At 72.7% G+C, this 109,574-nt stretch carries 113 protein-coding genes, 4 tRNA genes and 2 riboswitches (1 of these 119 running past the window's edge); of the genes, 51 read left to right on the forward strand and 66 right to left on the reverse strand.

Annotated elements, in window-relative coordinates; genetic code table 11:
- A partial coding sequence (locus V6U88_RS10270) for a hypothetical protein (RefSeq protein WP_334451937.1) occupies nt 1-202 on the reverse strand: 202 nt, incomplete at its 3' end.
- Entirely contained in the window at nt 199-765 is a 567-nt protein-coding gene (locus V6U88_RS10275) for an RNA polymerase sigma factor (RefSeq protein ID WP_334451940.1), read from the reverse strand. The genes V6U88_RS10270 and V6U88_RS10275, both read right to left, overlap by 4 nt.
- A 360-nt stretch (nt 766-1,125) precedes the next feature.
- Between V6U88_RS10275 and V6U88_RS10280 the strand changes: the two genes are divergently transcribed.
- The 3 genes from V6U88_RS10280 to V6U88_RS10290 all read left to right on the forward strand — a co-directional run bounded on the left by V6U88_RS10280 (nt 1,126) and on the right by V6U88_RS10290 (nt 3,326).
- Nucleotides 1,126-1,650 (forward strand): RNA polymerase sigma factor, encoded by a 525-nt coding sequence (locus V6U88_RS10280; protein WP_334451942.1) that lies wholly within the window; start codon nt 1,126-1,128, stop codon nt 1,648-1,650.
- Complete coding sequence (locus tag V6U88_RS10285; RefSeq protein ID WP_334451944.1) at nt 1,647-2,816, forward strand: CU044_5270 family protein; 1,170 nt, start codon at nt 1,647-1,649, stop codon at nt 2,814-2,816. The genes V6U88_RS10280 and V6U88_RS10285 overlap by 4 nt, the downstream gene beginning before the upstream one ends.
- An 84-nt stretch (nt 2,817-2,900) precedes the next feature.
- Nucleotides 2,901-3,326 carry a GNAT family N-acetyltransferase gene (locus tag V6U88_RS10290; RefSeq protein WP_334451946.1) on the forward strand — a complete coding sequence of 142 codons (426 nt, stop codon included), beginning with the start codon at nt 2,901-2,903 and terminating at the stop codon, nt 3,324-3,326.
- A 287-nt stretch (nt 3,327-3,613) separates the two neighbouring features.
- Here V6U88_RS10290 and V6U88_RS10295 read toward each other — a convergent pair whose 3' ends face one another.
- Complete coding sequence (locus V6U88_RS10295; RefSeq protein ID WP_334452352.1) at nt 3,614-4,099, reverse strand: tyrosine-type recombinase/integrase; 486 nt, start codon at nt 4,097-4,099, stop codon at nt 3,614-3,616.
- Nucleotides 4,100-4,239: 140 nt separating this feature from the next.
- On the opposite strand from V6U88_RS10295, the gene V6U88_RS10300 reads away from it, so the two are divergent.
- Together V6U88_RS10300 and V6U88_RS10305 are read left to right on the forward strand one after the other, a co-directional pair.
- A complete protein-coding gene (locus V6U88_RS10300) occupies nt 4,240-4,698 on the forward strand; it encodes an RNA polymerase sigma factor (protein WP_334451948.1) in 459 nt (152 codons plus the stop codon).
- Nucleotides 4,695-5,498: a hypothetical protein gene (locus V6U88_RS10305; protein ID WP_334451950.1), complete on the forward strand. Its 804-nt coding sequence runs from the start codon at nt 4,695-4,697 to the stop codon at nt 5,496-5,498. The genes V6U88_RS10300 and V6U88_RS10305 overlap by 4 nt, the downstream gene beginning before the upstream one ends.
- Nucleotides 5,499-6,057: 559 nt before the next feature.
- On the opposite strand, the gene V6U88_RS10310 is transcribed toward V6U88_RS10305, so the two are convergent.
- From V6U88_RS10310 to V6U88_RS10355, 10 genes are all read right to left on the reverse strand, one after another.
- Complete coding sequence (locus V6U88_RS10310; RefSeq protein ID WP_334451951.1) at nt 6,058-6,702, reverse strand: class I SAM-dependent DNA methyltransferase; 645 nt, start codon at nt 6,700-6,702, stop codon at nt 6,058-6,060.
- Nucleotides 6,703-6,877: 175 nt separating this feature from the next.
- On the reverse strand, nt 6,878-7,069 hold the full coding sequence (locus V6U88_RS10315) for a hypothetical protein (protein WP_334451953.1): 192 nt from the start codon (nt 7,067-7,069) through the stop codon (nt 6,878-6,880).
- Between the two features lie 372 nt (nt 7,070-7,441).
- Nucleotides 7,442-7,515 (reverse strand) — tRNA-Phe (locus tag V6U88_RS10320).
- 102 nt (nt 7,516-7,617) lie between these two features.
- Nucleotides 7,618-7,694, reverse strand: a tRNA-Asp gene (locus V6U88_RS10325).
- Between the two features lie 33 nt (nt 7,695-7,727).
- Nucleotides 7,728-7,800 (reverse strand) — tRNA-Glu (locus V6U88_RS10330).
- Between the two features lie 155 nt (nt 7,801-7,955).
- Entirely contained in the window at nt 7,956-8,738 is a 783-nt protein-coding gene (locus V6U88_RS10335) for a polysaccharide deacetylase family protein (RefSeq protein WP_334451956.1), read from the reverse strand.
- 74 nt (nt 8,739-8,812) lie between these two features.
- The gene (locus V6U88_RS10340; RefSeq protein ID WP_334451957.1) at nt 8,813-9,754 is read right to left on the reverse strand and encodes a MerR family transcriptional regulator; all 942 of its coding nucleotides are present in this window, start codon (nt 9,752-9,754) and stop codon (nt 8,813-8,815) included.
- Nucleotides 9,744-10,349: an isopentenyl-diphosphate Delta-isomerase gene (gene idi, locus V6U88_RS10345; protein ID WP_334451958.1), complete on the reverse strand. Its 606-nt coding sequence runs from the start codon at nt 10,347-10,349 to the stop codon at nt 9,744-9,746. Before idi ends, V6U88_RS10340 begins: the two co-directional genes overlap by 11 nt.
- A gap of 76 nt (nt 10,350-10,425) precedes the next feature.
- Entirely contained in the window at nt 10,426-11,907 is a 1,482-nt protein-coding gene (crtI, locus tag V6U88_RS10350; RefSeq protein WP_334451959.1) for a phytoene desaturase family protein, read from the reverse strand.
- Nucleotides 11,908-11,935: 28 nt separating this feature from the next.
- Nucleotides 11,936-13,090 carry a polyprenyl synthetase family protein gene (locus V6U88_RS10355; protein ID WP_334451960.1) on the reverse strand — a complete coding sequence of 385 codons (1,155 nt, stop codon included), beginning with the start codon at nt 13,088-13,090 and terminating at the stop codon, nt 11,936-11,938.
- Nucleotides 13,091-13,155: 65 nt separating this feature from the next.
- Between V6U88_RS10355 and V6U88_RS10360 the strand changes: the two genes are divergently transcribed.
- The gene (locus V6U88_RS10360) at nt 13,156-14,073 is read left to right on the forward strand and encodes a phytoene/squalene synthase family protein (protein ID WP_334451961.1); all 918 of its coding nucleotides are present in this window, start codon (nt 13,156-13,158) and stop codon (nt 14,071-14,073) included.
- Nucleotides 14,070-15,392 (forward strand): cryptochrome/photolyase family protein, encoded by a 1,323-nt coding sequence (locus V6U88_RS10365; protein WP_334451962.1) that lies wholly within the window; start codon nt 14,070-14,072, stop codon nt 15,390-15,392. The genes V6U88_RS10360 and V6U88_RS10365 overlap by 4 nt, the downstream gene beginning before the upstream one ends.
- A gap of 74 nt (nt 15,393-15,466) precedes the next feature.
- On the opposite strand, the gene V6U88_RS10370 is transcribed toward V6U88_RS10365, so the two are convergent.
- Nucleotides 15,467-16,522, reverse strand: coding sequence for a serine hydrolase domain-containing protein (locus V6U88_RS10370; RefSeq protein ID WP_334451963.1), 1,056 nt, complete (start codon nt 16,520-16,522; stop codon nt 15,467-15,469).
- A gap of 91 nt (nt 16,523-16,613) precedes the next feature.
- Between V6U88_RS10370 and V6U88_RS10375 the strand changes: the two genes are divergently transcribed.
- Entirely contained in the window at nt 16,614-18,086 is a 1,473-nt protein-coding gene (locus V6U88_RS10375; protein ID WP_334451964.1) for a dihydrolipoyl dehydrogenase family protein, read from the forward strand.
- Here the strand turns inward: V6U88_RS10375 and V6U88_RS10380 are convergent.
- Together V6U88_RS10380 and V6U88_RS10385 are read right to left on the reverse strand one after the other, a co-directional pair.
- Nucleotides 18,079-18,840 (reverse strand): crotonase/enoyl-CoA hydratase family protein, encoded by a 762-nt coding sequence (locus V6U88_RS10380; protein ID WP_334451965.1) that lies wholly within the window; start codon nt 18,838-18,840, stop codon nt 18,079-18,081. The genes V6U88_RS10375 and V6U88_RS10380 overlap by 8 nt on opposite strands.
- Nucleotides 18,841-18,899: 59 nt before the next feature.
- Nucleotides 18,900-19,367 carry a hypothetical protein gene (locus V6U88_RS10385; protein WP_334451966.1) on the reverse strand — a complete coding sequence of 156 codons (468 nt, stop codon included), beginning with the start codon at nt 19,365-19,367 and terminating at the stop codon, nt 18,900-18,902.
- Nucleotides 19,368-19,491: 124 nt separating this feature from the next.
- Nucleotides 19,492-19,690, forward strand: a riboswitch (cobalamin riboswitch).
- A 36-nt stretch (nt 19,691-19,726) separates the two neighbouring features.
- Here V6U88_RS10385 and bluB point away from each other — a divergent pair.
- The gene (gene bluB / locus V6U88_RS10390) at nt 19,727-20,353 is read left to right on the forward strand and encodes a 5,6-dimethylbenzimidazole synthase (protein ID WP_334451967.1); all 627 of its coding nucleotides are present in this window, start codon (nt 19,727-19,729) and stop codon (nt 20,351-20,353) included.
- Nucleotides 20,354-20,506: 153 nt separating this feature from the next.
- On the opposite strand, the gene V6U88_RS10395 is transcribed toward bluB, so the two are convergent.
- The 4 genes from V6U88_RS10395 to V6U88_RS10410 all read right to left on the reverse strand — a co-directional run bounded on the left by V6U88_RS10395 (nt 20,507) and on the right by V6U88_RS10410 (nt 27,688).
- Nucleotides 20,507-22,978: a right-handed parallel beta-helix repeat-containing protein gene (locus tag V6U88_RS10395; RefSeq protein ID WP_334451968.1), complete on the reverse strand. Its 2,472-nt coding sequence runs from the start codon at nt 22,976-22,978 to the stop codon at nt 20,507-20,509.
- A gap of 264 nt (nt 22,979-23,242) precedes the next feature.
- Nucleotides 23,243-24,310 carry a DNA glycosylase AlkZ-like family protein gene (locus V6U88_RS10400; protein ID WP_334451969.1) on the reverse strand — a complete coding sequence of 356 codons (1,068 nt, stop codon included), beginning with the start codon at nt 24,308-24,310 and terminating at the stop codon, nt 23,243-23,245.
- Nucleotides 24,311-24,329: 19 nt separating this feature from the next.
- Nucleotides 24,330-25,325, reverse strand: a complete 996-nt coding sequence (locus tag V6U88_RS10405; protein WP_334452354.1) for a ribonucleotide-diphosphate reductase subunit beta — start codon at nt 25,323-25,325, stop codon at nt 24,330-24,332.
- Nucleotides 25,326-25,327: 2 nt separating this feature from the next.
- On the reverse strand, nt 25,328-27,688 hold the full coding sequence (locus tag V6U88_RS10410; protein WP_442934610.1) for a ribonucleoside-diphosphate reductase subunit alpha: 2,361 nt from the start codon (nt 27,686-27,688) through the stop codon (nt 25,328-25,330).
- Nucleotides 27,689-27,842: 154 nt separating this feature from the next.
- Nucleotides 27,843-27,986: riboswitch (cobalamin riboswitch) on the reverse strand.
- Between the two features lie 211 nt (nt 27,987-28,197).
- On the opposite strand from V6U88_RS10410, the gene V6U88_RS10415 reads away from it, so the two are divergent.
- The 3 genes from V6U88_RS10415 to V6U88_RS10425 all read left to right on the forward strand — a co-directional run bounded on the left by V6U88_RS10415 (nt 28,198) and on the right by V6U88_RS10425 (nt 30,749).
- Nucleotides 28,198-28,713 carry a SigE family RNA polymerase sigma factor gene (locus V6U88_RS10415; protein WP_334451970.1) on the forward strand — a complete coding sequence of 172 codons (516 nt, stop codon included), beginning with the start codon at nt 28,198-28,200 and terminating at the stop codon, nt 28,711-28,713.
- Nucleotides 28,713-29,828 carry a hypothetical protein gene (locus V6U88_RS10420; protein ID WP_334451971.1) on the forward strand — a complete coding sequence of 372 codons (1,116 nt, stop codon included), beginning with the start codon at nt 28,713-28,715 and terminating at the stop codon, nt 29,826-29,828. The genes V6U88_RS10415 and V6U88_RS10420 overlap by 1 nt, the downstream gene beginning before the upstream one ends.
- A gap of 81 nt (nt 29,829-29,909) precedes the next feature.
- Nucleotides 29,910-30,749, forward strand: coding sequence for a Rieske 2Fe-2S domain-containing protein (locus V6U88_RS10425; RefSeq protein ID WP_334451972.1), 840 nt, complete (start codon nt 29,910-29,912; stop codon nt 30,747-30,749).
- A gap of 37 nt (nt 30,750-30,786) precedes the next feature.
- Here V6U88_RS10425 and V6U88_RS10430 read toward each other — a convergent pair whose 3' ends face one another.
- The 13 genes from V6U88_RS10430 to V6U88_RS10490 form a co-directional block, all read right to left on the reverse strand.
- A complete protein-coding gene (locus V6U88_RS10430; protein WP_334451973.1) occupies nt 30,787-31,053 on the reverse strand; it encodes a colicin immunity domain-containing protein in 267 nt (88 codons plus the stop codon).
- Between the two features lie 42 nt (nt 31,054-31,095).
- The gene (locus tag V6U88_RS10435) at nt 31,096-32,241 is read right to left on the reverse strand and encodes a LysM peptidoglycan-binding domain-containing protein (RefSeq protein ID WP_334451974.1); all 1,146 of its coding nucleotides are present in this window, start codon (nt 32,239-32,241) and stop codon (nt 31,096-31,098) included.
- A gap of 15 nt (nt 32,242-32,256) precedes the next feature.
- A complete protein-coding gene (locus V6U88_RS10440) occupies nt 32,257-32,676 on the reverse strand; it encodes a hypothetical protein (RefSeq protein WP_334451975.1) in 420 nt (139 codons plus the stop codon).
- Nucleotides 32,673-33,149, reverse strand: coding sequence for a TadE/TadG family type IV pilus assembly protein (locus V6U88_RS10445; protein WP_334451976.1), 477 nt, complete (start codon nt 33,147-33,149; stop codon nt 32,673-32,675). The genes V6U88_RS10440 and V6U88_RS10445 overlap by 4 nt, the downstream gene beginning before the upstream one ends.
- Complete coding sequence (locus V6U88_RS10450) at nt 33,146-33,583, reverse strand: TadE/TadG family type IV pilus assembly protein (protein ID WP_334451977.1); 438 nt, start codon at nt 33,581-33,583, stop codon at nt 33,146-33,148. Before V6U88_RS10450 ends, V6U88_RS10445 begins: the two co-directional genes overlap by 4 nt.
- A gap of 233 nt (nt 33,584-33,816) precedes the next feature.
- Entirely contained in the window at nt 33,817-34,011 is a 195-nt protein-coding gene (locus V6U88_RS10455; protein ID WP_334451978.1) for a hypothetical protein, read from the reverse strand.
- Nucleotides 34,012-34,037: 26 nt separating this feature from the next.
- The gene (locus V6U88_RS10460) at nt 34,038-34,895 is read right to left on the reverse strand and encodes a type II secretion system F family protein (protein WP_334452356.1); all 858 of its coding nucleotides are present in this window, start codon (nt 34,893-34,895) and stop codon (nt 34,038-34,040) included.
- Nucleotides 34,895-35,794 carry a type II secretion system F family protein gene (locus tag V6U88_RS10465; protein ID WP_334451979.1) on the reverse strand — a complete coding sequence of 300 codons (900 nt, stop codon included), beginning with the start codon at nt 35,792-35,794 and terminating at the stop codon, nt 34,895-34,897. The genes V6U88_RS10460 and V6U88_RS10465 overlap by 1 nt, the downstream gene beginning before the upstream one ends.
- 155 nt (nt 35,795-35,949) lie before the next feature.
- Nucleotides 35,950-37,482, reverse strand: coding sequence for a CpaF family protein (locus V6U88_RS10470; protein WP_334451980.1), 1,533 nt, complete (start codon nt 37,480-37,482; stop codon nt 35,950-35,952).
- A 20-nt stretch (nt 37,483-37,502) separates the two neighbouring features.
- Nucleotides 37,503-38,303 (reverse strand): ParA family protein, encoded by an 801-nt coding sequence (locus tag V6U88_RS10475; RefSeq protein ID WP_334451981.1) that lies wholly within the window; start codon nt 38,301-38,303, stop codon nt 37,503-37,505.
- A gap of 2 nt (nt 38,304-38,305) precedes the next feature.
- A complete protein-coding gene (locus tag V6U88_RS10480; RefSeq protein ID WP_334451983.1) occupies nt 38,306-38,956 on the reverse strand; it encodes an SAF domain-containing protein in 651 nt (216 codons plus the stop codon).
- Entirely contained in the window at nt 38,953-39,912 is a 960-nt protein-coding gene (locus V6U88_RS10485) for a hypothetical protein (RefSeq protein ID WP_442934611.1), read from the reverse strand. The genes V6U88_RS10480 and V6U88_RS10485 overlap by 4 nt, the downstream gene beginning before the upstream one ends.
- Nucleotides 39,906-40,469, reverse strand: a complete 564-nt coding sequence (locus V6U88_RS10490) for a hypothetical protein (protein WP_334451984.1) — start codon at nt 40,467-40,469, stop codon at nt 39,906-39,908. Before V6U88_RS10490 ends, V6U88_RS10485 begins: the two co-directional genes overlap by 7 nt.
- Nucleotides 40,470-41,031: 562 nt before the next feature.
- Here V6U88_RS10490 and V6U88_RS10495 point away from each other — a divergent pair.
- Nucleotides 41,032-41,724, forward strand: coding sequence for a prepilin peptidase (locus V6U88_RS10495; RefSeq protein ID WP_334452359.1), 693 nt, complete (start codon nt 41,032-41,034; stop codon nt 41,722-41,724).
- 140 nt (nt 41,725-41,864) lie between these two features.
- Here V6U88_RS10495 and V6U88_RS10500 read toward each other — a convergent pair whose 3' ends face one another.
- Nucleotides 41,865-42,470, reverse strand: coding sequence for a phosphatase PAP2 family protein (locus V6U88_RS10500; RefSeq protein ID WP_334451985.1), 606 nt, complete (start codon nt 42,468-42,470; stop codon nt 41,865-41,867).
- A 183-nt stretch (nt 42,471-42,653) separates the two neighbouring features.
- Here V6U88_RS10500 and V6U88_RS10505 point away from each other — a divergent pair, with 183 nt between their 5' ends.
- From V6U88_RS10505 to V6U88_RS10515, 3 genes are all read left to right on the forward strand, one after another.
- Nucleotides 42,654-45,005, forward strand: a complete 2,352-nt coding sequence (locus V6U88_RS10505) for a glycoside hydrolase family 65 protein (protein WP_334451986.1) — start codon at nt 42,654-42,656, stop codon at nt 45,003-45,005.
- A 90-nt stretch (nt 45,006-45,095) separates the two neighbouring features.
- A complete protein-coding gene (locus V6U88_RS10510) occupies nt 45,096-45,284 on the forward strand; it encodes a hypothetical protein (protein ID WP_334451987.1) in 189 nt (62 codons plus the stop codon).
- A 43-nt stretch (nt 45,285-45,327) separates the two neighbouring features.
- Nucleotides 45,328-45,813 carry a GNAT family N-acetyltransferase gene (locus V6U88_RS10515; RefSeq protein ID WP_334451989.1) on the forward strand — a complete coding sequence of 162 codons (486 nt, stop codon included), beginning with the start codon at nt 45,328-45,330 and terminating at the stop codon, nt 45,811-45,813.
- On the opposite strand, the gene V6U88_RS10520 is transcribed toward V6U88_RS10515, so the two are convergent.
- Nucleotides 45,794-46,264, reverse strand: coding sequence for a hypothetical protein (locus V6U88_RS10520; RefSeq protein WP_334451990.1), 471 nt, complete (start codon nt 46,262-46,264; stop codon nt 45,794-45,796). The two genes, V6U88_RS10515 and V6U88_RS10520, sit on opposite strands and share 20 nt — an antisense overlap.
- 147 nt (nt 46,265-46,411) lie before the next feature.
- Between V6U88_RS10520 and V6U88_RS10525 the strand changes: the two genes are divergently transcribed.
- Nucleotides 46,412-47,194 (forward strand): SAM-dependent methyltransferase, encoded by a 783-nt coding sequence (locus V6U88_RS10525; RefSeq protein ID WP_334451991.1) that lies wholly within the window; start codon nt 46,412-46,414, stop codon nt 47,192-47,194.
- Between the two features lie 227 nt (nt 47,195-47,421).
- Here V6U88_RS10525 and V6U88_RS10530 read toward each other — a convergent pair whose 3' ends face one another.
- The 4 genes from V6U88_RS10530 to V6U88_RS10545 all read right to left on the reverse strand — a co-directional run bounded on the left by V6U88_RS10530 (nt 47,422) and on the right by V6U88_RS10545 (nt 50,895).
- Complete coding sequence (locus V6U88_RS10530; RefSeq protein ID WP_334451992.1) at nt 47,422-48,027, reverse strand: FHA domain-containing protein; 606 nt, start codon at nt 48,025-48,027, stop codon at nt 47,422-47,424.
- Nucleotides 48,015-49,829 carry a serine/threonine-protein kinase gene (locus V6U88_RS10535; RefSeq protein ID WP_334451994.1) on the reverse strand — a complete coding sequence of 605 codons (1,815 nt, stop codon included), beginning with the start codon at nt 49,827-49,829 and terminating at the stop codon, nt 48,015-48,017. Before V6U88_RS10535 ends, V6U88_RS10530 begins: the two co-directional genes overlap by 13 nt.
- A 99-nt stretch (nt 49,830-49,928) precedes the next feature.
- On the reverse strand, nt 49,929-50,354 hold the full coding sequence (locus V6U88_RS10540; protein WP_334451996.1) for a hypothetical protein: 426 nt from the start codon (nt 50,352-50,354) through the stop codon (nt 49,929-49,931).
- A 112-nt stretch (nt 50,355-50,466) separates the two neighbouring features.
- Nucleotides 50,467-50,895 (reverse strand): hypothetical protein, encoded by a 429-nt coding sequence (locus tag V6U88_RS10545; RefSeq protein ID WP_334451997.1) that lies wholly within the window; start codon nt 50,893-50,895, stop codon nt 50,467-50,469.
- Between the two features lie 218 nt (nt 50,896-51,113).
- On the opposite strand from V6U88_RS10545, the gene V6U88_RS10550 reads away from it, so the two are divergent.
- The 3 genes from V6U88_RS10550 (at nt 51,114) to V6U88_RS10560 (ending at nt 53,023) form a co-directional block, all read left to right on the forward strand.
- The gene (locus tag V6U88_RS10550; protein ID WP_334451998.1) at nt 51,114-52,382 is read left to right on the forward strand and encodes an SdrD B-like domain-containing protein; all 1,269 of its coding nucleotides are present in this window, start codon (nt 51,114-51,116) and stop codon (nt 52,380-52,382) included.
- A gap of 86 nt (nt 52,383-52,468) precedes the next feature.
- Nucleotides 52,469-52,723 (forward strand): hypothetical protein, encoded by a 255-nt coding sequence (locus tag V6U88_RS10555; RefSeq protein WP_334451999.1) that lies wholly within the window; start codon nt 52,469-52,471, stop codon nt 52,721-52,723.
- A gap of 120 nt (nt 52,724-52,843) precedes the next feature.
- Nucleotides 52,844-53,023 (forward strand): hypothetical protein, encoded by a 180-nt coding sequence (locus tag V6U88_RS10560; protein WP_334452000.1) that lies wholly within the window; start codon nt 52,844-52,846, stop codon nt 53,021-53,023.
- 30 nt (nt 53,024-53,053) lie between these two features.
- Here V6U88_RS10560 and V6U88_RS10565 read toward each other — a convergent pair whose 3' ends face one another.
- Entirely contained in the window at nt 53,054-53,437 is a 384-nt protein-coding gene (locus V6U88_RS10565) for a hypothetical protein (RefSeq protein WP_334452001.1), read from the reverse strand.
- Nucleotides 53,438-53,486: 49 nt separating this feature from the next.
- Nucleotides 53,487-54,035, reverse strand: a complete 549-nt coding sequence (locus V6U88_RS10570) for a DoxX family protein (RefSeq protein ID WP_334452002.1) — start codon at nt 54,033-54,035, stop codon at nt 53,487-53,489.
- An 80-nt stretch (nt 54,036-54,115) separates the two neighbouring features.
- Between V6U88_RS10570 and V6U88_RS10575 the strand changes: the two genes are divergently transcribed.
- Nucleotides 54,116-54,742 (forward strand): MerR family transcriptional regulator, encoded by a 627-nt coding sequence (locus tag V6U88_RS10575; protein ID WP_334452003.1) that lies wholly within the window; start codon nt 54,116-54,118, stop codon nt 54,740-54,742.
- A gap of 57 nt (nt 54,743-54,799) precedes the next feature.
- Here V6U88_RS10575 and V6U88_RS10580 read toward each other — a convergent pair whose 3' ends face one another.
- The 4 genes from V6U88_RS10580 to V6U88_RS10595 all read right to left on the reverse strand — a co-directional run bounded on the left by V6U88_RS10580 (nt 54,800) and on the right by V6U88_RS10595 (nt 59,268).
- Nucleotides 54,800-56,089, reverse strand: a complete 1,290-nt coding sequence (locus tag V6U88_RS10580) for a hypothetical protein (protein WP_334452004.1) — start codon at nt 56,087-56,089, stop codon at nt 54,800-54,802.
- A 122-nt stretch (nt 56,090-56,211) separates the two neighbouring features.
- Nucleotides 56,212-56,724: a SigE family RNA polymerase sigma factor gene (locus V6U88_RS10585; RefSeq protein WP_334452005.1), complete on the reverse strand. Its 513-nt coding sequence runs from the start codon at nt 56,722-56,724 to the stop codon at nt 56,212-56,214.
- A gap of 923 nt (nt 56,725-57,647) precedes the next feature.
- On the reverse strand, nt 57,648-57,857 hold the full coding sequence (locus V6U88_RS10590; protein WP_334452006.1) for a hypothetical protein: 210 nt from the start codon (nt 57,855-57,857) through the stop codon (nt 57,648-57,650).
- A gap of 1,084 nt (nt 57,858-58,941) precedes the next feature.
- Nucleotides 58,942-59,268, reverse strand: a complete 327-nt coding sequence (locus V6U88_RS10595) for a hypothetical protein (RefSeq protein ID WP_334452007.1) — start codon at nt 59,266-59,268, stop codon at nt 58,942-58,944.
- Nucleotides 59,269-59,495: 227 nt separating this feature from the next.
- Between V6U88_RS10595 and V6U88_RS10600 the strand changes: the two genes are divergently transcribed.
- Entirely contained in the window at nt 59,496-59,648 is a 153-nt protein-coding gene (locus tag V6U88_RS10600) for a hypothetical protein (protein WP_334452008.1), read from the forward strand.
- 90 nt (nt 59,649-59,738) lie between these two features.
- On the opposite strand, the gene V6U88_RS10605 is transcribed toward V6U88_RS10600, so the two are convergent.
- On the reverse strand, nt 59,739-60,662 hold the full coding sequence (locus tag V6U88_RS10605) for a LysR family transcriptional regulator (RefSeq protein WP_334452009.1): 924 nt from the start codon (nt 60,660-60,662) through the stop codon (nt 59,739-59,741).
- A gap of 132 nt (nt 60,663-60,794) precedes the next feature.
- Here V6U88_RS10605 and V6U88_RS10610 point away from each other — a divergent pair, with 132 nt between their 5' ends.
- On the forward strand, nt 60,795-61,412 hold the full coding sequence (locus V6U88_RS10610) for a dihydrofolate reductase family protein (RefSeq protein WP_334452010.1): 618 nt from the start codon (nt 60,795-60,797) through the stop codon (nt 61,410-61,412).
- Between the two features lie 95 nt (nt 61,413-61,507).
- Here V6U88_RS10610 and V6U88_RS10615 read toward each other — a convergent pair whose 3' ends face one another.
- From V6U88_RS10615 to V6U88_RS10625, 3 genes are all read right to left on the reverse strand, one after another.
- Nucleotides 61,508-62,710, reverse strand: a complete 1,203-nt coding sequence (locus V6U88_RS10615; RefSeq protein ID WP_334452011.1) for a PASTA domain-containing protein — start codon at nt 62,708-62,710, stop codon at nt 61,508-61,510.
- 177 nt (nt 62,711-62,887) lie between these two features.
- A complete protein-coding gene (locus tag V6U88_RS10620) occupies nt 62,888-63,427 on the reverse strand; it encodes a hypothetical protein (RefSeq protein WP_334452013.1) in 540 nt (179 codons plus the stop codon).
- Between the two features lie 205 nt (nt 63,428-63,632).
- A tRNA-Lys gene (locus V6U88_RS10625) sits at nt 63,633-63,707 on the reverse strand.
- Nucleotides 63,708-63,853: 146 nt separating this feature from the next.
- Here V6U88_RS10625 and V6U88_RS10630 point away from each other — a divergent pair.
- The 3 genes from V6U88_RS10630 to V6U88_RS10640 are packed head-to-tail and all read left to right on the forward strand — an operon-like array spanning nt 63,854 to nt 65,807.
- Nucleotides 63,854-64,333, forward strand: coding sequence for an anthrone oxygenase family protein (locus V6U88_RS10630; protein WP_334452014.1), 480 nt, complete (start codon nt 63,854-63,856; stop codon nt 64,331-64,333).
- Nucleotides 64,334-64,379: 46 nt separating this feature from the next.
- The gene (locus tag V6U88_RS10635; protein ID WP_334452016.1) at nt 64,380-64,679 is read left to right on the forward strand and encodes a hypothetical protein; all 300 of its coding nucleotides are present in this window, start codon (nt 64,380-64,382) and stop codon (nt 64,677-64,679) included.
- A 45-nt stretch (nt 64,680-64,724) separates the two neighbouring features.
- Nucleotides 64,725-65,807: an NAD-dependent epimerase/dehydratase family protein gene (locus V6U88_RS10640; RefSeq protein ID WP_334452017.1), complete on the forward strand. Its 1,083-nt coding sequence runs from the start codon at nt 64,725-64,727 to the stop codon at nt 65,805-65,807.
- A gap of 10 nt (nt 65,808-65,817) precedes the next feature.
- Here the strand turns inward: V6U88_RS10640 and V6U88_RS10645 are convergent, their stop codons facing one another.
- The 3 genes from V6U88_RS10645 to V6U88_RS10655 all read right to left on the reverse strand — a co-directional run bounded on the left by V6U88_RS10645 (nt 65,818) and on the right by V6U88_RS10655 (nt 69,148).
- Nucleotides 65,818-67,014, reverse strand: coding sequence for a hypothetical protein (locus V6U88_RS10645; RefSeq protein ID WP_334452018.1), 1,197 nt, complete (start codon nt 67,012-67,014; stop codon nt 65,818-65,820).
- A gap of 179 nt (nt 67,015-67,193) precedes the next feature.
- On the reverse strand, nt 67,194-68,378 hold the full coding sequence (locus V6U88_RS10650; protein ID WP_334452019.1) for a GNAT family N-acetyltransferase: 1,185 nt from the start codon (nt 68,376-68,378) through the stop codon (nt 67,194-67,196).
- Between the two features lie 50 nt (nt 68,379-68,428).
- Nucleotides 68,429-69,148, reverse strand: coding sequence for a PP2C family protein-serine/threonine phosphatase (locus tag V6U88_RS10655; protein WP_334452020.1), 720 nt, complete (start codon nt 69,146-69,148; stop codon nt 68,429-68,431).
- Between the two features lie 63 nt (nt 69,149-69,211).
- Here V6U88_RS10655 and V6U88_RS10660 point away from each other — a divergent pair, with 63 nt between their 5' ends.
- Together V6U88_RS10660 and V6U88_RS10665 are read left to right on the forward strand one after the other, a co-directional pair.
- A complete protein-coding gene (locus V6U88_RS10660; RefSeq protein WP_334452022.1) occupies nt 69,212-70,237 on the forward strand; it encodes a response regulator transcription factor in 1,026 nt (341 codons plus the stop codon).
- Between the two features lie 54 nt (nt 70,238-70,291).
- Nucleotides 70,292-71,575: a benzoate/H(+) symporter BenE family transporter gene (locus V6U88_RS10665; protein ID WP_334452025.1), complete on the forward strand. Its 1,284-nt coding sequence runs from the start codon at nt 70,292-70,294 to the stop codon at nt 71,573-71,575.
- 215 nt (nt 71,576-71,790) lie between these two features.
- Here the strand turns inward: V6U88_RS10665 and V6U88_RS10670 are convergent, their stop codons facing one another.
- The 4 genes from V6U88_RS10670 to V6U88_RS10685 form a co-directional block, all read right to left on the reverse strand.
- Nucleotides 71,791-72,165 (reverse strand): hypothetical protein, encoded by a 375-nt coding sequence (locus tag V6U88_RS10670; protein WP_334452026.1) that lies wholly within the window; start codon nt 72,163-72,165, stop codon nt 71,791-71,793.
- Nucleotides 72,166-72,232: 67 nt separating this feature from the next.
- On the reverse strand, nt 72,233-72,487 hold the full coding sequence (locus V6U88_RS10675) for a hypothetical protein (protein WP_334452027.1): 255 nt from the start codon (nt 72,485-72,487) through the stop codon (nt 72,233-72,235).
- An 81-nt stretch (nt 72,488-72,568) separates the two neighbouring features.
- Nucleotides 72,569-73,042, reverse strand: coding sequence for a large conductance mechanosensitive channel protein MscL (gene mscL / locus V6U88_RS10680; protein ID WP_334452028.1), 474 nt, complete (start codon nt 73,040-73,042; stop codon nt 72,569-72,571).
- Nucleotides 73,043-73,081: 39 nt separating this feature from the next.
- Nucleotides 73,082-73,765: a FadR/GntR family transcriptional regulator gene (locus V6U88_RS10685; protein WP_334452029.1), complete on the reverse strand. Its 684-nt coding sequence runs from the start codon at nt 73,763-73,765 to the stop codon at nt 73,082-73,084.
- 49 nt (nt 73,766-73,814) lie between these two features.
- Between V6U88_RS10685 and V6U88_RS10690 the strand changes: the two genes are divergently transcribed.
- Nucleotides 73,815-75,128 carry an MFS transporter gene (locus V6U88_RS10690; protein WP_334452030.1) on the forward strand — a complete coding sequence of 438 codons (1,314 nt, stop codon included), beginning with the start codon at nt 73,815-73,817 and terminating at the stop codon, nt 75,126-75,128.
- A 10-nt stretch (nt 75,129-75,138) separates the two neighbouring features.
- Here V6U88_RS10690 and V6U88_RS10695 read toward each other — a convergent pair whose 3' ends face one another.
- Nucleotides 75,139-75,495 (reverse strand): STAS domain-containing protein, encoded by a 357-nt coding sequence (locus V6U88_RS10695; protein WP_334452031.1) that lies wholly within the window; start codon nt 75,493-75,495, stop codon nt 75,139-75,141.
- A 159-nt stretch (nt 75,496-75,654) separates the two neighbouring features.
- Between V6U88_RS10695 and V6U88_RS10700 the strand changes: the two genes are divergently transcribed.
- Genes V6U88_RS10700 through V6U88_RS10725 form a run of 6 tightly spaced genes read left to right on the forward strand, consistent with a single transcriptional unit; the run spans nt 75,655 to nt 81,256 of the window.
- Entirely contained in the window at nt 75,655-76,515 is an 861-nt protein-coding gene (locus V6U88_RS10700; protein WP_334452032.1) for an STAS domain-containing protein, read from the forward strand.
- Nucleotides 76,515-76,937, forward strand: a complete 423-nt coding sequence (locus V6U88_RS10705) for an STAS domain-containing protein (protein WP_334452034.1) — start codon at nt 76,515-76,517, stop codon at nt 76,935-76,937. The genes V6U88_RS10700 and V6U88_RS10705 overlap by 1 nt, the downstream gene beginning before the upstream one ends.
- Nucleotides 76,934-77,350: an ATP-binding protein gene (locus V6U88_RS10710; protein WP_334452036.1), complete on the forward strand. Its 417-nt coding sequence runs from the start codon at nt 76,934-76,936 to the stop codon at nt 77,348-77,350. The genes V6U88_RS10705 and V6U88_RS10710 overlap by 4 nt, the downstream gene beginning before the upstream one ends.
- Complete coding sequence (locus tag V6U88_RS10715) at nt 77,347-78,363, forward strand: SpoIIE family protein phosphatase (protein WP_334452360.1); 1,017 nt, start codon at nt 77,347-77,349, stop codon at nt 78,361-78,363. Before V6U88_RS10710 ends, V6U88_RS10715 begins: the two co-directional genes overlap by 4 nt.
- 23 nt (nt 78,364-78,386) lie before the next feature.
- Nucleotides 78,387-79,712 carry a sensor histidine kinase gene (locus V6U88_RS10720; RefSeq protein ID WP_334452362.1) on the forward strand — a complete coding sequence of 442 codons (1,326 nt, stop codon included), beginning with the start codon at nt 78,387-78,389 and terminating at the stop codon, nt 79,710-79,712.
- A 2-nt stretch (nt 79,713-79,714) separates the two neighbouring features.
- Nucleotides 79,715-81,256 carry a SpoIIE family protein phosphatase gene (locus V6U88_RS10725; RefSeq protein ID WP_334452364.1) on the forward strand — a complete coding sequence of 514 codons (1,542 nt, stop codon included), beginning with the start codon at nt 79,715-79,717 and terminating at the stop codon, nt 81,254-81,256.
- Between the two features lie 330 nt (nt 81,257-81,586).
- On the opposite strand, the gene V6U88_RS10730 is transcribed toward V6U88_RS10725, so the two are convergent.
- Nucleotides 81,587-82,402, reverse strand: a complete 816-nt coding sequence (locus tag V6U88_RS10730) for an AraC family transcriptional regulator (protein ID WP_334452038.1) — start codon at nt 82,400-82,402, stop codon at nt 81,587-81,589.
- A gap of 31 nt (nt 82,403-82,433) precedes the next feature.
- Between V6U88_RS10730 and V6U88_RS10735 the strand changes: the two genes are divergently transcribed.
- The 6 genes from V6U88_RS10735 to V6U88_RS10760 all read left to right on the forward strand — a co-directional run bounded on the left by V6U88_RS10735 (nt 82,434) and on the right by V6U88_RS10760 (nt 88,448).
- Complete coding sequence (locus tag V6U88_RS10735) at nt 82,434-83,000, forward strand: TIGR03086 family metal-binding protein (RefSeq protein WP_334452039.1); 567 nt, start codon at nt 82,434-82,436, stop codon at nt 82,998-83,000.
- Between the two features lie 52 nt (nt 83,001-83,052).
- A complete protein-coding gene (locus tag V6U88_RS10740; protein ID WP_334452041.1) occupies nt 83,053-83,589 on the forward strand; it encodes a PadR family transcriptional regulator in 537 nt (178 codons plus the stop codon).
- Entirely contained in the window at nt 83,586-84,287 is a 702-nt protein-coding gene (locus tag V6U88_RS10745; RefSeq protein WP_334452043.1) for an ABC transporter ATP-binding protein, read from the forward strand. The genes V6U88_RS10740 and V6U88_RS10745 overlap by 4 nt, the downstream gene beginning before the upstream one ends.
- Complete coding sequence (locus tag V6U88_RS10750) at nt 84,284-85,807, forward strand: FtsX-like permease family protein (protein WP_334452044.1); 1,524 nt, start codon at nt 84,284-84,286, stop codon at nt 85,805-85,807. The genes V6U88_RS10745 and V6U88_RS10750 overlap by 4 nt, the downstream gene beginning before the upstream one ends.
- A gap of 92 nt (nt 85,808-85,899) precedes the next feature.
- Nucleotides 85,900-86,319 carry a hypothetical protein gene (locus tag V6U88_RS10755; protein WP_334452046.1) on the forward strand — a complete coding sequence of 140 codons (420 nt, stop codon included), beginning with the start codon at nt 85,900-85,902 and terminating at the stop codon, nt 86,317-86,319.
- A 2-nt stretch (nt 86,320-86,321) separates the two neighbouring features.
- Complete coding sequence (locus V6U88_RS10760; protein ID WP_334452048.1) at nt 86,322-88,448, forward strand: bifunctional polysaccharide deacetylase/glycosyltransferase family 2 protein; 2,127 nt, start codon at nt 86,322-86,324, stop codon at nt 88,446-88,448.
- 25 nt (nt 88,449-88,473) lie between these two features.
- On the opposite strand, the gene V6U88_RS10765 is transcribed toward V6U88_RS10760, so the two are convergent.
- Nucleotides 88,474-88,677: a hypothetical protein gene (locus tag V6U88_RS10765; protein WP_334452050.1), complete on the reverse strand. Its 204-nt coding sequence runs from the start codon at nt 88,675-88,677 to the stop codon at nt 88,474-88,476.
- 11 nt (nt 88,678-88,688) lie between these two features.
- The gene (locus V6U88_RS10770) at nt 88,689-90,785 is read right to left on the reverse strand and encodes a S9 family peptidase (protein ID WP_334452052.1); all 2,097 of its coding nucleotides are present in this window, start codon (nt 90,783-90,785) and stop codon (nt 88,689-88,691) included.
- Between the two features lie 92 nt (nt 90,786-90,877).
- Between V6U88_RS10770 and V6U88_RS10775 the strand changes: the two genes are divergently transcribed.
- On the forward strand, nt 90,878-92,254 hold the full coding sequence (locus V6U88_RS10775) for an FAD-binding oxidoreductase (RefSeq protein ID WP_334452053.1): 1,377 nt from the start codon (nt 90,878-90,880) through the stop codon (nt 92,252-92,254).
- 16 nt (nt 92,255-92,270) lie between these two features.
- Here V6U88_RS10775 and V6U88_RS10780 read toward each other — a convergent pair whose 3' ends face one another.
- Both V6U88_RS10780 and V6U88_RS10785 read right to left on the reverse strand, forming a co-directional pair.
- Complete coding sequence (locus V6U88_RS10780; RefSeq protein ID WP_334452054.1) at nt 92,271-92,699, reverse strand: hypothetical protein; 429 nt, start codon at nt 92,697-92,699, stop codon at nt 92,271-92,273.
- A 145-nt stretch (nt 92,700-92,844) separates the two neighbouring features.
- Entirely contained in the window at nt 92,845-94,929 is a 2,085-nt protein-coding gene (locus V6U88_RS10785) for a SpoIIE family protein phosphatase (RefSeq protein WP_334452055.1), read from the reverse strand.
- Between the two features lie 156 nt (nt 94,930-95,085).
- On the opposite strand from V6U88_RS10785, the gene V6U88_RS10790 reads away from it, so the two are divergent.
- Nucleotides 95,086-99,453, forward strand: a complete 4,368-nt coding sequence (locus V6U88_RS10790; protein ID WP_334452056.1) for a HAMP domain-containing protein — start codon at nt 95,086-95,088, stop codon at nt 99,451-99,453.
- Nucleotides 99,450-100,010 (forward strand): response regulator, encoded by a 561-nt coding sequence (locus V6U88_RS10795; RefSeq protein ID WP_334452057.1) that lies wholly within the window; start codon nt 99,450-99,452, stop codon nt 100,008-100,010. The genes V6U88_RS10790 and V6U88_RS10795 overlap by 4 nt, the downstream gene beginning before the upstream one ends.
- Nucleotides 100,011-100,101: 91 nt before the next feature.
- On the opposite strand, the gene V6U88_RS10800 is transcribed toward V6U88_RS10795, so the two are convergent.
- From V6U88_RS10800 to V6U88_RS10810, 3 genes are all read right to left on the reverse strand, one after another.
- A complete protein-coding gene (locus tag V6U88_RS10800; RefSeq protein WP_334452059.1) occupies nt 100,102-101,298 on the reverse strand; it encodes an NAD(P)/FAD-dependent oxidoreductase in 1,197 nt (398 codons plus the stop codon).
- Nucleotides 101,299-101,391: 93 nt separating this feature from the next.
- The gene (locus V6U88_RS10805; protein WP_334452061.1) at nt 101,392-102,336 is read right to left on the reverse strand and encodes an RNA polymerase sigma-70 factor; all 945 of its coding nucleotides are present in this window, start codon (nt 102,334-102,336) and stop codon (nt 101,392-101,394) included.
- 116 nt (nt 102,337-102,452) lie between these two features.
- Nucleotides 102,453-102,974 (reverse strand): GbsR/MarR family transcriptional regulator, encoded by a 522-nt coding sequence (locus V6U88_RS10810; RefSeq protein ID WP_334452064.1) that lies wholly within the window; start codon nt 102,972-102,974, stop codon nt 102,453-102,455.
- 92 nt (nt 102,975-103,066) lie between these two features.
- Here V6U88_RS10810 and V6U88_RS10815 point away from each other — a divergent pair, with 92 nt between their 5' ends.
- A complete protein-coding gene (locus tag V6U88_RS10815) occupies nt 103,067-103,978 on the forward strand; it encodes an ABC transporter ATP-binding protein (RefSeq protein WP_334452065.1) in 912 nt (303 codons plus the stop codon).
- Entirely contained in the window at nt 103,975-105,567 is a 1,593-nt protein-coding gene (locus tag V6U88_RS10820; RefSeq protein ID WP_334452066.1) for an ABC transporter permease, read from the forward strand. The genes V6U88_RS10815 and V6U88_RS10820 overlap by 4 nt, the downstream gene beginning before the upstream one ends.
- A gap of 55 nt (nt 105,568-105,622) precedes the next feature.
- On the opposite strand, the gene V6U88_RS10825 is transcribed toward V6U88_RS10820, so the two are convergent.
- Nucleotides 105,623-105,955, reverse strand: coding sequence for an STAS domain-containing protein (locus tag V6U88_RS10825; RefSeq protein WP_334452067.1), 333 nt, complete (start codon nt 105,953-105,955; stop codon nt 105,623-105,625).
- Nucleotides 105,956-106,096: 141 nt separating this feature from the next.
- On the opposite strand from V6U88_RS10825, the gene hemL reads away from it, so the two are divergent.
- The 5 genes in view from hemL to resB are tightly spaced (at most 6 nt apart) and all read left to right on the forward strand, a layout consistent with a single transcriptional unit that may run on beyond the window.
- The gene (hemL, locus tag V6U88_RS10830) at nt 106,097-107,434 is read left to right on the forward strand and encodes a glutamate-1-semialdehyde 2,1-aminomutase (protein WP_334452068.1); all 1,338 of its coding nucleotides are present in this window, start codon (nt 106,097-106,099) and stop codon (nt 107,432-107,434) included.
- A gap of 6 nt (nt 107,435-107,440) precedes the next feature.
- On the forward strand, nt 107,441-108,088 hold the full coding sequence (locus tag V6U88_RS10835; protein WP_334452069.1) for a histidine phosphatase family protein: 648 nt from the start codon (nt 107,441-107,443) through the stop codon (nt 108,086-108,088).
- Complete coding sequence (locus tag V6U88_RS10840) at nt 108,088-108,657, forward strand: TlpA family protein disulfide reductase (RefSeq protein ID WP_334452070.1); 570 nt, start codon at nt 108,088-108,090, stop codon at nt 108,655-108,657. The genes V6U88_RS10835 and V6U88_RS10840 overlap by 1 nt, the downstream gene beginning before the upstream one ends.
- Nucleotides 108,657-109,502, forward strand: coding sequence for a cytochrome c biogenesis CcdA family protein (locus V6U88_RS10845; RefSeq protein WP_334452071.1), 846 nt, complete (start codon nt 108,657-108,659; stop codon nt 109,500-109,502). Before V6U88_RS10840 ends, V6U88_RS10845 begins: the two co-directional genes overlap by 1 nt.
- On the forward strand, nt 109,502-109,574 hold the start of the coding sequence (gene resB / locus V6U88_RS10850) for a cytochrome c biogenesis protein ResB (RefSeq protein WP_334452072.1). The gene runs 1,610 nt beyond the window's last position; only the first 73 of its 1,683 coding nucleotides appear in the window; it begins with the start codon at nt 109,502-109,504; its stop codon lies off the right edge, out of view. Before V6U88_RS10845 ends, resB begins: the two co-directional genes overlap by 1 nt.

Consider the following 109,574-nt stretch of genomic DNA (forward strand, 5'->3'; position numbering starts at 1 on the left):
CCACGACCCCGGCGGCACCCGCGGCGACCGCGGCGAGGCCCATCACCAGCCGGCGCTTCACCGACCGGCGAGCCGACGTCGCGGTGGCCTGCCCGGCCATCACACGCTCGAGGAACGCCTTCGAACGGGTCCATTCCATCGGGGTGGGCATGCGGTCGCGCGCCGGGTCGAGCACGGCCAACTGCTGCAGGTCGTCCTTCATGCTCGGCTCCATGACTGCTGCTCCTTGAAATCGTGAGGGCGGAAAGACGTAGGGGGGACAGTTGCGGCCGGTTCCAGAGCGGCCCGCAGCCGCTGCCGGGCCCTGCCGAGCCGCATCGCGAAGGTCGACCGGCGACAGCCGAGCACGGTGGCCGCCTGCTCAGCGGTCAGTCCGTCGAACGCGACCAGGGCGAGAACCTCGCGGTCTGCGGGGCGTAGAGCCCGCCAGGCGCGTTCCAGGTCGATTCGCACCGCGGCACTCACGCTGTCGTCGGACAGCTCGCGTGCCTCCAGCGACACCAGCCGGACGTCCAGTGCCTGGCGCCTCAACCAACCTCGTGTCTGGTTGGCCATGGTCTTGCGGGCCACCGCGAACAGCCACGGTCGAGCATCGTCCGGCAACTCGTCGAATCGCCGCCAGGCCGTCAGGAAGACCGTCGAGACGATGTCCTCAGCCTCCGCGGCCGGGACCCTCCGCTCGACGAAGCGCAGCAGGTCGGCATATGTCTCGACGTGCAGCGAACGGAAGCGCTCTTCCCGGCCACCCCCGTCGGCGCGGCTCATCTGGGTTCTCCTTGGTTGTCCATGCCCCCTACCTGTCCGGCTCAGCGGCAACTGTCACACGGCAATTCACCGGCTGCCAGAACCAGGGCGGCAGATCAGCAACAAGACGGCGAGACGTACGACACCACCGACAACCGCTGGTGGGGGACAACAAGGCAGCGGGACACTTCCGGCGCATCCGGCGTTCGGTCGCGGTTCACGGTCCGTAGGACATGGCCCGCTCCCGCAGGGTGACCGTGTCGAAAACGGTGACCGATGTAAGAAACGGCGTGCCCGAGACATTTCCTGGTGACGGAGAAACTCTGACAGGAAGGGCCGGAGCCAGTGCCAGAACCCGGACCGGACGATCATTTCAACGCTGTGTACCAGGCGCACCACCGGCAGGTGTATGCGTATGCCGTCACGCGCGCCGGTCGCCAGCTGGCCGATGAGGTCGTGGCCGAAACGTTCCTGGTGGCGTGGCGGCGGTTGACGGAGCTGCCGAGGGCAACGCCGCTACCGTGGCTGCTTGCCGTCGCCCGCAACGTCGTGGGTGAGCGATACCGCGCAGAGGAACGGCAGCAGGCCATCGCTGCCGAGATGCGCGCGTGGATCACCGACGAGGAGCTGTCCGTCGCCGACGTGGCAGACGGCGTCGCCGAGCGGGCCGCGGTGCTCACTGCTCTGGCCCAGTTGTCCGACGGCGACCGCGAATTGTTGACGCTGGTTGCCTGGCATGGGCTGACGCCAGGTCACGCAGCTCGGGTCCTCGGCTGCTCCACAGCGACGTACTACGTGCGCCTCCATCGTGCCCGGCGTCACTTGAAGGACGCCATGGCTGTCGCCACCGAACTGGAATTGCCTCGACCCGCCGCCACGCTCGTTCCGAAGGAGTCGATCCGATGAGCCGATCACCAGATGTACTGGACCTGCTTGCCAAGGCCCGGCCGACGCGACTGGACCCACCGCCGAACCGGGGCGAGCACACCGCACAGGCCGTTGCCGGCATCGTGGCCACCGTTCGGGCGGCCGGAGGGCCGGCCGCGCCCGACCAGCTCCGCAGGCCCAGGCGGCTACGGGCGGCCGTGCTCGGGTCGGTAGGGGTGGCCGCAGCGTCCGTCACCGCCGTCGTTGTGGCCGTGGCCGGGCCAGGCCCCGTTCCGCGCAATGCACCCGACGCCGCAGGCGACGTCGTGTCGCCCGCCACGCAGGCGCCGATGGACTCCAGCCGGTTGTTGCTGGTGGCGGCCGAACGCAGCGACCAAGCCCCGCAAACCGGCGGGCGCTATCTGACCATCCAGACGGAGAGCGGCTACGCGGTGCCAGTCGAGGCCGCCGACGGCACGTACACCATGTTCGGCAAGACCGGTAGCGAGTACTGGCTGGCCCGCTCCAGCGCCGACAGCAGTTGGGCGAGTTCGCAGCCGCTCGGCGCCGCGCCCGCCACACCGAGCGACGAGGCCGCCTGGCGCCGAAACGGTTCCCCGACCGTTGTCAGGATCACCAAGCCGAAGCCGTACGACCTGCAGATCGCCCCGGGCAAGGTCTACCGCGAGAGGGTGGACCCGGAGCACCTCTTCGCCCTCGGCGACCGAAACGTGTCGCAGACACAACTCGATGCGCTGCCGACCGACCCGGCCGCCCTCCGCGCCGCACTGCTCGGCCGCTTTGACGGGGGAGGTGGCGACATGCCCACCAACCGCGACCAGTGGCTGTTCACCGTCGCCGCCAGCTTGGTGATCGACCTGCCGGTCAGCAACGAGGTCCGCGCCGCCGCATACCGCATGCTCGCCACGGTGCCCGGAGTGCGCGGGCTGGGAGCTGTTCACGACATGCGTGGTCGGCCCGGGCAGGCGGTTGCGTTCGCGCAGGAAAACCCCAGAAACGGCCGCTCTGAGGTGCGCCTGATCATCAACCCGGACACCGGGCAGGCCCTGGCCAAGGAGATGCGCGTGATCAAGCCGGGTGGCTCGTGGCCGTGGATCGCGCCGGGCGCGCTGTACGCGTATGACCTGGTACTCGTATCAAAGAACACCGACGACAACCCGCCGACGGCGGACGTCGAGAACTGACCCTGAAGGCCCGGCCGGCGGCGGCACAGCAGCGCCGCCGGCCGTCACCCCGCCGGCGCGACCCGCTTCGCTATCGTCTTGTCGGTGCCCGTCTGGACCATGCGCTCGGCGACTGTCGCCGACATCGCTGCCGTACTCGAGTTCTGGCAGACCGCTGCCGAGGATGCGCACCGCCCGCCGGACAGCGCGCAGGCGCTCGAGGTGCTTCTCGAACGTGATCCTGAGGCTCTCCTCCTCGCCCTGGACGACTCAACGCTGATCGGCACGGTCATCGCCGGGTGGGACGGCTGGCGGTGTCACATCTACCGGCTGGCAGTAGCACCCGAGCGGCGTCGGCAGGGCATCGGTCGGCTGCTGGTCGAGGCAGCCGAGGAACGCTTCCACCGACTGGGCGGTATCCGGGCCGACGCCATGGTGCTCGACGACAACGCCGCGGCACACCCTGCCTGGCGAGCATGCGGCTACGAGCGGCAGGCCGAGTGGTCGCGGTGGGTCAAGCCGCTCCCGTAGGAACCCCCGGCCGACCCCGGCATGACGAGGGGCCGGGCAAATCCCGTGCGACAAGGGACGGCCATCAGAGGAATTCCAAGGTCAACGAGGGTCAGACCAGACAGACGGACTCCCGGGGCGCAAAGCAAGAGCGCCGACCGGCGTTTCCGCTGGTCGGCGCTCTAGTAGCCCGGCGAAAGGCTATGTGGCCAGGGGCGGGGTCGAACCGCCGACCTTCCGATTTTCAGGCACCTGCATTTCCACAGGTCATGCGCTCGTCGCACACCGTCGTGCAGCGGCCCGTGCAACTAGCTCCGCATGGTGATGTGCCGGGGCAGCCTTGCAACATCCCCGTGCGCGGCCAGCTCGGACAGGGCCTTCGCGATCTCCCGGTCTCGCCCGTCGACGGCGTGTAGGTACCGACGAGCCGCCGCCATGGACGAGTGACCCAACCGCATCATCAGGTCAGCCAGGGTCGCGCCAGTCTGCGCGGCGAGGGTCTGCCCCGTGTGCCGCAGGTCGTGAAACGTCAGGTCATCGAGACCCACCTTCTTCCGTCCCCGAACGAACGCCTGATACAAGGTGTGCCCCCGCAGGGGCGACCCGTCGCGGCTGACGAACAGGCGGTCTTTGCCTGCGTACTCATCCAGGTGCAGACGGATCACCGGCACGACGTGCGGCGGAATGGCGATCGTTCGTTTGCCCGCCTCAGACTTGGGGTCCTTGTCGAACGCCTTCCCACGATCGTGCAGCGGCTCGACCCGTGCCTTGCAGTGGCAAGTCGTCGCCCGAATGCCGCTCGGTTAGCTACTGGCGGTGTTCGTCGCCCCTCCAGGGCAGCGCGACGCATCGGCGATGACGTTGGCCTGTCTCGGTCGATTTTCTGGCTGTCGGGTGCCACGTTTTGGGGTGTGGGGGCGACGTAGAGGGTGTGATGGAAGCGAAGACAGGGCCGCCCGATCTGGCGCGGGTATATCAAGAGCACCGTGTGGGGTTGTTGCGGTTGGCGTATCTGCTGACAGGTTCGCGGGAGCAGGGCGAGGATTTAGTCCACGCCGCATTCGCCTCAGCGATACCGCGCTGGGATCGCATCGAGCAGCCGCTGCCGTACCTGAAGCGGACGATCGTCAACCAGGCTGCGGATCACCACCGTCGCACAGTGCGGGAACTGACACATCCCACGCCGGAGCCGGTGACGCATCCGCCCGAGGTCGACGAGACGTGGACGCAGATCCAGAAGCTATCGGCTGTTCAGCGAACGGTCGTGATCCTGCGGTTCTACGAGGATCTCCCACTGGTGGAGATCGCCGCCGTGATGGATCGCCCACCGGCGACGGTCCGGTCCGACCTTAAACGCGCCTTGGAACATCTACGGAAGGCCCTTAATTCATGAGTACCGACGACCTCGACGTTCCGGTTGACCCTGCTCTCGACGCCCGGCTGCGCAGGACGCTGAGCGCGGTCGCGTCAACGGTCACCGACGCCTCACCTGTCGGAACTGAGGCGAAGCAGCACCTCCTGGCGCAGTCGGCATCGGTGGTGCGTACCCGACGGGACCGGCGCAAGCGGCGGCGATGGCTGGCCATCGGCCTGGCGGCCACCGTCGTGCCACTGGCAGCCTTCACCACCCTTGCCATCGGACCCGAATACGTCGACCAGATCCCACCCAAGGACGCCTTCATCACTGGGGTGGAGGACGGTGAGCGGTACTGGCTCGTCCCGTCCTTCCACAAGGATTCCTGCGGACGCACCTCCGGCGTGGAACTGATGATGCAGAGCAACAACATCATCGGAAAGGAATGGAACACCGCCGGTACCGCCTACGGCGAGCCTTCAGAGGACGCTGGTGCGCCTGGTCTCGGTTGCTACGTTCACGACGAGGCGCAGTGGTTGACCGACCCGAGGCGTGTCAGCAAGCTGTCCCAACGCCTCGGAGGAAAGGACCAGGACGGCGACTGGATCACCCTCATCGCGGTCCACCCGACGGTCACCACGCTGCGCGTCGCTCACGACGGAGGCGCTACCCGGGACGTGCAGACGCAGGCCCTGCCCGACCGGCCCGGCGGCCCCCGGTACGCGGTGTTCACCACCCCCGCCCGCAAGCGTCAGATCGACCTGTCGGTGCAACTGCTGACCACTAGCGGTCAGCCCGCCGCCACTGAATCCATTCAGATCAACCTGAGGAGAAGTTGAACCGTCAGCGACGGCAGCACGGCTAGCAGCAACCAGACTGGCCCACGGAGTTTCCGGTCCTCCGTGGGCCATCTGCTCTTCCTCGGCCCCTATCTCATCGCCACCCAAACCCGGCGTCGCGAGACGACCCGGGTATATCCAGCCGTCGTAGGAACGGTAAACCTCGGATCATGTCAAGCATCTGGTGAGATGCGACTGCCAAGCATGTCCCGGGACACAACACCGGGGCAGTGCGAACAGTTGCCGAATTGCGCTCTATCAGATCAAGGCGGCCCGCAAAGCGGGCCGCGCCGGCCCGGCCCCGGCCTGCTGGCGACCTCCGGCCGGCATCGGCCGGGCCGGCCGGCCACGCTTGGGGACGGCCAAGAGTAGAAGACCTCGGGGCTCCGCCCCGAACCCCGGCCCTCCTCAGAGATCAGCCGCGCATCCCCTCGCCGGGCACCACAAGGGCTACCAGCCTCCCCGGACGGGGCCAAGGTCGTTCGGACGTAGGGCGCTCCACCTTGTCCCCGTCCGGGGAGGCTGGACGGTCTGGCGACTGCCCGACGAGGAGATCCGCTTAAGACTGGCGGCGCGCAAAGATGATCCCGCCGAGCGAACTTTCGGCCGAGGTGAGAGTCATCTGCGCCTCGACCGTGAATCCGCCTTCTTGCAGCCATGCCGCCACTTGAGCGGGCTGGCGACGGTGGACGTAAACCTTCATCGGGTGGCCGCCGTAGCCCTGAGTCTTGAGCCGTGATTCGTCACCGACGTGGAAGCTAAGCAGTAGCGGGCTACGGGGACGCATCACTCGTCGGAAGTGTGCGAAGACCGAGTCGACCTGGTCGTCGGGAATGTGGATCAGCGAGTACCAGGCGACCAAGCCGGCGACCGAGCCCTCAGCCAGATCCAGGTCGGTCATGGAGCCCACCTCGAACCTCAGACCCGGGTGATCACGCCGAGCTACATCGATCATCACCGGCGACAGGTCAATTCCGAAAGCGTCAACGCCGAGCTCATGCAGGTGGGCGGTGATGCGCCCTGATCCACAGCCCACGTCCACGACTGGACCACCACCGGCGGCGTGAACGAGGTCGGCGAACAAAGCCAGAGTCGCTCGTTCGTAGGGCGTTTCGGCCAGGAGGTTGCGCACCAGTTCTGCATAACTGGCAGCGACTGTGTCGTAGGAGGTGCGAGTGTCTGCCAACCAGCCCTCAATGCTCATGGCGGCAACACTAAATCAAGCACCGGGCCATCCACGGGCCAGTAACCGTGGCGCGCAGCGGTCATGAGGGGGCACGAGATGCAACCAGGACGGCCACCCGCTCCAGGCGTTTGGGGCATCACGATCGGTTGAGCGCGCTCTTCCAAACTGAAGATCTGCTGGTCGGCCCCTTGAGTCACCAGTCGCTGCCGCCACCTGCATCGCCGTGACCACCCCCGTCCAACGGAGGGTGAAGCGGGTAATCAGTGGATTCGTCATCGGGCCGGGAACGCTCTGGCTTCAACAGACCGATGACTATGAGCACCACGACGGTCAGCAGAAAAGCGACGACGAAGACAAGTCCCACCATTTGGATCACTGACGTCATGAGGCGAGCCTAAGATCACTGGGGGAGGGGGTGAACTGGTCGGCGCCTCTTGGCTGTACAGCCATCCGTACAGCCAACCCGGTCGGCGGCACCGGTCAGCAGTCGGCGGCAGGCGACAAGGCAAGCAGGCCAGCGGCACGCGCCGCCCGCCGGCAGCAGTCTTGATCTTTGCAAGGCAGGGGTCGCCAACGCTCTCCCGGCCGACCGGCATGACGAGGGGCCGTGCAATCCCCGTGCAACAAGGGGCGGCCATCAGCGGGATTCCGGGGTCAACGAGGGTCAGACCGGACAGACGGGCTTCCGGGGCGCAAAGCAGAGCGCCGACCGGCGTTTCCGCTGGTCGGCGCTCTTGTAGCCCGGCGAAAGGCTATGTGGCCAGGGGCGGGGTCGAACCGCCGACCTTCCGATTTTCAGTCGGACGCTCGTACCAACTGAGCTACCTGGCCGTGGTGCTCGGTCCATGCTACCCGCAAGGCGGGGTCTCCGCCGAAAGGGTCACATGCTCCGATACGCAGAACGCCGCGCAATGGTTCACGCGGCGTCAGCGCTGGCGGTCCTGACGGGACTTGAACCCGCGACCTCCGCCTTGACAGGGCGGCGAGCACTCCAACTGCTCCACAGGACCTGGCTGGTGTTGCATCCGGCGCGAGCCGGACCGTGCCCCCAACGGGATTCGAACCCGTGCTACCGCCTTGAAAGGGCGGCGTCCTGGGCCGCTAGACGATGAGGGCGGCCCCGCCATCATTGCACACTCGCAACTTCAAGCGGACTTGCTCCCATCCGGCCCCGCCGGAGGCATGAGAAGCATATGCCATGCCCGGTCAGTGGACCAAACCGGTATGGCAAGTGGCGTGTCCGCCGACAAAATCGCAGTTCAGAGCGGGTGTCACCGGGGTGGGGCGACGCCGAAGCGCCGCTTCAGGTCCTTGATCACGTGCGGGCAGGCGGCCAGGGTGCGGCTGCGATCGCCTCCGCCGTCGTGCATCAGCACGATCGCGCCGGGGCGGGCGGCCCGGTGGACCCGCTTGGCGAGGGTCTCGGCGGTCGGCTTCGCCCAGTCCTGCGGGTCCACGCTCCAGTGCAGGGACCGCATGCCGAGCTGCCGGGCCACCGCCACCACCTCCGCGGTCCACCGGCCGCCCGGCTGGCGGTAGAACGGCACCTTGGCGCCCGGAACGACGGCCTGGATGGCCTGGTTGGTGCGGGTCAGGTCGGCCCGGATGTCGGCCACCGGCCGCCGGCCCAGGTCGAAGTCGTGCTCCCAGCTGTGGTTGCAGAGCTGGTGACCCTCGCGGACGATCCGGACGACCAGCTCGGGGTGCTTGCGTACCTCGGTGCCGACCAGGCAGAACGTCGCCTTGACCCGGGCGGCCCGCAACTGGTCGAGGATCTTCGGCGTCCAGGCCGGATCGGGGCCGTCGTCGAAGGTGAGCGCCACCGGGCGTACTCCGGTGGCGCGCCGCAGGCCCGCGGGGAGCGTGCTGGGCTTCGGCCGCAGCCGGGGCTTGGGTTTCGTGGTCTGCCGCGGCGACGGGGCCGCCGACGAGGGGCTCGCCGCCGCCGTCGGGGCGGGCGCCGCGCCCTGCCGTCGGTCCTGTTGGGGTTCGCCGCAGCCGGCGAGGAGCAGGACCATGCCGAGGGCGGCCGCCATGACGGGGCGTGCACGCATCGTCACTCCGAGGGGGGTCGGGTATGCGGACCGCCCCGACGGTAGTGGACGCTCTCCCGATCCGGCAGGGGCGGTCAGTCCCCGTTCGACTGGTCCAGCGAGTCCCGGACGGCCAAGGACAGCGAGATCGCCTCGGTCAGGTCGACCGGCCGGACCACCCCGGCGGGCAGCGTGTCGGCCCGCCAGCCGGGGCCGGCGGCCAACACCAGCAGCGGTCGTCGGGGCACCGCGAGCAGGGCGGAGAGCTGCCCCGGGTCGGCGGTGGCGCGGGTGTGCGACCACACCACCACCGCCGCCGGTCCGACCCGGTTCACCGCCTCGATCAGCGCCGCCACCGGCACCCGCGCGCCCAGCATCCGGTACCCCACGCCGGCCTCGGTGAGGGCGGCGGCCAGCGCCTCCAACGGCAGCGTGTGCTGCTCCTCGTCGGCGCAGGAGAGCAGGATCCGCGCCGGGCCGCCGGCCGTGCCGGACCGGGCCACCGTGGCGAACGCCTCGGATACGCAGCGGGACATCAGGTGCTCGACCTCGATCAGCCCGGCGGTCGCGGCGTGCCGTTCCCCGATGCCGACCAGCACCGGGCGGAGCAGGCCGTCCCAGGTGGCGACCACGCCGTCCTTGGCGAGGGCGCTGGCGATCGTCTCGCTGATCGCCGTGGAGTCCAGCCGCATGGCGGCCCGGGCGAGGCCTCGGGCGACCGGCCCGGCCCGGCCGACCGGAATGGTCTGCCCGCCGCCGTCCCGAGCGGCCCCGGCGCGCAGCGGCACCTCGACCCCGGGGGCGACCCCGGGGCTCTGCTTCGCCCAGCGGGCCGCCTCGGCCGGGGTGATCCCCTCCGCGGTGAGCCGGCGCATGATCTCCAGGCGGGCGAGGTCGGCCGGCGTGTAGCGCCGGTGGTGACCCGGTACGTGCTGGCTGGGACCGAGGCCGTAGCGCTGGTGCCAGGTACGCAGCGTGGTGACCGCCACGCCCAGTCGGCGTGCGACGGCCCCCGCGCTCAGCGCCTCATCGGCCACCCGACCGCTCCGACGCGTCGTCCGCCGGTACGCCGGACGGGAGGGTGGTGCCGGCGGGGCCGCCGGTGCGCAGCAGCCGGCTCACCACCCCGCCCAGCCAGGGCGCGTACGCGCGGGGGTCCGCGTCGATCTCGGCCATCAGCCGTACCGGGTCGACCCAGCGCAGCTCGGACACCTCGTCGGGGTCGGGCAGCACCGTGACGTCGGCCGGCACGTCGGCTCGCAGCACGTGGTCGTACTCGAACTCGACCCGGCCGGTGGCCGGGTCCTCGGCGTAGTAGAGGTAGACGCCGACCTCGGTCAGCGCGACCGGCGCCGCGCCCAGCTCCTCGGCGAGCCGCCGGTTGGCGGCCTCCACCAGTGACTCCGCCGGGCGGGGGTGCCCGCAGCAGGAGTTGGCCCAGCGCTGCGGGAACCGGGTCTTCACCGGGGCCCGCCGCTGCAGCAGCACCCGGCCGTCGGGGTCGACCAGCAGCACCGAGAAGGCGCGGTGCAGCCGCCCCGGCGCCTGGTGCGCCGCGGCCACGGTGGCCTCGCCGAGCACGTTGCCCTGGTCGTCGACCAGCTCGACCAGGTGACCTTCCCGGGACGTCACCGGATCTGCCCCCCGTTCCGTGTCCACATCACGCTCGTGTCCTGTGTGCCGCCTCGCCGGGCCGCGCTCGGGCGGTTCACCGCCCGGCACCGGTGATCCGGTTGGCGGCCAGCTTGCCGGAGATCAGCACCATCGGCACGCCCACCCCGGGCTGGGTGCCGGAGCCGGTGAACACCACGTTGGGCAGCTGCCGGTGCAGGTTCGACGGGCGGAACGGGCCGGTCTGGAAGAGGCTGTGCGCGGCGGCGAACGGCGTACCGGCGGCCATGCCCTGCTCCTCCCATTCGGCGGGGGTGATCGTACGCAGTACCTCGATGCCGGCGCCGAAGCCCACGTACCCGCGCTCCTGAAGCGTCGCCACGAGCTGGTCGGCGTAGCGGCGGCTCAGGTCGCCGCGCCACTCGAACGGGCCCCGCTCTAGGTTGGGCACCGGCGCCAGCACGTAGTAGGTGTGCCGTCCGGCCGGGGCGACCGACGGATCGGTCCGGCTCGGGTTGGTGACCAGCAGCGACGGGTCGGTCATCAGCTCGCCGCGCCGGATGACCTCGTCGAAGGTGCCCTTCCACTTCCGTCCGAAGTGGATGTTGTGGTGGGCGATCTTCTCATATCCCTGGGTCGAGCCGACGTGCAGGACGACGCAGGAGGGCGAATAGGTGAGCTTCCGCTGCCGCGCCGGGGGCAGCAGGTCGCGGTAGGCGACCGGCAGGTCCGGGTTGAGCACCACCACGTCGGCCGGGATCAGCTCGCCGTCGGCGGTCAGCACGCCGGTGGCCCGGCCGTTGGCGGTCTCCACCCGGGTCACCGTGGTGTCGTACCGGAACTGCACGCCGTGCTTCTCGGCGGCGCCGGCCATGCCGCGGGAGACCGCGTGGATGCCGCCGCGCGGGAAGTAGACACCGGCCACCGAGTCGAGGTACGCGATGACGCTGTAGATGGCGAGCGCGTCGTGCGGCGCGAGGCCGGCGTACATCGCCTGGAAGGAGAAGATCCGCTGGGTACGCGGGTCCTGGAAGAACTGGTTGATCTTCGTCTGGAGCCGCCGGAACGCGCCGTTGGCCAGCAGCTTCACCAGGTTGGCGGTGAGCAGGTCGGTCGGGGCGTCCAGGTTCCGGTCGATGAAGTCGGCCCGCTCCCAGTTCCACAGGTTGCGCGCGTAGTCGACGAAACGCAGGTAGCCGTCGGCCTCGCGAGGGCCGCACACCCGGGCGATCTCGGCGGCCATCCGGGTGGTGTCGGTGATGACGTCCAGCGTCGAGCCGTCGGGGTAGTAGGCGCGGTAGGCGGGGTCGAGCGGGGTGAGGTCCAGCCAGTCGTCGAGCTCCTCGCCGACCGCGCCCAGCGCCTCGGCGATCAGGTCGGGCATGGTGAGCACGGTGGGCCCGGTGTCGAACTCGTACCCGTCGACGCTGAGCCGGCCGGCCCGGCCGCCCGGCACCGGCTCGCGCTCCACCACGGTCACCTGCCGGCCGCTGCCGGCCAGGTGCAGCGCGCACGCCAGCCCGCCCAGGCCCGCGCCGACGACCACCACCCGGTCCGTACGTCCGTTCACGGTCCGCACGTGACCACCTCCTTCGCAAAGTCGCTCATCATGCCCGCCGGCTGGTCGCGGCGGTGGCGAGACCGGTCAGCGCGGTGCGCGCGGTCTCGTCGATCGACGTGGTGTCCAGCGCGGTCAGCGCCTCGGACACCCGGTCGGAGATCATCCGCTCGACCCGGGACACCGCCCCGGTGTCGGCGACGACCTCGGCCAGCCGGGCCACGTCCCGGGCGCCGGTGATCTTGCCAGCGCGCTCCAACGCCCGCCGCTGGCCGGGGGTGCCCAGTTGACGGGCCAGCATCAGCAGCGCGGTCGGCTTGCCGGTGCGCAGGTCGTCGCCGGCCGGTTTGCCGGTGGTCGCCGGGTCGCCGTAGACGCCGAGCAGGTCGTCGCGGAGCTGGAACGCCTCCCCGACGGCCAGGCCGTAGCGGGTGTACGCCGCGATGAGCGGCGCGTCGGCGGCGACCCCGGCCAGGCAGGCGCCGAAGAGCAGCGGCCGCTGGACGGTGTAGCTGGCGGTCTTGTAGCGGGCCACCCGCAGCGCCCGGTCCACCGACCAGTTCGCCGCGTCATTCTCGCCCAGCACGTCGAGGTACTGCCCGGCGACCGTCTCGATCCGCATCTGGTCGTAGCAGCGCCGCACCTCGAACAGCCGGGCGGGCGGGAGGGTGGCGTGGCTGAGCAGCCGGTCGGCCCAGACCAGGCAGAGGTCGCCGATGAGCACCGCCACCGCCTCGCCGAACCGGCCCGGGTCGCCGGTGTACCCGGCGGCGACGTGCCGGGCGGCGGCGGCGCGGTGCGCGGTGGGCAGGCCGCGCCGGGTGTCGGAGCCGTCCATCACGTCGTCGTGCACCAGCGCGAACGTGTGCAGCAGTTCCAGGGCGGCGAACGCCGGCAGCACCGTCGGCAGCGGTTCCGCGCCGCCGACCACCCCGCGCCAGCCCCAGTACGCGAAGGTCGGCCGGACCCGCTTGCCGCCGGCCAGCACGCAGTCGCGCGCCGTCGCCGCGAAACCACCCATCGCTGCGTCGATCTCGGTGAGCGAGCCGACCTCGGCGGCCAGGAACGCCGCCAGGGTGTCGTCGACCCCCTTGATCAGCTCTTTCGTGAACGCGGCCAGCACGCCGCGGACCGGATCGTCCGTCGCTCCCGGCTGTGCCGGCGCGACGCGGAGCGCGTTACCCGCAACTGCGTCGTTGGCCATGTGGGCGAGCGTACCCTAGGGTTACGAGTTGCGTCGATTGCTGCGTCGAATTTCGAGGAGGGCCGGTGGACACCGATCTCGCCGCGGCCTATGTCCGCTGCCAGGAGCTGCACAGACGACACGGACGTACCTACTATCTCGCCACCCGCCTGCTTCCCGCGTGGAAACGGCGGCACGTGCACGCCCTGTACGGATTCACGCGCTACGCCGACGAGATCGTCGATCGCACCGAGGACCTGCCGCCCGCCGAGCGCGCCGCCCGGCTGGACGAGTGGTCGTCGCAGTTCGTCGCCGGCCTGCACGGCGAGCCGGTCGACGACCCGCTGCTCCCGGCCGTGCTGCACACCATCGCCGTCTTCGATCTCGACCGCGCCGACTTTGCGTCGTTTCTGCGCAGCATGGCGATGGACCTGACGGTGCTGTCGTACCCGACCTACGACGACCTGCTCGACTACATGGAAGGCTCGGCGGCGGTCATCGGCACCATGATGCTGCCGATCCTCGGCAGCTCCGACCCGGCGGCGGCCCGCGAGCCGGCCCGGCAGCTCGGCTTCGCCTTCCAGCTCACCAACTTCATCCGGGACGTCGCCGAGGACCTCGACCGCGGCCGCACCTACCTGCCCGACGAGGACCTGGCCAAGTTCGGCGTCACCCGCGACGACCTGCTCGCCGCGAAGGCGCAGGGCCGCACCACCGCCCGGATCCGGGACCTGATCGAGTACGAGGTGACCCGCGCCCAGGCGCACTACGAGGCCGCCGCGCCGGGCATCACCCTGCTCAGCCCCGCCTCGCAGGCGTGCATGCGGACCGCGTACGCGCTCTACGGCGGGATCCTCGACGAGGTCGCCGCCCAGGGCTTCGACGTGTTCGTCCGCCGGGCGCTGGTGCCGCAGCGACGCCGGCTGGCGGTGGCCGCGCGGGCCCTGCTCACCCCGACCGGCAGCCCGGTCGCCGTACCCGGGCCGCGCCTGGTCTCCGCGTGAGTACGCGCACGGCGGTCGTGCTCTTCACCCGCGACCTGCGGGTGCACGACCACCCGGCGCTCGCCACCGCCTGCGCGGCGTTCGACCGGGTCGTGCCGTTGTACGTGCTCGACCCGGCGCTGGCCGATTGGTCGCCGAACCGGACCCGCTTCCTGCACCAGAGCCTGGCCGAGCTGCGCGAGGAGCTGCGCCGGCGCGGTGGGGACCTGGTGGTGCGCCGGGGCGACCCGGTGGCCGAGACGATCCGGTTGGCCCGGGAGGTGGGCGCGGAGGGGGTCGGGCTCTCCGCCGACGTCAGCCGCTACGCCCGCCGCCGCGAGCACCGGCTCCGCGAGGAGTGCGACCGGCACCGGCTCTTCCTGCGGCTCTTCCCCGGTCTGACGATCGTCGAGCCGGGGGCGTTGCGCCCGGGCGGCGGGGACCACTACCGGGTCTTCAGCCCGTACCACCGCGCCTGGGCGGCGGCCGAGCGGCGCGAGGAACTGGCCGCTCCCCGCCGGGTCGCCCTGCCCGACGGCGTGTCGCCCGGCCGGTTGCCCGCGCTGCCGAGAGGCGAGTCGCCCGGGGCCGCGGTGGGCGGCGAGAGCGTCGGGCAGCGCCGGTTGACGCAGTGGCTGCCCACCCTCGGCCGGTACGACGACATCCACGACGACCTGGCCGGCGACGAGACCTCGCGGCTCAGCCCGTACCTGCGGTTCGGCTGCCTGTCGCCGCTGGCCGTGGCGAACCGGGCGGGCGGCACCGAGGGGCCGTTCGTCCGGCAGCTCTGCTGGCGGGACTTCTACTACCAGGTCACCGCCGCCTTCCCGGAGATCTCCACCAGCGCCTACCGGCGCGGCGCCACCGAGGAGTGGCGGTACGACGCCGACGCGCTGGCCGCCTGGACGCAGGGGCGCACCGGGGTGCCCATCGTGGACGCCGGGATGCGGCAGATGCGCGCCGAGGGCTGGATGCACAACCGGGCCCGGCTGATCACCGGCGGCTACCTGACGAAGGTCCTCGGGTTGGACTGGCGCCCCGGCGTGGCCGTCTTCTTCCGCTGGCTGCTGGACGGGGACGTGGCCAACAACTCCGGCAACTGGCAGTGGGTGGCCGGCACCGGCAACGACAGCCGGCCGTACCGGAGCCTCAACCCGGTCCGGCAGGCCGAACGGTACGACCCGGACGGCGGGTACGTGCGGCGGTGGGTTCCCGAACTGGCGTCGGTGGCGGGGAAGGCGGTGCACCAGCCGTGGCGGCTCCCCGACGACGTACGCCGGAAGCTGGACTATCCGCCGCCGCTGGAGGTGCCCGGCGCCGACCCGGTCTGGATGCGCTGACCGGCACCGAGGGTTGCCGGACCTGCGACGGCCACCGACAGCGTGTACTGACCGTGCGAGTGCCGCTTCCGAGGTCAGAGGCAGGAGTGCAGCACCTCGACCAGCTCGTCCACCCGGTCGTGGTCGGCGAGCCGGGCGGTGGCGTAGGCGAAGGTGTAGCCGCGTTCCGGGTCGGCCCAGGCGCTGCTGCCCCCGATCCCGCCCATGCCCCAGCTTCCGTCCGGCTCCCGCTGCATCCCGAGCGTCCAGCACGCCCGGCGGTCCAGGACCAGGTCCGGGCCGTCGTACTGGACCCGGGTAGCCTCGGCGACCAGCTCCGGGCTGAACAGGCGTACCCCGTCGAGGGTGCCGCCGGCGGCCAGGCCCGCGTAGAGCCGGGCCAGCGCGGACGCCGTGGCGTGCAGGTTGACCGCCGGGACCTGCGCGCCCCGCCAGAGCGGGCTGTTGACCACCGCCAGGTCGAGGCCGCCGGGCGGGTTGTCCAACGCCCGGGCGCGCAGCGACCCCGGCTCACCGAGCATCCGCACCGGCCAGGCCGGATCGCCGTACGACAGGTCGGCGCAGCGCCGCTGGTCCGCCGCCCCGAGGCCGAAGCCCAGGTCGAGGCGCCACGGTCCGGCGATCTCCTCGGCCAGGAACCGCCCCACCGACCGCCCGTCCACCCGCCGGACCAGCTCGCCCACCAGATGCCCGTACGTCCAGGCGTGCTCGCCCGCGACGCTGCCCGGCTCCCATTCGGGGTCGGCGGCGGCCAGGTCGGCGCAGAGCAGGTCCCAGTCGGCGACCGCCTCCGCCGGTCGGGCCACCGGGAAGACCGGCAGCCCGGCCGTGTGGTCGAGCACCCGGCGGACCGTGGCCGGAGTGCGGAACCCCGACCAGTGCGTCGCCACCATGTCGTCCAGGTCGAGCCGGCCCCGGTCGACGAGCATCAGCAGGCAGAGCGCCGCCACCGGCTTGCCGACCGAGTAGACGTTCACCAGCGTGTCCGGCCGCCAGGCTCCGCGGCTGTCGGCGACCAGGTCCACCACGGGGTGACCGTCGTACCAGATGGTCAGGCCGGCGCCGGTCTCCCGGCCGGCGGCCAGCAGCTCGAGGAAGCAGTCGCGGACCGGGTGGAAACGATCGGGCATGGGGTCACCGTAGGCGGTGGAAATGATTACGGGCGCGGGAATTCCGGGTGGTCCGCTGGCCGGCCCCCTGCCGTCGGGGGATGCTGGCGGCATGGCGGAGCCGGAAGTGGTGGACGTGGTCGTGGTCGGGTTGGGCGTCGGCGGCGAGGAGGTGGCCGGGCGACTCGCCGAGGCCGGCCTGACCGTCGTCGGCGTCGAACGGAACCTGGTCGGCGGGGAGTGTCCGTACTGGGGGTGCGTCCCCAGCAAGATGATGATCAGGGCGGCGAACGCCCTGGCCGAGGCGCGGCGGGTCAACGAGCTGGCCGGCTCGGCCCAGGTCCAGGCGGACTGGGCGCCGGTGGCCAGGCGGATCCGCGAGGAGGCCACCGACCACTGGGACGACAAGGTGGCGGTCGACCGGTTCACCGGCAGGGGCGGGCGGTTCGTGCGCGGCTCCGCCCGGCTCGACGGCCCCGGCCGGGTAATGGTCGGCGATCAGGTCTTCCAGGCGCGGCACGGGATCGTGTTCGGCACCGGCACCCGCCCCTCCGTGCCGCCGATCGACGGGCTGGCCGACACGCCGTACTGGACGAACCACCAGGCGATGGAGGTCGAGGAGCTGCCGGAGTCGCTGCTCATCCTCGGCGGCGGGGCGATCGGGCTGGAGCTGGCGCAGGTGTTCGCCCGGTTCGGCGTACAGGTGACCGTGGTGGAGGCGGTGGACCGGGTGCTCGCCTTCGAGGAGCCCGAGTCCACCGAGGTGGTCGCCGCGGCCCTGCGCGCCGACGGGGTGGAGATCCGCGCCGGCGTCAAGGCCGACCGGGTCAGCCACGACGGCTCCACCTTCACCCTGCACGCCGGCGACGACGCCTTCACCGCGGAGCGGCTGCTGGTGGTCACCGGGCGCCGGGCGCACCTGGAAGAGCTGGGCCTGGACACCATCGGTGTGGACGCCGCGCAGCGCTACCTGTCGGTCGACGGGCAGATGCGGGTCACCGACGGCGTCTGGGCCGTCGGCGACGTCACCGGCGAGGGGGCCTTCACCCACATCGCGATGTACCAGGCGGCGATCGTCATCGCCGACGTGCTCGACCGTGCTCGGCACGCCATGGGTGCACCCGACGCCAGCGGCCCCGCCGGCATGGTGGGCGGGGCGATCGGCGCGGCCAGCGCGGTCGGCGGCGCGATGACCACGACCGCCGCCGGCACCATGCCCCGGGCCGACTACCGGGCGCTGCCCCGGGTCACCTTCACCGACCCGGAGATCGGCGCGGTCGGCCTCACCGAGCACCAGGCCCGCCAGCGCGGCATCAACGTGCAGGTCGGTTTCGCCAAGCTCACCTCGTCAGCGCGGGGCTGGATCCACAAGGCCGGCAACGAGGGCTTCATCAAGCTGGTCGCGGACGCCGACCAGGGCGTGCTGGTGGGCGCCACGTCGGCCGGCCCGGCCGGCGGCGAGGTGCTGTCGGCGCTGGTGGTGGCGGTGCACGCGGCGGTGCCGCTGAGCCACCTGCGGCACATGATCTACGCGTACCCGACGTTCCACCGGGCGATCGAGGACGCCCTGCGCGACCTCAGCTGACGCTGCCGTGGCGGCCGGCGCCCCCGGCGAACCGGGCCGCGCCGGCCGCCGCGTCCGTGGCCAGCGACCGCATGCCGTACGCCAGTTCGGTGGCGAGCGCCTCCGGCTCGGGCAGGCCGGCGGTGGCGAGCACGGCGGCGCGGTCGTTGCGCAGGCAGGTCTGCGGATGACGGGCGATCTCGGCGGCCAGCCGCTCGGCCTCCGTCCGCGCCTCACCCGGCGCGACCAGCCGGTTGACCAACCCCATCGCGAACGCCTCCTCGGCGGGCACCGGCCGGCCGGTGAGGATCAGGTCCATCGCCCGGCTCTCCCCGATCAGCCTCGGCAGCCGGACCGTCCCGCCGTCGATCAGCGGTACGCCCCAGCGCCGGCAGAACACCCCGAGCACCGCGTCGGACTCGGCGACCCGCAGGTCGCACCAGAGCGCCAGCTCCAGGCCGCCGGCCACGGCGTACCCGGAGATCGCGGCGACGACCGGCTTGGACAGCGACATCCGGGTCGGGCCCATCGGGCCGTCGCCGTCCGGCTCGACCCGGTTGCCGCTGGGCGTGCCGATCGCCTTGAGGTCGGCTCCCGAGCAGAACGTGCCGCCCGCCCCCCAGAGCACCGCGGCCCGGGCGTCCGGGTCGGCCTCGAAGGCGCGGAACGCGTCGGCGAGGGCCCGCGCGGTGGGACCGTCGACGGCGTTGCGCGACGCCGCCCGGTCGAGGATCACCGTGGTCACCGGTCCGTCGTGCGTGACGTGTACGGCCATCGGCACAGCATGCCGGGCGGCGGCGCCGGCACGCCAGGGGGCGGTCGGCGCCGTCCGGATCACCGGCCGCAGGCGGTGTCCAGCGCCTTGAGGGTCGGGTCCAGGTCAGGCGCCTCGACCTTGATGGCGTCCGGGCCGGTCAGCCGCTTCTCGATCGCGCCGGCCAGGTTCTCCACCGCTCCGCGCAGCTGCGGGTCGGCGGCGCGGGCGGCCTCCTTGCGCAGCCCCGCCGCCATCTCGGTGTAGTGGGCGCGAACCTTGGCGCCGGCCTCCTTGGCGCTGACCGGCTTGTCGATGGCCGCGATGGCGTCGTCCGCCATCCCGACGAAGTGCTCCTTGGCCATTGCGAGGGCGGCGTCGCAGACCTGCTTGCTGTTCGCGGCGACGTCGACCGTCGGGCTGGGCGCGCTGCTCGCCGACGACGCGGCGGCGGGCTTCTTCTCCTCCGTCGGCTGGCAGCCGGCCACGACTCCGGCGGCGACGGCCAGCGTCAGGACCATACGGACGACGCGGGCAGGGTTGGTCATGGTGGTTCCCCCGTGTTGGTGTGCGACCCCGGACGGTCGGATCGGCCCCGGGGTCCCGCCACTGTAGGGGGCGGTAGTCCCGGTGCGCATGCCGGTTACCCCGGTGCGGCCGCTAGCATCGCCGACGGCAACGATCATGCGAGGTGCCCCGCGTGCGCGGGGAGAATCGGGAAGCCGGTGGAAATCCGGCACGGGCCCGCCGCGGTGACCGGGGAGCCACCGTCCACGCGCGAGAAGCGCAGCCACTGGCCGTACGGCTGGGAAGGCGGGCGGCCAGGCGTCGATCCGGGAGTCCGAAGACCGGCCTCGCGTCGACCGCCCGCCCGTCAGGGGTGGGCCTTGCGCAGCGGGAGCCTGCCGTGGACCTCTACACCGCCATCCACCGTCGCCGGGACGTCCGGGCCGAGTTCACCGGGGCGCCGGTGCCGGACGAGACCCTGCACCGCGTCCTGGACGCGGCGCACGCCGCGCCGAGCGTCGGCTACTCGCAGCCGTGGGACTTCGTCCTGGTCCGGGACGCCGCGCTGCGCCGCCGCTTCCACGAGCACGTCCAGACGGAGCGGGACACCTTCGCCGCCACCCTGTCGGGCGAGGCGGCGGCGCGGTTCGCTCGCATCAAGATCGACGGGGTGTTGGAGTCCACCCTGTCGATCGTGGTCACCTACGACCCGTCCCGGGGCGGCCCGGCCGTGCTGGGCCGGCACGCCATCGCCGACGCCGGCCTCTACTCGGTCTGCCTGGCCATCCAGAACCTCTGGCTCGCCGCCACCGCCGAGGGACTCGGCGTCGGCTGGGTCTCCTTCTACCGGGAGCCGATCCTGGCCGACCTGCTGGGCATTCCCGCGGGCATCCGGCCGGTGGCCTGGCTCTGCGTCGGGCCGGTGACGCACCTGGAGGAGGTGCCCGACCTGGCCCGGCACGGCTGGCGGCAGAAGCGCCCGCTGGTCGAGGCGCTGCACAGCGACCGGTGGGCGGGCGGTCGCTGACCTTGGCTACCCCGGGCTGCGCGGTCACCCCGAGGCCCCCGGGGTGCCGTGCGCTACAGACCTGATGACGTGAACGACTCGGGGGCCACCTCGCAGCGTGGGCGACGGCCGCGCCCCGAAGTGGGACGCGGCCGCAGTGGACCTGGGCAACCGTCAGGGGGCCGCGATGAAGTTTCCCGACTGGTCGACGATGATGTGGGTGGAGCCGCTGCTGTTGTTGAACACGGCAACCCGGCCATCGGCGCCGACCTTCACCACGGCCAGGTTCGACGCCGTCTCACCGGCGACGAAGTTGACGTTCGACGCTGTCGGTGCCGCCGCGTCGGCCGGGTGGGCGGTCAGTACGCCTGCGGCGGCCGGCGTGGTGACGGTCAGGTTGAGCACGGCGGCGGTGGCCGGCGGGCACCCGCCGTCGCACCACTCCCACGGCTCGCTGACCGGGGTGAATCGATCAGACTCCCGGGGGCTGAGTGGCTTGGCGACCGACCGGCCTTCCCAGCCGAGTCCGTTGCGGGTGTCGGCCACCCGGGACGGCCACCGCGGCACGAAGCTCTGGTCGGCGCCGGACGCGGCCGATCCGAAGTAGCCAGCGAGATCGGCGACCACGTGGGTGGTTCCCGCGCTGGCGTTACGAATCATGACCCGACCTGCCACGACCGGCACGATCACCAGGTTCGGGATCGTCTGCCCGGTGACGAAGTTCAGGTTCGAGGCCACCGGTACCGGCGAGCCGTCCGGGTAGACCTTCAACACCCCGTTCGCCGTCGGCTTCGTCACCGTCACGTTCAGGATCGCCGCTGTCGCGTCGGCCGGGAGCTTTGCGGACAGGTCGAGTCGGAGGTTGCCGTTGCCGCCGATCGGGCTGCCCGTGCGGGTGTCCAACACCCGGGTCGGCGTGACCGGCTTCAGCCCGGAGCCCAGCCGGCTGTAGAAGCCTTGGAGGTCGGCGACCAGGTGTACCGTTCCGGAGCTGGTGTTGCGGAAGCGGATCCCGCCGGTGTCCATCTGGACCGTGACCAGGTTGGGCACCGTCTCCTTCGCCACGAAGTTGACGTTCGACGCGCCTGGTGCCGAGCCGCGGTCGGGGTATACCGTGACGAAGCCTGCGGCGGTGGGTTGGGTGACCGTCACGTTGAGGACCGCCGAGCTGATCTCGGCCGCCGGCACCCCGCCGATCTGCGGCACCGAAAGCAAGATCTCGGAGTTCGGAGAAACCGGGGTGGTGGTGGTCGTCCCGATCGCGGCCCGGGTGTCCAGCAGACGCGTCGGGGCGACCGGTGTGTAGTGGGCCCCGACGACCGTGCAGAATTGTTGCTCGTAGCCGGGGCTGTACGACCGGAACCGGTTGTCACTGAACCAGGTCCGTACACAGCGGTGGCCCGCTTGGCGGAACGTGTGGTCCAGCGTCCGGGTCTCGGTCACCCGCCAGAACAGGTCGCCGTCGAACTTGTACGCGACCAGGCCGCCCCGACCGTTCACCGGCCACACGTACTCCGGAGCGTTCGTCGCCGTCACGGTCAGGGGATCGCCCCCGGCCTTGCGCCGCAGGCTCCGCTCCCCGCCCCGCCGGTCGCCCTGCACCTCCACCGCGCCACGATCGTGGTAGCCGACGCCGGTGTCGGCTACCTGCGGGTTGTCGGTGCGCGGGTTGTCCAGGAAGTCGGTGGCGGTCACGCCGCGGGCGGTGGCGTCCGCCGAGTCGACCGCCGGCGAGGCGGGGTCGGTCCGGTGCCACCCGAGGTATCCGCCCAACCGTGGGCCGACCATCGGGTCGGCGGCGAGGTCACCCTCGCCCTGCCCACTCGCCTGCTGGAAGGACGGGACGTCCTGATGCGCGGTGCCGTTCCAGGAGTAGAGGGCGCCGCCGGTGATCGGGTCGATCAGGTTGTGGTCGGCCACCGTCCCGTTTACGGACGACGCCGAGACGGCGATCGCGGTGGCGGTTGCTGGCGAGGCGTACGCCTCCCGCGTCATGTTCGTCCGCACGATGTTGTTCTCGATGGACACACCCGGCGACGCGTCGGCCACGATCCCCGCGACGCAGCTGGTCAGCACCGTGTTGTTGACGATCGACGTGCCGGGAGCACCGGCCACCAGCAGACCACCGTAGGTCAGCTGGTTCGACGCCACCGTCGCACCGGCGACCCCATCGTCGATCAGCAGGCTGGGTGCCACTCCGGGCTGGTTGGCCAGCATGCTCCGGACCACCGTGACTCCGCTCGACCCGCCGGTGAGGTGCAGGGCGGCCGGAGCGCGACTCGGCATCGTGGTGATGCCGTCGACGGTCACCCGGTCGGACCCGTCGACCACAAGCGGCGTCATTCGCGCCCCGCCGACCAGACGGAAGCCCTCGATCTCGACGTCGTTGACGCCGGCGACCGTGAACGCCGCGGCGGCGCTGCCCGAACCGTCGACGGTCACGATACCGCCGGGCCCGGTGACGGCCCGGAAGACGATCGGCGCGGCCTCGGTGCCCGAGCGGGTCAGCGTCACCGCCTCGGCGTAGGTGCCGGGCTGCACCAGCACCGTCTGACCAGGCTCTACGACGGCAGCCGCCGCCGAGATCGTGCAGAACGGCGTGATCACGCTGCCGTCCCCGCCGGGGGTGCAAGCCTTGTTACTCACGTACAACTCGCTGGTCGCGGCCGTCGGTACCGACGTCGGCGTAGCGATCGCGGCGGGCGCCGCCGGGCCCACCAAGCCCGCTCCGCCGACCAGCGGCACGACCGCGAGACGCGCCCACGCGCGAATGTCCATGAAGCATCCCCGTGAAGTCGATCATTATCGTGCGGGGAGAGTACCGCGACGGCCACCGATGTGAGCCGCGCCGATCAGCCAGATCCTGTCGTGCGGGTAGCCGACGATGATCCGTCGCTTGACGCCGGCGACCTACAGGGTGTGGGTGACCTCGGGCAGGCCGAGCCAGGACGCCAGCGCCGCCAACTCGGCGTCCACCGCCGCGGTGACGGCCGGGTCGAACGGGACGTCCTGGTGGATCGCGTCCACCCGCAGTGCCCCTGCCCTGTGGTCGGCCGTGGCGTCCACCTTGCCGATCAGTCGGTCGTGGTGCAGCACGGGCAGCGCGAAGTAGCCCCAGCGGCGCTTCGCCTTCGGCAGGTACATCTCCAGGACGTACTCGAAGTCGAAGAGTTCCCGGGCCCGCTTGCGGTCGTGGACCAGCCGGTCGAACGGTGACAGCAGCGCGGTGCGGCCGGTGAACGGCTGGCCGAGGGCGGCCGGGTCGACCCGCCACTCACCCGGGACGCCCTCGACCCGCGCCGGCTCACCGGCCGCACCGACCACCGACGCCCGGGCGATGCCCAGCGAGCGCAACCGCCGCTCGTCGCGTATCGCCCGGGCCTCGTCGGCCGGTACGGCCGTCGTGTCCGGCGGGTAGACCCGCTCGGCCAGGTCCCACCGGCGTTGCCGGCCGACCCGGTCGAAGACGGCGATCTCGCCCCGGGCGGCGAGCAGTTCCAGCAGCTTGGTGACGTTGCGGTTGTTCGTCCAGCCGGTCGACGGCCACGGCACCACGCTGCGGTCCGGCACGTCACGGGAGAGCAGCGGGCCGGAGTCACGCAGCAGGTCGAGCACGAACCGGTGGAACGTGGCGTTCGCCGCCAGCCAGGCGTGCGCCCGTGAGCCCTCGGGCGGCCACGCCGCCATCTCGGCGAGGTGCAACCCGAGATCCGCCATCGGCCACACCATGGCCTGGTGCTCGAACATGGTGCGGTCCCGCCCGACGGCGTGTCGCAGGTGGTCCGGCCGGTACCCGGCGCCCAGCCGCGTCCACGCGACGAGGTCGGCGCTGGGCGCCACGGCGGCCGTCGGATCCAGTTGCAGGAACGTCAACCGGTGCACCACGGTCAGCAGATCCGGCGGCCGGTGCGCGTCCAGCAGTTGGGCGCGCACCGCGATCCGCCGGGCGTCGACCCGGTCGAGCCGATGGTGAGGCATGGGCCGAGGCTAGGCGGCCTCAGAAGTCGTCGTCCAGGCTCACCTCGCCGCCGACCGCCACCTGGTACGCGGACACCCGCCGCTCGAAGAAGTTGGTCAGCTCCTGCACGTCCTGCAACTCCATGAACGGGAAGGGGTTCGTCGATCCGTACGCGGGCGGCAGGCCGAGCCGGGCGAGCCGCGCGTCCGCCACGTACTCCAGGTAGCGGCGCATGTCGGCGGTGTTCATGCCCGGCAGGCCCTCCCCGCAGAGGTCCCGGGCGAAGGCCAGCTCGGCGGTCACCGCCTCGTCCAGCATGGTCCGCACCTGGTCCGCCATCGCCTCGTCGAACAGCGACGGCTCCTCGGCGCGGACGGTGTCGACCACCGAGAAGGCGAACTCCATGTGCATCGATTCGTCGCGGAACACCCAGTTGGTGCCGGTGGCCAGCCCGGAGAGCAGCCCGCGCGAGCGCAGCCAGTAGACGTAGGCGAAGGCGCCGTAGAAGAAGAGCCCCTCCACGCAGGCCGCGAAGCAGATCAGGTTGAGCAGGAACGCCCGCCGCTCCTCCCGGCTCTCCAGCCGGTGCAGGCCGCCGATCGAGTCGATCCAGCGGAAGCAGAACTCCGCCTTGTCGCGGATCGACGGGATGTGCTCGACCGCCGCGAACGCCTTCGCCCGCTCGTTGTGATCGGGCAGGTAGGTGTCGAGCAGGGTCAGGTAGAACTGGACGTGCACCGCCTCCTCGTAGAGCTGGCGGGAGAGGTAGAGGCGGGCCTCGGGCGCGTTGACGTGCTGGTAGAGGTTGAGCACCAGGTTGTTCGCCACGATCGAGTCGCCGGTGGCGAAGAACGCCACCAGGCGGTGGACGAGGTGCCGCTCGCCGGCGGAGAGGGTGGCCAGATCGGGTACGTCGGAGGCCAGATCCACCTCCTCCACCGTCCAGGTGTTGCGGATGGCGGCCCGGAACCGCTCGTAGAAGTCCGGGTAGCGCATCGGTCGCAGGGTCAGGTCCATCCCGGGGTCGAGCAGCATCGTCACTGGCAGGCCTCGCAGATCTCGGGGTTCTCCAGCGAGCAGGCGACCGCGTCGCTCTCGCCGACGGACAGGGTGAGCAGGGCCGGCGCGGCCGGTCGCGGCGACGGCACGGGCGCCGCAGCCGGTGCCGCGGCGACGGTGGTCTGGGCGATCCGGGTCGCCGGACGGGACCGCAGGTAGTAGGTGGTCTTCAGGCCGGCCCGCCAGGCGTAGGCGTACATGGAGGAGAGCCGGCCGATGGTCGGGCTGGCCTGGAACAGGTTGAGCGACTGCGACTGGTCCACGTACGGCGCGCGGGCCGCGGCCAGGTCGATCAGCGCCTTCTGCGGCAGCTCCCACGCGGTGCGGTGCAACGCCTTCAGCTCCGCCGGCAGGTCCAGCTCCTGCACCGAGCCGTCCGCCCGCTTGATCGCGTCCCGGGTCTGCGGCGTCCACCGGCCCAACCGCTTCAGGTCGGCGACCAGGTGCCGGTTGACCTGGAGGAACTCCCCGGAGAGGGTCTCGCGCTTGAAGACGTTGGAGACCAGCGGCTCGACGCACTCGGCGCAGCCGGCGATCGAGGCGATGGTGGCCGTCGGCGCGATCGCCACCAGCAGCGAGTTGCGCAGCCCGTGCCGGGCCACCTTCTCCCGCAGCGCCGCCCACGCCTGCGGCCGGGCCGGTCGGGCGTCCGGCCAGTGGTCCGGGTGCAGCACCCCGCCGGCCGCCCGGGTCAGCGGGTACGCCGGGTGCGCGCCGCGCGCCGCCGCCAGGTCGGCGGAGGCGTCGTACGCGGCCAGGGCGATCTCCTCGGCGATCCGGGTGGACAGGGCCAGCGCCTCCGGCGAGTCGAACGGCAGCCGCAGCGCGGCGAAGACGTCGGCCAGCCCCATCACGCCCAGCCCCAGCGGCCGCCACCGCCGGTGCGCGGTGGCCGCCTGCTCGGTGGGGAACCAGTTGCGGTCGATCGCCCGGTCCAGCGCCCCGACGGCCAGCCGGACCGTCGCGGCGAGCCCAGCGAAGTCCACCCCACCGTCGACGAGGTGGGCGGCCAGGTTGACCGAGCCGAGCGTGCAGACCGCCGTCTCGCCGTCGCTGGTCACCTCCAGGATCTCGGTGCACAGGTTGGAGTGGTGCACCACGCCGCCGCCGGCCCCGACCTGGTTGCAGGTGCGGTTCGCCGCGTCCTTGAAGGTCATCCAGCCGTTGCCGGTCTGCGCGAGGGTGCGCATCATCCGGCCGTACAGGGTGCGGGCCGGCAGCGTCCGGACCGCCTTACCGGCGGCCTCCGCCGCCCGGTACGCGGTGTCGAACTCCGCGCCCCACAGGTCGACCAGTTCCGGCACCTCCTTCGGGTCGAACAGCGACCAGTCGGCGTCCGCCTCGACCCGGCGCATGAACTCGTCCGGCACCCAGTTGGCCAGGTTCAGGTTGTGCGTGCGCCGGGCCTCGTCGCCGGTGTTGTCCTTGAGCTCCAGGAACTCCTCGATGTCGGCGTGCCAGGTGTCCAGGTAGACGCAGGCCGCGCCCTTGCGCCGGCCGCCCTGGTTGACCGCCGCGACGCTGGCGTCGAGGGTGCGCAGCCAGGGCACGATGCCGTTGGACCGGCCGTTGGTGCCCCGGATCAGCGACCCCCGCGAGCGCACCCGGGACCACGAGATGCCGATCCCACCGGCGAACTTCGACAGCTTCGCCACCTGCGTGTAGCGCTCGTAGATCGAGTCCAGCTCGTCGCGGGGCGAGTCGACCAGGAAGCAGGAGGAGAGCTGCTGGTGCCGGGCACCGGCGTTGAACAGCGTCGGCGAGCTGGGCAGGTAGGCCAGCCGGGACATCAGCCGGTACAGCTCGCCCGCCTCGGCGACGGTGTCGGACAGGCCGGTGGCCACCCGCAGCCAGAAGTGCTGGGGCCGTTCCAGCACCGCGCGGGTGCGTGGGTGGCGCAGCAGGTAGCGGTCGTGCAGGGTGCGCAGTCCGAAGTACTCGAAGGCGTCGTCGCCGTCGTGGTCGACCAGGGCGTCGAGGGCGGCGGCGTGCGTCGCGACGAAGCCGGCGAAGCCCGGGTCCAGCAGACCCTCGGCGTACGCGGCGGCGACGCTGTCGCTGAAGCCGACGATGCCCTGGCCGGTGGTCTCGTCGGCGATCCGCCCGGCGAGCAGGCGCGCGGCCAGCCGGGCGTACCCGGGCTCCTCGGCGGTCAGCCCGGCCGCCGCCGCGATGGCCAGCCCGGTCAGCTCGTCGGTGCCGGCCCCGGCGGTGCGCCCCGACTCGACCAGGGCGAGGATCCGCTCCGGGTCGGTGTCGGGCAGGTCGTGGTGGTGCCGGTGCAGCAGGTCCCGCAGTGCCCCGACCGGTGGCGGGGCGATGGTGGATGACGCCGTCACGTGCTCTCCTGGGTGGTCGGTGTGGACCGCGGGAGGGCACGACGGCACGCCGGATCGCCGCCGGTCGGTGTGCCGGCGGTGCTCCGTACGGCTCGACGGCCCTCCCACGAGGCCCCGAGGTGGTACGCGCGCCCGGTGGGCACGCCGTGCTGGCAGGTCTTCGGACTCGCGGGCAGACGCGTCCGGCGCGTTCGCCTACTGGCCGTCGCTTCCCGGGCCCCGTCGGGCCCAGTGCTCGTGACGGCGGTCGTTCCCGCTCACCGCTGCGGGGCAGTCCCGGATTCGCACCGGGTTCCCTGTTCGGCGCGACGCCTGGCCGGCGCCGACGCCTGGCGGACCCCGGAGGGTCGCACCAGCAGTGAAAGTGATCCTAGATGTAGTGGGTCGCAAAAAGCCAACACACCACATGCTGTGGGCGTGTCGCGCCGGTGAGAAAATCTGCGTCGCATACAACCTGGACGGTGGCCGACCGCGTCAGCGGGGTGAATGTTCACGGACGGGGTGGGTGGATGCGGGCGGACCTGGAACAGGAGTACGTCGAGTACGTCACGTCGCGGCTGCCGGCGCTGCGCCGGATCGCCTGCCACCTGACCGGGGACGCGCACCGCGGCGACGACCTGGTCCAGACCGCCGTCACCCGGCTCTACGTCGGCTGGCGGCGGGCCCGCGAGGCGGACAACGTCGACGCGTACGTGCGTACCGTGCTGGTCCGGGTCTTCCTCGACGAGAAGCGCCGGCTCTGGTCCCGAGTCCGCCTGGTCGACACGCCGCCCGAGCCGGCGCCCGCCCCGGCCGGCGACGCGGTGGAGGACCGGGAGGTGCTGCACGCCGCGCTCGCCCAGGTGCCGCCCCGGCAGCGGGCCGTTCTGGTGCTGCGCTTCCTGCACGACCGGCCGGTGGACGAGGTGGCCGCCACCCTCGGCTGCACCGCCGGCACGGTCAAGAGCCAGACCTCGCACGGGTTGGCCAGCCTGCGCCGACTGCTCGGCATGGACACCTATGCGACCACCGGAGAGGGGAAGTGATGGAGGAGAAGCTGCTGGCACCGCTGCGGGACGTGCCGCTCCCGCCGTCCGTCGTGGACCTGCACCGGGCCGTACGCGACGGACGCCGGCAGGTGCGACGGCGGCGGATCGCCGCGACGGCCACCGCCGGGCTCGCGGTGGTCGCGGTCCTGGCCGCCGCCCCGGCGCTGCTCGGCCGGGCGGACCGGTCGCCGCCGGTCACCCCGGCGGCCACGCCGTCCCCGACGGCGACCGCCGCGCCGATGCCCGCGACCGCCCCGGCCACCTTCGACCCCACCGAGCAGTACGCCGAGTTCGGCTGGCTTCCTGCCGGTCTGACCGACCGGTCCGTCCGGACCGGAACCAACCAGTTCGCGCTGATCGCATCGACGCCCGAGACCTCACAGCTGCCCGTCAAGGACGCGCCTGCGGTCGAACTGCGGATCGTTTCTGCCGGCAGGGACATCGCGCTCGGCATCGAACGGGACTTCGCCGTGGCCGCCGGACGGGCGGGCTCCGCCGGGCTGGAGCCGGCCGAGCCGGTCAACGGCCGGACCGCCCGGTGGAACGCCAACGCCACTGTCGAGCCCCGGTCCGCCGCGCTGCGCTGGGAGTACGCCCCGGGCGCCTGGGCCGAGGTGATCGTGCGGTACCTGCCGGAGAGCGCCGGCGACCCGCGCGCCGCCGCCCGGCGGATCGCCCTCGACGTCCGCTACGCCGTGGACCGGCCGATCCGGCTGCCGGTGCGGTTCGACGCGCCGCCCGCCGGCCTGAAGCCGATGGCGTATGTGGTCAGCGTGCGGTCGAGCGGGAGTTGGGACGTCGAGCTGTCCTACGGCGCGGGCAAGCGGACGAAGTACGGGGACTGGCCGCTGGCCGTGCTGATCCTGCCCCGCAAATCGGTGAGCGGCGACCACGGCGGCGTGATCGGCGACCCCACCTCCCGGATCGACGGCCACCCCGCCCGCCGGAGTTCCTCGCTGGATGGCGGCGCGACCCTGCAGGTCTACGGGGTCCAGGGCCTCTACCTGGAAATGAGCGCGCACGACCGGGCGACCCTGCGCCGGCTCGGCGGAAACCTGGACGGCCTGTTCCGCAGCGCCACCCTTCAGCCAAAGGTGGCGGACTGGCGGTGAGTGGACCGGGCGGCGGAATTCGTCCCCGCCGCCCGGTTTGCGACCGCTTCTGCCGGGAAGTCGGGGAAGGTGCGAGCGCTGATGAACAAGATCGAGCAGAACGCCGCGCTGGACCCGGTCGGTGACCGGCTTCAGCGGGCCGTCCAGTCGACGCTGCGCGGGCAGCGGGTCCGCGACCTGCTGCACGGGGTCTGGCTGGGCCATCCGCTGCACCCGGCGATGGTGCAGGTGCCGGTCGGCGCGTGGATCAGCGCCGCCGTGCTGGACCTGCTGCCCAGTCAGCGCCGGGCGGCCACCACCCTGGTCGGGCTCGGTACGGTGAGCGCCCTCCCGGCCGCCGTCGCCGGGCTGAACGACTGGGCCGCCCTGGCCCGGGACCAGCGCCGGGTCGGGCTGGTGCACGCCGCCTCCAACTCGGTCGCGCTGGTGTTCTACGCCAGCTCGCTCGCCGCCCGGCTGCGCGGCCGGCACGGCATGGGGCGGGTGCTGGCGTACCTGGGGTTGAGCGCGGCCAGCACCGGGGCGTACATCGGCGGGCACCTGGCGTACAAGCAGGGAGCGCAGGTCAGCCAGAGCATCTCCGAGCTGCACCGGATGCCGGACGAGTGGAAGCCGATCGCCGACCTGGCCACGCTGCCGCAGCGCGAGCTGATCACCCGCGAGGTGGACGACGTCTCGGTGATCCTCTACCGGCACGGCGACGACGTCACCGTGATGCTGGAACGTTGCCCGCACCAGAGCGGCCCGCTCGGCGAGGGTGACGTGCAGGTGATCGACGGCCACACCTGCGTGGTCTGCCCCTGGCACGGCTCCGCGTTCCGGCTCAACGGCGGCGAGGTCGTACACGGCCCGGCCGCCAACGACCAGCAAATCCTGCCGACCCGGGTGGTCGACGGAATCCTCCAGACCAAGCTGCCCTGAGGATATTCGGGTCGTGCTGAGCCGCCGGTCACGGCGGTCACGCCCCGGTCAACCGGGCCAGCGTCTCTGCCGCCACCCGGCGCAGGGTCTCCTCGTCCGAACCGCCGACCTGGGCCCGCAGGTCCGGGTCGGCGACGAACGCGTCCACCTCGCTGAACAACCACTCCAGCGGTCGCGCCACCGCCGCGCCGTGAGGGTCGTACTTGAACAGGTTCAGGTAGGCGACCTCGAACTCCGGGGCGGTCAGCGGGTACACCGTGGGGGAGAGTGCGCTGGCCTCCCACCATGCGTCAGCCGCCGCCACCCAGTCTCCGATCGCTCTCGACGTACAGTGCTCCGGCCTTGATCAGTCGCGGCGGTGCCGAGCGCGGGAGGCCGCGGCGGCCCGGGCCGGGCGGCGGCGCAGCCCGAGCACCGCGCCGATCTGCGCGCCGACGATGCTGGCCACGGCGAGCACCGCGGAGACCGCCAGCGGCCGGTTCATCCGGTCGTCGTCGGTGGCCCGCGACGCCCCGGCCGCCATCGCCGGCGGTGCCCCCGCCGGCCGCTCCACCTGCGGCGGCATCGTCTGCGGCGCCGGTTGCCCGGGCTTCGCGTCGGTCCCGCCCGGTCCCAGCTGACCGCCCGGCGTGCCCGGTCCCGCCTGCTCGTCCGGGACCGGTGTGCTGCGCGGCGGCTCCTTCGGGGAGGCGGCCGGCGGATGCGGCGACGGCTTGCGCGGCGTCGACGGGCCCGCCACCAGCCGGCCGGTCGCGTGCTTGCGCGCTCCGTCGTCCTCGGCCCGCGCCGGCAGCTTGATGAGCTGCCCCGGCCGGATCCGGTCGGCGTCCTGCAGCCGGTTGAGCCGGGCCACCTCCCGGTAGTGGTCGAAGTCGTCCAGGTAGCGTTCCGCCACCTCGCCGAGGTAGTCGCCCTTGGCCACCCGGTAGACCGGCGGGGCCGGCTGCGATCGGACCGCCTCGGCGCCGGCGCCCTCCGGCACCGCCCCGGTCGACCCGACGTGCGGCGCCGCGAAGACGCCCGTCGTCGGCGGCAGCGCCGCGGCCGCCGTCGCGGGGTGTCCGGTGGCCGTGGTCGCCGGGTAGCTCATGGCCGCCGCGGCGCTGGCCGCCGGGCTCGCCGCGATGATCAGTGCGACCGACCCGACCAGCGCCGCCGCCGCCCGTTGCTGCCGGCTCATCCCGGGCAGCCGGGGCGCCGGCCGCCGGGTCGCCTGCGCCGCCAGCTCCACCAGCACGGAGAAGGCGAAGGTCGCCCAACCGAACCAGCCGAGTACCGCCAGCGCCCGCAGGAACAGCCGGCCGTCGTCCCGGCTGGTCAGTGCCGTGCCCACCTCCGACAGGGTGGGCAGGTGGTCGGGCAGCGGATTGCCGGCGAAGGCGAGCAGCGCCACCGGCGCGCCCACCAGCAACGCGACCAGTACGACCAGCGAACCGAAGCCGGTGAGCAATTGGCCGGTGCGCCGAACGGCGGAGCCACGCGATGCGGTCATGGCGGCCTTCCCTTCCTACGGTGCCTCGGTGAGGGCCCGCGCGGTGGCCTCACCCGAGACGGTGACGGTGTCGTCCATGCCGAAGAGGCCGAGCATGTGCCGGCGGTAGGTGACGGTGACGCGTACCCGGATCTGCTTCTCGCCGTCGACGACGGGGAAGCTCACCGAGTGCCCGGTCGCGCCCGCCGCCGACAGGTAGTCGCGCACCGCCGCCCGGGCGTCGGACTCGTCGATCTCCTTCGGGCCGCCCTCGATGGCGCGGGCCCGGTCGACGGCCTGGCCGCCGCTGCGGGCCGCCTCGGCGGCGAGGTTGTCGGCCCGTTGCAGCGAGCGGAGCTGCCCGGCGCCGTCGTACGCGACGCCGATGACCGCGAGCACGCCGGTCATCGCGACGGCCAGGAACAGGCTGACCCGCCCCTCGTCGCGGCCCGTCATCCCCGGCTCCGGTAGCGGTCCAGCGGGGAGGTGAAGGTCGCCGAGGCGGTGGTGCGCAGCGGCATCCCGGGCAGCGCCGGCAGCCGCAGGTCGCGGTGCGACACCACACAGGTCACCGAGACCGTCACGCTGGCCGGCTGCCCGGCGGGACTGCGGTACGCCGCGTCGAAGCTGGTCGACCGGCCGCGCACCGAGCCGCTGAAGGTCATCCGGGGCGCGCCGGTGCAGTTCAGGCGCCGCCAGTCGAGCTGGCGGCGGGCCGCGTCGCGGGCGGCGTCGCGGGCGGTGCCGGCGTCCCGGGAGATCGAGGCGGCCCGGGCGGCGTCGTGCGCGGCCGCCTCCACCGCCTCGTCGGCGATCGCGGTCCGCCCGGTCACCCCGGCCAGCACGATCAGCGCGATGAAGGCCGGGGCGAGCACGGCCACCTCGATGGAGACCGAGCCCCGGGCGCGGCCGTCCGCGGCGGCGCTCACGGGGTGGTCCAGCGTTCGACGGTGCCGTGCGCGGTCTGCCGCACCCGGAAGCTGACGCCCGGGATGACCGACAGGGACCGGCCGGTGACCGTGCAGGTGACCTCTGTGGGCCCGGTGACCTCGGTGGGCCCGGTGACGCAGGTCGGCCCGGGGCTGTCCCAGCCGACGAGCCAGTCACCGGCGGCGCCGAGGAACCGGGTGGCCCGGGCCTCGCCCGCCCCGGGCGGCGCCTGGAGCACGCGCTGCGCGTTCACCCCGCTCTGCGCGGCGTTCAGCGCGGTGGACCGGGCCACGAACCAGGCGGCGACCTGCACCGAGGCGAAGAGCAGCACCAGCACCGCCGGCATGACGACGGCCAGCTCGACCGGGTTCGCGCCCCGGTCCGTACCCCCGGCGGTAAGCCGTCGCCGCACGCCCCGCACTGCGCGCGGCATGACACCACCGACCGCCCCGCTGCGGGCGGCACGGCCGGACCGGGTTGCCTGGTCAGGCTGTGCGGCATGGCCGGACCGCATCGTGTGGCCGGGCCCGGCGGTGTCGGGGGCCGGGACGGTGTGCCCGGGCCGGGTTGCCGGCCCCGGCTGAGGGCGGCCGGACGCGCCCCGGGGCCGGGCGGTGGGGGCCGCCCGGCCGGTTCGGGGTGCGTCCGGCCAGCTCATCGGAGGGGTCACGGCGCCGTCGGGACGCGGTTCATCCAGTTGGTGGCCCGCGTCATCACCAGCGCGGTGACCGCGAGGGCCGCCGCGACCAGACCGAAGATGATCACCGCGGTCGGCACCGGGCTGTCGCCCCGGTCCCCCTCGCGGCGCAGTTCCGCCAACCGTGCGGCCAGCGTGACGTGCAGGTAGGTGATCAGTTGCATGACGTGCTCCTTGTCGGGGTGGCGAGCTACAGGCGGGCGACGAAGGGGTAGAGCATGAAACCGAGCAGGACGAAGACCAGCAGCGATCCGGGGATGTCCAGCCGGCTGGTCACCCCCTCGGCGCGGGTCAGGTTGTCGGTGCGGATCTGGTCCCGCAGGGAGTCGGCGCGGCTGCGCAGGGTCTCGTGGACCTGCGCGCCCTCGCTGCCGGAGGAGCGCATGATCGCCCCGACGTCGCCCAGCTCCGGGATGCCGATCCGCTCGGCCAGTTCCTGGAGCTCGTCCCAGGGCGAGTGCATCTGCATCTGCGCGATCCGCAGCGACTCGCGGATCCGGTCGAACACCCAGCCGTCGCAGACCGCCGCCGCCCGCTCCAGCGACTGCACCGGGCCGTGCGCCGCCGACAGCTGCAACGCCACCAGGTCCAGGTAGGTGCAGACGGCCGCGCGGAACTCGTCGCGCGCGGCGTCCGCCCTCGCCAGCACCGCGCGATGGGCGAGCAGCCCGCAGACCAGGGCCATCCCTACGCTGCCCAGCACCGGTACGACCACCGGCAGCCGCACCCCGCCCAGAAAGAGCACCGCCCCCAGCACGGTCGGGGTGGCCAGCCCGATCAGGGCGGAGACCAGCACGGAGAGGGCGTACTGCTCCGGGGTCTTGTCGATCAGCGCGAGCTGTCGGTGCGGCGGGCTCAGCCAGCGGGAGAACCCGCCCAGCCAGTCCGGGCCCCGGCTCGCAGCGACGGTGCCCGGCGGCTGGTGCAACCGGCGCAGCGCGGGGGCGAGCGCAGGGGAGGCCGGCAACGCCTCCCGGACCACCAGGAACAGGCCCAGCCCCACCGTGGCCCCGCCGAGCACGGCGATCGCGAGCTGCCAGTTGACGATCACGCGATCGCCTCCTCCGGGTCGGGAGCGGGGAGGAAGCGGGCCGGCGGCGGGGGCTGGCTCATCGACCGCACCCAGACCAGCAGCCCGACGAAGGCCGCGCCGAGCACCGCCATCACCAGCTGCCCGAAGACGGTGCCGTACGGGCGGACGTACTCGGTGTTCAACAGCCCGTACGCCAGCACGGCCAGGGTCATCCCGGTGAGGAAGCGGACCGCGAACCGGGGCTGGGTGCGCTTGGCCTCCACCTCGCGCCGGGTGCCCACCTCGGCGGCGGCGGCCGAGGCGATCGAGCCGAGCACGTCGCCGAGGCGCTCACCCCGGTCGGTCAGGTGCAGGATCAGCGCGGCCACCACCTGGTCGCAGACCGGGTCGCCGATCTCGTCGGCGAAGGCCAGCAGGGCGGTACGGGCCGTCCAGCCGGCCTGAAGGCGGGCGGCGAGCAGCCGTACCTCCTCCTGGATCTCCTCCGGGACGGTGGCGATGGTGCCGATGATGGCCTGCTGGAGGCCCTGCCCGGTGGCGGAGACGTCCTTCAGCCGGCGGGTCCACTCGCCGACCGCCTCGATCCGGGCGATCGCCCGCTCCTCGGCCCGGCCCACCGAGAACAACCAGGGCACGCCCGGCACGGCCACCGCCACGATCAGCCCCACCACCGGCAGCCCGGTGAGCAGGAAGGCCAGCGCGCCGGCCGCCACCGCCACGGCCAGCCGGAGCTGGTGCGTCCGCTGCTCGCGGCGGCCCGCGCCCGAGCCCAGCCAGAGCCGGCGCAGCCCGCGCCCGGCCCCGGGCGCCGAGCGGGCGGGCGCCCGGGTGCCGACCAGCGCCACCACGGCCAGCACCAGCCCGGCGACGCAGGCCGCCCCGGAGACGACGGCGATCAACTCGATGTTGGTCACGGGACCGTCTCCGTTCGCGACTGCGGGGCTCGCAACCCCGGCTCGCTCCTCGCGCTCACCGGACCGTCTCCGTTCGTGACTGCGGGGCTCGCAACCCCGGCTCACTCCTCGCGCTCACCGGACCGTCTCCGTTCGCACCGGTCCGGTGCCCGCGCTCACCGGCGCACCGCCGGGCCGAGACGGCTGTGCCGGGGACGGCGCCACGCGCCGGCGCCGGCCTCGATGAAGCGGGTCAGCAGCCGGGCGTCGTAGCCGACCCGCAGCAACTGGTCGCGGATGCGCTCCGGCAGGTGGCGGGGGACGGCCCGGCCGTCCGGCCCGGGACCGAAGACGGTGGTGGTGACGATCCGGTTGCCCTCGCCGACCCCGATCACCTCCTCCACGTGGGAGACGAACCGGTGCTTGCGCCCGCCGATCGCGGTCTCGTCCTCGACGGTCACGTAGACGATCAGGTCGAGGGCGTTGCCGGCCATCCGGCGGGCCTGGTCGACCGTCATCTCCCGGCCGTGGGCCAGCGCCAGCTCGATAATCCGTTCGCTCACCCCGGCCGGGGTACGGGCGTGGATGGTGCACATCGAGCCGCGGCTGGTCGTCATCGCCTGGAGCATCGGCACGATCTCCCGGGACCGGACCTCGCCGACGATGATCCGTAGCACGCCCATCCGCAGCGACACCGGGATCAGATCGGCGATGCTCACCTCGCCGGCCGGCCGCCCGTCCATGCCGCGCTCGCCGTGCCCCTCGCGGGACTCGAAGCTCATCACCGCCCGGTGCTTGCGGCCCCGGCGGGCCGGCAGCAGCTCCCGGCTCTCCTCCAGCAGCACGTACGGCTCGTCGGGCGGGATCTCGTCCATCAGCGCCCGGATGACCGTGGTCTTCCCCGCCCCCGCCAGCCCGGCGACCATGATGTTGAGCCCGGCCCGCATGGACGCGCGGAGGAAGTCGCGCAGCAGCGGGTCGATCATCTCGTCCAGGTCGGGGCGCGCGCCGGAGATCTCCTCCAGGCTCACCTCCAGCGTGTTGTGCTTCCGGATCACCGCGTACGGGCGGTGGCTGACCAGGAACACCGCCGCGAGCCGGCTGCCGTCGGGCAGTTGCAGGTCCAGCGTCGGCTTGGACGTCGACAGGGACCGCTCGGTCGCGCCGGCCCGGCGGGCGGCCGCCTGGAGGATCTCCACCAGCTCGTCGTCGCTGTCGGCGATCGGCTCGACCCAGTCGACGCCGCCGCCGTGCCGGGTGATGCGCACCTGGTCGCAGCCGAGGATGTGCACCTCCTCGATGGTGTCGTCGACCAGCAGCGTCTGGAGCCGGCCCAGCCCGACCAGCTCGGCGGTGACCTGGTCGAGCAGGATCCGCTCCTCGTCGGCGGCCATCGGGGTGCCGGCCCGGCGCACCGAGTCGGCGTACCCGGAGACCACGGCGACCGCGAGCCGGGCCCGCTCGACCTCCTCGGCGTTCGCGTCGAACTCCCGGCCGCGCTGCCACTGGGTGAGCCGTTCGCTCAGCTCCCGGCGCAGCTCGCGGACCACCGCGAAGTCCACCCGCGGTCGCGGCGGCGGGGCGGGCGCGGGCGGCGCGACCGGTGGCGCCGGGTGGTGGTGCCGGCCGTTGACCGGGGGCAGCGGCGGCATCGTGGAGGTCGCCCCGGGCTGCTGGCGCGGGTCGTGGGAGACCGGCTCAAACCGCATGACGCGCCTCCCCGGGCTGCTCACACCACATCCGGCACCTCCTGGGCGGCGGGCCAGGCGAGGCGGGCCCGGCGGCGGTCCAGCAGCGCCCGGACCGGCACCTCCAGCCCGCCGGCCGCGCGCATCAACGGCCGCCCGGCGCGTACGGTGCCGCCGAGGCTGAGCACCTCGGCGGTACGCGGGTCGGCCGGCATCGTGGCGATCACCGGCACCCGGAGCGCCTTGCTGATCTCGCCCTTGCCGTGGCCGTCGCCGACCACCAGCAGCCGCAGCGTGCCCGGGGGCACCCGGTGCTCGGTGAAGTCCCGCTCGATCGCCCGGATCATCGAGCGGGTGGCGGAGAGGTCGGGCAGCTGCGCCCGGGTGACCAGCAGCACCACCGCCGCGGCGCGCAGGATCGGCCACGGTGGACCGGGCACCTGGAGCCGCCCGCAGTCGACGATCACGTCGTACGGGGGCTGGCCCTTGTCCAGGTTGCCGAAGAAGTCGGCGAAGCGCTGCCAGAGCGGGGTGACGCTGCCCGCCTGGGCCGGGTCGACGACGCCCGGCAGCAGCAGCCGTTCCCGCCGCGGCGCGTCGAGGTCGACCAACTGCGACCAGAAGGCCGTCTCCAGGTTGCCGTCGCGCAGCTCCCCGACGGCCAGTTCGCCGATGCCCCGGGGCCCGTCCAGCGCGCCGCCGAGGTAGCCGGCGAGGATCGTGCCGCCGGCCGGGTCGCACTCGGCGAGCACCAGCCGCCGGTGCCAGCTCAGCGCGCAGGCCAGCGCGGAGGTGGTGACCCCGGGCGAGCCCTTCGCCGAGACCAGCGCGATGATCGCCATGGTCAGGCCGCCTCGACCAGGACCAGGGCGATCCGCTCCTGGGCGGCCAGCACCACCACGGCCGGCACGTCCCGGACGGGCAGCGCCACGTAGACCACCACGTCGTCGTTCTCCGGGGTGGCCGTGTCGATCACCGTGCCGGTGAACCGGGTGCTCGGCGCCGCGCTGTCGTCGTTGTCGGCGGGCGTGCTGACCAGCAGCACCTTGTCGCCGGGATGGAGCTTGCGGGCGGGCACCTGGCTCTGCTTCAGGCCGAGCGCGATCTGCTGCTGCCCCTCGGCGAGCAGCGGGGCGTCGGTGAGCTGCCCCATGGTCAGCAGCGTGCCGGGGGTGAGCGACACCGCCGCCCGCTTCCCGACCACCTCGTCGAGCTTGCCGGCCGGCACCGGGGACAACCCGGCCCCGCCGGAGACCTGCACGCTGACCAGGTCGTCGGCGCTGAGCGTCCGGCCGACCTCGACCGGACGGGCGACGGCCAGGTAGCTGCCGGTGGCCCGGACCGAGGTGACCGCGAAGGCCGCGCCGAGGCCACCCAACGCGATCAGCAGCACCGCCAGCCCGAGCAGGCCGGGGCGGGTCCGGCGCTGGCGGAGCACCTTCGGCGGGGCGACCGGCGCGTCGACCGGGGTGCCGTTGCGGGTGACCAGGCTCATCGGGTAACCACCTGAAGCTCGTCGATCTCGATCGGAATCGTCCCGCTGGTCCGGGTCTGGGCGATCACGCCGCTCTCACCGCCGCCGCGCCAGGACACCGACCAGTACGTGGTCGCGCTGACGTAGTAGGTGTCGGCCTTCGGGTAGCCGGAGTCGTAGCCGCAGTCCGGCGAGGTCTTCCCGGCGCGGGGCCCCTTCGGGTCGTACGGGGTGCCCTCGTCGGCGCAGGTGATCTTGACGCCGTTGCCCATGGTCCAGACGATCCGGTCGACCTTGGCGGTGATGTCCACCCGCAGGCCGCGGTCGGAGTCCCAGGCGTCGATCGGGCCGAAGTAGTTCTGCCCGGGGCTCGCCCACATCCAGACCGGCAGGCCGACCAGGCCGGGGCCGGTGTTGCGGCGGGGCGCCACCGCGATCCGGGGCGGCAGCAGCGAGATCGACGCCAGCACTCGCCGGGCCAGCTCCTCCGGGTCGGGCGGGGTGCCGTACCCGGGCGGCGGCGCGTCGCGCAGCTCCTCGTGCTGATCGCCCAGGTCACCGCCGTTGCAGGTGACCAGGTACCACTGCTTGCCCTCGGGGGTGCCGGCCGGTTGCGGCTCCTCGAGCTTGTAGTAGCAGCCGTCGGCGTTGTTGAACCAGCCGAGGAACTCGTTGTAGCAGGGCAGCGGCTTGCCGTTCCACTGGCACTTCGGGGCGGAGCCGCCCCCGGTGTCCCCGCCGGTGTCGCCGCCGCCGCCCGGGTCGCCGGGGGTGCCGGGGTCGTCGTCCCAGATGCTGCAGTCGTTCTGTCCGGGCGGGCACTGCGGCCCCGGCGCCTCGGCGGCTGCCGGCGCGGCGGCCGGCACCGGCGCGGCGAGCGCGACGAGCAGGGCCAGCAGCGTTGTGGCGAGCAGCCGGCGGGGCGTCCCGGCCCGGTCTCCGCGGGCCGGGACGCGCCCTCCTCCCCAGGTCAGCACGGCTGGTCCTCGTGGGCGGCGCCGGAGCTGATCAGCCAGCGGCCGTCCGGGTACCGGGTGGCGGTCGCGGTGGCCAGGTGGCGGCCACCGCCGGAGCCGGGCACCACCCGCCGGTCCTTGGCGTACACCAGCCGGTAGCCGGTGGCGTCCAGACAGTCCTGGATCTCCACGGTCTGCGGGACGGTGCCCAGGCTGACCGAGGTCACCGTCGGGTCGGAGCGCAACGTGCCGGTGCGGACCGCGCCGTGCGTTCGCGCCTGGCCGATCGCCACCCGAACCCGGGTGAGCAGCGGATCAGCGAGGAAGCGGGGGAGTGCGGGATGCCGGGGATTGCTCTCGCGGCTCGCCTCGCGGGACGCGGTGAGATATCCGGCGTAGGCGGCGAGCGCGGCCTTGGCCGCGGCCCGTTCCTCCTCGGCCGAGTGCCGGGGCTGGGCGGCGGTCTTGCGGGCGGCCGGTCCGGCGGTCGTCTCCGCGCCGCCGCAGCCGGCGGTCGACCCGACCACCGTGGCGACGACCAGGCAGGTTGTCCATCGGCGGGGATGCCGTGTACGCAACGCCGTGCCCTCCTCGGTGCCGCCCGGCGGACCGTTTCCGGCGGCCTCCGGGCATGCGCCAGCGCGTCCGGATGATGCCGTCCGGACCTCGATTCACGCTGTCACATTTACCTGTGCGGATCTCTTAAGGAATGGTGGAGCCTGATGTCTCGGGTGGCCTCCGACGCTGTTGACGGGGGTTGCGCCGTACCCAAGGGGCGAGCATAGGCTCACGTCCGCCGATGCAACAGAGGCAATTCGATCGAACACTCTTGGTGATGATCGGAGGTGATCAGGGGTGGATGACGGTGAGCCCGGCGCGCCGGGACGGGTTGCCGCGCCCGGTCGGGGCGAGGGTGCCGCCGGTCGGCCGGATCCGGTCGCCGAGCCGACAATGCGACCAGAGGATATGGCACCTGTCGATGCGTCTCGCCCGATCCGTCCCCGGGTCGAGAAATCCGCGCCGGGGGATTCCCGCGAATGTGGGAACCCGGTGGAGGCGGCTGATCCGTGCCCGCCGCAGGCCCCGGATCGTCACCCGACCAGGGACCGAGAATCACTCTCCGTACGGGCCTTCGCCGCCCTGGCCGTGACCCCGGTGCTGCGGCTCGCCGTCGCCCGGCACGCCGTACCGCCGGGTTCGCCGGACCGGGCGGGCTGCGACGGCTGCGGGGAACCGATCGGGCTGGGCCGCCCGGGGCTCGGTCCGGCGGCCCGGTGCCCGGCCTGCGGGGCGCGGGTCGGCGCGCCGCCGGGCAGCGTCGAACTGGCCGTCCTCGCGGCCCTGACGGTGCTGGTGCTGGCCGACGCGACGCTCGCCGAGCGGGCCGCGCTCGCCTGGTGGCTCGGCTGGGCGGTGCCGCTGGCGCTGGTGGACCTGGCCGTGCACCGGCTGCCCGACCGGCTCACCTGGCCGGCCGCGGCGGGCACGGCCGCGCTGCTCGCGGTGGCCGCGCTGACCGGCCCCGGGCCGACCCCGTGGCTGCGTGCCCTCACCGCCGGGGCGGCCCTCGGGCTGGCCTTCGCGCTGACCACGCTGCTGCTCGGCCGGCGCGGCTTCGGCCTCGGCGACGCGAAACTGGCGCTGAGCGTGGGCATGCTGCTCGGCTGGTACGGCTGGCCGGTGCTGGTCGCCGGGCTGCTGCTCACCTTCGCCCTCTCGGCGGTGGTGAGCCTCGCGCTGCTGCTGGCCCGCCGGGTCAGCTGGTCGAGCCACCTCCCCTTCGGCCCCTTCCTGATCCTCGGCACCTGCCTCGCCCTCCTCCTCCCCACCTGACCCACCCATCCGCGCCCCTCCCCGGCCCCCGCCGGCCTGCCGCAGACCCTCGGTGATCAAGAGGTTTGCGTCAGAGAGAGCCCTTTCCCGAGACGCAAACTTCTTGATCAGCGGAGTGACTGACCCCGGCCGGGACGCGATCAGGGGCGGTCGGCGGTGGCGGGGAGGCGGTCCGAGCCGGTGCGGTGGCGGGCCAGCAGGTCGGCGACGGGGCGGGCGGCCAGTGCGGTGCCGGCCAGCGTCACCAGGGCGCCCAGCGCCAGGCCGGCGGCCACGTCGTGCGGGTAGTGCACGCCGACGAAGACCCGCGACAGCGCGGCGAGCAGCGCCAGCGGGACGGCGACCAGCCCGAGGCGGCGGGAGAGCAGCAGGGTGGCCGCGGCGAGCGCGCCCGCGATGGTGGCGTGGTTGCTCGGGAAGGACCAGTCACCGACCGGCGGGCAGTGCCCCGCCACCACCCTGGCGACCGTCCGGCAGGGCCGGTCCTGGTCGAAGAGGAGCTTCAACGCCTCGCTGCACCCGTACGCGAGGACCACGGTGACCGGCGCGACCAGCGCGACCGCCCGCGGCCACGGCTGACCGCGCAGCAGCCGGGGCGCGGCGGCCAGCAGGAACAGCGCACCGAGCAGCAGGATCGCCCCCTCGGTGAAGTGCACCGCGAACCACTGCACCGGTGCCGGGGAAGAGTCCGCGACGTCGGCGATGTCGCGGTACCAGCCCTCGCTGATGTCGGGAACATCCGTCATGCCCGTCTGCATCGTGCCTCACCTCACCAAATGTTCATACCCCGTTTACCTGCGACGAACGGTACGAATCACGGAGGCGGCCGACATCGTGCGATGGTGAGGGTTTGACCCTGACCTTCGTCTCAGCGAGTTCACAGCGGCGGGCGGATTGGCCGGCCGCCGACCAGGGGTAACGACAGTTGCGTGCGTAGTGACGAGAACTGGCTGATCCGGCGGACCGCGGACGACAGCGACCGACTCGGCGAGACCGAGTCGGTCTTCGCGCTCAGCAACGGCTGGGTGGGCTGGCGCGGCACCCTGGACGAGGGCGAGCCGTACGGCATGCCCGGCAGCTACCTCAACGGCTTCCACGAGCAGCGCGAACTCAGCTACCCGGAGGACGGGTACGGCTTCCCGAAGCGCAGCGACACCGTGGTCAGCGCGCCCAACGCCGCCCTCGTCCGGCTCTGGGTGGGCGACGAGGCGCTGGACCTGCGCACCGGCACCCTGCGCGGGCACGAGCGGGTGCTCGACCTGCGCGCCGGCGTGGTGCACCGGGAGACCGAGTGGGTCTCCCCGGGCGGGCACGGCGTCCGCATCCGCAGCACCCGCCTGGTGTCGCTGCCCCGGCACCCGATCGCCGCCGTCCGCTACGAGGTGGAGCCGCTGGACGACGCACCGGTCGAGCTCCGGGTCTGCTCGGACGTGCAGGCCAACGAGCGGGTGCCCGAGCGCGCCGACGACCCCCGGGCCGCCTCGGTCGTCCACGACCCGCTGGACGCCGAGGCGCACCGCTGCGACGGCGGCTCGGGCGTGCTGGTGCACCGCACCGACCGCAGCGCCCAGCGGGTCGCGGTCGCGGTGACCCACGAGACGGAACTGCCCGAGGGCTTCACCGTCTCCGACGACTGCACCCCCGACCGCCTGCGGCTCTGCGTCGAGGGGCGGCTGCGTCCCGGCCAGCGACTGCGGATCACCAAGTACGCCGCGTACGAGTGCACGCCGGTCGACGGGGTGCCGCCGGGCGAGCTGGCCGACCTGGTCGCCGGCGAGGCCGACGCCGCCCGGGAGCACGGCTTCGACGCCCTCCTCGCCGACCAGCGGACCGCCCTCGACGTGCGCTGGCAGACCGCCGACGTGCAACTCGACGGCGACCCCGAACTCCAGCAGGCCATCCGGTTCGCCGTCTTCCACCTGCTCCAGGCCGGCCGGGCCGACGGTGACCGGACCATCCCGGCGAAGGGGCTGACCGGCAACGGCTACGACGGGCACGTCCTGTGGGACACCGAGGGCTACGTGCTGCCGGTGCTGACGTACCTGATGCCGGAGGTGACCCGGTCGGCGCTGCGCTGGCGGCACGCCCACCTGCCCGAGGCCCGGGAACGCGCTGCCGAGCTGCGGCTGCCCGGCGCCACCTTCCCCTGGCGGACCATCAGCGGCCGGGAGTGCTCCGGCTACTGGCCGGCGGGCACCGCCGCCCTGCACGTCAACGCCGACATCGCCGACGCGGTGCTGCGCCACGTCGGCGCCACCGGCGACGAGGAGCTGCTCGCCGAGGTCGGGGTGGAGCTGCTGGTCGAGACGGCCTGGCTCTGGCACGGCTTCGGGCACTGGTCGGACGAGGGCGCCTTCCACATCACCGGCGTCACCGGCCCGGACGAGTACGCCGCCCTGGTCGACGACAACCTCTTCACCAACCTGATGGCCCGGCGCAACCTGCGGGGCGCCGCCGACGCCGCCGAGCGGCACCCCGCCCGCGCCGGGGAGCTGGGCGTCACGCCGGCCGAGATCGCCGGCTGGCGGGCCGCCGCCGACGCGATCCACGTCCCGTACGACCGCAAGCGCGGCGTGCACCAGCAGGCGGCCGGCTTCACCGAGCAGCCCGAGTGGGACTTCGACGCGATGACCGAGGACGACTACCCGCTGCTGCTGCACTTCCCCTACCTGGAGCTCTACCGCAAGCAGGTGGTCAAGCAGGCCGACCTGGTGCTGGCCATGCAGCGCTGCCCCGACGAGTTCACCGCCGAGGAGAAGGCGCGCAACTTCGCCTACTACCAGGCCCGCACCGTCCGCGACTCGTCGCTCTCCGCCGCCTCCCAGGCGGTGCTCGCCGCCGAGGTCGGGCACCTGGACCTGGCGTACGACCTGTTCGCCGAGGCGGCGCTGCACGACCTGGCGGACCTGGGCGACAAGACCAGCGACGGGTTGCACCTGGCCGCGCTGGCCGGCGCGTGGACGGTGCTGGTGGAGGGCTTCGGCGGGCTGCGCGACCAGCGGGGCGAGCTGTCCTTCACGCCCCGGCTGCCGGCCCGGCTCGACCGGCTGGCCTTCGGGCTGCGCTGGCGCGGGCACCGGCTCCGGGTCACCCTCACCCGCGACGAGGCCCGCTTCGAGCTGCCCGACGCCGCCCCGGACGTCGAGGTCACGCTGCGGCACGCCGGGGAACCGGTCACCGTCACCGGGGAGAAGGCCGTGACCCGGCCCATGCCGCCGGTGCCGGACCCGGGCCCGGAGCCGCCCTCCCCGCGCGGCCGGCGCCCCGCCCGCCGCGCCTGACCGACCGCACCGGGGTCGACCGGGTCGGGCAGTCGTGGGAGTGTTCACCGGGCCGGTACCCACGACCGCAGCGGACGAGGAGAATCACTGATGCAGGACAACGCGGTTCGCGGGGGCGCGTTCCTCACCCTGGTTGCCGGCCTCGTCCTCGTCGCCCTCGCGCTGACGGAGGGGTTCCGGGAAGCGGCCATGGTGGTGGCGGGAATCGCCACCCTCCTGGGAATCGCCATCTTCCACGCCGGGCTCGTCCGGCAGCAGGGCGGTGCGGCGGACCGGTGACCGTGGGCGCCCGCCCGCCGCTCGCCCGGCTAGGGTGGGGCGGGTGCCCGAACTCCAGCGCCTGACGCCCGACCACGCTCCCGCGCTGCTCGACTTCGAGCGGGAGAACCGGGCGTACTTCGCCCGCAGCGTGCCGGACCGGGGCGACGACTACTTCGCGCAGTTCGACGCCCGGCACGCGGCGCTGCTCGCGGAGCAGGACACCGGCCGGTGCCACTTCCACGTCCTGCTCGACGACGACGGTCGGGTGCTGGGCCGGTTCAACCTGGTCGACGTCGCCGACGGCGCAGCGGACCTGGGGTACCGGGTCGCCGAACGGGCCACCGGGCGGGGGGTCGCCACGGCCGGCGTACGGCAGGTCTGCGACCTGGCCCGCGACGCGTACGGGCTGATCCGGCTGACCGCCGCCGCCACGCGGGACAACACCGGGTCGCTGACGGTGTTGCGCCGGGCCGGCTTCACGCCGGTCGGCGAGGTGCTGCTCGACGGCCGCCCGGGAGTGCGCCACGTCAGGGAGTTGGCCGGCTGATTCCGCCCGCCATCCGCTCCCGTACGGCCTCCAGATCCTCGAAGGCGTACGCCCAGTTGTGGCACTTGAAGCTGCGCAGCCCCTCGATCGGGGTGTGGCAGTCGACGCAGTGCACCCCGGCGATGCCGTCCGGCACCTCGGTGTTGACGTACTTGCGGTCGCCGAGGATGACCGTGGCGATCATCGCCGGGTCGTGCACGTTCTTGAGCGCCGAGGAGACGATGTCCAGCCAGGTCTGCCGGCGGCCGCACTTCGGACAGTCCGGCTCGTCCCCGCTGACCCAGAGCGGCGCGCCGATGCTGCTCGCCGGCATTCCGAGCAGCTTCTCGATCCGGCGTACGTCGTGTTCGGGGGTGACCCAGCGGTGCCGCCCGGGCAGCGCGGCGGGTGAGTCGTACACGGCTCGGAACAGGGCCGGATCGACCTCGACGGTCTCCCGCTGACTGGTCATCGCGTACCTCCTCGGCGACGGTCGTGCCCCCGTCGTACGGCAGCCGCCGGCGGACCGCAGCCGGATCATCGACACGAGGGGTCAGCGTATCGTCGCTGCGGGTGCTAGACATGCAGGCGCGACGTCGCCGAGGGAGGGGAGTGGCCGGTGAGCGCGCCGACCCACGCCGACCAGGGGCCCAACGTGGCCCGGATGTACGACTACTTCCTGGGCGGCTGCCACAACTTCGCCGCCGACCGGGCCGCCGCCGAGCAAATCCTGTCGATCTTTCCGGACACCGGCATCGCCGCCCAGGCCAACCGCCACTTCCTGCGCCGGGCCGTCCGGTACGCCGCCGAGCAGGGGGTACGCCAGTTCCTCGACATCGGCGCCGGGCTGCCCACCCAGGGCAACGTGCACGAGATCGTCCGCCAGGTCGCGCCCGACTCGCGGGTGGTCTACGTCGACGTGGACGAGGTCGCCGTCGCGTACGCCCGGCGGCTGCTGCCCGCCGACGACCGCACCGTGGTGGTCCGCGCTGACCTGCGCCGCCCCGACGCACTGCTCGCCCACCCCGACGTGCGGGCCCTGCTCGACCTCGACCGGCCGGTCGCGGTGCTGCTGGTGGCGGTGCTGCACTTCGTCACCGACGCCGAGGACCCGTGGGCCGCGGTCGCCCGGCTGCGCGAGGCCAGCGCTCCCGGCAGCCACCTGGTCGTCTCCCACCTCACCTCGGACGGCGCGCCGCCGCTGCCGGCGCAGCAGGGCCGAGCGGTCTACCAGCGCAGCAGCGCGCCGCTGGTCCCCCGCACGCACGCCGACATCCTGCGTTTCCTTCAGGGGTACGACCTGGTCGAGCCCGGCCTGGTGCCGGTGGCCGAGTGGCGGCCCGACGGCGAGCCGCAGGAACGCGTCTCCCACGGCTACGGCGGGGTCGGCGTCCGGCGCTGACCCGCCCCGAGCGGAAAACCTCCCCGTTCCGACACCTGTCGGCGCGCCGCCCGCCCTGGTGTGATTCCTGGCGGGCGCCGTCGGCCACGTCCTCCGGCCGGGCCGCCCGGCGCACGAGATGCGCCGATGCCGTCGTCGCGCCCTTCGCGGGAGCGCGGCGCACAGGGAGGAAACAGGGGGGTGTGCCCTCCGGGCCCCTGGGGGGTGGTCCGGAGGGCACGCGTACGTCAGCCGCCGGGCAGGCCGGCCGCCCCCCGGCGGACCGCCTCGCCGGCCAGCCGGGACCGGCGCCGCTCGTCGTTGGTGACCAGCCCGAACTTGTCGTACAGGTTGGTTAGGTGCTTCTTCACGGCGCTCTCGCTGACCCCGAGCGCGGAAGCCAGCGCCCGCACGGTGGGCGGCTCCGGGAAGGCCGTACCGCCCTCGACGTACGGGCGGCAGAGCACCTCGACCAGCTCCTGCTCGCGCCGGGTCAGCGCCGGGGGCGCCGGCGGCGGCTCGACGCCCACCGTCCGGGTGCCGGTGAGTTCCGCCGGTGCCCGGAAGAGCAGCCGGGCCGGGCCGATCTCCACCCGGTCGCCGTCGCGCAGCAGCCGCGCCGCCTGCACCCGACCGCCGTTGACCGTGGTGCCGTTGGTGCTGCCCAGGTCGCGGATCGTCCAGCCGGACGGGAAGCGTTCCACCAGGGCGTGCAGCCGGGAGACCAGCTTGCTGTCGATGGGCAGCTCGTTGCCCGGCGCCCGGCCGATGGTCAGCGCGTCGGTGGTCAGCGGCACCAGCCGGACCGCGCCCACCCCGTGGACCTCGAAGTAGCCGGCCGTCACCGGTCGCACCAGGGCTCGGTGGTCGCGCTCGTCGCCGCCTTCGACCGGTCGGCGGTCACCGTCGCGGTGGCCGTGGTGCACCGCCCCGCCGACGGGTACGGCTCGGTCCACAGCTCGAACGGCTGCCCGACCGCGCGCTGCCGCGCCGAGGTCGCCCCGCCCTCGCGTACCGCCAGGTCGACGGTCCAGGTGCCGCCGCCGACGGCCGCGTTGTCCCGGTACTGCTTCCACACCCAGACGTACGCCATGGTGGCGCGGCAGCTCGGCGACCAGTACTGCTTGACCGAGATCGCCCGCAGGCCGCCCGCGTGCCCGTAGGCCGAACTGCCGACCTGGTAGGCGTCGGCGTAGCAGGGGCCGGGCGGCGCGTCGTCCCGGCTCGCCGGTCGGGGCCGGCCGGTGCCGACGACCGGGGTGACGACCCGTCGGCCGCCCGCGGTCAGCTCCAGCGACGCCCGGATCGGCCCGGCGGCGCGCGGCACGGCGACCAGGCGCACCGCGCACCGGTCGCCGGGCGGGAGCGGCCGGGTGGTGCACCCGTCCGCGACGATCCGCAGGTCGCCGCGGGACGGCCCGGTGACCGTCAACCCGGTCAACCGGACCGGTCGGTCCGCGCGGTTGCCGACGGCCACCACCTGCTCCGGCGACTCGGCGTTGAGTTCCAGCTCGCCGAAGGGTACCTGGGCCGGCACCTCCACCGGGGCGGGCGTGGGCAGCGCCCGCGACCCGCCGGCGGCCAGCACCGACGCCAGCGCGACGAGCAGCCCGAGCGAGCGGGTCAGCGCGTGCCGGCGTACCCCCGAGGGCGGGCGCGTGACGGTGGCCGACAGCGCCAGGGCGGCCCGGCGGCGGTCGGTCAACGACAGGGGCGCGGCCTGGTCGGCGGGCGACTGCGGCTCCGGCCCGCCAGGGTCGACGCCGGCGCCGCCGAGGACGAACGGGCTCACCGGCAGGCCCGCCGCCGCCTGCGCCGCGCGCAGTTGTTCGGCGAACGCGGCGGCCGTCGCGGGCCGCCGCGCCGGATCCTTGGCCAGCGCGCGCTCCAACGCCGCGCACACCCCGTCGGGTACGCCGAGTGGGCGCAGGTCCGGCACCGGGTCCACGGCGATCCGGCACAGCAGGGATTCCAGCGACTCCCCGTCGGCGGGGGCGAAGGCCGGGGCGCCGCGGATCCAGTGCAGCACGGTCGAGGCGAGCGCGTAGACGTCGGCGGCCACCGAGGGCGGCCCGCCCCGCAGCACCTCCGGCGCGGCGTGCAGCACGCTCGCGGTCACCGTCCCGTCCGCGCTGGTCGGGCGGGCCGCGCGGGGCCGGGCCTGCCCGAAGTCGGCCAGCTTCGGCTGGCCGTACCCGGAGATCAGGATGTTCTCGGGTTTCACGTCGCGGTGCAGCACGCCCGCCCGGTGCGCGGTCTCCAGCGCCCCGGCAATCGCGATGCCCCCGGCGACCGCCTCGCGCCAGTCGCCGACCCCGCCGCCGCGCAGCCGGTCGGCCAGCGAGCCGCCCTCCTCGTACGCCATCAGCAGGTACGGGTTGCCGGCGGCGGTGCGGCCGGCCTGGTGCAGCGTGACGATGTGCGGGTGGTCGGAGAGCCGGCCCAGCATCCGCAGCTCCCGGTCGAAGCGGGCGCGGGACGGGCCGTGCCAGTCGGCGGCGAGCACCTTCACCGCCACCCAGCGGGAGAAGTCGGGCTGCCAGGCCCGGTAGACCACGCCGAAGCCGCCCCGCCCCACCTCGACGGCGTCGGTGCAGCCGTCGACCCCGAGGACGGGGTACGGGCTCTGCTCGACCGGCTGTTCGCTGTGGACCATCGCCGTCGAATGCTACCGATGGCTCGCGACAGGGCCCTCAGCCGCTCGTACTCCGCGCCGGGGCGCCCTTCTCGTGCGGGGGCGCCCCGGCGCCGACCGTCAGTGGTCGTTGTAGAAGCGGTATCCGGCGCACTCCGACTCGTGGCCGTCCTTGTACCGGCAGAACAGGAAGCCGATGTACCTGTTCTCCGGCAGGTTGTAGGCGCCGCCGTCACTTGCCCGGCGGGTGGCGCAGTTGCCCTCCCCGCCGCGAGTGAAGGTGTACAGGTTCGGCCCGTGCGGCTCGTCGAGGTTGACCCACATCTTCACCGCGTACCCGTCGGCGTCGGTATCGCAGATCTTGACGATGTCGCCGTGCTCGGTGAAGTACGCCTCACCGCTGTAGTCGAAGATGCCGCCGCCGAAGGCGTCTCCGGTGTTCATGACGTGGTACGAGTCCGAGGCCATGGCGGGGCTGGGCAGCGCGACGGTGAGCGCGGTGACCGCCGCGGCCACGCCGAGCGCCTTCCGCATGGTGAACTTCATGCCGTTGGTGTTCCTTTCGGGGTTGTGCGGGGTCGCGGCGTCCCGTCTGCCGCCCGGAAGCGCCGGGCGGCCCGCCCGGCGCTTCCGGGCGGGCCGCGTCATGGCTCAGCGGTCAGCAGACCGTGCTGGTCGAACCACCCGTGCCGTTGAGGTAACCGGTCACGTGGGTGCAGTACGCCGCAGTGGCGGCCGGCGCGCCCCACAGTTCGGCGCGGGTGGTGTCGTTCAGCCGACCCACCCCGTAGTCGGTGCCGCTGTCCGACTCGTTGATCACGTGGACGTAGAGGTCCCAGTTGGAGTGGCTGGCGCGGTACTGCTCCCAGACGTAGATGTAGGCGTAGTTGTAGCCGCAGCCGTAGTACTGCTTGACCGAGGCCGCCTGCATGCCGCCGACCGTCAGCACCCGCGTGGTGCCGATCTGGCGGACGCTGGAGCAGCTCGACGGCGTGCTGGCCAGCGCCGGCGACGCGTCGACCAGCGCGACGGCGCCGGCGGCTAGGAGCGCGCCCGTGGCGGCGAGGGAACGGCGGAGGATCGACATTGTCTGCCCTGCTCTCTCTGGTGATCCGTCGCCGATGAGGAAACCAGGGGCCGGGCGGCGCCGACAGGTGACGAAGCGGCGACCATTTCCTCCCCCCGACGTGTAACGCCTCGACCGTCCACATCGCCCTTTGCTCGGAAGCAAGGTTGATCTTGGCTGCGGCCCGATCAGCGCCCGGTGTTCGGATCCGGGCACCGCACCTTCGGACAGGGAGTTGCATGCGCATCCTTCACGCACGTTCCGGCGCGGCCCTCGCGTTGGTCGCCCTCTCCACCACCCTCGGCTCGGTGGCCGTCGCGAGCCCCGCGTCGGCCGCTCCGGAACGCGCGGACCTCACGGTCGGCCTCACCGTCGACCGGTCGCGGATTCCCGTGCAGGGTGAGGTCGTCAAGACGGACATCAAGGTCGCGAACGCGGGGGTCGCGACCGCGGACGGCATCACCGTGACCGTCGACCTTCCGGCCGACGCGTACGTCTCCGGTGAGGGACCGGCCCTGGACAGTTGGCAGTGCTCGGCGCTGAGCCCCCGGATGGTCTGCGCCCACGCGGCCCTGGCCCCCGGGCAGAGCGCCGACCCGTTCACCGTCGGGATCCGGTTCCGCCCCGGCACCGACGGCCAGACGGGCGACATCACCGCCACGGTCAGCACCACCAGCCGGGAGTCGAGCACCCGGAACAACTCGGCCACCCAGACCGTCACTCACGACGCGAGCGTGATCTACCCCGACCTCTACGTGTCGAGTGTGGCCCCCCTCAGCTACGAGGTGATCGAGGGGGACTGGGTCAAGTACCCGATGCACTTCAGCAACCGCGGCACCGGGACCGCCCAGGACGTCCGCGTCCGGGTGGCAGCCCCAGCCGGGCCCTTGGGAGGCGTCGGAGACCAGTCCGACCCGTCCTGGCAGTGCACCACCGTTGTCACCGATCAAGAGTGGGAGTGCGTGAACGGGCCGCTGGCACCGGGCGAGCAGACCCCGCTGCTCTCGTTCAGCGGCCGGGTGCCGGCGGGCGGGCAGCCGGGTGACCAACTGCCGGTGAGCATCACCGTCTCCACCAGCACTCCCGAGGAGGACCCCCGCGGCAACACCTACGAGGCGGCCTTCGTCTACGTCACCCCGGCGTACCTCACCGGGCGAATTTGGCTGGACGCGGACGCGGACGGCCAGCGCGACCCGGAGGAGAGCGAGGCGCCGGCGGGTGTCGGCCTTGCGGTACAGCCGTACAGCGGCTTCACGCGCAGCGACGTCACGGTGAACGCCGACGGAACGTACCGGCTGGCGCTGCACGACGGGCAGCACCGGCTGCTGGCGAGCCTGGTCTCGACCACCCACCGGTTTACCACCCCGGACGTGGGCGACGACGCCACCGACTCCGACGTGTTCGTCACCTACGACAGCCTCGAGCAGCAGGAGGCCCAGTCCGACGACGTCTTCCTGGTGCAGGGCGCCGAGACGGTCCTCGACATCGGGCTGGTCAGCGTCGGCTGATCTGCGTTTCACCCGGGCCCTGGCCGGTGCGCTCCGCGCCCGGTCAGGGCCCCGCTCTGCTTGACCGACGCTCCGACACTCGTGCCATGGATGACCGCTACCGGCACTTGCCGCCCCGCATCGAGCCGCGCTACGAGACCCAGCCGGTTTCGGGGCCGCCGCCGCTGCCGGAGGTGGAGGAGACGATCGGGTTGACGGCGGGGGGCCAGGTCCAGGACTTCTCGCGGTTGGCCGACGGGCTGACCGGGTCCGGACCGACGCGGGGCAACGGGGTGCTGCTCGCGGTCCTGATCGTGCTGGCCGTGCTCGTCATCACCGCCGCTGTGTGGCAGCTCCGCTGAGCGGTCCGGTCTCGGGACCTGAATGACACCTTGGTGTCAGGATCTGCCACACCGCCTCCACTGACCTCAACGCTATGGCTGCCTCGACGGGGAGAATGGGACTGGACGAGGAGGTCGGCGATGAGCGAGGACCGAGAAGGCAATGACCGGGCAGCGGACGAGGAGTTCGAAGCCCAGCGACACGACAGGTTCGGCAAGCTGCCGGGCCGCGTCGCGCCGGACGAGCTGGTGGAGACGGCAGACACGGAGCCTCCGCACGAGGAGCCGGGGGAGCCTCCGGTGCGCCGGGAATGGGGGTAGGAGTCGTAGCCGGAATCCGGCTACGGTTCGTCAGGCGGTCAGCAGCCCGACGCCGAGGCTGATCACGCCCGCAGCCAGGGAGAGCGCGCCGATCCACAGCACCCAGACGAACCTGTTGGGCTCGGTGGCGTTCCGGCCGGCGGAAGAGGCGAAGAACCCGACGGACATCAGGATCGCGGCGACGGGCAGTCCCAATCGCGCGATCCACAGCACGGCGCCGGTGAGGTTCGTGGCGTCCACATAGAGCAGGCCCACCAGGCTCAGGATCACCAGTACGCCGGCATGGCCGTGCCCGGCGCGCGCGAAGGACTTCTGGAAGTCGGTCATCGGCACCGCGCCCTGGGCGATTCGGGTCATGAACCAGCCGCCGACCTGGATGGTGACGACGGTGAGGAGAACCACCCCGGCGATCATGCGGGACTCCGTACTCAGAGCCATGGTCTGCATGGCGAACTCCTTCGGGTCAGCTTGACGAGGGGTTGTCGGCAACGGCGTCTGATCTTGTGATGCCGGAGCGCCGCACGTGCAGGACGCGTCGGGCCGCGGTGCGGTCGGCCGATCGGGCCACCCAGACAGCGATGGCGATGTAGAGGACCTGCTGTGGGATTCGCAGCCACAGCGGAGTCGGCTCACCCCCGTTGAACGGCACATCGTTGACGGCGGCGTAGACGTTCGCCGGAAGCAGGAGCACGTAGAGCGCGGCAAGGCTGATCCCGGCCGCCCAGCGGGTCGCGGTCAACACCAGGCCCACGGCGCCCAGCAGTTCCAGCACGCCGGTCAGGTAGACCATCGCACCGGCGAACGGCACGACCGGCGGCACCATCCGGACCAGATCGGCGTGGTTCGGCATCACGGTGACGCTCGGCGGGACGAAATGCGCCGTCGCGGTGACGACGAGCATGACCGCCATCGCGTGTGCCGCGCTGGCCGCCCAGGTGGCGAAGCGGCGCACACCGAACGCCCCCAGTAGGCGGAAGCCCAGCAGGGCGATCACCAGAATCGTTTCGATCATGGTCTTCTCTCTCGATGGATAGTGCGGCTATCCGTTTATGGATACTGCTACTATCCATCCGGCCAGAGAGGACGTCAAGGATGCGAATCGCGGAGCTGAGTCGGCGGTCAGGGGTTGCGGTACCGACGATCAAGTACTACCTACGGGAGGGCCTGCTGCCGCCCGGCGAGCTGACCAGCCCCAACCAGGCCAGCTACGACGAGCATCACCTGAATCGACTTCGCCTGATCCGAGCCATGATCGACCTGGCCCAGGTCCCCGTGGCCCGAGTCAGAGCCGTACTGGAGGCGCTCGATTCCGACACCCTGTCCCTGCACGAACGGATCGGGGTGGTGCATCGGGCCGTCACCCCGAGTCGGCAGCTGACCGCAGGCGACAGCGCACGCACGGCCGCCGCCTTGCAGGTGCAGGAACTCATCGAACGGCGAGGCTGGGCCGTCGAGCCGAACTCACCTGCGATCACCACCCTGGTCGAAACCATCAGCGTCCTGCGCTCGCTCGGTCAGGATCACCTGGTCAGCTTCCTCGACTCGTACGCGGAGGCGGTTGAGCGGTTCACCGAACTGGAGGTCGCCGCGGTCGCCTCCCGGGACGATCCCGACCAGATCGCCGAGAGCGTGGTGATCGGAACCATCCTCGGCGAGACCCTCGTCGCGTCGCTGCGACTGCTGGCCCAGGAGAACATCTCGTCCCGGCGCCTGCGCTAGGCAGCTGAGCGGGGCCACTCGAAGTTGTGCCGCAGCTGCGCCCGATGATCTTCGAAACTAGGATCTGCCTCGAAGTCGGGTTTGCCGCCGCCGGGCGACCATTCGCCGGCTCGCCACGAGCGCCGTCAGTCCAACCAGCGCCACCAGGAACTGCCCGAGGGGCCACCACACGGCGAGCAGCCACCGAGCCGCCCCCTCGGGCCATGAAGGCGACGGCCCTCCGAAGCTGTCCAGCAGGTCGGCCGGTACGTCCACGAATAGCGCGCTGGACGGTAGCTCGACCAGCTCAGGTCGGGAACCGTCGGGACGGAACTCCCGCAGCGTGACCGCGCCGACCTGCGTCCAGCCGGTCTCGGACCAGAGTTGGTCGTCCGGTCGCTTGGCCAGCCCCTTTTCCGGCTGGTACTCAGCGACGACGGCGTCACCGTCGCGCTGCCAGCCGAGCAGTCGGGCAGCCAGGCCCCGGGCCGGGGGCAACGTCGGGCCGATGGCCGGTGCGCCAGTGCGTGCGTACCAGTAGCTGATGTGAATCGACCGCCGAGCCAGGCGTCCCTCGTCGCAACTCCCCCCATCCTCGCAGTCACCGATCGACCAGATGGCGATCCGGTCGCCGTCGGGCAGCCAGGCACCGGGCCCGGCGAGCCGGTCGCGCCAGGTGAGGGCACCGAGGGTACGGGTAGTGCCGGAGGCCAGGTCGATGATGTGCAGCGCGTGGGTCGTCGCCACGGCGAGGCGGGAGCCGTCCGGAGAGAAGGCGGCGAGGTTGCCGGGGCGAAACGTCCCGGTGATCTGGGGGAGCTGGTGTAGTGCCGCGGTGGCTGGGTCGAGCAGACTCAGCCGTCCCAGCCGCCCGTCGATGCTCTGTGCCATGACCAGCAACCGCCGGCCGTCCGGGGCCCAGACCACCGGCAGGCCACCGGCATACTGCCGGGCCTGGCCGGTGTTCAGGTCGAGGATCGCCGTCTGCCCGATCGGGTCGTCGGGCCAGCGGCTGCCCTCGAGCCAGGGTTGCGCGGCCAGCCGACGACCGTCGGGCGACAGGAGCAGATCTTCCGTCCCTGCGGTGGTTTCCCCGACCGTGCGGGCCAGCCGGTAGCTGCCGTCGCGTCCGACCACCAAGCTGCGCCCCTCCCAGCCCCAGATGTCGCTACCGCGCAGCTCCTGGTCGCCGGCCACCACCAGGGCTGCCGGGCCCGGCGGGTCTTCGAGGACGGTTGCCTCCCCGGTCATCGGCGGGTAGACCCGCGAGGGCACCACCGGCCGGTTTGCGGTGCCCGGCGCGGGACCGGCATCCGGCAGCGCAGGCAGCAGCAGCGGCATGCCGGCCAACACCGCCACGAGCGCCACCAACGCTGCCCCTACCTGGCGCCGGCGTCGTCTCCGGCCCAGCTGCCAAGTGTCAGGTGAGATCCGCGCGGGACGGGACTCCTCGGCCAGCCGACGTAGGGTCTCTTTCAGCACTTGATCGCTCATGACCGGACCTCCAGCAGTTCCACCAGCTCCGGGGCGAGTACCTTCAGCCGAGCCAGCCCGTCCCGCAGTTGGCTCTTCACCGTTCCCACCCGGCAGCCAAGGGTGTCGGCGATCTGCGCCTCACTGAGGTCACCGAAATATCGCAGCACGATCGCGGCACGTTGCCGGGGAGCAAGCCGACCGAGCGCCGCACGGACCGCGAGCGCCACGGCGACCTCGTCCGCCTCGTCCGACACCGGCCGGTCGGCCGCGTCCAGCGGAGCCTCCGGCACCTGCCGGGCTCGCCACCGCCACCAAGAGACGTGCTGGTGGTAGAGGGCTCGGCGCACGTACGGGTCCGGGTCACCGCCGGCCACCACCCGCGCCCACCGACCGGCGACCCGCAGCAAGGTCTGCTGGACCAGATCCTCGGCGAGATGATGGTCGCCCGTGAGCAGATAGGCGTGCCGCGAAAGACCCGGACCACGGGCCTGCACGTACGCCTCGAACGACTGCCGGTCGGCATCCACGCAGCACCTCCTGCCTACTCACACGCTGGCGCAGCGGATTATGGAGGGGCATCGGTGCCAGAAACTCCCCCGATCCTCCCGGGCGCGCCGTCGGCGTCCCGGCTGAACGACCCTGACCGGCAGGCTGCCCCGTCGGCTTTGCCCGGGCGGAGGTTGTCGGGATGGCGCCAACGTTCCTGTCTGCTGCACGCTGTTCGGTTGAGCAGGACCCGCTCGTGCCGGCCGGAGCCACGCAGGTGTTGCTGTGCACCACGCCCAGGGCATTGCATATCCACCCTGGGGTGGCGGACCCGCCGCGTCAGCGGGTGCCCAATGAGCGACCTTTTCCCACCCTGCTCTCCGGATGCCGCTTCCTGCCCGCACGACTTGGCGAGGATCGCCGTCCCCTGCCGCAATGCTGATCTCATTGTCCAGCGCGCCATTCAAGTGGCGCCATTGCCGAGTAATCATCCGTAGGCGGAAGGTTGTCTCCGCAGCTCAGAGGCCGTCCGTGGTGGGCCGCCAGGGACTCGAACCCTGAACCTATGGATTGCCGGCGAGCTGGCTGGATGGGATGTAGCGCGAGGTCATCCGGCCTGTTGGCGCACATCTCGATCTGGTTCGGCTGGCACGGTGCTGTACTTCGCTGCTGTATTGCTGGCGTCAGACTAGGCGCTGGATGCGCACCTCGGGCTGCTCGTTCCTGAGGTAACCTGCTTGTGTTGGCGGACCTGCTCGTTCCTGTCGCAACCGTCAGCGATCCCCGTCGGGGGGAGTCTGGTCGCCGTTGCCAGGCACTGTTAACGGACATCGTTCCGCACGCTCAGGCGCGCCAGCGATGTCGCTCCCTCCGTCCGTCATCGTTGCGCAGTAGGCCGTTCGCTGACTTCCCCCCGACTCCGCAGACCGTGACGACCAGACCCGAGCTACTTCGGATGGTGATGCTAGAACCCGCGAGGATTGCGTCGTGAAAGGACATATCCGCGATACGAGCAGGTTTCCTGCCACGCCTCCTCATCGACCGCCGAGAAGTTCCGGCCCCTGGCCTGGCAGATGCGCCGCCACCCGCTGCTGCTCGCCAGGTCTTCCGCGTCGATTGAACCGCTGTTGATCGCCCGCACGATCTCTCCATCTGACGCCGAGCTCAGCTCCACCGATCATCCCCTCTGGTCTCTTACCACTGCTTGGTCCGGTCTCCGTACACCTCGGGTTCACGAGGCCTGACCAGCAGTTCCCGAGATTCTTCTACGGATCTCTTCAGTGGGCCATAGGCACCTTGGTCGGAGGCCTCTCACCCGTTCTTCATCGGACTCCCGGACTTGTGGACCACGTACAGGTGCTCAAGCCAAGCTCCGGCGACCCCTCGTCGCGCCGGTCGCCGGCCAACTCGTTGAGGAGCTACCGGCGGTCGTAGCCCACCGCGTCATCTGGGTACCACCGACATGGGTCCGCCAGAAAAGCTTCCGCCGGGTTGGGACAGGGCAGACTTGGAGTAGCGGGGCAGCCGTACGGGCTGGCCAGGGTGCCTGATCTACGTCATCCCCGAGTGGCGATGCAGACCCTTCGGCACGCCAGTTCCCCATCGCCATGGGATCTACAGGTGGCCTCCTCGGCGGCCAACCGCGACGCGCTCAAGCGGCTCGGCAAGGCGTTCGACCGGTGACCATGGCAATGCTGTACCGGTCTCGATCACGGCAGCAGCGACCCCGATAAGGGCCGCTGACCTGCGGAGGAGTGGGGGCCAGGGACTCGAACCCTGAGCCTGTGGATTGTCGGCGAGCCGGCTCGGCCAAGTCAGGGGTGGTGATCAACAGGCTGTAGGAGTCGGCCCAGACGTCCATGCTCAGTACGACGTGGTGGCCACCGCCAACCTCGAAGGCCACGTCGAGCGACGAGTCGACGGAATCTCGTCCGCATCACCATCATCATCGTCGTCCAGCAGGCCTTCGAGGTCACCAAGCCGATCCGCCCCGGGTCCCTCCTCGTGGCCGAAGGTGTACCGCGCCCAGAACACCGGATCGTGCAACGACTCTTGCAACACTGATGGAATAGCCACCAAGAAAGCTATAGGGACCACACCAGCGGCATCCCGAACGAGGTCAGCGGCGTTTGGGCCGTTGCAGCCCCTTGTCGACCGCTGTATCGGGCACAGACCGGGCACGCAGTGGTCCGATCAGGAGGTGGGCCGGCATCAGTATCAACCAGCGGGGCTCGCCTTGGTGCGCAGCTAGTTGATGGCTATTGCGGCACCAGGACGAACCATCCCAACGCGGCGACGGCAAGGAGCAGTGCAGCCGCGAACAGGGCGGTTCCGAGCCCGTGAGGCATTGGGATAAGAAACGGTGCTTGCTGGACCAGCAGACTCGCGCCAAGCAACGCTTGGCCCCCACCGATGCGAACAGGTTGGGACCGCTGGCTGTTCGTCGGACGCGCAAAGCGAAGCCAGGCCCGGGAAAATCGACGCGACACGGCGGTGCGGACACCGAATACGAGCAGGAAGAGGCTGGCGACCACGATCACCAAGCGGCCGGCCACCAACAGGGGGTCGGTGTCACTTAGGCTCATGCGGCCATCATTGAGCCGGTGTCAAGGCCACATGCCCGTCCGACTTGCGGAGGGCTGCCGGCCGTGTCGCCACAATCCCCGGCTGGCGAGGCGCGGCGCAACAACAACTTCCGCCGCCGAGTCTTCGACCGGGCTGCGGCGTCGATCGGTCTCGCCGTCCTTAGTCCGCACGAACTACGCCACACGGCGGCCAGCCTGCGGTGGCCGAGGGCGCCAACGTAAAGGCGGTGCAGCGCATGCTCGGGCATGCTTCGGCGGCGATGACGCTGGACGTCTACGCGAACCTGTTCCAGGACGACCTGTACCAGGTGACGCACCGCCTAGACCGGGCGGCGGCTCGTGCTGCTGCGGACGGACTGACGGGGTGGTCCGGATCTTGACGCGGTTCGTTCGGGTCGCCGTCAGCATGGCTGAGCTGGGGTTTTGCGTGGTGGACCCTAGGTGGCAGAAAACGAATCTCGTTCCCGCAGTCAAAGGGTCGATTGTGTCGGTTCCGCCGGTGCGTCGGCGGGCTTTCCGACGGAGTTGAGGTGGTGCGCGGTGCGGGCGAACGATCGGATGAGTTCCGTCTCGTTGCCGGTGCGCCAGATCAGGCCCCACCGGGCCGGCGGGGCGTCACGGATTGGCACATAGGCGATGTCTGGCCGCGCGTAATAGCGGGCGGCCTGGGCGTGGACGGGCGACACGGCTTCACCCGTGGCGAGGATCGGGATCATCTCCTGGAAGTTGGACACGGACGGGCCGACGCGGATCAGGTGTCCGCTTGGGGTGCGTACGGGCACCAAGGCCTCCCGCCAGTAGTCGGGCCGGACCCCACCCATGACCGTCTGGTCCACCAGATCCTCGTAGCAGACCGACTCACGACTGGCCAGTGGATGGGCTGCACCAACTGCCAGCACGATGGGTTCGGTGTAGATGACCGGGCCGACGGTGAGGTCCGGCTCCTTGACGGGGAGCCACACGATCTGGATGTCGATCTCCCCAGCTCGCAGCCGTCCAAAGGGGTCGCCGAAGTCGACATGTCGTAGCTGCACCTCGCACTCGGGGTGATCTTGTGCGAACGCGCCGAACAACCGGCGGAAGTCGTCAAGATTGACGGCGATGGAGCCCACCCTCAGCACACCGGTCTTGCCGCCGGCGGCGAGCCTGGCCCGATCCATACCTTCGTGTAGGCCCCGGTACATGGGCTGGATGTCGTCGAAGAGCCGTTGGCCGATCGGTGTCAGTGTCACGTGCCGGTTGTTGCGCTCGAACAGGGCGGCACCGATCCGGCGTTCCTGCTTTTTGATCGCCTGGCTGACCCGGGCCTGAGTCACGTGCAGCCGCTCAGCGGTGCGGGTGAAATTCAGTTCCTCAGCCAGCGTGAGAAAGATTTCGATGTCCCGGAGCTCCACCGCCACCCCGTTCATACATAAGCGAAGTGTTATGGCACGTTACCAGACATGACCTTGTAGCCCGGGACGTCTCCGCGCACGCTGACAAGCGGCCGGAAGCAGGAACAGCATTCCGGAATCTCAAGCAAGGAGATGTCCGTGCGTAAGCTCGTGTACTTCATCGCCAGCACCCTGGACGGCTTCATCGCGGGTCCCGACGGTGCTGACCCCAGCGGCCCCGGCGGGTTCTGGCCGATCCCGGACGACTACGTACGCCACCTCGTAGCCGAGTATCCGGAGACCCTGCCGGGCCCGGCCAGGCAGGCGTTCGGCATCGCCGACGAGGGCACCCGGTTCGACACCATCCTGGAAGGGCGCCACTCCTACGAGGTGGGGCTGAAGGCCGGCGTGACCGACGCCTACCCGCACCTGCGCCACCTGGTGTTCTCGCGCACGCTGGGTACGAGTCCGGACCCCGCCGTCGAGGTCCTGTCCGAGGACCCGATCGCCACGGTGCGTGAACTGAAGCGGCACGACGGCAAGGACGTCTGGGTGGTGGGCGGCGGTGCCCTGGCCGGCGCCCTCTACCCCGAGATCGATCAGCTGATCGTCAAGCTGGCCCCGTTGACCATCGGCACCGGCATCCCGCTGTTCGGCCGCGACGCCGTTTTCGCCCCGCGCACCTGGCGCCTGACCGACCACACCGTCCTGGACAGTGGCGCGCTCTTCCTCACCTACACCCGCACCCAGGCCGGAGACGAGTCAGCATGACCAGCAGCAGCACGTCTCGACGGTGGCGACGTCTGCGGCAGCCGGAGGTGCCTGCGCTCATGGTGTGAGGCTACCGGCCGGTCCGCGCTTGCCGGTCAGCAGAACCGGGTGGGGCAAAGCCAGCCAGGGATGTTGACGTCGTCATTGTCGTCGTTGGGGCGCGGTGGGACGGGCAAACTTCCGCCGTCGGAGCCCGTCGGCTCCTGCCGCTGCTCCTTGTCGCGCACCAGTACGACGATGAGCCGCCCCGGTCGTACCGGCTGCCCTGCCGCCGGGATGCTGCCCACGACGACGGAGATGGAGTAGGCCTGCTTCAGCCCGGCCCGTGCCGCCACCTCCTCTGGCGGCTCGTTGCTGTACTTAGAGCAGGGTCGTTCGACGGCGGTAAGCGCATGCTGCGGTGCCATGCTCTTGGCATAGCGGAGCAGAACCAGTTCCTGCAGGCCGGCGAGCGGGCCGTCGTCGTCGGTTAAATCCCGCGCCGGGGTGCCCTTTGGGAGTTGGGGCATCTTCGGGTGGCCGGCGAACCAAGCGGCCTCTTCTTTCTTCAGCACCAGCAGGGAGATAGTCTGGTCCGGCGACACGCTGATGCCCGCGGGCGGGTTTGTCCCGATGACGGTCCAGTTCTTGGCAACCAGAGTCTTCCTGCAGAGGGGCGACAAGTCCGCCGGCTCCGAACGCAGGCCAACAGCGTGAACCGAGTCGCGGGCCTTGGGGAGGTCCAGCCCCACCAAGTCCGGCACGGCCGTCTGTCTAGCCGGCGCTGTTGTTCTCAGGGCGTCGGGTGTTTGCACGGCGCCGGGCATCGAGGTGGCCAGGCCGGAGGCCTTTGGCCCGATTTCCGGCGGCGCAACGGTCGCAGCGATGGGGACGGTGATAACCCACGCGAGGAACCCGAATCCTACGGCTTTCCACACCCTCGAACCCCGCGCGCGCCACCACGTCCACGTTGCGGCAGCTGCGATGACCAATAAGCAGCCGAGGAACGCTATGCCGAACTGCCGAGCAACGCCGCCGGCGACCACAAGCAGGACGCCCAGCGTGGACGCAACGAGTGGACCATGGCGTTTCAGACTCACCAGGATGGGCTCTGAAGCGACCTTGACCGGACCGAAGGTCTCCAACGGCACGCTGGCTTCGGCCCTGCGGCGGTCGGCCTCGTCCACTAGCCGGTTCGCCTCAGAGATCAGTTGGATCAGCCCGACCATGATGAAAATCGATGCCGCAATCGGCCACCAAAGGAAGATCAGCAAGATGTCCGCGACGGGCTTGCCCGTCAACCGAAACATCCCGCTCATGTGCACCACACTCCGCTCAAAAGCCGTATATCGACACTGTCAACAGCGTCCAAACAGTCGCTCCATTGCCTCAACCGCTCATAGGGATGTCTGTCCACCGCTGTTGTCGATCTGCGAGAGGTGTGAGCAGGTGCGACTCCCGTCGGGGAGATGTGTTGGTCCGCCGACGGCTGCGGTCTACAGCTTTGCGACTGCGTCCTCGAACTTCTTCGCCTGCGACGGTTTCACCTTCCCGGTCAACCGCACCAGGACCCGCTGGTCCGCCGGGCGATAGTGGTACTCAGTGCCGAGAAACTGAACGTTCTTCAGGGCGTCCTGGATAAACGTCGACCGGGCGTCGGCGTCCCCAGCCGTCGCGAACACCTCGACGACCAGGCCGCGGTCGATGCCGTACTTCTCGGAGTCCTTGTCACCTCCCGGCACGTCCGCTGAGGCACGGGAGGTGTACTGGCCAGGGCGACCAAGCTTGTCGTTGGGATCCGTGTTCTCGTCCTGCTCCGCGACATTCGACAGCGGAAGCCCAGCAGCGGCGAGGGCTCCGACCACGTCCTTGGCGCCGCTCGCCGGCTTTTCGCTGGGGCTCGCGGACGCGGCCGGCGTCGTGGCGCTCGCAACCGCCGAGGACGCAGCGGATGGCGGCTGGCTGTCGCCACAGGCCGCCAACGCGAGTGCCAGAGCAGCGGCGGTGCTGGCTACGGCGAACTGGGAACGATACACCCGGACTCCTCGCTTGACTGCTTGCGCGGAGCCGCGCAGCTTTGCCATGGTCAACAATCCGTGCCGGTCTCGCCATCGTCCGCGTGGTCGATGATCTTCGGCTAGTCGACCGGCAATCAGCCCCGGTTCGCTCCTCGCTGGTGGCTACCGCTGGCCGGTGCCCGGTGATCTCTTCCCGGTGTTTTCGCAGCTCAGAGGCGGTAAATGGTGGGCCGCCAGGGACTCGAACCCTGAACCTATGGATTAAAAGTCCACAGCTCTGCCATTGAGCTAGCGGCCCCGCGCCCTCAGGCTACCGGACCTCGCCCGGCGAGGCGTTCCGGCTTCCGGCCGCCCGTCGATGCCCCGCACGCCCCAGACGCCCACGCATGCCCCCGAGCCCCTCAACCATGGTCAACAGGGCCGCGCCGGGTGAGTCTGACAGGCATGAGAACGATCGCGCTTGCCGCCGCCACCGGAGTCACCGGACTCGTGGCGGGGCTCTTCTTCGCGTACTCCTGCTCGGTCATGCCGGGCCTGGCCGCGGTCGACGACCGCACCTTCGTCGGGACCATGCAGTCGATCAACCGGCGGATCCTCAACGGCTGGTTCCTGGCGGCCTTCCTCGGCGCGGTGCTGCTGATCGGCCTGGCGGTGGCGCTGCACCTCACTGTCGGCGGCCGGGTGCTGGCCTGGACGGTCGCGGCGCTGGTGCTCTACGGCGCGACGCTGGTGATCACCATGCGGTGCAACGTGCCGCTCAACGACCGGCTGGACGCGGCCGGGCCGGTGGACCGGATCGCCGACCTGGCGGCGGTGCGGGAGAGCTTCGAGGCGACCTGGGTGCGGTGGAACCTGGCCCGCACGGTCACGAACGTCGCCGCCTTCGCCTGCCTGGTCGCCGCGCTGGTGTCCCGGCCGGCCTAACCGGGCCGGCGACATGAAACCGCGGGAGCGGGGAACCGGAGACGGCATGAGGATGAGCAGCACCCCGGCCGTGGCGGCGTCGAGCGAGGAGGTCGGGCCGGACGGGGCACGGGAGCCGGGCGGTGAGGTGCACGCCTGGCAGCCCGGCCAGAACTCCACCGTGTGCGGGCTCCAGCTCAGCCGCACCCGGCTGCGCCGCTTCCCGCACGTGCCGTTCGACTACACCTCGACCGACGTGCTGACCGAGGCCGACCCGGTCGGCTTCGTCTGCCTGCGCTGCCTGGCCGCCACGCAGGGCCGCCGCAAGCGGGAGAAGGCCTGGGTACGCCAGTCGCCCCGCCCCTGACCGCTGCGGGGGTTGGAGTCCGGTTCAACGGGTACGGCAGCCCGTATGCGGATCGTCATCGTGGGTGCCAGCGGCAACGTGGGGACCGCGCTGCTGCGCCGGCTGGGCCAGGAGTCGGGGCTGGAACTGGTCGGCGTGGCCCGGCGGCTGCCCGGCCCGGACGCCGGTGCGCCCTACGACCAGGTGGAGTGGCACTCCTGCGACATCGGGGCGCCGGGCGCGGACGGGAAGCTCGCTGCAGTCTTCGCTGGGGCCGCGGCGGTCGTACACCTGGCCTGGCAGATCCAGCCCAGCCACGACCAGCGCACGCTCTACCGGACCAACGTCGGCGGCAGCCGCGCGGTGATCGACGGCGTCGTCCAGGCCGGCGTTCCCGCCCTGGTGTACGCCTCGTCGGTCGGCACGTACGCGCCCGGCCCGAAGGACCACCCGATCAGCGAGCGCTGGCCGGCGACGGGGGTACCCGGGTCGTCGTACAGCCGGGACAAGGCCGAGGTGGAGGCGATGCTGGACCGCCTCGAAGCCGAGCACCCGTCGCTGCGGGTGGTGCGGCTGCGCCCCGGCCTGGTCTTCCAGCACGACGCGGGCACCGAGATCTCCCGGTACTTCCTGGGGCCGCTCGCCCCGGTCCGGCTGCTGCGCTTCGGGCGCATCCCCGTCGTACCCGCGAATCGCCGGCTGCGGATGCAGGCGGTCCACGCCGACGACGTCGCCGACGCGTACGCGAGGGGGGTCCTGGGTGACGCGCGCGGTGCCTTCAACGTCGCCGCGGACCCGGTGCTGACCCCGGAGTTGGTGGCCCGGCACTTCAAGGGCTGGACGGTCCCGGTGGCCGCCCCGGTGCTGCGCGCCGCCGCCGCGCTGACCTGGCGGTTCCGACTGCAACCGGTCGACGTGGGTTGGGTGGAGCTGGCCCTGAACGCGCCGCTGATGTCGAGCGAGCGCGCCGAGACCGAACTCGGCTGGCACCCGAAGGTGGACGCCCTCACCGCGCTGAAGGACCTCTTCGCCGGCATGGCCGCCCGCGCGGGCACCACCGGCCCGCCCATGTCCACCGCACCCGACCTGCCGGGCCGCCCCGGCGGCCTGCTCAAGGCCCGCACCCCGGGCCACGGCAACCCCTACTGAGCGGGCCGGGTCAGCTCAGCCGCGAGGAGGTGACCGCGGGTGGGCGGGCACCGAGGAAGAAGATGCCGGGCAGGCCCTGGGTCTCGAAGCCGTCGCTGGGGTTGCGGCGCAGCGTCGAGGACTCGATCTTCATGGTGCCGGTGCGGTCGTTGCTGACGAAGAAGACCGCGCCGCCGCCCTCGTTGGCGTGGTTGTTCTCGATGCGGGTGCCGGCGATCCGCACGGTGAAGTCGTTGCCGTCGCAGTAGATCGCGCCACCGCTGCCGCCGCCGGGGGTGCCCGCCTTCGCCGGGTTGGCGCCGTTGCCGACCGCCTTGTTGCCGGTGAAGACGCTGTTCAGCACCGTCCAGGAGACGCCGATGCTGCTCAGCGCCGCCCCGTTGGCGCAGACCCCGCCGGTGAAGGTGCTGTTCACCACGTACACCGGCTTGTTGTCGTACTGGCTGAGCACCCGCAGCGCCGCGCCGCCCAGGTCCGGCCCGGTCCGGTCGCAGCGGTTGCCGGTGAAACGGGAGTTGACCACCTTGACCCGGCCGCCGCGTACGAAGATCGCGCCGCCCCCGCCGCCCTCGGTCCGCTCGCCGGTGGAGTTGCCGTCGGCGAAGGTCAGGTTCTGCACGGTGAGCTGCGGGTGGTCCTGGTTCTGGCAGTGCGGGGTGGTGAAGCCCTGCGCGGCGTCGCACGTGTTCATGTAGAGGATGCGCCGCTCGCCGCCGCCGGAGAGGGTGATCTTGCCGCCGCCGTCGAGCACGATCCGCGCCCCGACCTTGTTGCGGACCTTCGCGGTGGCCTTCATCCGGATCGTCACCGGGTCGGGGCCGCAGTCGAAGGTGATGATCCCGCTGGCCGCGACCGCCCGCACCACCGCGTCCGAGGTGCAGCTCGCCGGGGTGCCCGTGCCGACGGTCCTGGTCGGACGGGAGGTGTCCGCCGCTCGCGCCTCGGCCGGGACCGTGGCGCCACCGTTCGGGTTCCCCGCCTTGAGCAGCGCGCCGGCCGACGCCGACGGCTTCGGGGACGCGCTCTTGCCCGGGCCGCCGAGACCGGACCGCGCGCCCGGGGTGGCGGCCGGTGGGGCGGGAGCGGTCGCGGTGCCGGTGGCGGCGGCGGTCACTTGCTGGCGGTCGTCGGCCGCACCGCCGCACCCGGGCAGCGTGGCGGTGGCGACACCGAGGAGGAGCAGAACGGCAACGGGCTTCAAGCGCACCGCCCGATGCTAGAAGTCGTCCACCCCGGACACCAATCCGCGCGCAAGTCTTAATCCGCCCCTAACTTTGATCGATTCCCGTTTGCGGCGGGTGGGGGTGTCCCCGCCCCGGGACGGCCCGACTCGCCGCAAACCGGGGGCAGGGCAACGCGACGCGCCGACGCCGCGGCGGCCCGGCATCAGAAGTCCGCGAAGAGGTAGGGGAGGTCACGGGGGAAGAGGCGGCGCAGTTCGGCTGCCGCCTCCGGGCCGATCGAACCCAGTCCGCGCACGGCCACCTCGGCCGGGTCGAGCACCCCGTACGCGAGCGCGGAGAGCCCGGCGGCGGTGAGCGTCGCCGACGGCGCCGGGCCGCCGCCGGCGAGTTCCAGGTGGCCGGTGGCTCCGTCGAACAGGTGGGTGCCGGCCAGCCAGCGGTCGCCGACCAGCTCGACGCGTACCCGGCCCGGGCCGGCGGGGAGGCCGGCGAGCGCGTCCAGCGACAGCAGCCGGGCCATCGGGGCGGGTGAGCCCGGTCGGGAGACCCGCGCCTCGACGTGCACGGCGAGGTCGGTCAGCCAGAGCTCGGGCAGCTCGTCGGCGGGCACCTGGAGGCTGATCCGATCGACCTGGTCGACGTGCCGGGCGAGGAACTGCAACAGCAGCGCCCGGGCGTACGGATCGGTGACGAGCAGGTCGTCGCCGATCAGCTCACCGCCGTGGTCGTCGATGCGGTAGGTCAGCGCGCCCATCGTCGTACCGTCGATCCGGGCGGTGACCAGCCAGCGGTCGTCGCGGTCGCGCAGTCCGACGGCGCGGAACTCCGGGAAGATGGCGAAGCCGTGCCGCTCCCGCACGCAGCGCTCGGTGAACGCCCGATAGCCGGCGTAGCCGGCGCCGATCCGTTCCCAGGTCACCTCGCCGGGCAGCTCCGCCCGGAGCAGCGGGTCCAGGTCGGCGGGGGAGAACCGGACGGTACGCGCCCGGGGCAGCCCGACGTAGCCGAAGCGCTCGTAGAAGCCGGCCCGGAACGGGTACAGCGCGGTCAGCGGGTGCCCCTCGTCGCGCATCTCGTCGAGGAGCTGGTGCAGCAGCGCCCGGACGTGACCCCGCCGGCGGGCCAGCGGGTGGGTGGCCACCCCGGCCACGCCGGCCATCGGCAGCACCCGGCCGCGCAGGTTCTGCCGCATCGGGATGGCGCTCGCCGCCGCCTGCGTCTCCCCGCCCTCGTCGACGACGAGGGTCCGGTTGCCCTTGTTGTACGGCAGGTACCGGTGGAACGCCTCCACCCGTTCGGTGCTGAGCGGGGACGCCTCGAAGGCGTACGCCTGGAGCGGGAAGCTGGTGGTCAGGCGTTCCTCGGCGGCCAGGCGACGGATGAGCATCCGTCCATCCCAACCCGCCCGGCGGTCCCCCGCAACCCGATTGGTCCGCTTCAGCCCTCCGTCAGGTCGGAGACCACCACGGTGACGTTGTCCGGCGCGCCGGCCTGATGGGCGAGCTTGACCAGCTGCTCGCCGCAGAGCTGGCGGTCGCCGTAGGTGGTCAGCGCGGCGTGGATCGCCGCGTCCTCCACGTAGTCGGAGAGTCCGTCGCTGCACAGCAACAGCCTGTCACCGACGAACATGGTCAGCACCCCGATCGCCGGTGCGGCGTCCGCGCCCTGCACCGCGCGGGTCACCAGGGAGCGCTGCGGGTGGTGCCGGGCCTGGTCGGGGGAGAGCGCACCCTGGTCGACCAACGCCTGCACGAAGGTGTCGTCCCGGGTGAGCTGGGTCAGCTCGCCGTCGCGCAGCAGGTAGCAGCGCGAGTCGCCGACCTGGGCGAGGACCAGGGTGTCCCCGGCGAGCAGGGCGGCGGTCAGCGTCGTACCCATGCCGTCGCGGGCCGGGTCGGCGGAGATGGCGGCGCGGATGCGCTGGTTGGCGGTGGCGACGACGGCGCGCAGCGCCTCGGCGGCCTCGTCGGCGACGGTCGGCGGGATCAGCTCGTCCAGGATCCGGATGACGATCTCGCTCGCCACCTCGCCGGCGGGGAGCCCACCCATGCCGTCCGCGACCGCCACCAGGCGATCACCGGCGAGGGCGGAGTCCTCGTTGTTGGTGCGGACCAGGCCGACGTCGTTGAGGATGGCCGAGCGGAGGATGAGCGTCATGCGACAAGCTTGCCAAGAACACCCTTGATCCGTCTCTACGCACTAGTGCGTAGGCTGACAGAAATGATGCCGGTGTCCATGGTCGGACGCGCCGGCGAGCGTGCCGAGCTCGACCGGGCGTGGTCCACCGTGGTCGACGCCGGCCGTCCGTCGCCCGCCGTCACGGTGATCACCGGGGCGGCCGGGGTGGGCAAGAGTCTGCTGGTCGCGGCCGCGGTGGAGGGCTTCTCGCCCCGCCCGGCGGTGGTCCTGTCCGGCGCCGCCCGGCTGCACGACCCGGCCCCGTACGACTGGTTGGCGGCGGTGCTCAGCGGCCGCGACACCAGCGGGCTCGATCTGCCGCCCGACGCGCTGGCCTGGCTCGCCCAGCAGCCCACCGCCCGCGAGCGTTACGCCCCGGGCACCCTGCTGCGGCTGGCGGTGCGGACCGTCCGGCGGCTGGTTGGCGCCGGCCCGGCCGTGTTGGTGGTGGAGGACCTGCACGCCCTCGACCCGGCCAGCCTCAACCTGGTCGGCGAGCTGGCCACCGCCGGGGACCTGCCGGCCCTGCTGGTGGTGGCGAGCCGGCCGCCGGCCGACGCGGTCGCGCCGGACCTCGCCGTCCGCGTCCTGTCCCGGCTCTGCGGGGTACGCGGGGCGGTGCGCCAGCATCTCGGCCCGCTTGGCGTCGCGGAGGTGGCCGAGGTGCTGACCCAGGTGTACGGCGGCACCCGCCCCGCCGGCCGGATCACCAGCGCCGTCTGGCAGCGCACCGGCGGCAACCCGTACGCGCTCACCGAGCTGCTCGCCGCGCACGCCGGCCAGGAACCGGAGGCGCTGATCCACCGGCCGCTGCCGGAGCACCTGCGGCTGCCGGCGCCCCGCCCGGCCGCCCCGCCCGACGCCGAGCTGACCGGCCGGGAGGTGGAGGTGCTCGGTTGCCTGGTCGCCGGGATGTCCAACAAGCAGGCCGCCCGCGCGCTCGGCATCTCGGTCCGCACGGTCACCGTGCACGTGTCGAACCTGCTCCGCAAGACGGGCTCGGCCTCGCGCACGGAGGCGGCGCTGTGGGCGGTGCGGCACCGCGTCCCGTCCCGCCCGCTGGGCTGAGCGGTCCCTGGCTAGGGTGGCCGCGGGACGAACGCGGAGACCGGGGGTGCGGTGATGGCGGGACGGCTGCAACCGGTGCTGGCCGGTGTGGTGACCGCCCTGGTCGGCTTCGCCAGCTCGTTCACGGTGGTGCTGGCCGGGCTGCGGGCGGTCGGCGCCGACGAGGCCCAGGCCGCCTCCGGGCTGCTCGCGGTCAGCGTCGCGTCCGGGCTCTGCGCGCTCTGGCTGGGACTGCGGCACCGGATGCCGATCGCGATCGCCTGGTCGACCCCGGGCGCGGCGCTGCTGGTCGCCACCGGCCCGGTCCCCGGCGGCTGGCCCGCCGCGGTCGGCGCGTTCCTGCTCTGCGGGGTGCTGATCGTGGCCGCCGGTCTCTTTCCCGTGCTGGGTCGGGCGGTCGCCGCGATTCCCGGCCCGGTGGGGGCGGCGATGCTGGCCGGGGTGCTGCTGCCGCTCTGCACCGCGCCGGTCCGGGCGCTGGTGCAGGTGCCCCGGCTGGCCGTACCGGTGATCGTCACCTGGCTGGTGCTGCACCGGTTCGCCCGGCGCTGGGCGGTGCCGGCGGCGCTGGTGGTGGCCGGGGTGGCGATCGCGCTCACCTCGCCCGCGGGTGGCGTCGGCGGGTTCCGGCCGGTGGTCGAGCTGACCGCGCCGGTGTTCACCGTGCCCGCGCTGGTCGGGTTGGCGCTGCCGCTCTTCCTGGTCACCATGGCCGCCCAGAACGTCCCCGGTACGGCGGTGCTGCGCGGCTACGGCTACCGGCCGCCGCTGAACGCGGCGCTGCGGGTGACCGGGCTGGCCAGCGCGTTGGGCGCGCCGTTCGGCGGGCACGCGGTGAACCTCGCGGCGATCAGCGCCGCCCTGGCGGCCGGCCCGGACGCCCACCCCGACCCGGAGCGGCGCTGGATCGCCTCGGTCACCGCCGGCCTGGGGCTGGCTCTGCTCGGGCTGGGCGCGGGCGTGGCGACCGCGCTGGTGCTGCTCTCCCCGCCGGTGCTGATCGAGGCGGTGGCCGGGCTGGCGCTGCTCGGCGCGCTGGCCACGGCGGTCGCCGCGGCGGTCGCCGAGCCGGAGAGCCGGGAGGCGGCCGTGGTGACCTTCGTGGTCACCGCCTCCGGGGTGAGCCTGCTCGGGGTGGCCGGCGCCTTCTGGGGCCTGCTCGCCGGCTGGCTGATGCTGGTGCTCTTCCGCCGACGCGCCGCGTCGCCCTCCCCCGCCCCGGCCACGGTGCCGGCACCCTCCCGCGCGGCGGAGACCGGGTCGGGCGACACCGGGCCGACCGGTAGTGGGTCGGATGCGGGCGCGCCGGCCGAGGCCGGCGAGGTCACGAGGCGCTGACCGTCACGTCCACGCCGGGCGGGGCTGCCTCGGGCATCGAGTGCCTACCGAACTGGCTGTGGAGCTGATGACGTAGACGACTCACCGGGTGTCGGGCGCCGGAGAGGTGAGTCGTTCACGTCATCAGCTCCATAGCGCGTCGACCACACCTGTGGTGGTTGCGACAAGCCCGAGAAAACCAGGTGTCACGTTTCCGCGTCGCCGTGGGCGGGCGGTCACTCCTCCGGGGGGAGGTCGGCGACGCCGACGCCGAGGCGTACCTGGCCGTCGGTGACGGCGGCGATCTGGTCGGCCAGCACGTAGACCGCGCCGGTGCGGGCCAGCTCGGTGGAGACCTTGAGGTAGCCGGTGCGCAGCAGTCGGGCGGCGAGGTCGGCGGGGACGTCCGGCTCCTCGACCGCGGCCGACTCGATCAGCTCGTTGAGGCTGCCGCCCGGGTCGGCGGTCGGCGCCTGCACGGTCACCGCGTTCGGGTCGCCCCGCTGCACGAGGTCGACGGTGCCGACCTCGACGCCGAGGGTGTCGATGACCCGCATGCCGGTGGTGACCCGGGAGATGGTCGCTTGGTGCTCGGTGCCCTGCTGCTCCATTCCCGGGCGGTTCCCGGCCCCGCGCGCCGCTAAACGCCGGGCTGGCTCTCCCCGGCGCTACCCGCCGCTACCCGGCGCTCGGCGGGGCCCAGGCGCTCGGCGGGCGCGGGGAGAGCTCCCGCCAGTTGTCGGTCCCCTCCAGCAGGGCGCGGACGGTCTCCTCGGCCTCGTCGGCGCTGCCGTACTCGTAGAACTGGGAGACGCCTTCGGCACCGCCGGCCCGCTGCTCGACATGCCAGCGGTCCCCGTCCACCCGGAGGAAGACGTCCCGCCGCGCCAGCCGCCCCCATTTGCCGTTCCACCAGTGCTTGCGCTGTTCCATGGCGGGACTCTATCGAACATGTGTACGACACGGGACGGCCCCTGTGGGATTCCCACAGGGGCCGATGTGCATGCTGTCCCGTCAGCGCGGCGCCGGCGGCTCCGTACGCCGACCGAGGACGTCGTCCAGCGCGCCCCGCTGCTGCCCGGGGGTGGTGTGCCCGGCGGCGACGAGGGCGTCGCGGATCTCGGTGAGCAGCTTGACCTCCTCGCTGGGCGCCTTCGGCGGCGGCTCCTCGCCGCGCCGGCGCCGCTCGGCGAGCCGGTTCATCGGGAAGACGACCAGGAAGTAGAGCGCCGCCGCGGTGAGCAGGAAGGTGATCAGGGCGTTGACGAAGGCCACCCAGTCGAAGGGGATCTCCCGGAAGGTCGGGGTGGAACCGGTGAGGCCGTTCTTGCTGCCGGTGATCAGCGCGATGAAGACGCGGACCAGTGGTTCGAGGAACGACTTGGTCAGTTGCGTGACCACGCCCGTGAACGCGGCACCGATGACGACACCGACCGCGAGGTCGACGACGTTGCCGCGCATGATGAAGTCTTTGAAGCCCTTGAGCATCCGTACTCCCGTGCTGTCCGATTCTGCGTCCGGGACAACCTATGCCCCGGAAGGCGGCTCCAGAAAAGCACCGGCCTCGATCGCCGCGCGCTCCGGATCGCCGTCCCGGATCGCGGCGACGAGTCGACCGTGGTCGACGTACCGCTCGGGCTCCAGCGCGTCTCCCATGGCCTGCGCGACGGTGCTGCGCATGGCCGCGCCGACCGAGGCGTAGAGCTCGGCGAGCATGCCGTTGTGCGCGGCGGCCACCACCGCGGTGTGCAGCGCCGCGTCGGCCTCCACGAACTCCGCCACCCGGCCCGAGCGCCAGGCGGCCTCCCGGGTGGCGAGCGCGTCGTCGAGCGCCGCCAGGTCCGCAGGGGTACGCCGCAGCGCGGCCAGCCGGGCGGCCTCCACCTCGAAGGCGCGCCGGACCTCGACCACCTCGGCCATCCGGTCGTCGGTGAGCCGGCGGGCCACCACCGGGGCCAGTTCGTCGGTGGAGACCACGTACGTCCCGGAACCCTGCCGGCACTCCAGCACCCCGGCGTGCACCAGCGCGCGGACCGCCTCGCGGACCGTGTTGCGCCCCACCCCGAGCGCCGCGACCAGCTGCGGCTCGGTCGGGATCCGCCCGCCGACCGGCCACTCGCCGCCGAGGATCCGCTCCCTGAGCTGGGCGATCGTCTGGCGCACCCGGTGCCCGCGTGGGGGCACGGCGACGGAATCGACGACGGGTGTCACCGGTTACACCTCCTGCCGAAATTCATCCCATGATTGTAGGTTCGAGGTCATGACCCCGCCACCCACCACCGCCGAGGCCCCCGCCGTCGACCGGTCCGCCGCCCACCCGGCCGCGCCCACCGCCGACGTGACGCCCGCCCCGGCCGCCGTCGCGCCCCCGGCCGGCGGGCCGTCGGCGGTCCGTGGCGGCGCGCTGGTGCTGGTCGGCATGCTGCTGGTCGCGCTGAACCTGCGCGCCGCGGTGACCAGCCTCGGTGCCCTGCTCGACGAGGTACGCACCGGACTGGCGCTCTCCGGCACGATGGCCGGTTTCGTCACCACCCTGCCGACGATCGCCTTCGCCGGTCTCGGCGCGCTCACCCCGTGGCTGGTCCGCCGTCACCCGCCGGCCCGGTTGCTCGTGGTGGCGATGCTCGCCCTCACCGTGGGGCAGCTGCTCCGGGTGGCCACCGACTCCGCGCTGGTCTTCGTGCTCACCAGCGCGCTCGCGCTGGCCGGCATCGCGGTGGCGAACATCCTGCTGCCGATGCTGGTCAAGCAGCACTTCCCGCACCGCACCGGGCTGGTCACCGGGGCGTACACGATGGCCCTGACGGTGGGTACGACGGTGGCCGCCGCCTCCGCGGTGCCGGTCGCGCACGCCTTCGGCTCCTGGCGGGCCGGGCTCGGCGTCTGGGCCGGGCTGGCCGCGGTGGCCGTACTCCCGTGGGTGCCGCTGGCGCTGCGGGCCCGCGCCGCCCGACGGGCCGCGACCACGACGGCGGCCCCCGTCGCGCGGGTGCGGATCCGGCCGGAACGCACCCGGCTCGGCTGGGCGATGGCGGTCTACTTCGGCGCCCAGTCGCTCAGCGGGTACGCGATCATGGGCTGGCTGGCGCAGCTCTTCCGGGACGCCGGCTACCGTGCCGAGACCGCCGGGCTGCTGCTCGCCGGGGTGACCGCGCTCGGCGTGCCGGTCGCGCTGACGATGCCGACGCTGGCCGGCCGGCTGCGCACGCTACGGCCGCTGGTGCTGGCGTTGACCGCGGCGTCCGCCGCGGCGTACGTCGGTCTCGCCCTCGCGCCGGGCGGCCTCGCGCCGCTCTGGGTGCTGCTGCTCGCCCTGGGGCAGGGCGCGTTCCCGATGATCCTGACGACCATCGGCCTGCGCGCCCGCACCGCCGAGGGCACGGTGGCGCTGTCCGCCTTCGCGCAGAGCACCGGGTACGTGATCGCGGCCCTCGGGCCGCTGCTGGTCGGCGTCCTCTACGAGGCGACCGGGGGCTGGACCGCCCCGCTGGGGTTCCTGATCGCCGCGCTGGCCGTGCAGACGACCGCGGGCATGGTGATCGCTCGTCCCCGCTTCATCGAGGACGAGCGCTGAGGAGAACCGGTCAGGAGGAGGCAGGCGTCGGGTCGCCCGCGACGGCCTGCTCGACCGTCGGGTACGTGTGCAGCACCTCGACCAGACCGCTGACCTCGAGGATGCGCAGCACGCCGCGCTGCGGGGCGGCCAGCCGGACCACGCCACCGGCCTCGTCGGAGCTGTTCTTCGCGCGCACGAAGACCGACAGCCCGGTCGAGTCGCAGAACGACACGTCGGCCAGGTCGAAGACGAGACGGCTGCGGCCCTTGTCGAGCAGATCGGTGATCTGGTCCTGGAGCTGCGGTGCGGTCGCCATGTCGAGCTCGCCCGCGACCGAGACGACGACCACGTCGCCGCGCTGTTCCGTGTGCACCGTCAAGGACATTCGGACCTCCTGTTATCGGTGGAACGGTATCCCACGAACGGCGGAACACGCAGAACGGGAGCGGCATCCGGTGTGCCTGATCATTCCTTTGCCTCGTGGCAACTACCGGGCCGGTCTGCGGTGATAGAGTCCGGCCGGCCCAGCTCAGAGGAGGTAGCCATGGCGATGACCACGGAGGAAGGTGACCGGTTCGTCGGCCTGCTCACCGAGCACGCCGAGCAGATCGTCCAGCGATGGACCGAGCTGGTGACCGCCTCGCTGCGCGGCCGGCTCAGCCAGGCCGAACTGCGTCTCCAGGTGCAGGAGCTGCACCGTAGCATGATCAACGCCGGTGGTCACGGCCTCGCGGACATCAGCGCGGAACCCGCCGCCGAGCTGCGGGCCGTACTCGGCGAGCTGTCCCGCAACCGGGCCCGGCAGGGCTTCTCCGCCACCGAGACCGCGGTCAGCATCTACGCCCTCAAGGACGTGCTGGTCGAGCTGGCCGACGCCGGCGAGGCCACGCTGGCGCTGCGCGACGTCGTCGCCTTCGCCGGCGTGGTCGACCAGATGGGCCTCTCCACCTTCGAGACCTACGTGCAGGCCCGCGAGGGCCTGATCGCCGACCAGGCCGAGCAGCTGCTCGAACTCTCCACCCCGGTGGTCAAGATCTGGGACGGCGTGGTCGCCGTGCCGCTGGTCGGCACGCTCGACTCGGCCCGCGCCCAGGTGGTGATGGAGCGGCTGCTCCAGACCCTGGTCGACACCGGCTCCCCGTACGCGATCATCGACATCACCGGCGTGCCGGCGGTCGACACCCAGGTCGCCCAGCACATCCTGAAGACGGTGGTGGCCGCCCGGCTGATGGGCGCCGACTGCATCATCTCCGGCATCCGGCCGCAGATCGCCCAGACCATCGTCGCCCTCGGCATCGAGTTCGGGGACATCGCCACCAAGGCCAGCCTCGCCGACGCGCTGCGGCACGTGCTGCGCCTCACCGGCGTTGAGACGGCTCGCCGCCACCCGCGTCGGGAGGCGTGATGGAGCGGGTGCCGATCCTCAAGATCGGCGACATCCTGCTGGTCTCCATTCAGATCGACATGTCCGACCAGACGGCCGTCGCCCTCCAGGAGGACCTGGCCGAGCGGATCGTGGCCACCGGCGTGCACGGCGTGATCATCGACATCACGGCGCTGGACATCGTCGACTCCTTCGTCGGGCGGATGCTCTCCACCATCGCCTCGATCTCCAAGGTGCTCGACGCCGAGACGGTGGTCGTCGGGATGCGTCCGGCGGTCGCCATCACGCTGGTCGAGCTGGGCCTGTCGCTCCACGGCATCCGGACCGCGCTGAACGTCGAGCGCGGCATGGAGCTGATCGCGGCGACCCGCGCGGACGACGACTTCGGGTTCGACGACGATCCGGAGGTTGCGGAGCCAGGGACGGCGGCGACATCAGCATGACCGCGGGCGTCGACCTGGGCCCCAGGGCGCAGGCGATCGGCAGCGACGAGGACGTCGTGCGGGTCCGGCAGCTGGTGCGTACGGTCGCGGTGGCCGCCAAGCTCTCCCTGGTCGACCAGACCAAACTCGTCACCGCCGCCAGCGAGCTGGCCCGCAACACGCTGATCTACGGCGGTGGCGGCGGCGCCGAGGTGACGGTGGTGGAGGACGGCCGGCGCCGAGGCGTACGGGTGGTCTTCGCCGACTCCGGTCCGGGCATCCCCGACCTGGACCTCGCGCTGACCGACGGCTACACCACCGGCGGCGGACTCGGGCTGGGCCTCAGCGGGGCCCGGCGCCTGGTCGACGACTTCGACATCCAGACCGCCGTCGGCGAGGGCACCCGGATCACCGTCACCAAGTGGTCCCGGTGAACACCGACGCCGTTCCCGACCCGGGCAGCTGGTTCCGGGTCGAGAACAGCAGCGCCGCCAGCTCGGTGCGGCGCGCCGCCGAACGCCTCGGCGGCCGGCTCGGCCTCGACGCCAACCGGATCGCCGAGCTCGCCATCGTCGCCGCCGAGCTGACCAGCAACCTGGTCAAGCACGCCCAGGAGGGGCTGCTGCTGCTGCGGCCCGTCCGGGACGGCGGCGAGGCCGGCGTGGAGCTGGTCGCCATCGACTCCGGCCCCGGGATGGTCGACCTGACCGTCTCCTCACGCGACGGCCACTCCACCACCGGCACCCTCGGCATCGGCCTGGGCGCGATCAGCCGGCAGGCGAGCTGGTACGACGCCTGGTCCTGGCCGGGGAAGGGCACCGTCCTCGCCGTGCAGGTCTGGCCCAAGGACGCGCCGGTGCCCCCCGCCTGGGCGGCCGGGCTGACCCGCCCGATCAGCGGCGAGCAGATCAGCGGCGACGGCCACGCCGTCCGGGTGGCCGACGGCCGGCACCAGGTGCTGGTCTGCGACGGCCTCGGGCACGGGTCGCTGGCCGGGGCGGCCGCCGACGCCGCGCTGGCCGCCTTCCGTACCGCGCCGGCCGCGCCTCCCGCCACGGTGGTGCAGCACCTGCACCGCGCGATGACGCACACCCGGGGCGCGGCCCTGGCGGTGGCCGAGCTGGACCCGTCGGCCGGGCTGCTCCGGTACGCCGGGCTGGGCAACATCGCCGGCGTCGTGCTCGGGCCGGCCGACGAGCGGCGGGGCCTGGTCTCGCTGCCCGGCATCGCGGGGCACCAGCGGCCGGCGGTGCGGGAGTACGACTACGCCTTCCCGGCGGGCGCGACCCTGGTCATGCACAGCGACGGCGTGGTCGACCGGTGGCGGATCGGCGACTATCCCGGGCTCACCACCCGGTCGCCGCTGGTGCTCGCCGCGACCCTGCTGCGCGACGCCGGCATCCGCCGCGACGACGCCTGCGTCCTGGTCGCCAGGACACCGTCGTGACCGCCGGCGAGCCGCTGCTGCGGATGGCCCTGCGGGTGGAGCAGGACATCTTCCTCGTCCGCCAGCGGGGGCGTGAGGTCGCCGCCGCCGTCGGTCTGGAGCACCAGGACCAGGTCCGGCTCGCCACCGCGCTCAGCGAGGTCGCCCGCGACCTGTTGCGTACCGTCGACGGCGCGGACGTCGCCTTCCACGTGGTGCGCGGTCCGGACGGCCGCAGCGTCCTGCGCGTCGACCTGACCCCGGCCCGTCCCCTGCCGGACGACCGGTACGAGCCGCAGTCGGGCGCGGTGGCGCGTCTGGTGGACACCCTGGGCGTGACCAGCGAGGAGGGGGATACGGTCGTGAGGATGTCCCGACGTGTCCCGGCCGCCGCCCAGGCGCTGACCGAGGCGCGGCTGGCCGAGCTCCGTGCCGAGCTCGGGCACAGCGCGCCCGGCACCGCCCTGGACGAGCTCGCCACGCAGAACGAGCAGCTCATCGCCGCCCTGGACGAGGTCCGCAGCCAGCGCGACGAGCTGGCCGTGCTCAACGCCGAGCTGGAGGAGACCAACCGGGGCGTCATGGCGCTCTACACCCAGCTCTCCGAGGAGTTGGAGGAGACCAACCGCGGCGTGGTGGCGCTCTACGCCGAGCTGGAGGAGAAGTCGGCGCAGCTGCGGGCGGCGAGTGAGTCGAAGAGCCGCTTCCTGGCCAACGTCAGTCACGAGCTGCGGGCCCCGGTGACCGCGATCATCGGGTTGGGGCGGTTGCTCACCGACTCCGCCTCCGACCCGCTCACCGCGGAGCAGTCCGAGCAGGTGGAGCTGATCCGCTCCTCGGCGGCCGACCTGCTCTCCCTGGTCAACGCCCTGCTCGACCTGGCCAAGGCGGAGTCGGGGCGGATCGAGCCGGAATGGGCCGACGTCGACCTGCGGGCGGTCTTCGGCCAGCTGCGTGGCACGCTGCGGGCGCTGGCCAACCGGTCGACCGTCGAGCTGGTGGTGGAGGAGCCGCCGGCGCCGGCCGTGCTCCGCTCCGACGAGGTGCTGCTCTCCCAGGTGCTGCGCAACCTGCTGCACAACGCGCTCAAGTTCACCGAGCACGGCGAGGTGCGGATGACCGCGCAGTGCGACGACGGGCGGTGGCGCCTGTCGGTCTCCGACACCGGCGTCGGCATCGCCCCCGAGCTGCGCGAGCGGATCTTCGAGGAGTTCTACCAGGTGCCCGGGGCCAACCGGGTGGGCGGCACCGGCCTCGGCCTGCCGTACGCGCGGCGGTTGGTGACCCTGCTCGGCGGCACGCTGGAGCTGACCAGCGAGCCCGGCCGGGGCAGCACCTTCACGGTCGTCCTACCGGCGAGCGGAGCGTGACGGTGGTCGGCGGCCAGGCGACGGTGCTGGTGGTCGACGACAGTCGCACCAAGCGCTACCTGCTGGTCAGCTGGCTGACCCGGGCCGGCTTCACGGTCCGGGAGGCGGAGACCGGCACCGAGGCGCTGGAACGGGTCGGGGTGGACCGGACGATCGACCTGGTGGTGCTCGACGTACGACTGCCCGACCTGAGCGGCTTCGAGGTCTGCGAGCGGATCAAGGCGGACCATCCGGCGCTGCCGGTGATCCACGTGTCCGCGCACGCGGTCGACGTGGTGGACCGGGCGCAGGGGCTGACCCGGGGCGCGGACGCCTACCTGACCGAGCCGATCGAGCCGGAGGAACTGGTCGCCACGGCGCACGCGGTGCTGCGCTACTACCAGGCGCGGCAGCGGGCGGAGCTGCTCGCCGAGCGGCTCACCGGGCTGGCCGACACCACCGTCGCGGTGCACGCCGCCCCGAACTTCGTCCGCCTGCTGGAGACGGCGGCGGCGGGCGCGGCCGAGATCTTCAAGAGCCCGGCGGCGGTGATCGCCGAGACCTTCGACGGCGAGTGCCTGGCCGGGATCGCCGCCGGACCGAACGCGCGGCCGGCGATCGTCCCCTGGGTGGTGGACGACACCGGCGTACCGACCGGGGCCACCGTGCGGGTGAACGACCCGGCCGGGTGGGACCTGGTCCCCTGGCCGGCCGGGGACACGGTGACCGTGGCCGCGGCCCGGCTGCGTGAGGACCGCGCCCCGCTCTACGTGGTGGTGCCGACGGCGACCCAGACCGCCCGGAGGCCGGTGCTGGTGCAGCTCGCCCAGGCGGTCGCCTCCGCGGTGGAGGCGCAGCGCTCCTTCGACGAGGAGCACCGGATCGCCGTCACCCTGCAACGGAGCCTGCTGCCCCGCCGGCTGCCCGAGGTCGCCGGCCTGGACCTGGCCGTGCGCTACGAACCGGCCAGCGCGCAGACCGAGGTGGGCGGCGACTTCTACGAGCTGGTGATGCTCGACGGCCACCTGTTGGTGGCGATCGGGGACGTGGCCGGCCACTCGCTGCACGCCGCCACGGTGATGGCCGAGCTGCGCCACGCCGTGCGGGCGTACGCGGTGGAGGGGCACCAGCCGGGGGTGATTCTGGACCGGGTCAACGAGTTGATGCGCACGCTGCTCCGCAACGAGCTGGCCACCCTCTGCATCCTGCTGCTGCACCCGCCGACCGGGCGCATCCGGCTGGCCAGCGCCGGGCACCTGCCGGCGTTGGTGAGCGCCGGTGGCCGGGTGGACTTCATCCAGCAGTCGGCGCCCCTGCTCGGCGTGCGCGCCCCGCGCCCCGACGACCTGGAGTTCGTCCTCCCGGCCGGCGCGACGCTGGTGCTCTACACCGACGGCCTGATCGAGCGCCGGGACGCCACCATCGACGAGGGGCTGGCGGCGCTGGCCGCGTCCGCCGCCCGGGTGGACGACGACCTGGACCGGTTCTGTCAGCGCCTGCTGGTCGAGCTGGCGCCGCCGGAGATCCAGGACGACGTCGCCGTGGTGGCCGTCCGCCGCCGCTGACCGCGCCGCCCCTTCGGCGCGCCGCTGCGGCAGGCTCACGGCGCTTCCTGTGGCCACCTGGTTGCACGGAGAGTGACTTCGGGTCACTCTCACGCAGAGTCACGTGACCGCATCATCGCGTCGCTCCCTTCGCATCCTTTGCTCTGCTGCCGCATCCGCAACACCGCTGTGAGCAGTAGATACGGAAGATGCTCGCGGGGGGTGCGGCCTCGTCGCGTCGGTCACTCTCCGCTGCTGTTGCCTGGGCCGCAGCAGAGCAAAGGATGCGGTGGGGGTCGGCCGAGGTGGGAGCGGAGTAACGGTGACCGGGCCCTGAGGGGGCGGGCGAGCTCAGTGCAGGGAGCGGACGTAGGCCGTGGGGGAGACGCCGGTGACGGCGGTGAAGTCGCGGACCAGGTGGGCCTGGTCGCTGTAGCCGAGGTCGGCGGCGAGCGCGGACCAGTCGGGCGGCCCCTCGGCGGCCCGCTCGATCGCCTCCTGGAGCCGGTAGCGACGGATCACCCACTTCGGACCGACCCCCACGTGGTCCAGGAACAGGCGCTGCAACCGCCGGACGGAGATGCCGTGCCGGCGCGCGAGGTCGTCCACCCGCAGCACGCTGCGGTCGGCGCGGACCGCCTCGGCCAGCGCCATCGCCTCGGCCGCCGCCGGGTCCGTCTCGGGCGCCCAGGCGGTGAGGAAGGCGTCCAGGGCGAGGCGGCGCTCGGTGTCCGTACCCGCGCAGTGGCCCCCGCCTCCCGCGGAGCCGGCGGCGGCCCGGGCGGCGTCGGGGACCTCGGACAGCGGGCGGCGCTCGCCGGTCAGTTCGGCGACCGGGCGTCGCCAGAACGGCCGGAACCCGCCCGGACGGAACTGGATCCCGCTGACCCGGCCGGTGCCGGTCAGGGTGATCGAGAAGAGCCGCTGCCCGACGCCGGCGATCTCGGCGGTCTCCGGGCCGCCCTCGGCGCGCTGGAAGACCACGTTGACCGCCGGGTGCGGCACCAGGCGCTGCGCGAACGGCGCGCTCAGCGCCCAGTCGATCAGCCAGTAGTGCTCCACCCAGGTGCGCAGCGCCGGGGCGGGCAGGTGCCGGCGGAACCGCACCTCCCGGCGCAACCGCTCCGGGTCGAGGATGCCCCGGTTGTCCCCGCGTGGCTGTCGCATTCCTTCAAGACCACCTTCGTACGCTGGCCCTATGGGAACGAAGACTAGCGATCTGCTGGCCGCCGCCGCACCGCACACCGTGGCGGTGGTCCGGGCGATCACCGACGATCAGCTGGACCTGCCCACGCCCTGCCCGGACTACACCGTCCGGGACCTCGCCAACCACCTGTACGACGTGGTGGTCAACTTCCAGACGCTGGCCCTGCGGCGGGAGGTGGACTGGTCGGCGAAGACGGACCACCTGACCGAGGGGTGGCGGGACCGGTTCGCCGAGGAGACCGGCCGGCTGGTCGAGGCGTGGGCCGACCCGGCCGCCGAGGAGGGCGCCTCACCCGGCATGGGGCTGCCACAGGAGACGGTCGGCCTGATGGGGGTCATCGACCTGGCCGTACACGGCTGGGACCTGGCCCGGGCCACCGGGCAGCCGTACCGCCCGGCGCTGGAGGTCACCGCCGCCGGGCATCGGTTCCTGGACGAGATGGGCCCGATGGGCCGCCAGATGGGCGCCTTCGGGCCGGAGGTGGAGACCGGCCCGGACCGCACCGAGCTGGATCGTCTGCTCGGCCGCGCCGGCCGCGACCCGGCCTGGAGCCGGTGAACCGCATCGACGGTGCTTGACGCCAGCTATTCACCGAGTGAATAGTGGGGCGGTGTCCACCTCGCACGTCCTGCTCGGGCTGCTCGCCGCCGGCAACCGGCACGGGTACGAGCTGAAGCGTGCCCACGACACCCGGCTGCCCCGGGCGAAGCCGCTGGCGTTCGGGCAGGTCTACGCGACGCTGGGCCGGTTGGCGCGCGACGGCCTGGTGGTGGCCGCCGGGCAGGAGCGCGAGGCCGGCCCGGAGCGGACGTCCTACGCGCTCACCGGTCAGGGCCGCGAGGCGCTCGACCGGTGGCTCGGCGCCGTCGAGCCGCCCGCGCCGTACGTCACCAGCACGCTCTTCGCCAAGGTGGTGGTGGCGCTACTGGTCGCCGACGTGGGCGCCGCCCGGTCGTACCTGGTCGCGCAGGGGCGGGCGCACACCGACCGGCTGCGCGAACTCACCGCCGTCAAGACGGCGCCCTCGGCCACCCTCGACGACGTCGTCTCGGCCGACTACGCCATCGCCCACCTCGACGCCGATCTGAGGTGGCTGCGGACCACCCTGGACCGGGTCGCCGACTGGCACCAGGAGGTGCATTCGTGACGCAACTCCAGGCTCGCGGCGTGGTGAAGGCGTACGGGCCGACACCCGCCCTGCGCGGCGTCACCCTCGACGTCGCCGAGGGCGAGATCGTCGCCGTCACCGGCCCCAGCGGCTGCGGCAAGTCCACCCTGCTGCACTGCCTGGCCGGGATCCTGCGCCCGGACGCGGGCCAGGTCACCTGGCGCGGCGAGCGGATCGACACCTGGTCGGAGGCGGCCCGGTCCCGGCTGCGGCGCACCGAGTTCGGGGTGCTCTTCCAGTTCGGGCAGCTCGTCGCCGAGCTGACCGCGGCGGAGAACGTCGCCCTCCCGCTGCTTCTCGCCGGCACGGGGCGGCGAGAAGCGCGGGTGGCGGCCCTCGGCTGGCTGGACCGGCTCGGGGTGGCCGAGGTGGCCGACGTCCGGCCCGGCGAGATGTCCGGCGGGCAGCAGCAGCGGTGCGCCACCGCCCGCGCCCTGGTCACCGAGCCCCGGGTGCTCTTCGCCGACGAGCCGACCGGCGCGCTGGACACGCTCAGCGGCGAGCAGGTGCTCACCCAGCTGGTCCGGCTCGCCCGCCAGCAGCGCACCAGCGTCGTGCTGGTCACCCACGAGCCGCGGATCGCCGCGTACGCCGACCGGGAGGTGATGCTCCGCGACGGCACCGTCGACGGCAGCGGGCTCGGGCTCGACCTGCCGCTCGCCGGTGGTGCCCGGTGAGGCCCGCCGTCCTGCTCCGGCTCGCCCTGGCCGGCAACCGCACCGACACCGCCCGGGTGGTGCTGACCGCGCTCAGCGCCACCCTCGCCACCCTCGCCGGCCTGGCCGCGCTCACCGTGCTGGCCATCCCGACGCCGCGCTGCTGCGACGGCCGCAACCTCTCTGAGCAGTACGGCAACGCCCTGCTCCGCGAGCCCGGCCTGCGCGGCGGCACGGCGGTCGCGCTGCTCCTGCTCACCGTGCCGGTGCTGGCGCTGGCCGGGCAGTGCGCCCGGCTCGGGGCCCCCGCCCGGGACCGGCGGCTCGCCGCCCTGCGCCTGGCCGGGGCCACCCCCGGCCAGGTGACCCGGCTCGCGGTGCTGGAGACCGGCCTGGCCGGCCTCCTCGGCACCCTGCTCGGGCTGGCGGTCTTCCTCGCCGGACGACAGGTGCTGCACCGGCCGGACGCGCGGGGACGGCTCGCACTCCCCACCGACGTGCTCCCGGACACCGGCGTGATCGTGGCGGTGGTGCTCGGGCTGCCGCTGGTCGCGGCGCTGGTCGGCGCGGTGCTGCTGCGCCGGGTCACCGCCACTCCCTTCGGCGTGGTGCGCAAGGTCCGCCGCGAGCGCGCGCCCGGTCCGTGGGCCGGCGTGCTGATCCTCGCCGGACTCGCCGCCTTCGCCGCCCTGGACCCGGTGCTCGACTGGTACCAGGAGCGGCACAGGGAACCCCCGGTGCTGCTACCGCCCCTGCTGCTGGTCGGGGGCGCGCTCGCCGCGATCATCGGGGTGGTGGTCGGCACCGGCTGGCTGTCGTACACCGCCGGTCGGTTGCTGCACCGGTACGCCCGGCGGCCGGCCGCGCTGCTGGCGTCCCGCCGGTTGACCAGCGACCCGTGGGCCGGCAGCCGCACCTTCGCCGCCCTGCTGGCGGCGGTGATCGTGGGGGGCGGTGCGGCCGGGATGCGGGCGGCCTTCGGCGCCCACGCGGAGCTCGAACGCCTCACCGGCCAGGGCCTCGCCGGAGGTGACGGCTTCTACCTGCGCACCACCGGCCTGGTCGACCTGGCGGTGGGCGTCGCCATGGCGATCGCCGCCGGCGGGCTGATCGTCGCCCTGGTCGAGGGGATCGTCTCCCGGCGCCGGGCGTATGCGGCGCTGGTCGCCACCGGGGTGCCCCGGGGCACCCTCGGCCGGTCGATCGCCTGGCAGGCGCTGGCCCCCGCGGTGCCGGCGGTCGGGCTCGCGCTCACCGTGGGTCTGCTGCTCAGCCGGGGCGTCGCCGGTGGCACCGCCACCGCCGGCGGCTACTCCACCGAGGTCTGCGACGCGGCCGGGTCGCTCTGCGCGGACCCGGCGACCCGGGGGCGGTACCTGCGGACCGTGTGGGTGCCCGAGGTGACGGTCACGCCGGACGTACCGCTGGGGCAGTTGGCCCTGGTCGGCGCCGGCGCCCTGGTCGCGGTGCTGGTCACCGTCGGGGTCGGCCTGCTCTTCCTGCGCGCCAGCACGGCGGTCGAGGAACTGCGTACGGCCTGAGGGCGTAACACCGGGTGCGGTCGCGGCGCTTGTGACTCCGGAAGCCCGCCGGTGGGGTGGACCCGCGGGCGGCGGCACAGGGAGATCACCAGATGCACAACCAGCCGGGCGGCGCGCCGCCGGTGTTCGTCGACCGGACCGGGAAGCGTCGCCGCCTCATGACGGTCGCCGGCACCGCCATGGGGCTCGGCCTGCTCACCAGCATCGGGCTGATCGCGGCCGGGATCTTCGGCGGCAGCACCGTGCCGCTGCCGGGCTGGACCGACCCCCGGGCGCGTCCACCGGTGGAGGCGGGCGTGGACGCCCCGGAGGAACTGGGCCAGCCGGCCAGCCCGACGCCTTCGACGCGACCGTCGGCGGCGAGCACCGCCGGGCCGACGCCCAGCCGGACGGCCGGCCCACCCGTCGCCACGACCGCCCGCCCGGGGTCCCAGCAGTCCGACGGCGTACCCGGCCAGGGTGACGTGCGGCGTACCGGCAAGCCCAGCCGCTCGCCCGGCAAGCCGCGCTGACCGTGGCGCGTCACGTCGCCCGCCGGGACCCGCGGGCCCACTGGGTGCTGCTCCTGCTCGGCCTGCTCCTGCTGCTCGCCGCGCTCACCGTCAACGGGCTGGTCACCGGGCTCACCGGGGGCTCCGGAGGGTCCGCCGCCCCGGACGTGCCCGGGCCGAGGTCGGTCACCGACGGCGGGCCGGTGGTGCGGCTGGACCAGCCGGAGCCGGTCAGCCGGCGGATGCCGGACCGCACGGTCGCGCTCACCTTCGACGACGGGCCGGACCCGAGGTGGACGCCCGAGCTGCTCGACGTGCTGCGCCGGCACAAGGCGCACGCCACCTTCTTCGTGGTCGGCTCCCGGGTCAACGCGCACCCGGAGCTGGTCCGGCGGATCCTCGCCGAGGGGCACGAGCTGGGCTCGCACACCTACACCCACGCCGACCTCGCCACGGTCTCCGGCCGGCGGGCGGAGCTGGAGCTGTCGCTCACCCGCAAGGCGATCGCCGCGGCCACCGGCCGGGAGGTCACCCTGCTCCGGCCCCCCTTCTCGTCCACCACCCCGACGCTGACCGCCGCCGGTTACGACGCGTTGCGCGCCGCCGCCGGCAGCGGGCACGTGGCCGTGCTCGCCGACCTCGACACCAAGGACTGGCAGCGTCCCGGCGTACCGGCGATCGTGCGGGCGGCGAACCCGCGGCCGGGACGGGGCGCGGTGGTGCTGATGCACGACGGCGGCGGTGACCGGGGCCAGACCGTGGCGGCCGTGGACCAGCTGCTCACCGGGCTGTCGAAGCAGGGCTACCGGTTCACCACCGTCTCCGCGGGCATCGACGCGCCGCCGTCGACCGTTCCGGCCGGCGTCGGCACCCGGCTGAGCGGCCACGCGCTGCGCTGGACCCAGACCGGGGCGGAGTGGGCGGCCACCGCGATGAACGGCCTGCTCGCCGTCGCGCTGGTGCTCGGCGTCGCCCGACTCGCCGTGCAGGTGACCTGCGCGCAACTGCACGTCCGCCGGGTACGCCGGCCCCGGCACCCCCGGCCGCCGGTCACCGCGCCGGTCTCGGTGATCGTGCCCGCGTACAACGAGGCGGCGAACATCGCGGCGACGGTGCGGTCGCTGGTGGCCAGCGCGTACCCGGCGCTGGAGGTGATCGTGGTGGACGACGGCTCCACCGACGGCACCGCCGACATCGTCGAGCGGATGGGCCTGCGCGGGGTGCGCGTCGTCCGGCAGGCCAACGCCGGCAAGCCGGCCGCGCTGAACACCGGCATCCGGGCCGCCCGCGCCGACCTGCTGGTGCTGGTCGACGGGGACACCGTCTTCCAGCCGGACACCGTGCACCGGCTGGTGCAGGGCTTCGCCGACCCCACCGTCGGGGCGATCTCCGGCAACACCAAGGTCGCCAACCGGCGCCGGCTGCTCGGCCGCTGGCAGCACCTGGAGTACGTGATCGGCTTCAACCTCGACCGCCGCATGTACGACGTGCTGGAGTGCATGCCGACCATCCCCGGCGCGATCGGCGCGTTCCGCCGCGAGGTGCTGCTCGCCGTCGGCGGCGTTCCCTCGGACACCCTCGCCGAGGACACCGACCTGACCATGCAGGTGCTCCGGGCCGGCTGGCGGGTGGTGTACGAGGAGGCGGCGATCGCCTGGACCGAGGCGCCCTCCTCGTTGCGCCAGCTCTGGCGGCAGCGGTACCGCTGGTGCTACGGCACCATGCAGGCGATGTGGAAGCACCGGCACGCGCTGCGTGAGCCGGGGGCCGGGGGCAAGCTGGGCCGGCGGGGCCTGCCGTACCTGACGGTGTTCCAGATCGTGCTGCCGCTGGCCGCCCCGGCGGTCGACGTGTTCGCCGTCTACGGGCTGCTCTTCCTGCCCTGGTCGACGCTGGTGCTGGCCTGGCTGGGGCTGCTCCTGCTCCAGGCGCTGACGGCCGCGTACGCGCTGCGGCTGGACCGGGAGCGCTTCGGTCCACTCTGGGCGCTGCCGTTGCAGCAGCTGGTCTATCGGCAGGTGATGTACCTGGTGGTGGTGCAGTCGGCGGTCACCGCGGTGATCGGCAACCGGCTGCGGTGGCAGCGGATGGTCCGCACCGGCGAGGCGGCGGCGCTGGTCGGCGCGGCCCCGCCCGGCCACCCGCGCTGACCGGCCCGGGCGCCGGGTCAGCGGGTCAGCGCGGGCCGAAGAGGCCGGCCGACCAGGAGAGGGCCAGGCCGAGCACCGCCGAGCAGCAGCAGACCAGCAGGGCGCCGGCGACCACACCGACGATGAGCCAGGCCGGCCCGCGCCGGGCCGCACCCGCTTCCGCCTCCGGCGACGGTACGTCCGGACCGGGCGGCTCCTCGTCCGCCCGGCCCTCGTCATGTTCGGTCAACCCGGGCGGCCTCAGGCGCGGCCGAGCTTGTCGAGGACCCAGGCGTTGATGAACGCCTCCTCGCGCCAGGCGTCGTACCGGCCGCTGGGGCCGCCGTGCCCGGCACCCATCTCGGTCTTGAGCAGGTAGTCGCCCTGCGGGGCGAGCGCCCGCAGCCGGGCGATCCACTTCGCCGGCTCGTGGTAGAGCACCCGGGTGTCGTTGAGGCTGGTCACCGCGAGGATCGCCGGGTAGTCGACGGCCGCGACGTTCTCGTACGGGGTGTACGACTTCATGTACGCGTACACCTCCGGGTCGGCCAGCGGGTTGCCCCACTCCTCCCACTCGGTGACGGTCAGCGGCAGCGACGGGTCGAGGATCGAGGTGAGCGCGTCCACGAAGGGCACCTGCGCGACGATCCCGGCGAACGCGTCGGGGGCCAGGTTGGCCACCGCGCCCATCAGCAGCCCACCGGCCGAGGCGCCCCGGGCGACCAGCCGGTCGGCGGCCGTCCAGCCGGCCTTGACCAGGTGCCGGGCGCAGGCGACGAAGTCGGTGAAGGTGTTCTTCTTGGCCAGCAGCTTGCCCTCGTCGTACCAGCGCCGGCCCAGCTCGCCGCCGCCGCGGATGTGCGCCACGGCGAAGACGACGCCCCGGTCGAGCAGGGAGAGCCGGGCGATGGAGAACCACGGGTCCATGCTGGCCTCGTAGGAGCCGTACCCGTAGATCACGCAGGGGGCGGAGCCGTCCTTCGGCGTGCCGGCCCGGCAGACCAGCGAGATCGGCACCCGGGTGCCGTCGTCGGCGAGCGCCCAGTCGCGGTGCTGCTCGTAGTCGGCCGGGTCGTACGCCCGCCCGTCCGGCCCCGGCCGGACCGGCTTGCGCCGGCGCAGCACCATCTGCCGGGTGATGAGGTCGTAGTCGTACACCGAGTCCGGGGTGACCAGCGAGGTGTAGCGGAACCGGATCTCCCGGGTGCGGTACTCCGGGTTGGCGTCCAGCCCGACGCTGTAGATCGGCTCCGGGAAGTCGATGTCGTGCGCGTCGCCGTCGCCGACCGGGATGACCCGCAGGCCGGTGAGGCCGTTGCTGCGCAGCGATACGACGAGGTGGTCGGAGAAGGCGTCGACCGACTCCAGCCGGGTGCCGGGGGAGTGCTCGATCAGCGGCACCCAGTCGCCCGGCGCGTCCGCCGAGGTGTACGCCAGCGCGAAGTCCTCCGCGCCGTCGTTGTGCAGGATCAGGAAGCGGTGGCCGTGGTGCTCCACGGTGTACTCGACGCCCTGCCGGCGCGGGGCGATCACGGCCGGCTCGCCGGTGGGGTTGCCCGCCGGGATGACCCGGACCTCGCTGGTGACCTTGCTGTGGATGTCGATGACCACGAAGCGCTCGGAGCGGGTCAGGTCGACGCCGACCCAGAACCGCTCGTCGTCCTCGGCGTGCACCACCACGTCCTCGCCCGACGGGGTGCCGACGACGTGCCGCCACACCCGGTCGGGCCGCCACGCCTCGTCCACCGTGACGTAGAAGAGCACCGAGGCGTCCGTCGACCAGGCGGTGCCGTAGAAGGTGCCGGGCACCTCGTCGGCGAGCAGCTCGCCGGTGGTCAGGTCCTTGATGCGCAGGGTGAACCGCTCGTCGCCGGAGAAGTCCGTCGAGTACGCCAGCCAGCGCCCGTCGGGGCTGACGTCGAACGCGCCGAGGGCGAAGAAGTCCTGCCCCTCGGCGAGCAGGTTGCCGTCGAGCAGCACCTCCTCGCCGTCGAGCGGGGCGCCGTCCTCGCTGACCGGCGGCGTGGTCTCGCCGTCGCGGACCGCCCGGCGGCAGTGCACGCCGTACTGCTGGCCCTCGACGGTGCGGGTGTAGTACCAGTAGCCGCCCTTGCGGCTGGGCACCGACAGGTCGGTCTCCTGGGTGCGCCGGCGGGTCTCCTCGAACAGCTCCGCGCGCAGCCCCTCCAGGTGCGCCGTGCGGGCCTCGGTGTACGCGTTCTCGGCGGTCAGGTGGGCGATCGTCGCCGGGTCGTCCTTGGTGGCGAGCCAGGCGTACTCGTCGACGACGGTGTCGCCGTGATGGGTGCGCTCGGTGGGCACCCGTTTCGCGACGGGCGCGGCGGTCTTCTTGGTCACGGGCGTCACGTTACCGGCCGGACGCCGCCCGCGACCCGGCCTCGTCGCCCGACCCGCCGCCAGGTCTTTCGAACATGTGTACGATGACCGGCATGGCGGCAGCGGCACGTTCCACCGGCGCGATGGAGATCACCCGACGGCTCACCGCGATCTGCGGTCCCTCCTTCGCCCGCTTCGCGGGCGCGGCCGACGAGGTCGCCGGGCGAGCGGCCCGTTGGGTGGCGGTGCCGGGCGGCGCGGAGTCCGCCGCCGAGGTGCTGCGGCTGGCCGCCCGGCATGACCTGAGCGTGGTGCCCCGGGGCGCGGGCACGAAGATCGACTGGGGTGCCGCCCCGGAGCGGGTCGACGTCATGCTCGACACCGGCCGGCTCGCCGGCCTCGGCCACCAGCCGGTCGGCTCGCCGGTCGCCGAGATCGGCGCCGGCACCCCGCTGCGCGCGGTGCAGTCCATCCTGGAGCGCACCGGCCGGCGGCTGCCGCTGGATCCGCCCTCGCCCGGCGCCACCCTCGGCGGGGTGCTCGCCGCCGACGAGGCCGGCCCGCTGCGCCACCGCTACGGCACCGCCTGCGAGCAGCTCGTCGGCCTGCGCTGGCTGGACGCCGACGGCGAGCTGGTCAGCGCCGGCCCGGCGGAGCCGTCGGCCGGGCCGACCCCGGTCGGGCTCGACGTGGGCCGGCTGCTCTGCGGCTCACAGGGCGGGCTCGGGGTGCTGGTCTCGGCCACGATGCGGGTGCAGGCCGCCCCGGCCAGCCGGGTCTGGGTGACCCGGCCGGTGTGGACGCCGCTGGAGGTGCACGACCTGGTGCGCGCGGTGCTCGCCGCCCGCCTCGACCCGGCCGCCGTCGAGCTCGACCTCCCCGCCGTCGGTTCCCGGTCGCACCGGCCGGTGCACCCGTCGTTGGCGGCGGCCCGCGCCAACCACCCCTCGATGGCCGGCCGGCAGGGCGCGGAGCCGGCCGCGCGGGGCGGCGCCGGCACCCTGGCGGTGCTGCTGGAAGGGGGCCCGGCCGACGTCACCGAGCGGACCGAGCGGCTGCTGGCGCTCTTCGAGGGCCAGGCGAGCGTGCATGACGCCGCTCCGTCGTGGTGGCGGCGCTACCCGTTCGGGCCCGGCGACACCGCGCTGCGCATGGAGGTGCCGATCACCGACCTGCACGCCGCCGTCTACGCGCTGCGCGACGCGGCCGGTGCCCCCGTCCCGGTACGCGGCTCCGCCGGCCTGGGAGTGGTGTACGCGGCCCTGCCCGGGGCGCTGCCCGGCGAGCGGGTCGCCTCGATCCTCGCCGCCGTGCGCGGGGTGCTGCTCGCCCGGCGGGGGCGGTGCGTGGTGGTCAGCGCCCCCGCGCCCGTGCGGCAGGCCGTCGACGTGTGGGGTGAGGCGGCGGTGATCCCCCGGCTCCGGGCGGCGAAGGACCATCTCGACCCGCACCGGCGGCTCGCCCCGGGCCGCCTGCCGGGCGGCCTCTGAGCGGCGCGGCCGACCGTCAGTCCAGCCACCACCGGTGCATGCCGTCGAGCGCCGGCGACAGGCGCAGCACGGTCAGCACGAGCGTGGTGACCGTGGCCGTGAGCAGCAGGACCAGGGCGCGGCGCGGCAGCCGGCCTCGCTCCCGGGCCAGCACCGCGCCGGTGTAGAGGGCCAGGGCCGGCCCGAGCACGACGCCCCCGAGGTACAGCAGGGACACCGCCAGGTAGAGCCAGGCGAACGGGTTCGCCCCGCTCATCCCGAAGGGCACCATGTCCTTCGGGTCGTACTGGCCGGTGACCATCTCCGCCGGGCCCACCCCGGCACTGGCCATCCGGCCCAGGTACGCCGCCGCCGGCACGAGGAACGCGCCGGCGAGCACGAGGTGCCCGGTGAGGATGACGCGGACCCGCGGCGGGCGCTCCTCGCTGACACCCACGCTCGACATGCGGTCACGGTACTCGGATCGACGTGCGTGCGATGTCCCACGCGGTCGGGGCTGTGCGCGACCCCCGGTTGCGGCGTGCCGGGCCTTCCGCCGGCCAGGGCACCCCGACACGCCGCAAACCGGGGTCTCCGGGCGGGCGCGGGCGTCAGAGGGTGTCGTTGCGCAGCACCAGGATGGCGATGTCGTCCCGCGGCGTCTCCACCGAGAAGTTGATCGCGGTGGCGCGCAGCCGGGCGGCGACCACGTCGGCCGAGTACCCGGCGAGCGGGGCGGCGGCGTCCCGCAGGCGGTCGACACCGAACAGCTCCCGGCCACGCCGGCGCTCGGTCACCCCGTCGGTGTAGAAGACCAACGAGTCGCCGGGCCCGAGGGGGACTTCCGCCGTCGGCGAGGTGATCGTGTCGATCAGGCCCAGCGCGGTGCCGCCGGCACCCACGAAGGAGGCGCCCCCCGTGCCGCGCAGCAGCACCGGGCGGTCGTGGCCGGCCAGGTGCAGCGCGACGTCGAGCTGCCCGTACCGGCCGGGCCCGACGGCGGCCAGCGCGAGCGTGCAGTACCGCCCGCCGCCGCGCTCCACCAGCGTCTCGTTCAGCCGGGACAGCACCTCGGGCAGCGGCTTGCCGTCGCCGACCAGCACCCGGATCACGTCCCGCACCAGACCGGTCACGGCCGCCGCCTGCACGCCCTTGCCCGAGACGTCGCCGACCACCACCAGCCAGCGCCCGTCGGGCAGCGGCAGCACGTCGTAGAAGTCGCCGCCGACCTCGGCGTCGTCGCCGGTCGGGACGTACTCGGCGGCGAAGCCGATCCCCTCCACCACCGGCAGCACCGGCGGCAGCAGCGACTGCTGGAGGGTCTGGGCCACCCGGCGCCGCTCGGCGTGGATGCGGGCGTTCTCGATGGCGAGGGCAGCCCGGCGGGCCACGTCCTCCAGCACGGCGACCTCGTCCGGGTCGTGCCGGTGCCGCAGGTGCCGCCCCACGGCCAGGGTGCCCAGCCGCTGGCCACGGGCGATCAACGGCACGGCGAAGCCCTCCATCGGGGCGCCCAGCGGTGCCTGCGCGGCGCTGCGCGACGCCTCCCGCAGCCGGGCCTGGACCGAGTCCGGGCCGACCTCCTCGAGCACCTTGTGCAGCTGCGGCAGCATCGACTCGTCGGCGTGGCTGGAGGCGGCCAGCCGCAGCCGGCCCCACTCGTCGGTGGTGTGCACCGCGCACCACTGGCCGAGCCGGGGCACCACCAGCTGCGGGATCAGTGCCATCGTCAGCTCGACGTCCAGCGACTGGGCGAGCAGTTCGCTCGCCTCGGCGAGGAAGGTCAGCCACGCCTGCCGGCGGACGTCCGCCCGGCGCAGCCGGTCGTTCTCCAGGTGCAGCGACAGCCGTTCGGCGGCGAGCACGGCGAGCGGTCGCGCGTACGCCGAGGGCGCCGCGTCCAGCTCCAGCTCCCCGGCGTACGGGCGGTGCACCGCCAGCGGCACCTGGAGCAGCTCGTTGCCGGGGCGGGGTTGGCGGCCGTACCGGGCCAGCGGCTGGACGCCCTGCCCGTCGCCCCGGTCCAGCCGGACCATGCCGCCGGCCGCGCCCACCATCTCGGCGACCCGGGTCAGCAGGTCGGCGGCGAAGTCGGGCAGCGGGTCGTCCGCGTTCGGGTCGGGGCTGGTCTGGGTCAGCTCGCTCATCGCGGCCGCGCTCGGCGCGGAACTCGCCGGGACGGTCCCCTCCCCACCGCCGGCGGCGACCTGGTCCATCGCCGTCGGGTCGGCCGGCGTGCTGCCGGGGCGGTCCAGCCGGAACCAGACCCCCTTGCCGGTGGGCAGGTAGGTCGTTCCCCAGCGGCTGGCGAAGTGGTCGACCAGCAGCAGTCCGCGGCCCCGCTCGGAGACCTCGCTGATGTCCTCGGTATCGGTGCGGGTGCCGACCATCAGCTCGTCCACCGGCCCGGTGGCGAAGTCGGAGACGGTCACGGTGAGGCCGGCCGGGTCGGCGACGACCTCGATGTCCAGTTCGGTGCGGGCGTGCTCCACCGCGTTGGTGGAGAGTTCGGTGGTCAGCAGCAGCGCCTCGTTGAGCAGGTCGTCGAGGTCGGCCTCGGCCAGCACCGAGCGGACCAGCGCCCGGGCGGCGGCCGGCGTACGCCGGTCGGCGGGCAGCCGGACGCGCCGGACGTGCTCGTTCCGGCCCCCGTCCGTCGCGGGCCCCGTCTCCGCTGACACCCTCGTATCCTCCATCGCCACCGGCCGGGTGCCAACCCGGACCCCGGAGCACGAACCATGCCACACCGGGCGCGGCGCGCACTTCGCGTCCGTGGCATCGACACTTGCGCGGGCACAATGATGGGATGGCGGCGTGTCGGCAAGCGCCGGAGGCCCCGATCTGAGCGAGGAATGATGAGCGCGAAACAGTCGGTGACCGCGGATCCGTCCGCTTCCGAGCACGCGGCGCTTCTCGAGCTGGCGGAGGCGCTGCGTCGGGTGCGGGGCGGCGACTTCAAGGTCCGGCTGCCCCGTCGGGCGGGTGCGGCCGGCGAGGTCGCGGACGCCTTCAACGACGTGGTGTCGATCCAGGAGCGGCAGCACCTGGACCTGCGCCGGATCAGCCGGATCGTCGGCCGGGACGGCCGGCTCACCGAACGCCTCGACGAGGAGGGGTTCGACGGTTCCTGGGCGGAGGGGCAGCGGGCGATCAACTCGCTGATCGACGACCTGGGGCGGCCGACCACCGAGATCGCCCGGGTGATCGTGGCGGTGGCCGACGGCGACCTCTCCCAGCACATGGCGCTGGAGATCGACGGTCGCCCGCTGCGCGGTGAGTACCTGCGCATCGGCCGCACGGTCAACACGATGGTCGACCAGCTCTCGTCGTTCTCCAACGAGGTGACCCGGGTGGCCCGCGAGGTGGGCACCGAGGGCAAGCTCGGCGGCCAGGCCGACGTGCGGGGCGTCGCCGGCACCTGGAAGGACCTCACCGACTCGGTGAACACCATGGCGTCGAACCTGACCGGCCAGGTGCGGTCGATCTCACAGGTGGCGACGGCGGTGGCCAAGGGTGACCTGTCGCAGAAGATCACGGTCGGGGCGCGCGGCGAGGTCGCCGAGCTGGCCGACACGATGAACTCCCTCACCGACACCCTGCGGCTCTTCGCCGAGCAGGTGACCCGGGTGGCCCGTGAGGTGGGCACCGAGGGCAAGCTGGGCGGTCAGGCGGAGGTGCCGAACGTCGCCGGCACCTGGAAGGACCTGACCGACAGCGTCAACTCGATGGCGTCGAACCTGACCGCCCAGGTCCGCAACATCGCCCAGGTCTCCACGGCGGTGGCCCGGGGCGACCTGTCGCAGAAGATCACCGTGGCGGCGCAGGGCGAGATCCTGGAACTCAAGGACACCGTCAACACGATGGTGGATCAGCTGTCGTCGTTCGCCGACGAGGTGACCCGGGTGGCCCGTGAGGTGGGCATCGAGGGCAAGCTGGGTGGTCAGGCGCAGGTGCGCGGGGTCTCCGGCACCTGGCGGGACCTGACGGAGAACGTCAACCAGCTCGCCGGCAACCTGACCAGCCAGGTCCGCAACATCTCGCAGGTCTCCACCGCGGTGGCGAAGGGTGACCTGAGCCAGAAGATCACCGTCGACGCGCAGGGCGAGATCCTGGAGCTGAAGAACACCGTCAACACGATGGTGGATCAGCTGTCGTCGTTCGCCGACGAGGTGACCCGGGTGGCCCGTGAGGTGGGCACCGAGGGCAAGCTGGGTGGCCAGGCCCAGGTCAAGGGCGTCTCGGGTACGTGGCGGGATCTGACCGACAACGTGAACTCGATGGCGTCGAACCTGACCAGTCAGGTCCGCAACATCGCCTCGGTCACCACGGCGGTGGCGAAGGGTGACCTGTCGCAGAAGATCACGGTGGACGCCCGGGGCGAGATCCTGGAGCTGAAGTCCACGGTGAACACGATGGTGGATCAGCTGTCGTCGTTCGCCGACGAGGTGACCCGGGTGGCCCGTGAGGTGGGCACCGAGGGCAAGCTCGGCGGCCAGGCCCAGGTGCGCGGCGTGGCCGGCACCTGGCGGGATTTGACCGACAACGTGAACTCGATGGCGTCGAACCTGACCGCCCAGGTCCGCAACATCGCCCAGGTCTCCACCGCCGTCGCCAAGGGCGACCTGTCGCAGAAGATCACGGTGGACGCGCAGGGCGAGATCCTGGAGCTGAAGTCGACCGTGAACACGATGGTGGATCAGCTGTCGTCGTTCGCCGACGAGGTGACCCGGGTGGCCCGTGAGGTGGGCACCGAGGGCAAGCTGGGTGGCCAGGCCCAGGTCAAGGGCGTCTCGGGTACGTGGCGGGATCTGACCGACAACGTGAACTCGATGGCGTCGAACCTGACCAGTCAGGTCCGCAACATCGCCTCGGTCACCACGGCGGTGGCGAAGGGTGACCTGTCGCAGAAGATCACGGTGGACGCGCAGGGCGAGATCCTGGAGCTGAAGTCGACCGTCAACACGATGGTGGACCAGCTCTCGTCCTTCGCCGACGAGGTGACCCGGGTCGCCCGCGAGGTCGGCATCGAGGGCAAGCTCGGCGGTCAGGCGCAGGTGAAGGGCGTCTCCGGTACCTGGCGCGACCTGACGGAGAACGTCAACCAGCTCGCCTCGACGCTCACCACCCAGCTGCGGGCGATCGCCCAGGTGTCCACCTCGGTGACCCGGGGCGACCTGACCCAGCGGATCGCGGTCAAGGCGCAGGGCGAGGTCGCCGAGCTGAAGGACAACATCAACCAGATGATCGTCACCCTCCGGGAGACGACGAAGAAGAACGCCGAACAGGGCTGGCTCGACTCCAACCTGGCCCGCATCGGCGGGCTGCTCCAGGGCCAGCGTGACCTCGGCGAGGTCTGCCGGATGATCATGATGGAGGTGACCCCGCTGGTCGACGCGCAGCTCGGCGCGTTCTTCCTGGCGGACACCTCCGACGGCGTGATGCGGCTGCGGCTGGCCGCCTCGTACGGCTACGTGGCCCGGGGCCACGACGTGACCTTCGGGCCCGGGGAGGGGCTGGTCGGTCAGGCGGCGCTGTCGCGCCGCACGATCCGGGTGAACGCGCTGCCCGACGGGCGGCTCACCCTGCGCTCCGGGTTGGCCGAGACGCCCCCGGCCGACCTGGTCGTGCTCCCGGTCCTCTTCGAGGGCGAGCTGCTCGGCGTGATCGAGTTCGCCAGCGTGGCGCGCTTCTCCGAGCTGCACCTGGCGTTCCTGGAGCGGCTGGTGCTGACCACCGGCATCGCGGTCAACACCATCCAGGCCAACCGGCGCACCGAGGAGCTGCTGGCGCAGTCGCAGCGGCTGGCCCTGGAGCTGCAGGACCAGTCGGCCGAGTTGCAGCGCACCAACGCCGAGCTGGAGGACAAGGCCAAGCTGCTCTCCGAGCAGAAGGGCAACATCGAGACCAAGAACCGGGAGATCGAACTGGCCCGGCTCGGCCTGGAGGAGAAGGCACAGCAGCTCACCCGGGCCTCGGCGTACAAGTCGGAGTTCCTGGCCAACATGAGCCACGAGCTGCGGACGCCGCTGAACTCGCTGCTGCTGCTGGCCCGGCTGCTGGCCGAGAACTCGGAGCAGAACCTGAGCCGCAAGCAGATCGAGTTCGCCCGCACCATCCACAGCGCCGGCTCCGACCTGCTCTCCCTGATCGACGACATCCTGGACCTGTCCAAGATCGAGGCGGGCCGGATGGACGTCCAGCCGACCGAGATCCGGTTCGACGAGATCCGCGGGTACGTCGAGCAGGCGTTCGCCCCGCAGGCCGAGGAGAAGGGCCTGGACTTCCAGGTACGGGTGGCCAAGGAGCTGCCGCCGGCGCTGGTCACCGACGCCCAGCGGTTGCAGCAGATCCTGCGGAACCTGCTCTCCAACGCGGTCAAGTTCACCGACAACGGCGCGGTGACGTTGCGGATCGCGCCGGCCCCGGAGAGCGCGGTCTTCGACGTGCCGGCGTTGACCAACGCCCGGCAGGTGATCGCGTTCACCGTGATCGACACCGGCATCGGCGTCTCGGACGACAAGCTGTCGCTGATCTTCGAGGCGTTCCAGCAGGCCGACGGCACCACCAGCCGCCGCTACGGCGGCACCGGGCTGGGGCTGTCGATCAGCCGGGACCTGGCGCGGCTGCTGGGCGGCACGATCACCGTCACGTCGGCGCCGGGGCAGGGGTCGACCTTCACCCTCTTCGTACCCGACGTGCTGGCGCCGGACGCGGTGGTGGCACCGCAGCCCCCGTCGCCGCAGCGCGCGGGCCTGCCCTCGTCGTTGCTGATGCCGCCGATGGAGCTGCTGCCCCAGCCGCCGGAGGCCCCGGCCACCCGGCAGCTCGACGGCGCCACCGTGCTGATCGTCGACGACGACGTGCGGAACGTCTTCGCGCTGACCTCCGCGTTGGAGCTGCACGGCATGACCGTGTTGTACTCGGACAACGGGGCGGACGGTGTCCGCCTGCTGGCCGAGCATCCGGAGGTGGACATCGTGTTGATGGATGCGATGATGCCGGACCAGGACGGGTACGAGACCACGAGGCAGATTCGCCGTAACCACCGCTTCGCGGACCTGCCGATCGTCTTCCTGACGGCGAAGGCGATGCCGGGTGACCGCGAGTCGGCGCTCGCGGCCGGGGGCAGTGACTACATCACCAAGCCGGTCGACCTGGACGACCTGATTGAGCGGATGGCGTCGTGGATCGGCGGCCGCCGAGGCGAGGAGACTTCGTGACACAGACAGCCAAGGCGCTGCTGGTGGACGACCGGCGGGAGAACCTGATGGCCCTGGAGGCCATCCTCCAGGGCCTCCCGGTGCAGTCGGTGGCCGTGGAGAGCGGCGAGGCGGCGCTGAAGCAGTTGCTGGTGGACGACTTCGCGGTGATCCTGCTGGACGCCCAGATGCCGGACATGGACGGCTTCGAGACCGCCAGCCACATCAAGCGGCGGGAGCGGACCCGGCACGTGCCGATCATCTTCCTCACCGCCGCCGACAAGGACGCGCAGCTCGCCCTGCGCGGCTACGCGGTGGGCGCGGTGGACTACCTCACCAAGCCCTTCGACCCGTGGGTGCTGCGGGCGAAGGTGTCGGTCTTCGTGGAGCTGTGGGTGAAGACCCGGCAGCTGGCCGCGCAGTCCGACCTGGTGCGGGAGCGGGACGCCCAGTGGCGGGTGCTCACCGACGCCGTCGACGAGGCCACCTCCCTGCTGCGCGGCAACGACGACCTCGACACCCGCGACCGCGCCGTCGACCTCCTCGAGCAGGCCCGCTGGGGCAGCACCACCCCCTGATCCGCGGTACGCGTCCCGCGCCGCCCCAGGACCCGCACAAATTCACGGAAAGAGTGGCCTCGACGGGAAGGCACTCTTCCCGCGAATTGCACTAGGCCGGCGTCTTGACGGCCGAGCCCGCCGTGGCCCGCTCCCGCGCGACGCGGCGGCGCCGGGTCGGCATCCCGAGCGTCGGGTTCGCCACGACCCAGGCGGCGCTCTTGCAGATCAGTTCCTTGTAGACGGCGGCGAGCCGACCGGTCAGTGCCGCCCGCACGGCGCGGTCGTCGGCGGTCACGAACTGGACCACGCCCTCCTTGCGGCCCAGCGAGATGCACTGCTGGAAGTAGCGGATCGGCACGTTCGAGAGCTTCCCGCCGGTCAGGCGCGCGGCGATCGCGTCGGCGGCCTGCCACGTGGCCGGAGAGCCCGAGGCGCACGACATCCGCAGCGGCTTGTTCCCCGGTCCCATCGCGTAGGCCGCGTCGCCGACGGCGTACACGTCGGGGTGCGAGACCGAGCGCATGGTCCCGTCGACCACGATCTGGCCGGCTCCGGTGACCTCCAGGGCGGTCGCCTTCGCGATCGGGTGGACCGCGAAGCCGGTGGTCCACACGGTGACCGCGGCCGGGATGGCCTTGCCGTCGGCGGTCGTGACGCGGTCGGCTTCGACGCCGGTGACGTCGGCGTGCTCGTGCACGGTGATGCCGAGCTTGTCGAGGACCTTCCGCAGGTGCCCGCGGCCCTTGGGCGAGAGCCAGTCGCCGAGGTCGCCGCGGGCGGCGAGGGCGACGTCGAGGTCCGGGCGGGCTTCAGCGATCTCGGTCGCGGCCTCCAGACCGGTGAGGCCGCCGCCGACGACGGTCACGGTCTGCCCGGCCTCCAGGCGGCCCAGGCGCTCGCGCAGCCGGAGCGCTCCGGGGCGGCTGGCGATCTCATGGGCGTGCTCGGCGGTGCCGGGGACGCCTTGGGCGTTCCAGCCGCTGCCGAGGGCGTACACGAGGCTGTCGTACTCCAGCTCCTCGGCGCCGTTCCCGTCGAGGACGGCGACGGTCCTGCGGTCGACGTCCACGCCGGTGACCTTCGCGAGCTTCAGTTCGACGCCGGTGCCCGCGAACATCTCCCTGAGGGGCCGGGGCTTGAGGTCCTGGCCGACCGCCAGCTGGTGCATCCGGACCCGCTCCACGAAGTCGGGTTCGGCGTTGACGAGGGTGATGGCGACGTCCTCGCGGTGCAACCGCTTGGCGAGGCGGCCGGCAGCGATGGCTCCGGTGTATCCGGCTCCGAGGACGATGATGCGGTGCTGCATCTCGGTGCTCCTGTCTGACGCGGGTTCGCCACTTGAACCGGGTGACCCGCCGTTTCCTGACAGGAACGCGATGTGAAGCACCTCACACGAGGCTCAGAAGGCCCTGAACAGCGGTTCCCCGTGGTCGGCGGCCGCGAAACGCTCGGTCGCGCGCTCCAGCTTGTCGGGGTTGACCTGGTTGCGGAACGCGGCGATGCCCTGGCCGGTGACCTCCAGGCACAGGACGCCGACCACCCGGCCGTCGACGACCGCCACGACGGCGGGGTCGCCGTTGGCGGTCCAGGCGTAGACCTCCGGCGCGCCGCCGACGATGGCGCGCTTGGCCTCGCCGGGTTTGAAGAGGCCCCGCAGGAACTTGGCGACCGCGAGGGCGCCCTCGAACGCCTTGGCGCGGGCCGGGACCTTCCCGCCGCCGTCGCCGATCGAGATCGCGTCCTCGGTGAGCAGCCGGACGAGCGCTTCGGTCCGGCCGCTGGTGGCGGCCGCGAGGAACTCCTCGACGATCCGCCGGGCGGCGGCCTCGTCGATCTCGGTGCGGGCCTTGCCGTCTGCCACGTGCTTCTTGGCGCGATGGAAGATCTGCTGACTGGCGGCCTCGGTGATGTCGAGGATCTCGGCGATCTCCCGGTGCGGGTAGTCGAAGGCCTCCCGCAGCACGTACACCGCCCGCTCGTTGGGGGAGAGGCGCTCCATGAGGGTGAGGACCGCGTACGAGACCGATTCGCGCTGCTCGGCGGTGTCGGCCGGGCCGAGCATCGGGTCGCCGGCGAGCAGCGGCTCGGGAAGCCATTGGCCCACGTAGGTCTCGCGCCGTGCCCGCGCGGAGGTGAGCTGGTTGAGGCACAGGTTGGTGAGCACCTTCGTAAGCCAGGCCTCGGGAACCTCGATGCGGTCGACGTCGGCGGCCTGCCAGCGCAGGAACGTCTCCTGCACGGCGTCCTCGGCCTCGCCGGCGGAGCCGAGGAGACGGTAGGCGATGGCCTCCAGTCGGTGCCGGGCGGCCTCGAACCGGTCGACGTCGCTCGCGGTCAAGGGCATGGCCCGATCCTAGGCGGGGCGGGGGGTGGCAAACAGGCACAGGATCTTCCGGTCATGGGCGGCCCGCACACCCACGGCTGGCCTGGCCGACCCACCACCCGACGCCTCGAGTGAACCTACTGACGGTCGCCCTTGGCCGGGTCGCCCGGGTGGCCGGTCGCGGCGCGGCGGGCGCGCCAGCGTTCGCCGAGGGAGTCGATCTCCTCCTGGACGAAGACGAAGAAGTCGCGCATCTCGGCGACCCGCTCGCCGCCCGGAGTGGCCGGGCCGTGCAGCGCGTCGACCCCGGCGCCGGCGATGTCGATGAAGGTCTTGTAGAGGGCGGTCTTGGTGACGGTGGCCTCGTACCAGGGGTTGTCCGGCACCCGGTAGCGGTCCCGGCGGGAACGGGGCACCGGCTCCCGCAGCAGCATGCCGAACTGGGTGAGGTAGCGGACGGCGCCGGAGACGGCCGCCGCGCTCACGCCGAGCCGTTCGCCGATCTCGGCGGCGGTCAGCGGTTCGTCGGCGCTCATCACCGTGAACAGCACCCGGGCGGCCATCCGGGGGAACCCGACCTCGGCGAAGGCCATCGCCATCCGTTCGACGAAGAGGTGGACCTCCTCGGCGTCCGGGGTCGGACGGTGGTCGTCAGCCATCGGCGGGTGCTCCTCACTGCGGGTCGGTCATCGACTATGCCTCAGATCTCAGAGTCTTCACGACTTTGTGAAACGAGTGTAGCTTCTGACGTATGGAAACTCCCATCGCGGTGACCGGCCTGGTCAAGACCTTCGGCCGGACCCGGGCGCTCGACGGCCTCGACCTCAGCGTCCGCGCCGGAGAGGTGCACGGCTTCCTCGGCCCCAACGGGGCCGGCAAGTCGACCACCATCCGGGTGCTGCTCGGCCTGCTGCGGGCGGACGCGGGGGCCGTCCGCCTGCTCGGCGGGGACCCGTGGCGCGACGCGGTCGCGCTGCACCGCCGACTGGCGTACGTCCCGGGCGACGTGACCCTCTGGCCCAACCTCTCCGGCGGCGAGGTGATCGACCTGCTCGGCCGGATGCGCGGCGGGCTCGACCCGAAGCGCCGCGCCGAGCTGCTGGAGTCGTTCGAGCTGGACCCGCGCAAGAAGGGGCGGGCCTACTCCAAGGGCAACCGGCAGAAGGTCGGCCTGGTCGCCGCCCTCGCCTCCGACGTCGAACTGCTCATCCTCGACGAGCCGACCTCCGGGCTGGACCCGCTGATGGAGGAGGTCTTCCAGCAGTGGGTGCGCCGGGCCCGGCAGGACGGCCGGACGGTGCTGCTCTCCAGCCACATCCTCGCCGAGGTGGAGGCGCTCTGCGACCGCGTCACGATCATCCGCAACGGGCGGAACGTGGAGACCGGGACGCTGACCGAGCTGCGCCACCTGCACCGCACCTCCATCGACGCCGAGATCGCCGCCCCGCTGAACGGGCTGGCGGACCTCCCGGGCGTGCACGACCTGCGGGTGGAGGGCAGCCGGGTGCGCTTCGACGTGGACAACCCGGCACTGGACACCGCGCTGCGCCGGCTGGCCGAGCTGGGCGTACGGAGCCTGGTCAGCCAGCCGCCGACGCTGGAGGAGCTGTTCCTGCGGCACTACGGCGCGACGATCGACGAGCCGGCCGGGGCGGACCGATGAGCACCCTCACCGGCACCCGCCACCTGGTCCGGCTGATCCTGCGCCGGGACCGCGTCCTGCTGCCGCTCTGGGTGCTGGTGCTGGCCGTCCTGCCCATGACGTACGCGACGAGCTTCTTCGAGCTCTTCCCCACCGCCGCCGAGCGGGCCGCGTACGCCACCGGCACCGCGACGAACCCCTCGATCGTCGCCCTGCTCGGGCCGGTCTACGGCGACAGCGTCGGTGCCCTCACCGCCCAGCGGGGCGGCTTCCTCACCCTGATCGTCGGGCTGGTCAGCCTGCTCACCGTCATCCGGCACACCCGCACCGAGGAGGAGGCCGGTCGTCGGGAACTGCTCGGGGCCACCGTGCTCGGCCGGTACGCCGGCCTGACCGCCGCGCTGCTGGTCACGTACGCGGCCAACCTGCTGCTCGGCCTGCTCACCGCGGCCGGCCTGGCCGCCACCGACCTGCCGGTGGCCGGCTCGCTCGGCTACGGCCTGTCGACCGCGTTGGTGGGGGTCGTCTTCGCCACCGTGGGTGGTCTCGCCGCCCAGCTCACCGAGGCGGCCGGCGGCGCGCGGGGGATCGGGGTCGGGCTGCTCGGCCTGGCCTTCGCGCTCCGGCTCGCCGGGGACACCGCCGAGCGGGACTGGCCGAGCTGGCTCTCGCCGCTGGGCTGGGCCCCGCGCATCCGGGCCTACGAGGGCGAGCGCTGGTGGGTGCTGGCGCTGCCGGTGGCGTTGACCGTGCTGCTCGCCGCGCTCGCGTACCCGCTGTCGGTGCGCCGCGACCTCGGCGCCGGGCTGCTGCCGCCCCGGCTCGGGCCGGCCCACGCCGGTCGGGGCTTGTCCGGGCCGTTCGGGCTGGCCTGGCGGCTGCACCGGGGTGCGCTGCTCGGCTGGTCGGTCGGGTTCGGGCTGCTCGGGCTGATCCTGGGCGGCGCGGCGGAGGCCGCCGGCCGGTCGGTCGAGGGCAACGCCCGGTTGGAGGAGATCATGGCCCGGCTGGGCGGTACGTCCGCACTCGCCGAGGCGTACCTGGGCAGCACGCTCGGCTTCGTCGGCCTGGCCGCCGCCGGCTACGGCATCGCGGCCGCGCTGCGGATGCGTACGGAGGAGGCGGCCGGGCGGGCCGAGCCGCTGCTCGCCACCGGGGTGCACCGGTCCCGCTGGCTCGCCTCGCACCTGCTCTTCGCCCTGGTCGGGCCGGTGGTGGTGCTGGCCGTCGCCGGGCTCGCCACCGGGCTCACCTACGGCATCAGCGTGGGCGACGTGCCGGGCCAGCTGTCCCGGATGCTCGGCGCGGGCCTGGCGCAGGTGCCGGCGGCCTGGGTGCTGGCCGGCCTGGCGGTGCTGCTCTACGGGCTGCTGCCCCGGTACGCCCCGGTGGCCTGGGGGGTGCTCGTGCTCTGCGTGCTGCTCGGTCAGCTCGGCGCGGTGCTGGAGCTGAGCCGGTGGCTGCTGGACGTGTCCCCGTTCACGCACACCCCGCAGGTGCTCGGCGACTCGTGGACCGCCACCCCGCTGATCGCCCTCACCGCCCTGGCTCTCCTGCTCGCCGGGACCGGCCTGGCCGGCTTCCGCCGCCGCGACGTCCCCACCACCTGACTCGGTAACGAGGTGGGCGGCCGCTGAGCCGTCCACCTCGCGGTCGAGGCGACGGTCAGGGGGCGGTCTCGTTGCGGATCATCAGGGCGGAGCGGAGGCCGGTGATGTCCAGGACCCGCAGCAGGAAGTCGCCGACGTTGCTGAGCACCAGCAGGGTCTGGGCGTGGCTGGCCTTGCGGCTGAGCACGACCAGCGTGCCGAGACCCTGGGAGTCACAGAACGTGACGCCGCCCATGTCGAGCACGATGCGCGGCGGGGGATCGGCCAGCACCTCGTTGACGACGGTCGACAGCTGGCCGGCCGTGAGCATGTCGATCTCACCGGCGAGGCGAAGCAGCACTTCATCGCCTGTCCGGTCTATCGTGATGGACAGTTCGGCACGATCCACCCGGTCAGCCTATCGCGATCTCGACCGCCCGGCCCGGTGAGACTTGTTCGGTCATCGGGTGCGCGCGCCGGGGTGAGCCTGGTAACCCCGGCCCGGGGTGGCTGCCGATTGCCGCTCCAGCGCTGACACAATGGCCGCATCGTGACCGACATCTTTTCCGCCGGATCCGGCCGCTACCCGGCCGACGCACCGGCCTCCGAGGCCCTGTTCGACCGCGCCAAGGCCATCGTGCCAGGCGGGGTGAACTCCCCCGTGCGCGCCTTCCGCGCCGTCGGCGGCACCCCGCGCTTCATGGTGCGGGGCGAGGGCCCCTGGCTGCACGACGCCGACGGTCGGCGCTACGTCGACCTGGTCTGCTCGTGGGGGCCGCTGATCCTCGGCCACGCCCACCCCGCGGTGGTCGAGGCCGTCCGGGAGGCCGCCGGCAAGGGCACCAGCTTCGGCACCCCGACCCCGGGCGAGGTCGAGCTGGCCGCCGAGATCGTCGACCGCACCCCGGTCGAGCAGGTACGGCTGGTCAACTCCGGCACCGAGGCCACCATGTCGGCGATCCGGCTGGCCCGCGGCTTCACCGGCCGCTCGAAGATCATCAAGTTCTCCGGCTGCTACCACGGGCACTCCGACGGGCTGCTCGCCGCCGCCGGCTCCGGCGTGGCCACCCTCGGCCTGCCCGACTCGCCCGGCGTCACCGGCGCGGCGGCGGGCGACACCATCGTGCTGCCGTACAACGACCTGGCGGCGGTGGAGAAGGTCTTCGCCGAGGAGGGCCGGCACATCGCCGCGGTGATCACCGAGGCCGCCGCCGGCAACATGGGCGTGGTCGCCCCGCAGGACAACTTCAACCAGCGGCTCGCCTCGATCGCCCACGCCGACGGGGCGCTGCTCATCGTCGACGAGGTGATGACCGGGTTCCGGGTCTCCCGCGCCGGCTGGCACGGCCTCGACCCGTCCGACGCCGACCTCTGGACGTACGGGAAGGTCATGGGTGGCGGGCTGCCCGCCGCCGCGTTCGGCGGGCGGGCCGAGATCATGGCCCGACTGGCCCCCGCGGGCCCGGTCTACCAGGCCGGCACGCTCTCCGGTAACCCGCTGGCCTGCGCCGCCGGCCTGGCCACCCTGCGGCTGGCCGACGACGCGCTCTACCGGAAGCTGGACGCCACGGCCGCCGCCGTGGGCCGGCTCGCCACCGACGCGCTGACCGCCGCCGGGGTCCCGCACCGGCTGTCGTACGCGGGCAACATGTTCTCGATCTTCTTCACCGACGCCGAGGTGCGCGACTACGACAGCGCGCGCACCCAGCAGGTGCCCGCCTTCAAGGCGTTCTTCCACGCGATGCTCGCCGCCGGCGTCTACCTGCCGCCGAGCGCGTTCGAGTCGTGGTTCGTCTCGGCGGCGATCGACGACGCCGCACTGGAGCAGATCGCCGCCGCGCTGCCGACGGCGGCGAACGCGGCGGCAGCGGCGGGCCACGGGGGGTAACGGAACGTGAGCGCAACGGTTGTCCACGTGCTGCGGCACGGCGAGGTGCACAACCCGGACCAGATCCTGTACGGACGGCTGCCCGGCTTCCGCCTGTCGGAGCTGGGTGTCCAGATGGCCAAGGCGGCCGCGCAGGCGCTCGCCGAGCGGGAGATCGTGCACGTGGTGGCGAGTCCGCTGGAGCGGGCCCAGCAGACCGCCGAGCCGATCGCCGCCCAGTTCGGGCTCCCCGTCGGGGTGGATGAGCGGCTGATCGAGAGCGCCAACTGGTTCGAGGGCAAGAAGGTCTCGCCGGGCGACGGCTCGTTCCGCGACCCGCGCAACTGGTGGGTGCTGCGCGACCCGGTCACCCCCTCCTGGGGCGAGGCGTACCGGGCCATCGCCGAGCGGATGTTCGCCGCGCTGCACGCCGCCCGGGTGGCCGCGGAGGGGCGCGAGGCCGTGCTGGTCTCCCACCAACTGCCCATCTGGACGCTGCGGCGCCACGTCGAGCGCAAGCGGCTCTGGCACGACCCGCGCCGCCGCCAGTGCGGCCTGGCCAGCCTCACCTCGTTCCACTTCGACGGTGCGAAGGTCACCGGGATCGGCTACACCGAGCCCGCCGCGCACCTGATCGCGATGTCGACGACAGCCCGGACGGCCAAGGGGGCCTGATGCGTTCCCGGAGGCCGATCGCCGCCCTGCTCGCCGCCGTCGCCGCCGTGACGGCGCTGGTCGGCTGCTCCTCCGAGAGCGGGGAGAGCCGCTGCGCCAACGACGGCGGCATCATCGCGTGTGCGCCGGACCAGCGCTCGGCCGCCCCGAAGATTGCCGGTGAGCTGCTCACCGGCGGCCGGTACGACGTCTCCGAGGCGCGCGGCCAGGTGGTCGTGCTCAACTTCTGGGGCTCGTGGTGCGCGCCCTGCCGGGCCGAGGCCGACGACCTGGAGGCCACCTACCAGGCCACCAAGGCCTCCGGGGTGACCTTCCTCGGCATCAACGTGCAGGACAGCCGGGACAAGGCCGTCGCCTTCGAGGAGGGCCGGGTCACCTACCCGAGCCTCTTCGACCCGGCGAGCCGGCTGGCGCTGGCCCTGGAGATCCCGCCGAACACCGTCCCGGCCACCGTCGTGCTCGACCGCGACGGCCGGGTCGCCACCGTGATCCGGGCGGCCGTCAAGCAGGACGGCCTGCAGCCGATCGTCGAGCGGATCGCTGCCGAGCAGCCCGCCGGTTCCCGCTGATGGGCGAGACGTTCCGCCAGGTCGCCGAGTCGGGTCCGCTGCTGCTGGCCATCGGCGCGGCAGCGCTCGCCGGGCTGGTCAGCTTCCTGTCGCCGTGCGTGCTGCCGCTGATGCCCGGCTACCTGTCGTACGTGACCGGGCTCGCCGGCGCGGACCTGGAGGGGCGGGCGCGGGCCGAAAAGCCGCCGGCCGGCGGTGCGGCCCCACCCGGTGGCGACGGCGCGGTGGCCGTCGCGGCGCCCGTGACCGCCCGGCCGGTGGCCGCGGTCAAGGGGCGGGTGCTCGCCGGGACGCTGCTCTTCATCGCCGGGTTCACCGTGGTCTTCACCGCCACCGCGATCCTCTTCGCCAGCTTCGGCCGGGTCTTCTTCGACCACGAGCGGACGCTGGAGATCGTCATCGGCGCCCTGGTCGTGCTGCTCGGACTGAGCTACCTGGGCGTGGTGCCGGGCATGCAGCGCGAGTTCCGCATCCACCGGCTGCCCGCCGCCGGGCTGCTCGGGGCGCCGGTCCTCGGGGCGGTCTTCGCGCTGAGCTGGCTGCCCTGCACCGGTCCGACCCTGGGCGCGGTGCTCGGCATGGCCACGGCGGCCGGCAAGACCGACCGGGCCGTGGTGCTGGCCGTGGCCTACTGCTTCGGGCTGGGGCTACCGTTCGTCGTCTTCGGGCTGGGCTTCCACCGCCTGCTCGGGGTCTTCCGCGCCGTCCGGCGCAACAGCCGCTGGGTCACCCGCGTCGGCGGGGCCCTGCTGATCCTGATCGGCCTGGCGCTGGTCACCGGCGGGTGGCAGAACTTCGTGATCTGGTTGCAGACGACCGTGGGCGTGGGCGAGGTGAGCATCTGATGACGACGGTGGACGACCGGCCGGCCACCCCGCCGGCCGAGGCGCCCCGGCGGCGGCCCAATCCGCTGCTGG

This window comes from Micromonospora sp. CPCC 205739 (genome assembly GCF_036906795.1).
In the GTDB taxonomy this organism is placed as follows: domain Bacteria; phylum Actinomycetota; class Actinomycetes; order Mycobacteriales; family Micromonosporaceae; genus Micromonospora.

What these genes read in the sequence shown, in the direction of transcription:
- V6U88_RS10275 (WP_334451940.1), bottom strand. Translation starts at nt 765, where the DNA reads ATGAGCCGCGCCGACGGGGGTGGCCGGGAAGAGCGCTTCCGTTCGCTG.
- V6U88_RS10285 (WP_334451944.1), top strand. Translation starts at nt 1,647, where the DNA reads ATGAGCCGATCACCAGATGTACTGGACCTGCTTGCCAAGGCCCGGCCG.
- V6U88_RS10300 (WP_334451948.1), top strand. Translation starts at nt 4,240, where the DNA reads ATGGAAGCGAAGACAGGGCCGCCCGATCTGGCGCGGGTATATCAAGAG.
- V6U88_RS10305 (WP_334451950.1), top strand. Translation starts at nt 4,695, where the DNA reads ATGAGTACCGACGACCTCGACGTTCCGGTTGACCCTGCTCTCGACGCC.
- V6U88_RS10310 (WP_334451951.1), bottom strand. Translation starts at nt 6,702, where the DNA reads ATGAGCATTGAGGGCTGGTTGGCAGACACTCGCACCTCCTACGACACA.
- V6U88_RS10315 (WP_334451953.1), bottom strand. Translation starts at nt 7,069, where the DNA reads ATGACGTCAGTGATCCAAATGGTGGGACTTGTCTTCGTCGTCGCTTTT.
- V6U88_RS10335 (WP_334451956.1), bottom strand. Translation starts at nt 8,738, where the DNA reads ATGCGTGCACGCCCCGTCATGGCGGCCGCCCTCGGCATGGTCCTGCTC.
- V6U88_RS10355 (WP_334451960.1), bottom strand. Translation starts at nt 13,090, where the DNA reads ATGGCCAACGACGCAGTTGCGGGTAACGCGCTCCGCGTCGCGCCGGCA.
- V6U88_RS10370 (WP_334451963.1), bottom strand. Translation starts at nt 16,522, where the DNA reads ATGCCCGATCGTTTCCACCCGGTCCGCGACTGCTTCCTCGAGCTGCTG.
- V6U88_RS10375 (WP_334451964.1), top strand. Translation starts at nt 16,614, where the DNA reads ATGGCGGAGCCGGAAGTGGTGGACGTGGTCGTGGTCGGGTTGGGCGTC.
- V6U88_RS10380 (WP_334451965.1), bottom strand. Translation starts at nt 18,840, where the DNA reads ATGGCCGTACACGTCACGCACGACGGACCGGTGACCACGGTGATCCTC.
- V6U88_RS10385 (WP_334451966.1), bottom strand. Translation starts at nt 19,367, where the DNA reads ATGACCAACCCTGCCCGCGTCGTCCGTATGGTCCTGACGCTGGCCGTC.
- V6U88_RS10400 (WP_334451969.1), bottom strand. Translation starts at nt 24,310, where the DNA reads ATGCCTCACCATCGGCTCGACCGGGTCGACGCCCGGCGGATCGCGGTG.
- V6U88_RS10405 (WP_334452354.1), bottom strand. Translation starts at nt 25,325, where the DNA reads ATGCTGCTCGACCCCGGGATGGACCTGACCCTGCGACCGATGCGCTAC.
- V6U88_RS10415 (WP_334451970.1), top strand. Translation starts at nt 28,198, where the DNA reads ATGCGGGCGGACCTGGAACAGGAGTACGTCGAGTACGTCACGTCGCGG.
- V6U88_RS10420 (WP_334451971.1), top strand. Translation starts at nt 28,713, where the DNA reads ATGGAGGAGAAGCTGCTGGCACCGCTGCGGGACGTGCCGCTCCCGCCG.
- V6U88_RS10425 (WP_334451972.1), top strand. Translation starts at nt 29,910, where the DNA reads ATGAACAAGATCGAGCAGAACGCCGCGCTGGACCCGGTCGGTGACCGG.
- V6U88_RS10435 (WP_334451974.1), bottom strand. Translation starts at nt 32,241, where the DNA reads ATGACCGCATCGCGTGGCTCCGCCGTTCGGCGCACCGGCCAATTGCTC.
- V6U88_RS10440 (WP_334451975.1), bottom strand. Translation starts at nt 32,676, where the DNA reads ATGACGGGCCGCGACGAGGGGCGGGTCAGCCTGTTCCTGGCCGTCGCG.
- V6U88_RS10450 (WP_334451977.1), bottom strand. Translation starts at nt 33,583, where the DNA reads ATGCCGCGCGCAGTGCGGGGCGTGCGGCGACGGCTTACCGCCGGGGGT.
- V6U88_RS10455 (WP_334451978.1), bottom strand. Translation starts at nt 34,011, where the DNA reads ATGCAACTGATCACCTACCTGCACGTCACGCTGGCCGCACGGTTGGCG.
- V6U88_RS10470 (WP_334451980.1), bottom strand. Translation starts at nt 37,482, where the DNA reads ATGCGGTTTGAGCCGGTCTCCCACGACCCGCGCCAGCAGCCCGGGGCG.
- V6U88_RS10475 (WP_334451981.1), bottom strand. Translation starts at nt 38,303, where the DNA reads ATGGCGATCATCGCGCTGGTCTCGGCGAAGGGCTCGCCCGGGGTCACC.
- V6U88_RS10480 (WP_334451983.1), bottom strand. Translation starts at nt 38,956, where the DNA reads ATGAGCCTGGTCACCCGCAACGGCACCCCGGTCGACGCGCCGGTCGCC.
- V6U88_RS10500 (WP_334451985.1), bottom strand. Translation starts at nt 42,470, where the DNA reads ATGACGGATGTTCCCGACATCAGCGAGGGCTGGTACCGCGACATCGCC.
- V6U88_RS10510 (WP_334451987.1), top strand. Translation starts at nt 45,096, where the DNA reads ATGCAGGACAACGCGGTTCGCGGGGGCGCGTTCCTCACCCTGGTTGCC.
- V6U88_RS10520 (WP_334451990.1), bottom strand. Translation starts at nt 46,264, where the DNA reads ATGACCAGTCAGCGGGAGACCGTCGAGGTCGATCCGGCCCTGTTCCGA.
- V6U88_RS10535 (WP_334451994.1), bottom strand. Translation starts at nt 49,829, where the DNA reads ATGGTCCACAGCGAACAGCCGGTCGAGCAGAGCCCGTACCCCGTCCTC.
- V6U88_RS10540 (WP_334451996.1), bottom strand. Translation starts at nt 50,354, where the DNA reads ATGAAGTTCACCATGCGGAAGGCGCTCGGCGTGGCCGCGGCGGTCACC.
- V6U88_RS10545 (WP_334451997.1), bottom strand. Translation starts at nt 50,895, where the DNA reads ATGTCGATCCTCCGCCGTTCCCTCGCCGCCACGGGCGCGCTCCTAGCC.
- V6U88_RS10550 (WP_334451998.1), top strand. Translation starts at nt 51,114, where the DNA reads ATGCGCATCCTTCACGCACGTTCCGGCGCGGCCCTCGCGTTGGTCGCC.
- V6U88_RS10555 (WP_334451999.1), top strand. Translation starts at nt 52,469, where the DNA reads ATGGATGACCGCTACCGGCACTTGCCGCCCCGCATCGAGCCGCGCTAC.
- V6U88_RS10560 (WP_334452000.1), top strand. Translation starts at nt 52,844, where the DNA reads ATGAGCGAGGACCGAGAAGGCAATGACCGGGCAGCGGACGAGGAGTTC.
- V6U88_RS10565 (WP_334452001.1), bottom strand. Translation starts at nt 53,437, where the DNA reads ATGATCGCCGGGGTGGTTCTCCTCACCGTCGTCACCATCCAGGTCGGC.
- V6U88_RS10570 (WP_334452002.1), bottom strand. Translation starts at nt 54,035, where the DNA reads ATGATCGAAACGATTCTGGTGATCGCCCTGCTGGGCTTCCGCCTACTG.
- V6U88_RS10575 (WP_334452003.1), top strand. Translation starts at nt 54,116, where the DNA reads ATGCGAATCGCGGAGCTGAGTCGGCGGTCAGGGGTTGCGGTACCGACG.
- V6U88_RS10595 (WP_334452007.1), bottom strand. Translation starts at nt 59,268, where the DNA reads ATGAGCCTAAGTGACACCGACCCCCTGTTGGTGGCCGGCCGCTTGGTG.
- V6U88_RS10610 (WP_334452010.1), top strand. Translation starts at nt 60,795, where the DNA reads ATGTCCGTGCGTAAGCTCGTGTACTTCATCGCCAGCACCCTGGACGGC.
- V6U88_RS10615 (WP_334452011.1), bottom strand. Translation starts at nt 62,710, where the DNA reads ATGAGCGGGATGTTTCGGTTGACGGGCAAGCCCGTCGCGGACATCTTG.
- V6U88_RS10630 (WP_334452014.1), top strand. Translation starts at nt 63,854, where the DNA reads ATGAGAACGATCGCGCTTGCCGCCGCCACCGGAGTCACCGGACTCGTG.
- V6U88_RS10635 (WP_334452016.1), top strand. Translation starts at nt 64,380, where the DNA reads ATGAGGATGAGCAGCACCCCGGCCGTGGCGGCGTCGAGCGAGGAGGTC.
- V6U88_RS10640 (WP_334452017.1), top strand. Translation starts at nt 64,725, where the DNA reads ATGCGGATCGTCATCGTGGGTGCCAGCGGCAACGTGGGGACCGCGCTG.
- V6U88_RS10650 (WP_334452019.1), bottom strand. Translation starts at nt 68,378, where the DNA reads ATGCTCATCCGTCGCCTGGCCGCCGAGGAACGCCTGACCACCAGCTTC.
- V6U88_RS10655 (WP_334452020.1), bottom strand. Translation starts at nt 69,148, where the DNA reads ATGACGCTCATCCTCCGCTCGGCCATCCTCAACGACGTCGGCCTGGTC.
- V6U88_RS10660 (WP_334452022.1), top strand. Translation starts at nt 69,212, where the DNA reads ATGATGCCGGTGTCCATGGTCGGACGCGCCGGCGAGCGTGCCGAGCTC.
- V6U88_RS10665 (WP_334452025.1), top strand. Translation starts at nt 70,292, where the DNA reads ATGGCGGGACGGCTGCAACCGGTGCTGGCCGGTGTGGTGACCGCCCTG.
- V6U88_RS10670 (WP_334452026.1), bottom strand. Translation starts at nt 72,165, where the DNA reads ATGGAGCAGCAGGGCACCGAGCACCAAGCGACCATCTCCCGGGTCACC.
- V6U88_RS10675 (WP_334452027.1), bottom strand. Translation starts at nt 72,487, where the DNA reads ATGGAACAGCGCAAGCACTGGTGGAACGGCAAATGGGGGCGGCTGGCG.
- mscL (WP_334452028.1), bottom strand. Translation starts at nt 73,042, where the DNA reads ATGCTCAAGGGCTTCAAAGACTTCATCATGCGCGGCAACGTCGTCGAC.
- V6U88_RS10690 (WP_334452030.1), top strand. Translation starts at nt 73,815, where the DNA reads ATGACCCCGCCACCCACCACCGCCGAGGCCCCCGCCGTCGACCGGTCC.
- V6U88_RS10695 (WP_334452031.1), bottom strand. Translation starts at nt 75,495, where the DNA reads ATGTCCTTGACGGTGCACACGGAACAGCGCGGCGACGTGGTCGTCGTC.
- V6U88_RS10700 (WP_334452032.1), top strand. Translation starts at nt 75,655, where the DNA reads ATGGCGATGACCACGGAGGAAGGTGACCGGTTCGTCGGCCTGCTCACC.
- V6U88_RS10705 (WP_334452034.1), top strand. Translation starts at nt 76,515, where the DNA reads ATGGAGCGGGTGCCGATCCTCAAGATCGGCGACATCCTGCTGGTCTCC.
- V6U88_RS10710 (WP_334452036.1), top strand. Translation starts at nt 76,934, where the DNA reads ATGACCGCGGGCGTCGACCTGGGCCCCAGGGCGCAGGCGATCGGCAGC.
- V6U88_RS10720 (WP_334452362.1), top strand. Translation starts at nt 78,387, where the DNA reads ATGGCCCTGCGGGTGGAGCAGGACATCTTCCTCGTCCGCCAGCGGGGG.
- V6U88_RS10730 (WP_334452038.1), bottom strand. Translation starts at nt 82,402, where the DNA reads ATGCGACAGCCACGCGGGGACAACCGGGGCATCCTCGACCCGGAGCGG.
- V6U88_RS10735 (WP_334452039.1), top strand. Translation starts at nt 82,434, where the DNA reads ATGGGAACGAAGACTAGCGATCTGCTGGCCGCCGCCGCACCGCACACC.
- V6U88_RS10755 (WP_334452046.1), top strand. Translation starts at nt 85,900, where the DNA reads ATGCACAACCAGCCGGGCGGCGCGCCGCCGGTGTTCGTCGACCGGACC.
- V6U88_RS10775 (WP_334452053.1), top strand. Translation starts at nt 90,878, where the DNA reads ATGGCGGCAGCGGCACGTTCCACCGGCGCGATGGAGATCACCCGACGG.
- V6U88_RS10780 (WP_334452054.1), bottom strand. Translation starts at nt 92,699, where the DNA reads ATGTCGAGCGTGGGTGTCAGCGAGGAGCGCCCGCCGCGGGTCCGCGTC.
- V6U88_RS10785 (WP_334452055.1), bottom strand. Translation starts at nt 94,929, where the DNA reads ATGGAGGATACGAGGGTGTCAGCGGAGACGGGGCCCGCGACGGACGGG.
- V6U88_RS10790 (WP_334452056.1), top strand. Translation starts at nt 95,086, where the DNA reads ATGATGAGCGCGAAACAGTCGGTGACCGCGGATCCGTCCGCTTCCGAG.
- V6U88_RS10800 (WP_334452059.1), bottom strand. Translation starts at nt 101,298, where the DNA reads ATGCAGCACCGCATCATCGTCCTCGGAGCCGGATACACCGGAGCCATC.
- V6U88_RS10805 (WP_334452061.1), bottom strand. Translation starts at nt 102,336, where the DNA reads ATGCCCTTGACCGCGAGCGACGTCGACCGGTTCGAGGCCGCCCGGCAC.
- V6U88_RS10810 (WP_334452064.1), bottom strand. Translation starts at nt 102,974, where the DNA reads ATGGCTGACGACCACCGTCCGACCCCGGACGCCGAGGAGGTCCACCTC.
- V6U88_RS10815 (WP_334452065.1), top strand. Translation starts at nt 103,067, where the DNA reads ATGGAAACTCCCATCGCGGTGACCGGCCTGGTCAAGACCTTCGGCCGG.
- V6U88_RS10820 (WP_334452066.1), top strand. Translation starts at nt 103,975, where the DNA reads ATGAGCACCCTCACCGGCACCCGCCACCTGGTCCGGCTGATCCTGCGC.
- V6U88_RS10840 (WP_334452070.1), top strand. Translation starts at nt 108,088, where the DNA reads ATGCGTTCCCGGAGGCCGATCGCCGCCCTGCTCGCCGCCGTCGCCGCC.
- V6U88_RS10845 (WP_334452071.1), top strand. Translation starts at nt 108,657, where the DNA reads ATGGGCGAGACGTTCCGCCAGGTCGCCGAGTCGGGTCCGCTGCTGCTG.